Below are 112647 nucleotides of genomic sequence, written 5' to 3'. Positions count from 1 at the left end.
GGTTGCAGTCGGCGGCGCTACGCCGCCGCCCACGTTGACCGTGGCGGTGCTGACCCTCAACGAGGCGCACCGCATCGAAGCCTGCCTGCAAAGCGCTGCGTTTGCCGACCAGTTGCTGGTGGTGGACAGCGGTAGCACCGATGACACCGTGGCCATCGCCCAGCGCCTGGGCGCCGAAGTCCACAACTACCCCGACTGGCAGGGCTTTGCCGTGCAGCGCAACCGGCTGCTGGCCCACGCGCGGGGCGACTACATCTTATTTCTGGACGCCGACGAGGTGATGACACCGGCGTTCGCCCAGGAGCTGCAGGCCATCGTGCGCTCTGGCGCGCAGGCCGTGTGGACCATCCGCTGGCGCATGGTGGCCTACGGGCACGAACTCAAGTACTTTCGCTCGCAATCGCAGATCGAGCGCCTGTTTGTGCGCGCCATGGTCCGCGAGTTCACAGGCGTGGTGCACGAGCAGGCCGAACTGTTGCCACCGCCGGGCGGTGGTGCCGTGCCGCGCCGCCCGATCGAAGCGCGGCTGCTGCACTACTCGCGCACCACCGTGCGCGGCAGCCTGGAGAAGCTCACGCAGTACGCGATGCTCGGCGCTGCCAAGCGCGCTGCGGCGGGCAAAAAGGGCGGCGTAGTGCGCGGCCTGGCCTCGGGCACCAGCATGTTCCTGCGCCTGTATGTGTTCCGCCTGGGTTTTCTGTGTGGCGGGGCCGGTTTTTTGTATTGCCTGTTTGTGGCGCTGGAGGCGTTCTTCCGGTACGCCGCCCTGGAGTACGACCACCAGCAACTGAGTGAGAGCGTGCGCCGTTGACCAAAGCTGACGATCTTTTTGTGCGCCTGTCGGGCGTGGCGGCGTTCATGGTGCCGGGCCTGGCGCTGTGGGTGCGCTCGGGCTACTCCTGGGGGGCGGTGGTGCTGCTGTTGTGCAGCCTGGCCACCGCCGGGGTGTGGCTGCAGCGCCGGCCGGGGCGCGATGCCTGGCCGCTTTTTGGCTCCATCGTGGCGATGGGCACGGTCTGGGCCCTGGACTTTGACCCGGCCCAGGGCAGCTGGTCCAACCTGGACCGGCCCGCCAAGTACCTGCTGGCGCTGCCCTGTCTGCTGTACGTGCTGGCCTATCCCCCGCGGGTGCGCTGGCTCTGGGCCGGTATTGCCGTGGGCGCTTGCGGGGCGGGCCTGATCGGCCTGTACCAGGCTCTGGTGCTGCACTTACCACGCGCCAACGGCTTTACCAATGCGATCCAGTACGGCGGGCTCAGCCTGCTGCTGGGGTTGATGTGCTCGGTGGCGCTGCTGGTGCTGTGGGACCGCTGGAAGCCCTGGCAACGTGCGGGCTGGGCGGTGGGCATTCTGCTGGGCCTGGAGGGGTCGCTGCTGTCCGAGTCGCGCGGGGGCTGGGTGGTGTTGCCCATGGCGCTGCTGCTGTGCGTCTGGCTCCAGGGGCGCTCCGGCCAACCCCGCAGGGCCATCGTCGGTGCCGTGCTGGTTGTGTTGGGGGCTGTGGGCCTGATGGCCTTCAAGGCCAACGAGGTGCGCCTGCGCGTGGATGAGGCGCGGCAGGAGATCACACAGTACGAGTCGCGGGGCGATGCGGCCAGTTCGGTCGGCCAGCGTCTGGCGCACTGGGGGCTGGCCTGGCGCATGGGCCTGGACCGCCCCCTGACCGGCTGGGGACGCTACGGCTACGAGGCCGAAAAGCAGCGCCGCGTGGCTGCCGGCGAGGCGCACCCGATTGTTTTGCAGTTCAGCCACGCCCACAACGAGCTGCTGGACATCTTTGCCAAGCGCGGCATCCCAGGCGTGGTGGTCTTGCTGGTTTTTTATGGTGTGCCCCTGGTGCTGTTCTGGCCCACGCGGCGCCGCGTGTTCCCGGGTGGTGCGGGCGTGCTCGATGCTGAAGGGCTGTGCCTGCGCATGATCGGGGTGCTGCTGCCCGTGTCCTACATGGGCTTTGGCACCACCCAGGTGTTTTTGGGGCACAACAGCGGCACCATGTTCTACCTGTTCATGGGCATGCTGGTGCTGGCCATCCTGCAAGGCCGCGAGCGCCAGCGGCTGCAGGCGCCGGGGCAGGCCGCCGCTCTTTCCTGAAGGACCTCTGCCATGCACATCCTGCTGGTCAACAACTCCCCCATCCCTGTGTATGGCTACGGCGGCACCGAGCGCGTGATCTGGGACCTGGGCAAGACGCTGGTGCAGCAGGGCCACCGCGTGAGCTACCTGGTGCCCGAGGGCTCGACCTGCGACTTCGGCCAGGTGCTGCCCATCCTGCCTGACGAGCCCTGGGAGGGGCAGATCCCGGCCGACGTGGACATCACGCATTTCCAGTTCAACCCACGCTCCGAGCTGTCCAAGCCCTACCTGGTGACCGAACACGGCAACGCCCGCAAGCCCAAGCCGTTGCCCCGCAACACGGTGTTCCTGTCGCGCGACCATGCGGCGCGCTACGGCTCCAGCGAATTCGTCTACAACGGGCTGGACTGGGCGGGTTATGGCCCGGTGGACTTTGACCGCCCGCGCTCGCACTACCACTTCCTGGGCAAGGCGGCCTGGGGCGTGAAGAACGTGCGCGGTGCTATCAAGGTGGCCAAGATGGCCGGGGTGGAACTGGACGTGCTGGGCGGCAACCGCATCAACTTCAAGCGAGGCTTTCGCTGGACGCTGTCGCGCAAGATCCACTTTCACGGCATGGTGGGCGGCACGCAGAAGACGGGCCTGCTCAACGCCTCGCGCGGGCTGATCTTTCCGGTGCGCTGGCACGAGCCGTTCGGGTTGGCGGTGATCGAGAGCCTGTACTTCGGCTGCCCGGTGTTTTCCACCCCCTACGGCGCCTTGCCCGAGCTGGTGCCCGTGCACTGCGGTGTGCTGTCAGACCAGGCCTCGGTGCTGGCCGAGGCGGTGCGGGGCAACCGCTTTGACCCGCGCGCCTGCCACCAGCATGTGGTGGAGCACTTTGGCGCCGAGCGCATGGCGCGCAACTACCTGCGCATGTACGAGCGGGTGCTGGCGGGCGAAACCCTCAATGCCCAGCCTCCCGTGATCCAGGGCCCTGCGCGCGAACTGCCCTGGAGGCAGTGAGGCACCCCCTGAGGTGCTTCGCACCTTCCCCCTCTCCTGCGGGAGGAGGACGCCACCCGTGGCCTGGCAAAGCCAGCTCCACGGTGGCACGGGTTTCACGGCGCGTTAGTTTTTAACGCCCTGCTCATATCGGGGAGGCTACTGCGCAGGTTCTGGGGCGTTTTTGGCCCCAAGCGCTAGTTCAATATGCCCCTGCTGCTATACAAATGATAGTTATTGACAGCCGATAGTGGAGTCGCCACGCGGCGCGGTGGCCTGCTGCCACTCCTGGGCCAGCAACGCCACCAGCTGCGCCGCTGGCATGGGCCGCACCTGGGCCACCCCCTGGCCTGCCCACAGCGACAGGCAGTCGGCCTCGCCCGCCTGGGCGGCCGCGCGACGCAGCGCACCGGTCAGCGCGTTCTGCACGGGGTAGGGCGGCACGTTGGCCTCGTCGGCCTGCAGGGCTTGCATCATGCGGTTGACGATGCCGCGTGCTGGCCGGCCCGAGAAGATGCGGGTGGTGCGCGTGTCGGTGGCCTGGGCGCGTGCCAGGGCCTCGCGGTATGCCGGGCCAATCGCCGACTCGGGGCAGGTCAGGAAGGCCGTGCCCATCTGCACCGCCTGGGCGCCCAGCGCCAGCGCACCCGCAATGCCGCGCCCGTCCATGATGCCGCCCGCAGCGATCACCGGGATGGACAGGGCCTGCACGCACTGCGCCACCAGCGGCAGCGTGCCCACCATGCTGGCCGCAAAGTCGGCCAGCGACGGCGCCGCACCGGTGGCGCCGGGCTGCGTAGGGGTGAGAAAGGTGCCCCGGTGCCCCCCGGCTTCCATGCCGGAGGCGCAGACGGCATCCGCGCCCACGCTGGCCCAGGCCTGTGCCTCGGCCAGCGTGGTGGCGGTGCCGATCACGTAGCTGCCCGCCGCCTGCAGCCTGGCCACCTGCGCCGCCGTGAGGATGCCGAAGGTGAAGCTGGCCACGGCGGGACGTGCGGCGACGAGGGCTTCGAACTGCGCGGCAAAGTCCTCGCACCACTGGGTGGGCCGCTCGGGCACCAGGCCGAACTCGGCATAGAACGGCGCCAGGCGCTGCAGCGCAGCTTGCACCGTGGCGTCGTCGGGTGTGGGCGTGGCCTGCACAAACAGGTTCATGCCAAAGGGCCGGTCGGTGCGCCGGCGCACCTCGGCGGCGGCCTCGGCCATGGCAGCGGGCGAGCGCATGCCGCAGCCCAGCATGCCCAGGCCGCCGGCCTCGGACACGGCGGCGGCCAGCGCGGGCGTGTCCGACCCGGTCATCGGGCCCTGGATGATGGGCAGCGCAAGGCGCAGGTGGGTGGTGAAGGCGGCGGGCATGGGGGCTCCTTGTGCGATCTGTGGGGGAGGGGTCAGGTCGATGCGGCGGGGCGGTGTGCTTCGCCGGAGGTCAGTACGGTCCGCAGCGCGTCCAGCGCCGGCGACTGGTAGCTGCGCCGGTGCACCAGCACCGTGTCGCAGGTGGCCAGGGGCACCAGGCGGAGCGCAGGCGGCTCGCGCATCAGGTCGATCACGGCCTGGGGCACCACGCCCGCGCAGCGACCGGTGGCCACACAAGCCAGGATGGCGTGGTACGAGGCCAGCTCCAGCACGCGCGGCGGGCTGCCGTCCTTTTGCTGCATGAAGGCCTCGCCCATGCGGCGGTAGGTGCAGCCGGGGCTGAAGGCGGCCAGGGTGTCCAGCTGCAGGTCCTGGGGCGTGTGCACGGGCGGGTGGTCGGCGGGCAGGGCCAGCAGCAGGGCCTCGGCAAACACGGCGGTGCGCTCCACCGGCGCCTCGGCGTCGATGCCCGGCGGCGGCCAGGCCACCAGTGCGCAGTCGATGGTGTGGGCCAGCACCTGCTCCACCAACTGGCGCGAGGGGGCGGTGGACAGTTCCAGCACCAGCCCCGGCCATTGCGCATGCAGCCGGGCCAGCGGCTGCGGCAGGCGTGCGGCGGCCGTGCTTTCCATGGCGCCCAGGCGCAACCGGCCGCCGGGCTGGCCGGGGTGCACCGACTGGCGGGCCTCTTCGGCCAACGCCAGCAGGCGGTCGGCATAGCCGCGCAGCGCCTCCCCGGCAGGCGTCAGCACCATGCGTTTGCCCTCGCGCAGGAACAGCGTGGCGCCCAGTTGCTCTTCCAGCTGTTGCACGCGCGTGGTCACGTTGGACTGCACGCGGCCCAACCGTTCGGCCGCGCGGGTCACGCTGCCTTCCTGCGCGACGGCGCGGAATATTTCGAGCGCTGCCAGATCCATAGATATTCTTGCTATGAGATGATTAATAGAAAATAAATCTCAAAACAGAATCATAGACTGGAAACCGCCTGCATGGAACCGCGCACCGCCCCCCAAGACCGTCCCCTGGCTGTAGCACTGGCGGGCATGGCCGCACTGGCGGTGGCGATGGGCGTGGGCCGGTTTGCCTTCACCCCGCTGCTGCCCATGATGCTGCACGACGGCGTGGTCACGCTGGCCGGCGGCAGCTGGCTGGCCACAGCCAACTACCTCGGGTACCTGATCGGGGCGCTGGCCTGCATGGCGCTGCCCTGGGTGGCGCCCCGTGCGCGGCAGCGGTGGCATGCGGCGCGGCTGGCGCGCTGGGGGCTCGCGGCCACGGTGCTGCTCACCCTGGGCATGGCGCTGCCGCTGCCGGGCTCCTGGCCCGCGCTGCGGTTTGCGGCCGGGGTTGCCAGTGCGCTGGTGTTCTTGAACGTCTCGGTGTGGTGCATGCTGCGGCTGGTGGCGCTGGGCCAGCCCGCGCTGGGCGGGTTGATCTTTTGTGGCCCGGGGCTGGGCATCGTGCTCACCGGCCTGTCGGCCAGTGCCATGGTGGCGCTGCAGTGGCCCGCCGCAGCGGGCTGGGCGGTGTTCGGGCTGCTGAGTGTGGGGTTGTGCGCTGCCATCTGGCCCGTGCTGCGGGGTGTGGCGATGCCCGGGTCGGCCGCAGCCTCCGGCCCGGTGGTGGACGGCTCCACCCCCGGCCACGGGTTCTGGGCGCGCACGGGGCTCACGCTGGCCTATGGGCTCGCAGGGCTGGGCTACATCGTCACGGCCACCTTTTTGCCCGTGATTGCGCGCGCTGCCTTGCCTGCGGGGTCGCCTTGGCCTGACCTGTTCTGGCCGCTGTTTGGTGCTGGCGTGGCGCTGGGCGCGGCGTTGTCCACCCGCACCCCGGCCGCGTGGGACCGGCGCTGGCTGCTGATGGCAGCCTACGTGGTGCAGGCCGGGGCCATCGCGCTCAGCCTGGTGTGGCCGGGGCCTGCGGGGTTTGCACTGGGCAGCCTGCTGCTGGGCTTGCCGTTCACTGCCATCACCTTTTATGCCCTGCAGGAGGCGCGGCGCGTGTGGCCTGCGGCGGGCGACAGTTTTCCGGGGTTGCTCACGGCGGCCTACGGCATTGGTCAGATCGTGGGCCCGCCCATGGTGGCGTGGATGCTGCACCACGCGGCCACGCAGGGGCAGGGCTTTGTCTACGGGCTGGCTGTGGCCGCCGCAGCGCTCGGGGTGGGGGCGGTGCTGTATGCCGCCATGGCCTGGCGCTGGCCCCTGGCGCCCCGCGCGGCAGCGCGCTGAGCGCACGCGAATGCAGGCGCCGATCAGTGCGTGGATGGTGCCAGCGGCAGCGCCAGCACAAAACACGCGCCGCTGTCGCCGTCAGCACGGTCCTGGCAGTGCACGGTGCCGTTGTGGCGGCCGGCAATCGACCGCACCAGCGCCAGCCCCAGGCCCACGCCGCCCGCGCGCTCGCTGGCGCCCGGCAGCCGGTAGAAGGGCTCGAAGATGCGCTCGCGCTGGCTGTGCGGCACGCCCGGGCCGTGGTCGCACACATGCACCTCGGCGCGGCCCTGGCGGCGGTGCACCACCACGGTGATCTCGCCGGTGCTGTAGCGGCGTGCGTTTTCCAGCAGGTTGCGGATCGCCCGGCGCAGCAGCTTGGCCACGCCGCGCACCTCCAGCGAATCGGGGCTCGCGCTCACGTCCAGGTCGGCGTCCACGCGCGCACATTCCTCGGCGGCCAGGCCAATCAGGTCCACCAGTTCCACGGTGCCCACGTCGGCTTCGCGCGCGTCGAGCCGGCTGGCCAGGAGGATCTCGTCCACCAGCTGGTCCAGCTCGGCGATGTTGCGCAGGATTTCTTCGCGGAAGGCGGGGGAAGGCTGCTGGCCACCCATCAGCTCCAGCCCCATGCGGATGCGGGTCAGGGGCGAGCGCAGCTCGTGCGAGGCATTGGCCAGCAGCGACTTGTGCGACTTGACCAGGGTTTCCACACGCTCTGCCGCTGCGTTGAACTGGCGCGCCAGGTCGGCTACTTCGTCCTGGCCCTGCTCGGGCACCCGCACCGACAGGTCGCCTTCGCCAAACTTCTTCACGCTGCGCTGCAAGGCCTCCAGCCGCTGCGTGAGGCGGCGGATGATGGGGTACACCCCCACCGCCACCGCCAGACCCACGATGCCCAGCAGCCACAAGAAGCCGAAGGGCGGGCGGGTCCAGAAAGCCGCCTCGTCCTGGCCGGGACCCCCGGGCCGGCCGCCATTGCGGCCCATGCGCGGCTGGCGCGGCGCCATCTGTAGGGTAAAGATCTGGCCGTTTTCTGCCTCGATGTGGAATTCCACCACCTCGCCAGGCTCGGACGGTTGGCGCGTTGCCATGCCGCGCAGCACCAGGTTGCCCCCTGGGTCGCGCACCGCCATCTCGCGCGAGGGCGGCACAAACGGCTGGTTGTTCTGGGCCTTTTGTTCCTCGGCAATGCGCCAGGCCCAGCCCACGGTGAGCGTCAGCACCGCCATGCCACCGACCACGGCGAGCCAGATGCGCAGATAAAGGCGGCGGGAAAAAGGGTTGGTCAAGGACATGCGTGGGGCGACAGCGCAGGCAGCGGGGGCTGCGTCAGCGGTCAATCTTGCTGCTTGGCAAACACATAACCGACACCGCGCACCGTGAGGATGCGGCGCGGGTTCTTGGCGTCGGCCTCGATGGCCGCGCGGATGCGGCCCATGTGCACGTCGATGGAGCGGTCAAACGCCTCCAGCTCGCGGCCGCGCACGGCCTCCATGATCTGGTCGCGCGTGAGCACCCGGCCCGCGCGCTCGGCCAATGCCACCAGCAGGTCGAACTGGTAGGAGGTGAGGTCCGCCAGCTGCCCCGCCACGGTCACAGTGCGCGCGTCGCGGTCGATCTCCAGCGTGCCAAAGCGCAGCACCTGGGTGGCGGCTGCCGCGCCGCCACCATCCGTGCGCCGGCGCAGGATGGCGCGGATGCGGGCCAGCAGCTCGCGGGGCTCAAAGGGCTTGGGCAGGTAATCGTCAGCACCCAGCTCCAGCCCGATAATGCGGTCCATGGGGTCGCCCTTGGCGGTGAGCATGAGCACCGGCACCTGCGCCGCGTTGCCCTGCAGCGAGCGGATGCGGCGGCACACTTCCAGTCCATCCATGTCGGGCAACATCAGGTCCAGGATCACCAGGTCGGGCAGCGGCCCGGCATCAGGGCCCTGTAGCTGCGCCAGGCCACTCTTGCCATCGGCACGGTGCGTGACCTGCAGGCCCGACTGGCCCAGATACTCGCCCACCATCTGCGCGAGGCGGGCGTCGTCTTCGATCATCAGCAGTTGGGAGCTCATGGGGGCAGTGTAGTAGCGAGGCTTTGAAACTGTCTTCATGGTCCGGCCCAGCCGTCTCCCCGTGTTGAAGCCCCCGTAAAGTTCCGGTAAACCGGGTGGCGAGAGGCTTCAGAAGCTGCTATTGATTTGGTAGCTGTCTGGGCATATGAATCAGGCGCCACCGACCTTCTGGATGCGCGATGCCAGCCACACCAGCACCAGCACCGGCAGCCCCAGCAGTGCCGTGGAGGTGAAGAACTGGGCGTACCCAAACGCATCCACATAGTCGCCCGAGAAGCCCGCCACGAACTTCGGCAGCAGCAGCATCATCGAGCTGAACAGCGCGTACTGCGTGGCCGAGTAGCTCACGTTGGTCAGGCTCGACAGGTAGGCGATGAACGCGGCCGATGCAATGCCGCTGGCCAGGTTGTCGGCAGACACCACGGCAATCAGCGCCGTCACGTCGTGCCCGTGGCCCGCCAGCCAGGCAAACAGCAGGTTGCTGGCGGCGCTCAGGATGGCTCCCAGCATCAGGATGCGCATCACGCCAAAGCGCATGGACAACACGCCGCCCACGAAGGCGCCAGCGAGCGTCATGATCACACCGTAGATCTTGGTCACGGCGGCCACTTCGTCCTTGGTGTAGCCCATGTCCACGTAGAACGGGTTGGCCATGATGCCCATCACCACATCGCTGATGCGGTATACGGCAATCAGCGCCAGGATGAGCGCCGCATGCCAGCCGTAGCGGCGCAGGAAGTCGGCAAACGGGGCCACCAGTGCGCCCTGGATCCACTCGGCAGCGTTCTTGGCGGGAGGCAGCGCCACGGGCGCGGGCTCACGCGAAAACAACACGGTGACCACGCCCACGGCCATCGACGCCGCCATGGCCAGATAGGCCGCCTGCCAGGCGCCGTTCTGGTACGCGGCGGCACCCAGGGCCACGGCCTGGCCGGCCGCGGGCGCGACCTCGGAGCGCGCGGCAATCCACAGCACACCGGCTCCGGCCCAGATCATCGCGAGGCGGTAACCCGTCTGGTACGACGCCGCCAGCGCGGCCTGGTGGTTGGCGTCGGCCGATTCGATGCGGAAGGCATCGAGCGCAATGTCCTGCGTGGCCGAGCCAAACGCCACGGCCAGCGCGCACCACACGATGGGGCCCAGTGTGAGACGCGGGTCGGCCAGCGCCATGCCGATGAGTCCCGCCACCACCACCAGCTGTGCCAGCAGCAGCCAGCTGCGCCGCCGCCCGAGCAGCCGCGTGAGCACCGGGATGGGCATGCGGTCCACCAGCGGCGCCCACACCCACTTGAAGCCGTAGGCCAGGCCCACCCAGCTCAGGTAGCCGATGGTGCTGCGGTCGATGCCCGCCTCGCGCAGGCGAAAGCTCAGCGTGCCCAGCACCAGCAGCAGCGGCACCCCGGCCGAAAAACCCAGCGTCAGCATGCGCAGGCTGGCGGGCTCCAGGTACACGCGCAGGGTTTGCAGCCAGGGGGTGCGCGGGGGCTTGTCCGGGGCGGTGGTGGGAGCGAGGCTGGGGGTGGAAGATGTGGAGGTGTCTGACATGGGCGAGCGGGGGTTTTGTCTATCATCGCCGACGCACCCTTGTAGCCATCCTGTCAGCCTCCATCTGCGCGGCAGGCTCTGGTGTGTTGTGTGCCAGCGCTGCTCATTATTCCTTCTGGGATTGCCTTGTATGTGTCTTTTCTGCCCCGCTCCCTCCATCGCGCCGTCGTCCCCCTGGTCCGCACGCCGCGCGTTCCTGCTGGCGGCGGGCGCCGCTGCGGCCACGCCGGTGCTGGCGCAGGTGGACGTGGGTTCGGCATCCAGCCTGCGCAAGCTCGTGCCCGCCGAGACGCTGGAGCAGTCTGCCGCCCAGCAGTACCGCCAGATGCTGGAGCAGGCCCGCGCCAAGCGCGCGCTGGCGCCCGACAACCACCCCCAGCTGCAGCGCCTGCACGCCATCGCCAAGCGGCTGATCCCGTACGCCACGCCCTGGAACGACCGCGCCCGCCAGTGGCGGTGGGAGGTCAACCTGATCGGCAGCTCGCAGATCAATGCGTTTTGCATGCCCGGCGGCAAGATTGCGTTCTACACCGGCATCCTCGACCAGCTCAAGCTCACGGACGACGAGGCCGCGATGATCATGGGCCACGAGATGGCCCATGCGCTGCGTGAGCACGCACGCGAGCGCATTGCCAAGACGCAGGGCACCAACCTGGCGCTGCGCCTGGGCTCGCAGCTGCTGGGGCTGGGCGACCTGGGGCAGGCGGCTGCGGGCCTGGGTGGGCAATTGCTCACGCTGCAGTTCAGCCGCTCGGACGAAAGCGAAGCCGACCTGGTGGGGCTGGAGCTGGCCGCGCGCGCGGGCTACCAGCCGTCGGCCGCCGTGAGCCTGTGGCAGAAGATGGGCAATGCCAGCGGCAGCAAACAAGGCGGGCTGGCGTTTTTGTCCACCCACCCATCGGGCCCCGCGCGCATTCGCGAGCTGGAGCAGAACGTGCCCAAGGTGCAAGGCCTGTACGAGGCCGCGCGCCGCAACGGTTGAACCGCCGAGCCAGCGTATTTAAGCGCTGGCCGCCACTGCATCGGTGGCGTCTTCACCCGCCAGCTGCACCCGGTTGCGCCCCGCGTGTTTGGCGACATACAGCGCCTGGTCTGCGCGGGCAATGGCGGCCTGCAGGTCGTCGGGCCCGTGCACCAGAGCCACGCCAAACGACAGCGTCAGGGCCAACGGCTCGGGGCGGACGGGCAGCGGTGCCCGGGCCACAGCGGCACGGATGCGCTCGGCCGTGGCGCTGGCGGCGTCCAGCGGGCTGGCGGGCATCAGTGCCAGAAACTCTTCGCCACCCCAGCGCGCCAGCACATCGCCCTCGCGCAGGTTGTCGGCCAGCACCTGGCCCATGGCCACCAGCACCTGGTCGCCCACGGCGTGGCCGTACTGGTCGTTCACGCGCTTGAAGTGGTCCACATCGCACAGCAGCAGCGTCACCGGCACGCCGCTGCGCCGGCTGCGCTCCAGCGCCTCGGTGGCCTGCGCGTCAAAGTGGCTGCGGTTGGCCAGGCCGGTCAGCGGGTCGCGCGTGGCCTGCTTGCGCAGGCGCGCCTCGGCAATGAGGATGGTGCGGCGGTAGAACGCCGACAGCGCTGCCGACATGGCAAACACCACGCAGATGTGCACCCAGTTCACGATCTTCACGCTGTGCGCGGGCAGCGGGTCCAGCGGCCCCACGGCGTCGCTCAGCATGTGCAGGCCCAGGTAGTAGGCCAGCAGGGCCAGCACCATGGGCGCGGCATAGCCGCGCGTGTTGGCGATCACGATGGCGGGGATGAACATCAGCAGGTAGTAGTGAAAGCCGCTCTCCCAGCCGATGAGCAGCGAGCCCAGGGCCGAGTGCCCGATCACCTCCAGCCAGATCAGGGCCAGTGCAGCGGTGTTGTAGCGCTTCTGGATGAGCCGGTAGGCGCCCAGGTACATGGCGATGCTCAGCACATTCACGGCCGCCAGCGGCATCGAGCCCAGCCACAGAAACAGCAGGATGTAGCCCGCGTCGATGGCAGCGGCCGTCAGCGCGACCCGCTGCACCATGGCCCAGTAGGCCTTGCCCGCGAGGCTGGAGCCGCGCTGGGGTTCAAGCGGGGGGCGCGGCGCGTTGGATGGGGTCATGGCACGGGGGCACGGGCGGCCTGCAGAGGTGGCAAACCGCTCCATCGTAGCCCCCGGCGGTGTCGGGGGTGCGGCGAACTGGCTGGTATCCCGGGGTCTGATCGCCGCTGGGCACCCGGCGGCGCGGAGCACGCGACCAGGGCCTGTGACGGCCTCCGGCAACCCATTTCAAGCCCAATCAGCTGGATGCGCTAGTGGAATATACCTGGCGTGCTATGAATAAGAGAGCATTGATGGTCTGCGCTCAGGTCCCGCCCACGTAGGGATTGCTTTGCCGCTCGCGCCCGAAGGTGCTCTCGGGCCCGTGGCCAGGAATGAACACCGTCTGGTTGCCCATGGGCCACAGCCGCTGCGTGATGCTGTCGATGAGCTGCTGGTGGTTGCCCTGGGGAAAGTCCGTGCGGCCAATGCTGCCCGCAAACAGCACGTCGCCCACAAACGCTCGGTCGATCTGCGGCGCGTGGAACACCACATGGCCGGGCGTGTGGCCGGGGCAGTGGCGCACGGCCAGCGTCTCGTTGCCGATCTGCACGGTGTCGCCGTCGTGCAGCCAGCGCGTTGGGGTGAAGTGCTGCGCGGGCGGAAAGCCGAACATTGCGCTTTGCTGCGGCAGCCCGTCGATCCAGAACTGGTCGCCCGGGTGGGGGCCGACGATGGGCAGCGACAGGCGCTGGGCCAGCTCGCCCGTGCCGCCGGCGTGGTCAATGTGCGCGTGGGTGAGCCAGATCTGGGACAGCGTCAGCCCGTGTTCTTCCACCGCTGCCAGCAAGGTGTCCAGGTCTCCGCCTGGGTCGATCACGGCAGCCTGCCGGGTGGCGTCGCACCAGACGATGGAGGCGTTCTGCTGGAAAGGAGTGACGGGGACGGTGAGGTAGCGGAGCATGGGATGGAGGCAGTAAACCCATCGCCCATCGCGCTGGGGCCGTTTTCTCCCAGAGGGCGATAGCGGGCTGGCGCGGCGGCGGCAGGGCCGGAAGGCAACAGCCGTGAGTTTCGCACAGGGCCTGTGCAGCGCCCGCCGTCCCTTGGCGGCCGCTTGGGGCCTCAGTCTGCGTCCACAGGCCGGCCCAGCAGCCGGTTCACGGCGGTGCGCAGGCCCTCGAGCGACGTGGTGTTGAGCACGAACACCACAAAGCCCTCGATCTGGCTGCTCAGCAGCTCAAAGCGGATGTGCAGGAACACCACCAGGTGGTTCTGGATGCGGGTGCCCAGGATGGTGCGGCTGTCGCCCATGTCGAACCGTGGCGGGCTCAGCTCGAACTCGTGGCCCAGCAGGTCGGACAAGGCGGCGATGCAGGCGTTGAGCATCACGTTGCCCACCTCGGTCAGCGCATCCTGCTCGATGGCGCTCAGGTCTTCGCTGGGCACGTTCTGCCCGGCGACGATGCGCACGATCTCCAGGCTGCGGTGGCCTGGAAAGATCAGCAGGGCATCGCCGTTGAGCACGCCGCGAAACGGCTGGCGCACGCCATACATGGGGTGGCCCTGGGTGCCCAGTTGCTGCGCCGCCTCGCTCACGGTGAACACGCTGACATGCGGCACCGACAGCAGCACCTCGTCGCGCAGCAGGCTGCCCATGGCGGCGGCGGCCTTGCCCACGCCGATGTTGAAGATCTCGCTCAGTGCATCGATCTGTTCGGCGTCTAGCTGGATGGGCATGTCAGGCTCCTGCGAGGGCGATGAGCTGTTGGGCGGCTTGGGCGGTGATGGGCTTGGCAATGAACACCATACCCGCTTCCTCGATGCGCTCCTGCACGGCGTTCTGCACATTGGCCGTGAGGATGGCAATGGGCACCCGGGGCAGCAACTGGCGCAACGCCAGTGCGGCATCCAGACCGTTCATGCCGTGCATGTTGAAGTCCATGGAAACCAGGTCCACGGGGTTCTCGCGCGCCAGCTGCAAGGCTTCTTCGCCGCTGCTGGCATGCACGATGGTCCAGTCGGGGTGGGCTTGTTGCACCAGGCCCTGCAGGATCAGGCGGGACATGCGGCTGTCATCCACAATCAAAAGGCGCAGGCTCATGGTTGTTGTGTCGTTGGTTAAGGTCAGAGTGCGGGGTGCGCCGCATCGTGGGTCAGAACCCGGTTGCGGCCGGCGGCCTTGGCGCGGTAGAGCGCCGCGTCGGCATCGGCCATCAGCGGCTCGATGCCTGTGTGGTGCCGCTCGCTGGCAGCCATGCCGATGGAAATGGTGAACGTGACCGGGTGCCCTGCAGGCGACGCCAGGCCCAGCTGTGCGATGGCGCCCCGGATGCGCTCGGCCACTTGGCGTGCGCTGTCGGCGCTGGCATGGGGCAGCAGCGCGGCAAATTCCTCCCCGCCCAGGCGGCCGAGCAGGTCGGCCTCGCGCAGGGCCTGGCCGATGGCCTCGGCACAGGCGCGGATGGCGGTGTCGCCCATCTGGTGGCCATACCGGTCATTGATGCGCTTGAAGTGGTCGATGTCGATCATCAGCACGGTGCAAGGTTGTCCATGGCGGCGGCAGTGGTCGAACAGGGCGGTGCTGCGCTCCATGAAGGCCCGGCGGTTCAGCAGGCCGCTGAGCGCATCGCGCGTGGCCAGTTCGCGCAGCTGGGCCTCCAGGGCCTTGTGGGTGCTGATGTCAAAGCCCCACAGCAGGTGGGCCAGCTGGCCCTCGACGTCGATGAGGCGGGCCGACAGTGAACTCCAGCGCGGGGCATGGGTGCCGATCTGCGCCTCCATGGCATCGACCTGCCCGTACTGGTCCAGGGTCTGCATGAAGCGCTGGCGTGTGTCGGGGTCGTGCAGCAGGTCGGGCAGAAACAGGGTCTGAGGAGCGGTTCTGAGCCCCAGGCGCTCGGTCAGCCGGTGGTTGATGAAGTGCACGCGACCGCTCTCGACCTCGGCCAGCAGCACGTCGCTGGGGCTGGTGTCCAGGATGAAGCCCAGCAGCGCGCGGCTTTCTTCGAGCTTGCGCGTGCGCCGGGCCACGCGGTCTTCCAGCTCCCGGTTGGTTTGCGCCAGCTGCCGCGATGCGGCTTTGGCGGCGCGTGCATCCTGCACCAGCCGGGCAATCAGCAGCGTGGTGCCCACGAGCAGAGCGCTCAGCACCACGCTGAGCACGATGAAGCGTTGGTGCAACTGCTGGCGCGCCTGGTCTGTCTGCTGGGTGCTGAACAGGTGCACGGTGGCCACCGCCTGGCGCAGGCGCTCCAGCAGCGCGTCGGACTGGCGGGTGATGTCTTCGGCCACGCGCAGCGCCTGGGTGGGTGCGGCCGTCGCCTGCGTGCGCCGCGCCGCGGTGCTGCCGGGCTCGTTGGCGCTGCCGCTGGCCTGCGACGACCAGCGCTCCACCTGAGTGCGCAACCCGTCCAGGCCCTGTGCGGTGTCCGGCAGTGCCTCGCGCAGCTGGGTGCTCACGCGCGGTCCGCGACCGCTGGTGTCGAGGGTGCTGTACAGCACGTCCAGCCGGTCGACCAGGTCTTGCGCGCTGGCCTCCCGGGCCCGCAGCTGGCGCGCCAGCAGACTCACCCGCGCCAGTTCGTTGTGCACGCTGGCGATGTACCAGAGGTCGTTTTGCTGGTGGGGCTGCGCAAGGTCCTGGGCCTGGCGCAGCGTCCACCACAGGGCCGCAGAGGTGCCCAAAGCCATGGCCACCACCAGGGCCAGCAGCCGGTGGGTGGTGCGTGTGTTGCTGGCGGCGGGCTGCTGCTTAGCGGATGGAGACAGCATGGACCTGCCAGATGGTGCGGTTGACGTAGTCCTGGCCCTGCTGCAGAGCGGGGTGGGCATCAAACGGGTAGATCAGGATCAGTGGCCCCTTGTCGCGGATGCCCATGCGCTGGCCGTCGCGCCGGTAGGCCAGCACGGGGTTGTAGCGAAGCAGGTCGCTCCAGGGGATCACGACGGCATAGTCGTTCAGGGCCATCAGCACGATGCGGCTGCGTTCGCCGCCCCCGAGCTGCTCCACCAGGTGGCGCAGCGGCACACCGGTCCAGCGGTGTGTACCCGCCATGCCCAGCGCGGCGGGCAGGGCGGTGGTGATGTCTTGCGCTGGCAGTCGCTCCAGGGCCTGCAGGTCGCAGGCCTGCGCCTGGCCGTCGCCGGCAGGCTGCAGTTGCAACACGCTGCGGCCCTGGGGGGCTGGGCACAGCGGGGCGGGGTGGGCCCACAGCGGCAGGCACAGGCTCAAAGGTCCGAGCAGGGCCACCAGGGTGGCGTCTGTGCGGGCCCGCAGGGCAGCCAGGAATCGGAACAACATCGTCACCACTTTCACATCCAGCCAGCGCGCCGGGGACTGGAATGGCTCCAGGTGCGGCAGCTGGCACGGCTTGACTATGCCCGTGAAAGCAGGAAAACCGACTGCCGTCCAACGGAAAATTGCCGCGAGATGGGTGGTTTTGACAATTGTTGACGGTTTTTGGGGGGCTTGTGGGTGACTGCCGGGGCTGAAGGCTACAGGTTGGTCGCCGCCACCACTTCGCTCATGTCGGTCAGGCCCTGCAACACCTTTTCGATGCCGTCCTGGCGCAGGGTGAGCATGCCGGCGGTGAGCGCAGAGTGCCGGATGTCCGAAGCCGGGGCCCGGTGGCGGATGTGCTGGCGAATGGCTTCGTCACTCATCATCAGCTCGTGGATGCCCAGGCGACCGTGGTAGCCGTGGCCTTCGCATTTGGCGCACCCCACGGGGCGCCACATCCGCAGCTCGCCCTGGGCGCCGCCGTATTGCTGGCGCCAGCGTCCGATCTGCGCCTGGCGCGCCTCAGCTGTGTTGTGGGTGCCACTCTCCAGGTACTGCGACGCCAGGCCCGCCAGCATGTCGTCGTCGGCCACACGCGGCTCGCGGCAGGCGGTGCACAGGCGCCGCACCAGGCGCTGCGCCAGGATGGCCAGCAGCGAGTCCGAGAAGTTGAACGGGTCGAGGCCAATTTCGAGCAGGCGCGCAATGCTCTCGGGCGCGGAGTTGGTGTGCAGGGTGGACAACACCAGGTGCCCGGTGAGCGAGGCTTCGATGGCGATGCGTGCCGTCTCCTCGTCGCGCATCTCGCCGATCATGATCACGTCCGGATCAGCGCGCAAAAAGGTGCGCATGGCGGCGGCAAAGGTCCAGCCGATGCGTGGGTTCACCTGCACCTGGCGCAGGCCCTCCTGCGTGATCTCGATGGGGTCTTCGGCCGTCCAGATCTTGCGGCCTGCGGTGTTGATGTCGCGCACCACCGAGTGCAGCGTGGTCGTCTTGCCGCAGCCCGTGGGGCCACACACCAGCACCAGGCCATAGCTTTTTTGCACCACCGCGCGCAGCGCCAGCAGGTTGGACTGGCTCAGGCCGATGTTCTCCAGCGGCAGAGGCTTGGCGCCTGCCAGCAGGCGCAGCACCACGTCCTCCAGCCCGCGCGAGGTGGGCACCGTGACCACGCGCAGCTCCACCGGAGGGCCACCAAAGCGGGCAAAGTCGATCTTGCCGTCCTGCGGTTTGCGGTGCTCCGAGATGTCCATGCTGGCCATGATCTTGATGCGTGCCACCATCGCAAAGCGGTAGCGCGCGGGCAGTTCCAGGTAGGGCACCAGGTCGCCATCGATGCGCAGGCGCACGCGCACGTTGTGCGGGGCGGGCTCGGTCTCAATGTGGATGTCCGACGCACGGTGGCTGATGGCTTCGTCAATCACCGAGTTGATGAGCCGCACCAGGGTGTTGTCCGACTCGCTGATCACGTCGGCCTGCTCGGTGTCTGCGTCTGGCGACGCAGTGGCCAGGTTGGTCAGCAACTCCTGCGAGGTGGCGCGTGCGCCGGCTGCCGCGCCGCCCGCGTCGGCAGGGCGGGTGCGGTAGGCCTTGTGGATGGCGGGCATCAGCGTGCCGGGCGCTGCGCGCAGCGGGATCAGCCGCCGCTGGGTCAGAAAGCGGATCTCGTCGATCAGCACGCGGTCCCAGGGGTCCGCCATCAGCAGCACCAGCGCGTCCTCGCGTGCGATCAGGGGCAGCACGGATTCGCGCTCGGCCACGGCACGGGGGATGAGTGCCAGGGCCGGCGCTTCGGGCGTGATGTCGCCGGGGTGCACGGTGTATTCACCCAGCCAGGTGGCAATCACGCTGCGCAACTGGTCCTGGGTGAGTGCCCCCCGGTCCACCAGAATCTGGCCGATGGGCCGCTGCACGCCATTGCCGCGCTCCTCCTGCTGCGCCTGCAGGCCCTCTGCCAGGTCCGGCGTGGACAGCAGCCCCGCGTGGACCAGCGCCTCGCCCAGGTGCCGGGCCTTGCCCACCGTGGGGTGGGGGGTGGAGATCTGACGCCACAGCGCCTCGGCGCTCTGGGGGCGAAAACTGTGGGCGGGAGGCGGGGCGGAGGTGCTGGCGTCGGTCATCGGGGCAGAGGGGCTGGGGCAGGGCTCAGAGGGTCAGTGCGTAGTCCACCGTGATGGGTGCGTGGTCCGAGAACTTTTCGCCCTTGTAGATATGTTCAGCACGCGCCAGCGCCGCGATCGCAGGGGTGGCCAGGTGGTAGTCCAGCCGCCAACCCACGTTGTTGGCATAGGCCTGGCCGCGGTTGCTCCACCAGGTGTAGGCGGTGTCGGTGGCGGTAGGTTGTAACTGACGGTAAACGTCTATGATGCCGCCGCCTTCATCAGTTGTGTGCAACAACTTTGTCATCCAGGCGCGTTCTTCGGGCAAAAAACCACTGTTCTTCTGGTTGCTGCGCCAGTTTTTGAGGTCGATTTGCTGGTGCGCAATGTTGATGTCGCCACACAGGATGAAGTCGCGCTCGGCCTTCAGGCGCATGAGGTGGGGGTGGAACTCCGCCAGAAAGCGGAATTTGGCCTGTTGCCGCTCTTCGCCCGACGAGCCGCTGGGAAAGTACGCACTGATGATCGACAGCTTGCGGGCGGGCGTGTCAAAACGCAGCTCGACGTATCGGCCTTCTGCATCGAACTCGGTCGATCCATAGCCAATGACTACATCCGACGGCACGTGCCGCGTGTAGATGCCGACGCCCGAATAGCCTTTTTTCTGGGCAAAGTGGAAGTGCCCTTGCAGGTCGGCCAGGCGCTCGAAGCGGTTGGCCATGTCGGCGGCCTGGGCCTTCACTTCCTGCACACAAATACAATCCGGCCGCGTGGCTGCCATCCAGCTTTCCACGCCTTTGCTGGTGGCCGAGCGGATGCCATTGAGATTGAGGCTGGTTAACTTGAACAAGGATTTCCCCATGGTGGATGTTGGCGTGCAAACCCCCGAACAGGGCCAGCTGGCGCAGGATTTCGTCCGTTTTGCCGTCGAGTCGGGCGTGCTGCGGTTTGGTGAATTCAAGACCAAAGCCGGGCGCCTGAGCCCCTATTTTTTCAACGCCGGACTGTTTGACGACGGCCGCAAGATCGGCCGGCTCGCGGAATTCTATGCAAAAGCCCTGCTGGCCAGCGGCATCGAATTCGACATGGTGTTTGGCCCCGCGTACAAGGGCATTCCGCTGGCTGCCACCGTGGCGGTGGAGTTGGCGCGCCTGGGCCGCAACGTGCCCTTTGCCTACAACCGCAAGGAGGCCAAGGACCACGGCGAGGGTGGGACCCTGGTGGGAGCGCCTCTCAAGGGCCGGGTGCTCATCGTGGACGATGTGATGTCGGCCGGCACGGCCGCCCGCGAGTCCATCGCCATCATCCGCGCCGCCGGCGCCACGCCCCACGCAGTGGCCATTGCGCTGGACCGCCAGGAGAAAGCCACCGAGAATGGCGAGGACGTGGACCACAGCGCCGTGCAGTACGTGCGCAACCAACTGGGCATGCAGGTGTGTGCCATTTCACGGCTGGCAGACTTATTGCTCTTTCTTGAGAAAAATGGGGAAGAGGGGATGCGTTCCCACCACGAAAAGGTGCTGGCCTACCGCCAGCGTTACGGCGTCAACGAGGGGTAGATGGTTTGAGCAAATCGGCGTGGATCATGGGCGGGGTTCTGTTGGCCACCCTGGGCGCTGATTGGGCGCGGGCGCAAGCCCCCGGGACATCCGGCGGCATCTACACCTGCGTGGACCGCAATGGCCGGCGTCTGACGGCCGACCGTCCGATCGCCGAATGCCTCGACCGCGAGCAGCGGGAACTCGGGCCCTCGGGCATCGTGCGGCGGCAAATTGGCCCCTCGCTGACCGAGCAGGAACGCGCCGCGCAAGAGGCGCAGCGCCGCAAGGAGGCCGAAGCCCGTGCCCGCGAGCTGGAAGAACGCCGCCGCGAGCGCGCGCTGACGGCCCGCTATCCCGACAAGGCCACGCACGATGTGGAGCGCGCTGCGGCCATTCAGCTCGTCGATGACGTGACCGCCACCGCCGAAAAGCGCCTGGTCGAACTGGCCCAGCAGCGCAAAGCCTTCGATGTGGAGATGGAGTTCTACAAGAAGGACCCCAACAAAGCCCCCATGGCGCTGCGCCGCAAGATTGCCGAGAACGAAGACAGCATTGCCGAGCAGCAGCGCTTCATTGCCGGGCAGGACCAGGAAAAGCGCCGCGTGCACCAGCGCTTTGACGTGGAGCTGGCCCAGCTGCGCAAGCTGTGGGATGCGCAGCGCATGCCGCTGCCGGGCACAACGCCTGCCAGCGACGCCTCCGCTCCAGCCGCCACGCGGTGAGGGCCGCGCGGGCGGGGCGCAATTCCCTTGCCCTTGGCCTACGACGTCCACCACCCCATTTGAGACGATCTAAACAACAAAGGGCCTCGCGGCCCTTTGTTGTTGGTGTTGTTGCCAGTCGGCTTGCGCGTCAGCCCGCCAGCTTGGCGCGCAACAGTTCGTTGACCTGCGTCGGATTGGCCTTGCCCTTGCTGGCCTTCATGATCTGGCCGACCAGCGCGTTGAAGGCCTTGTCCTTGCCCGCACGGAACTGCGCCACGTTGTCGGGGTTGGCCGCAATCACCTCGTCGATGATCTTCTCCAGCGCGCCGGAGTCGTTCATCTGCTTGAGGCCCTTGGATTCGATGACGGCATCCACTTCGGTCGACTCTCCGGTCCACAGCGCATCAAACACCTGCTTGGCGGCGTTGTTGGAGATCGTGCCGTCGGCAATGCGGCCGATCAATGCGGCCAGCTGCGCTGCAGTCACAGGAGCTTGCTCGATACCGGTCTCCGCCATATTCAGGCGGCGCGACACCTCTCCCATGATCCAGTTACTGGCCAGCTTGGGCTGGCTGCAGGCTTTGGCGGCTGCTTCAAAGTATGCCGCCATGGCTTTGCTCTGCGTGAGCGTGGTGGCGTCGTACTCGGGCAGGGCATAGTCCGCCACAAAACGTGCGGCCATGGTACGAGGCAATTCGGCCATTTGCGCACGTTCATCCTGCACCCACTGCTCTGAAATGTGTAGCGGAGGCAGGTCGGGGTCCGGAAAGTAGCGGTAGTCCGCCGCGTCTTCCTTGGTGCGCATCGCGCGCGTTTCGCCCGTGTCGGGGTCGAACAGCACAGTGGCCTGCTGGATCGTGTGGCCGTCTTCGATCTGCTCGATCTGCCAGCGGATTTCGTAGTCGATGGCCTGCTGCATGAACTTGAACGAGTTCAGGTTCTTGATCTCGCGGCGCGTGCCCAGCGGCTGGCCGGGCTTGCGCACGGACACGTTGGCATCGCAGCGGAAGCTGCCCTCCTGCATGTTGCCGTCGCAGATGCCGATCCAGGTGACGATCTTGTGCAGCTCCTTGGCATACGCGACGGCCTCTTCGGACGAGCGCATGTCGGGTTCGGTCACGATCTCCAGGAGCGGCGTGCCCGCGCGGTTCAGGTCGATACCACTCTGGCCGATGAAGTCTTCATGCAGCGATTTGCCGGCGTCTTCTTCGAGGTGGGCGCGCACCAGTCGCACGGTCTTCTTCTCGTCGCCCAGAAAGAACTCGACCTCGCCGCCCTGCACCACCGGGATCTCGAACTGGCTGATCTGGTAACCCTTGGGCAGATCGGGGTAGAAGTAGTTCTTGCGCGCGAAAATGCTCACGGGCGCAATGTGGGAGCCGAGGGCCAGTCCCAATTTGATAGCGCAGGCCACGGCTTCGCGGTTCATCACCGGCAAGGTGCCGGGCAGGGCCAGGTCCACTGCGCAAGCTTGCGTGTTGGGCTCGGCGCCAAAGGCGGTGGGAGCACGGCTGAAGATCTTGCTCTGGGTTGCGAGCTGGGTGTGGGTTTCGAAGCCGATGACGACTTCGTAGCCATGGATCAGTTTGGCGGTCATGTCAGAAGCCCTCCGGACGGCGGAGGTGGAAGTCGGTGGCTTGCTGCAGGCGGTGCGCAGCGTTCAGAAGGCGGGCTTCCTGGAAGTAGTTGCCCAGCAGCTGCAGGCCGACGGGCATGCCGCCCTCGCCAAAACCGGCGGGCACGCTCATGCCGGGCAGGCCGGCCAGCGAGCCGGGCAGGGTGAAGATGTCGGCTAGGTAGTCTGCCAGCGGGTCGTTGCCGTGGTCGCCCAGCTTCCAGGCCACCGTGGGGGCCACGGGGCCGGCGATGACGTCACAGCTCTTGAACGCGTTCTGGAAGTCGTCGGCGATCATGCGGCGGATCTTCTGCGCCTGCAGGTAGTAGGCGTCGTAGTAGCCATGGCTCAGCACATAGGCACCGATCATGATGCGGCGCTTGACCTCGTCGCCAAAACCTTCGGCGCGAGTCTTCTTGTACATGTCCACCAGGTCGGTGTAGTCCTTGGCGCGGTGGCCAAACTTCACGCCGTCAAAGCGGGAGAGGTTGGACGACGCCTCGGCCGGAGCAATGATGTAGTAGACCGGAATGGACAGCTGCGTGCGCGGCAGGCTGATGGGCACGAGCTTGGCGCCGAGCTTCTCGTATTCCTTCAGGGCACCATCTACGGCGGCGCGCACATCGGGCGCCAGGCCTTCGCCAAAGAACTCGGCCGGGACGCCGATGCGCAGGCCATCGATGCTGTCGTTGAGCTTGGCGCTGAAGTTCTCTGCGGGCACGTCCAGGCTGGTGGAGTCGCGGTCCGGGTCCGGGCCGCACATGGCGGACAGCAACAGCGCGCAGTCTTCGGCCGAGCGGGCCATGGGGCCGGCCTGGTCGAGGCTGGAGGCAAACGCGATCATCCCGTAACGACTGGCGCGGCCATAGGTGGGCTTGATGCCGGTGATGCCACAGAACGACGCGGGCTGGCGGATGGAGCCGCCGGTGTCGGTGCCGGTGACGGCCGGGGCCAGGCGCGCGGCCACGGCCACGGCGCTGCCGCCGGACGAGCCGCCGGGGATACGGTCTGTGGCCCAGGGGTTGCGCACCGGGGCGGGGGCGTCAAAGCCCATGGGGGCGACGGCGGAGTTCTCGTTGGCCGAGCCCATGGCGAACTCGTCGCAGTTGAGCTTGCCCAGCGTCACGGCGCCAGAGTCGGCCAGCTTGGTGACCACGGTGGCATCAAAGGGCGACTGGTAACCCGCGAGCATCTTCGAGCCTGCGGTGCTGGGGAAACCTTTGGTGACAAAGATGTCCTTGTGCGCGATTGGCACGCCCGCCAGCGGGCCGGCGGTGCCTGCGGCAATGGCGGCGTCCTGGGCGCGGGCCTGGGCCAGGGTGATGTCCGGGTTCACGGCCACGTAGGCGCCCAGGTTCTGGTGGGCCTGCGCGCGGGCGAGGAAATGCTGGGCGGCCTCGACGGCCGAGACGCGGCGCTCGCGCAGCTCGGTGGCCAGCTGGGCCACGCCCAGGTCATGCAATGCGGTGGAAGTCATGCGGCGGGGCTCTTACTCGATCACTTTGGGCACGAGGAACAGGCCTCGTTCGACGGCGGGGGCGCTTTGCTGGTTGGCTTCACGCTGGTTGGGCTCGCTGGCCACGTCCTCGCGCAGCCGCAGGGCCACGTCCTGGATAGCTGCGACGGGGTGGGCCAGGGGCGTGACGCCCGAGGTATCCACAGCCCGCATCTGTTCCACGATGTCAAAGAAGCCATTGAGCTGCGTGAGCATGCGCTCACTTTCGGAGGGCGTCAGCTCAAGCCGCGCCAAGTTGGCAATGCGGCCGATGTCCTGGGGGGTCAGTGCCATAGGGAGGAGAATCTAGAGAAACCAGAAGTAAAGCTGTGATCCGGGCTGCGCCGGAGGGAGTTATTCACAGGGGATGGGGTATTATCCCGGCTTTGCCGCAAAGCTCCTGGAATGGGAGTCAATTGCGTGAAAAAAGCCCATAAACACCCCCCTGAATACCTGGCGATGGCAGGCCGACGCGCATGCCGTGCCCGAGAGGATTTTTGAATGTTCGGAGCTTTCCGTCGGTATTTCTCCACCGACCTGGCCATTGACCTTGGCACAGCCAACACCCTCATCTTCGCCCGCGACAAAGGCATCGTGCTCGACGAGCCCTCCGTTGTCGCCATCCGCCACGAAGGCGGGCCCCATGGCAAGAAAGTCATCCAGGCCGTAGGCCACGAGGCCAAGGCCATGCTGGGCAAGGTGCCCGGCAACATCGAAGCCATCCGCCCGATGAAGGACGGCGTGATCGCCGACTTCGTGATCACCGAGCAGATGATCAAGCAGTTCATCAAGATGGTGCACCCGCGCACGCTGTTCACCCCCAGCCCGCGCATCATCATCTGCGTGCCCTGCGGCTCCACCCAGGTCGAGCGCCGCGCCATCAAGGATGCGGCCGAGGCCGCAGGCGCCACGGCGGTCTACCTGATCGAAGAGCCCATGGCCGCCGGTATTGGCGCGGGCCTGCCGGTGTCGGAAGCCAGCGGCTCCATGGTCGTGGACATCGGCGGCGGCACCACCGAAGTCGGCGTGATCTCGCTGGGCGGCATGGTCTACAAGGGCAGTGTGCGCGTCGGTGGCGACAAGTTCGACGAAGCCATCATCAGCTACATCCGCCGCAACTACGGCATGCTGATTGGCGAGCCCACCGCCGAAGCCATCAAGAAGAACATCGGCTCGGCCTTCCCGGGCTCTGAAGTGCGCGAGATGGAAGTCAAGGGCCGCAATCTGTCCGAAGGCGTGCCACGCAGCTTCACCATTTCTTCTAACGAAGTGCTGGAAGCCCTGACCGACCCGCTGAACCAGATCGTCTCGGCCGTGAAGAACGCGCTGGAACAAACCCCCCCCGAGTTGGGTGCCGACATTGCCGACCGCGGCATGATGCTCACCGGCGGCGGCGCGTTGCTGCGCGACCTGGACCGCCTGCTGGCCGAAGAAACCGGCCTGCCCGTGCTGGTGGCCGAAGACCCGCTGACCTGCGTGGTGCGCGGCTGCGGTATCGCCCTGGAGCGCATGGACCGCCTGGGCAGCATTTTCACGAGCGAGTAAGTCGGCAGGCCTGTATGCTGCAGGCACTTTTTTTGCGCTCTGAATTGCATGACTGCACCTGCTCCAATGCTTGTTTCTGAGCACCCGCCCGTGGAGCCCGCTCCCCGCGGCAGATCCTGACCGCTGCGCACCATGCCCTTGGGTACTCTGGAGCGCAGCGCTCCCCCTTTCTTCAAACAGGGCCCTTCGGCCCTGTCGCGTTTGGCCGTGTTCAGTGCGCTGGCGCTGTTCCTCATGGTGGCCGACGCACGCTTTCAGATTACCGGCCCCTTCCGTCAGGCCGTGGCCACGGTGCTGTACCCGGTGCAGTGGCTCATGCTGCAGCCGGTGGAGTTCGCCAGCCACGGGCGCAGCTATTTCCAGTCGCTGCAAACCGCGCAAGAAGACCTGGATGCCGCCCGCAAGAAGATGACCGTGATGGGCCAGCGCGCCAACCAGGCCGACCAGCTGGCCATGGAAAACCAGCGGCTGCGCAAACTGCTGGAGCTGCGCGACCGGCTCCAGACCCCCGCACAGGCGGCCGAAGTCATCTACGACACCGCAGACCCCTACACGCGCCGTGTGGTGCTGGACCGGGGGCAGCTGGGCGGCGTGGAGCTGGGCGCTCCGGTGATGGACGAGGCCGGCGTGCTGGGCCAGGTCACCCGTGTGTTTCCTCTGGTCAGCGAAGTCACGCTGCTGGTGGACCGTGACCAGGCGATTCCGGTGCTGAACATCCGCACCGGCGTGCGCGGCGTGGCCTATGGCGACCCGGTGGCGGGCCATGGTGGTGGCATGGAGCTGCGCTTCATGCCCGCCAACGCCGACATCCGCGAAGACGACCTGCTGACCACCAGCGGCGTGGACGGCCTGTATGCGCCGGGCCTGCCCGTGGCGCGCGTGGTGAAGGTGGAGCGCCGTGCCGACTCCGCGTTTGCGCGCATCTACTGCGTGCCTTTGGCGCAGGTGCAGGGTGCGCGCCATGTGGTGGTGCTCAAGCCCCTGGCCGACAACGAATTGCCCCGCCCGGATGCGGCCCCCGCCGCGCCCGCGAACAAACGCGGGGGCCGCAAATGAGCCGCCGCCTTGCCCCGATGACCCCGACACAAGGAGGCTCGCGATGATCATGCCGCGGGGTGAGCCCCTGCTGATGCCGGTGAACCCGGTGTTCATCTGGGCCAGTCTGGCTGCGGGTCTGGCCATCAACATGCTGCCGCTGGGCCGCGTGGTGTGGATGCCTGATCTGCTGATGGTGTTGCTGGTGTTCTGGGGCGTGCACCAGCCGCTGCGCATTGGCATGGGGGCGGCCTTTGTGCTGGGCCTGTGCATGGACGTGAGCCAGTCTGCGCTGCTGGGCCAGCATGCGCTGTCCTACACCGTGCTGTCGTTCGGAGCCATCGCCATCCACCGCCGTTTGCTGTGGTTCAGTGTGCCGTCGCAAGCGCTGCAGGTGTTTCCGCTGTTTGCCGTTGCCCATGCCATCGAGCTGCTGCTGCGCATGGCGGCGGGCGGAATTTTCCCAGGGTTCTGGAGCTTTCTGGCACCGTTCCTGGAGGCGCTGCTGTGGCCCCTGGCCAGTTGGGTGCTGCTGGCGCCCCAGCGCCGCCCGCCCGACAAAGACCAGAACCGGCCGTTGTGAACATGAGGCAACAACCCCCTGAGCGGCAGCGCTGCCTCCCCCTTCTCTCGCAGCGCTGCGCACTGCGGGAAGGGCGGCGACGCGCTCGCGGCGGGGCGACCCTTGCTCGGCGTCCCCTGGCCTGGGCCGCGCCAGTCACGCAGGCAGCCAGCTTCTGGGCCGTGTTTTCAGGGGTGAGGCCATGACCGAGGTGCGCAGCAGCGAAGCCGACGCCTCGCGGTTCCGGGTGCGCGCCGTGGTGGTGGGCCTGGTGGTGATGGCGGCGTTCTGCCTGGTGGCGGCGCGTCTGGTGTACCTGCAGGTAGTGCGCCATGAGGACCTGGCAGCCCAGGCGGAGAGCAACCGCACGGCCGTGGTGCCCATCGTGCCCAACCGGGGGCTCATCCTGGACCGCAACGGCGTGGTGCTGGCCACCAACTATTCGGCCTATACGCTGGAGATCACGCCCTCGCGTGCCGGCGTGCTGGACGAGACCATCGATGCCCTGGCCAAGGTGGTGGACATCCAGGCGCGTGACCGCCGCCGCTTCAAGCGGCTCATGGAAGAGTCGCGTAACTTCGAATCCCTGCCCATCCGCACCCGCCTGACGGATCAGGAGGTGGCGCGTTTCACCGCCCAGCGCTACCGCTTTCCGGGTGTGGACATCAAGGCGCGGCTGTTTCGCAACTACCCGCTGGGCGACGTGGCCAGCCATGCGATTGGCTACATCGGGCGCATCAACCAGACCGAGAAGGCCCGTATCCAGGACTCGGAGGACGAGGCCAACTACCGGGGCACGGAGTACATCGGCAAGCTCGGCATCGAGCACAGTTTCGAGTCGGCCCTGCATGGCGCGACAGGTGTGGAGCAGATGGAAACCTCGGCGGGTGGCCGCGCCGTGCGCAAGCTCTCCAGCCACGCCGCCACCCCCGGCGACAGCGTGATGCTGTCCATCGACATCAAGCTGCAAAAACTCATTGAAGAGCTTTATGGCAGCCGCCGCGGAGCGCTGGTGGCGATCGACCCGCGCAATGGCGAGATCCTGGCGCTGGTGAGCAAGCCCACCTTCGACCCCAATCTGTTTGTCGAAGGCATTGACGCCGAAAACTGGGCCGCGCTCAATGAGTCCATCGACAAGCCGCTGCTCAACCGCGCCCTGCGCGGCACCTACCCGCCCGGCTCCACCTACAAGCCCTTCATGGCGCTGGCGGCGTTGCAGCTGAACAAGCGCTCGCCCAGCCTGGTGGTGAACGACCCCGGCTTTTACACCTTTGGCGGCCACACCTTCCGCAGCCACGAGGGCGGGCTGGGGGGCGTGGACATGCACCGCGCCATCCAGTTCTCCAGCAACACCTACTTTTATTCGCTGGCCGTGGACATGGGTGTGGATGCCATCCACGACTTCATGAAGCCGCTGGGCTTCGGCCAGTCCACGGGCATCGACCTCAACGGCGAAGTGCGGGGCACGCTGCCCAGCACCGAGTGGAAGCGCAACACCTACAAACGCGCCGACATGAAACGCTGGTTCCCGGGCGAAACGGTGTCGCTGGGCATTGGGCAGGGCTACAACAATTTCACGATGCTGCAGCTGGCACTGGCCGAGGCCACGCTGGCCAACGGGGGCATCCGCTATCGCCCCCACATGGCCAAGGCAGTGAAGAATGCGGTCACCGGCGCCATCACCGAGATCGTGCAGCCCCCTGGCATCAACCTGGGTTACCAGGCCAAAAACGTGGAGCTGGTGCGCAATGCCCTGGTGGCGGTGAACAAAGGCGGCACGGGCACGCGGGTGTTCATGGGCGCGCCCTACACCTCGGCCGGCAAGACGGGCACCGCCCAGGCCGTGACCATGGGCCAGAACGTGAAGTACAACGCCAAGGCGCTGGAGGAGCACCAGCGCGATCACTCGCTGTTTGCGGCCTTTGCCCCGGCCGAGAACCCCACCATCGCCCTGGCCGCCATTGTGGAGAACGCAGGCTTTGGGGCTGCCCACGCCGCCCCGATTGCGCGGCGCGTGTTTGACTATTGGCTGCTGGGCGAGTACCCCAGCGAAGAAGACATCGCCGCCGTACAAAAGGGCCTGGCCAGTGCGCCCATGGGCAAGCCCCGCAAGGCCAGCGAGGTGCCGTTGGTCACTCCTTGATCTGGCACTGGATTGCTCTTAAATTGATAGCTGTTGACGCAATATCGACTAGCGCTACAAGCTGTTTTTGCTTCAAAAGCGCCTGCTAGGCACCGGCGGCGCGCGGTGACGGCTGAAGCTGGCTGAACACCAGCGCCGCCACAATCAGCGCCGCCCCGCTCAGCCCGGCCCAGCCCAGCTGCTCGCCCAGCAACATCCACGCCGTGAGTGCGGCAAACACCGGCTCCAGCCCGAACACGATGGCGCTGCGCATGGCGTCCACGCGCTGCTGGCCCCAGGCCTGCAGCGTCACCACCACCACGCTGGCCAGCAGGCCCAGGTACAGCAAGGCCAGCAAGGCGTCCACCGGCAGCTGGGCGGCAGAGTGCAGCCACTCCATGTTGCCGCTTTGCACCAGCAACAGCGCAGTGGAGGCCAGTGCCATCACTGTGGCCTGCGCGGCGGCCATGCGGGTGGCACGCAGGGGCTGTGCGGCCGTGCGGCGCGCGCATTCCTCCAGCGCCAGGATGTACAGCGCATAGAACACGGTGCTGGCCAGCGTCAGCGTATCGCCCAGGTTCCAGGGCTCGTTCTCGTGGAACATCAGCGCCATGCCTGCCAGCGCCATCACGCAGGCGCCCCACAACCGCCAGCCGTAGCGCCGCCCCAGCGCTGCCATCGCGATCAGCGGCACCACCAGCACGTTGAGCCCGGTGACAAAGGCATTGCGGTTGCTGCTGGTGCGTGCGAGGCCCTCGATCTGCAGCCAGAACGCCAGGAACAGCAGCAACCCCAGCGCGCAGCCCCAGCGCCGCTCGTGGCGCAGCATGCCGCGCCACAGCGGCGCCAGCACCAGCAGTGCGATCACAAACCGCAGCCAGATGATCTGCAGTGCGTCGAGGTGCGCCGAGAGCAGTTTCATCGCCGGGAAGGTGGTGCCCCACACCACGGTCACAGCCAGCAGGGCCATCAGGCCCCAGCGTTCAGTACGCATTGGAAGAATTCTCCAAACCAACAAGAACGTGTTCAAAGAAAAAGGGCCACCGGTTGCCCGGTGGCCTCTGCTTTGCAGAGTGTGCAGCGTGCCCGTTCAGTGGCTGACCTGGCCCAGGAACGCGCGGATGCGGTCGTTGGCCGGGTTGCTGAAGAACTCCTGCGGCGGCGCATCGTGCGCGATACGACCCTGGTCGAAGAACATCACCCGGTCGGCCACCTCGCGCGCAAAGCCCATCTCGTGGGTCACCACGATCATGGTCATGCCGCCACGGGCCAGGCCGCGCATCACGTCCAGCACTTCCTTGACCATCTCGGGGTCGAGGGCCGATGTGGGCTCGTCAAACAGCATCACCTTCGGAGCCATGGCCAGCGCCCGTGCAATGGCCACCCGCTGCTGCTGCCCGCCCGACAGCTGCCAGGGGTACTTGTGCGAATGGTCCTGCATGCCCACGCGGCGCAGCAGCTGCATGGCCTCGTCGTTGGCCTGGGTGCGCGGGGTGCGGCGAATGCGGCGGGGCGCCAGCGTCACGTTGTCCAGCACGCTCATGTGGCCGAACAGGTTGAACTGCTGAAACACCATGCCCACCTCGCAGCGCTGGCGCTGCAGGGTGGTGAGGTCGTCACACACCTCCACGCCATCGATGGTGATGCGCCCGCTGTCGTGGGGCTCCAGGCGGTTGATGGCGCGCAGCAGGGTGCTCTTGCCCGAGCCCGAGGCGCCAATGATCACCGTCACCTCGCCGGTGTGGAACACGGTGGACACGTCCTTGAGCACCTGGTGCGCGCCAAACGACTTGCACACGCGCTCGGCCACGATGTAGGGCTTGGGTGGAACGTTGGAGTTCATTGGTTGCGGCCCTCCACGTCAAAGCGGTACTCGACGGCGTTGGAGATCTGTGTGACCAGTGTGGTCAGCAGCAGGTAGGTGATGGCCACCGTGGTCAGCGTGGCGATGGGCTGGAACGTGGCCGACTGGATGCGGTTGCCCACGTTGGTCAGCTCCACCACGCCGATCGCGTAGGCCAGCGAAGAGTCCTTGAGCAGCGCCACAAAGTTGCTCACCAGCGGCGGCAATGAGATCTTGAACGCCTGCGGAAACACCACGTCCATGAACACATGCATGCGGCCCAGGCCCAGCGCCCGGGCGGCCTCGGTCTGACCGCGTGGCACGGCCAGTAGGCCCGCGCGCAGCGCTTCGGCGTTGTAGGCGCCCACATTGAGTCCCAACGCCACGACGGCGGCGGCAAAGTCGGGCAGGTTCAGCCCTGGCACCAGCACCGGCAGCGCAAAGTACACAAACAGGATCTGCACCAAGAGCGGTGTGCCGCGAATGGCCCAGATGTACACGCCAGCAATCCAGCGCACGGGCGTCCAGCGGGCGGTGCGGGCCAGCGCCGCAGCTGTGCCCAGCACCAGGCCCACGGCACCGCTGACCAGCGTGAGCCACAGCGTGGTGCGCGCACCTTCAGAAAACGCCTGGGCATTGGGTCCGATGGGGTCAGGGAAGAACGACAGCAATTGGCCCAGCAACGAGAGGGCCAGCACCATCACCACCAGTGCAGCGACCAGCGTGGCATTGCTGCGCTGCTGTCGGGACCAGCTTTGTGGCCAAAGAGCGAGAAGCATGGATCAGACGACCAGAAGGTCTTGGTTGGAAATCGGGTGGGCGGCAGGGACATTGGCCTGCGCCGCCACAAAAGGCAAAAGGTGCGCAGAGGCTCCCGGCCTTCTGCGCACCCCATGTGCCGTCATATCAATTGCAGCGCACGTCTTCGTTGAAATACTTCTTGGAGACGGCGGCGTAGCTGCCATCGGCCAGCACTTCGGTGAACGCCTTGTTCCAGGCATCGGCCAGGCCGGTGTTGCCCTTGGCCATGGCGGGGGCGATGCGCTCGATGAACAGCATGTCGCCCAGCTTGAAGCCGGCCTTGGCGTTCTTGGCAGCGGCTTCCTTGGCCACGAACTTGTCGCTGACCCAGGCGTCCACGCGCTTGGAGATCAGGGCACGCTGGGCGTCGGTGTCTTGCGGGAAGTTCTTCACTTCCTTCACGCCGCTGACCTTCTTGACCTGCTCCAGGTAGCTGGTGCCGGTTTGCACGGCCACGACCTTGCCGGTCAGGTCCTTGGCGTTGCGGATCTTGTCGTCCATGGCCACGATGATGCCGCCCGAGCAGTAATGGGGGTTGGCAAAGGTCACGGCCTTGGAGCGCTCGTCGGTCACACCGTGCGAGGCGATCACGGCGTCCCAGCGGTTCTGGCCCAGGCCGGTCAGCAGGGCGTCAAAGCCCAGGGTCTTCCATTCGAGCTTCAGGCCCATCTTCTTGACCACCAGCTCCGCCACTTCCACCTCAAAACCCGTCAGCTTGGTGCCTTCGAAATAGTTGAAGGGAGCGAACTGGCCCTCGGTGGCCACGATGATCTTGCCGTCCTTCTTGACTTCGTCCAGCGTGCGGGCCTGGACGGCGAGGGCAGCGCACAGCGCCACGGCGGTGACAACGGCAGACTTGAAAAATTGCATGACAGGTTCCTGTGGGGGTGGTTCAGGTACAAAAAATCCGGCCTGCGGGTAGGCAGGCCGGAGCGGGTGGATGCGGACATCGCCATTGGCGATGGGCCTCGTCATCAAACGGAAACGTGCGGAAATTATAGGACGCGCGTTCACATTCGGGCCATGCAGGGCAACCCCGATGACCTCGGGGCGCCCTGGTGGTAGGCCTTGCGGGGCGTTGCAAGTTGGGTGCCACCCTGGCGACCGACACCCGGTGCGTGAAGAGCAGGCCTACCGCAGAAAGGCGTCGTACCCCGTCTTCAGGATCAGGGTGCTCACCACCACGATGAAGATGCCCCGCACAAAGCCGGTGCCATGCTTGAGCGCCATGTGGGTGCCGAGCAGGCTGCCCAGCACGTTGGCCACGGCCAGCGTCACCGCAAAGTGCCACCACACATGGCCCTTGGCGGCAAACAGCGCAATCGCGGCGATGTTGGTGGCGCAGTTGAGCAGCTTGGCCGACGCCGACGCATTCAGAAAGTCATAGCCCAGCAGTCGCACGAACAAAAAGACGAAGAAGCTGCCGGTACCCGGGCCAAAGAACCCGTCGTAAAAGCCGATGAGCACACCAATCAGGCAGGCGGCGATCACCTCGGCCCGGCCCGCAAACCGGGGGGTGTGGTGCCGCCCCAGCTCCTTCTTGGCCAGGGTGTAGAGCAACACGCCCAGCAGCACCAGGGGCAGCAGCTTGCGCAGGAAGTCGGCCGACACCACGGTCACGGCCCAGGCGCCCACGAACGAGCCCGCAAAACCGGCGGCAGCAGCAGGCAGCATGGCCGACCAGCGGATCTGCACCTTGCGGCTGTATTGCCAGGTGGCCATGGCGGTGCCCCAGACCGAGGCCGCCTTGTTGGTGCCCAGCAGGGTGGCTGGGGGCGCCCCCGGAAAAGCTGCAAACAGCGCGGGCACCATCACCAGTCCACCGCCTCCCACGATCGCATCCACAAAGCCCGCGAGCAGCGAGGCCAGGGTCATCAAAATCCATTCCATCGCAGGATTGTCGCACCGGGCCTGCTATCGATTCAGGACCGCTCTGGATCGAGCGGGCAAGAAAAAGGCGCTGGGATCGCCAGCGCCTGAAAGGGTTCACACCTCGTTGGGTGTTTTGAATGTGGTTCTTGGTAGAAAGGTTGTCTCCTCGGGCCCCTCGCTTGGCACACCGAAGCGCGCTTTCGAGTGCCGTGACTGTAACGGCTGCACCCTGCTGGTGCATTGGGGGTTTCCCGCCCCCCGTTGTTGGGCGCCGGACGGCTTGTGGGGGCGCCCGGTGCCCCGATTCGGTGGCATCTGGCTGGCATGGCTCGTGCAATGCGCTTGTAACAAATTGCGAAAGGGAGCGTGCATGCGTGCAGTCAACCACCGGGTGTTTGCGGTCGTGTCGTTGTGTCTGGGGCTTTGCACCTGCGCGCTGGCCCAGGGCGTGCCAGAGGCTCCTGCAGTCGCGGCGCCCCTCACGCGCCCCGCCTTGGTGGCCCAGGACACGGTGAATGCAGCCCATACCGGCTGGATGATGACCTCCACCGCCCTGGTGCTGCTGATGACGCTGCCAGGCATTGCGCTGTTTTACGCAGGCATGGTGCGCAGGAAGAACGTGCTCAACACCATGGCCAGCGTGGTGGCCATTGCAGCGCTGGTCAGCCTGCTGTGGTTTGCGGCGGGGTATTCACTGGCCTTCACACCGGGCAGCGCCTGGCTCGGCGGCTGGGACCGTGCTGGCTTTGCCGGGCTCGACTTTCAGCTGGAGGCGGGCAAGCTGGCTGTGAGTCACATTGCGCCGCTGATCCCGGAGTCGGTGTACGCGATGTTCCAGCTCACCTTTGCCATCATCACGGCCGCGCTGCTGGTGGGCGCGTTTGTGGAACGCATGCGGTTTTCGGCCATGCTCGTCTTCATCAGCCTGTGGACACTGGTGGTCTATGCGCCCGTGGCGCACTGGGTGTGGGAGCCGGGTGGCTGGCTGGCGCAGATGGGCGCGCTGGATTTTGCGGGCGGCTCGGTGGTGCACGTGAATGCGGGCGTCGCGGGGCTGGTGTGCGCCTGGTTTCTGGGCCGCCGCGCGGGGTATGGGCGTGAGCCGTTTGAGCCCTACAACCTGGGGCTCACCATGGCGGGCGCGGGCATGCTGTGGGTGGGCTGGTTTGGCTTCAACGCGGGCTCTGCGGTCGCGGCCGATGGGCGCGCCGGGCTGGCCATGGCAGTGACGCACCTGGCCGCTGCGGCCGGTGCGCTGTCGTGGATGCTGGGTGAGTGGGTGGTGCGCGGGCGCCCGTCGCTGCTGGGGCTGTGCTCCGGCCTGGTGGCGGGGCTGGTGGCCATCACACCTGCCGCCGGTTTTGTCACGCTGCGCTCGGCCGTGGTGATTGGGCTGGTGGCCGGGCTGGCCTGCTACTGGGGCGCGACGGGGCTCAAGCGGCTGCTGCGGGTGGATGACTCGCTCGACGTATTTGGCGTGCATGGCGTTGGCGGCATCGTGGGGTCACTGCTCACCGGTGTGCTGGCCAGCAAGACTGTGGGCGGGGTGGCGGGCAGTCTGCTGACCCAGGCCATCGGCGTGGGCGCCGTGGCGGCCTACAGCCTGGTGGTGACGGCCGCGCTGCTGTGGGTCATCAACTTTGCGATGGGCCTGCGGGTGGACGAACAGAGCGAACAGACGGGGCTGGACATTGCCCAGCACCGCGAGCGCCTGGGCGGCTGAATGAGCCCCGGAGAGACCCGGCAGGCCTTCCCCGCTCTCGCATCGTTGCGCAACGCGGGCAAGCAGGTGCTGTCCGATGGATGACCCCAATGCATTAAGGAGCCGACCATGTCCGATTCCGACAAGCTGGCAATTGCCGCCCACCTGCATGTGCTGTTGCGGCGCAAAACGGGTCGCGTGACCGATACCGAATGGATGGCGGTCAACGCCGACTATGCGCAGGAGATCGTGCGGTTCGCGCGCCAGCGCGCTGTGGATGACAACGCGCCCGATCTGGCCGAGTGGGCCGACCGCCTGGAGCACGCCCTGCACGCCACTCCCCTTGCAGCGCCGCGCCGTCCGCTGCTGGATGTGGCGGCGCAGGCTGTGCGCTCGCGCCCCGCATCGCCCCCCGAGCCCGCGCCCGAGGTGCCGCGCTATGTGGGCGGCATCCGCTGAACGCTGCAGCGACCTGGGCGCCGGGGCTTGCAAAGATCAGTGGGGCGCAGTGCCCTGTGTGAACAGCCCGGCCGTGGGCAGCAGCCCGGTCAGCTGGTTGTCGCCGTAGGTGCGCAGCACCTGCGCAATCACCACCTGGTAGCCATTGAGCCACTGCGCCTGCGCGGCCTTGGCCTTCAGGTGCGCGGGGTGTTGCATCAGCGTTTGCAGCGCTTCCAGCGACTGCCAGTAGTACACGTTGGACACCAGGCCGTTGCCCGTGTCCGTCCAGGACTCCTCGCCCAGGTAGCCGTCGATGGAACGGGCGGCGGTGGCGATCGCCTCGTCCAGGCGGTGAAAGGCGTCGTCGAACTGTTTGGTCGCAAAAATGAAAGTGGAGGAGTACATCGGCGCGATGGTACTCACGCCGCCCGCCTTGCCTGGATGATCCACTCCGCCGCCTTCTCCGCCATCATCAGCGTGGGCGAGTTGGTGTTGCCGCTGGTGATGGTGGGCATGGCGCCCGCATCCACCACGCGCAGGCCGGCCACCACGCCGCCGCGCCCATTGCGCACGCGCAGTTGCGCGTCCAGCACGGCCATCGGGTCGCCGTCGCGGCCCATCTTGGTGGTGCCCACGGGGTGGAAGATGGTGGTGGCAATGTCACCCGCCAGGCGCGCCAGGTCTTCGTCGCTTTCAAACTGCACGCCGGGCTTCCACTCCTGCGGCTGGTATTTGGCCAGCGCGGGCTGGGCCACGATGCGGCGCGTGACGCGCAGGCTGTCGGCGGCCACCTGGCGGTCTTCGGGCGTGCTGAGGTAGTTGGGCGCGATGGCGGGCGCGGCCTTGAAGTCGGCGCTCTTGATGTTCACCGTGCCCCGGCTGGTGGGGTTGAGGTTGCACACGCTGGCGGTGAAGGCCGGAAAGCTGTGCAGCGGCTCGCCAAACGCATCGAGCGACAGGGGCTGCACGTGGTACTCGATGTTGGGATAGGGCTGGTCTGGGCTGCTGCGGGTGAACGCACCGAGCTGCGAAGGCGCCATGCTCATGGGCCCGCTGCGCTTGAGCGCATATTCGAGCCCGATCTTGGCCTTGCCGACCAGCGAGTTGGCCATGGTGTTGAGCGTCTGCACCCCTTGCACCTTGAACACCGCGCGGATCTGCAGATGGTCCTGCAGGTTGGCGCCCACGCCGGGCAGGTCCACCGCCACATCGATGCCATGCTGGCGCAGCAGTGCGGCGGGGCCGATGCCCGACAGCTGCAGCAGCTGGGGCGAGTTGACGGCGCCTGCGCTCAGGATCACCTCGCCCGCCGCGCGGGCCGTGACCATCTCGTGGCCGTCCCACACCAGCACGCCGGTGCAGCGCTGGCTGCCATCGGGCTGGGTCTCGATGAGGAGCTTGGACGCCTGCGCGCTGGTCCACATCTCGAAGTTGGGCCGGCCATAGCAGGTGGGACGCAAAAAGGCCTTGGCGGTGTTCCAGCGCCAGCCGCTTTTCTGGTTGACCTCGAAATAGCCCACGCCTTCGTTGCTGCCGCTGTTGAAGTCGTCGGTGGCGGGGATGCCGGCCTGCTGCGCGGCGTGGGCAAAGGCGTCGAGCACGTCCCAGCGCAGGCGTTGCTTCTCCACCCGCCACTCGCCGGTGCTGCCGGTGGCCTTGTTGCCGTGCAGGCGTTTGAAATTTTCGTTCACGCCTCCGGGCTGGTCCAGGCGCCAGTGGTCTTCGTGGCGGCGGAAGTAGGGCAGGGCGTTGTCCCAGCGCCAGCTGGCGTCGCCCGTCAGCTCGGCCCACTGGTCATAGTCGCGCGCCTGGCCGCGCATGTAGATCATGCCGTTGATGCTGCTGCAGCCGCCCAGCGTCTTGCCGCGTGGGTAGCGCAGGGTGCGGCCGTTCAGGCCCGCGTCGGGCTCGGTGTTGTAGAGCCAGTCGGTGCGTGGGTTGCCGATGCAGTACAGGTAGCCCACGGGGATGTGGATCCAGTGGTAGTCGTCCTTGCGGCCGGCCTCGATCAGCAGCACGCGGTGGCGGCCGTCGGCGCTCAGGCGGTTGGCGAGCAAGGCACCGGCTGTGCCTCCGCCGATGATGATGGTGTCAAACGTGGTGTCGCTCATGGAGGAGGGGCGGTGCCGATCAAAGGTGGTAACGGTGGGCCATTGTGCGGATGGGGCAGGCCCTGTCGATAGGGTGTGTGCCTATTGCTACACTTTTGGTAGCTGCTAATGCTTGAATTGATTGCGCTTGGCGCTGATTTGATAATAATTACACGCTTCGCCGCCTGTCTGTGCTTGACAGGCTCGTGTCCGACAGCGCGTGCAGGATTCGCTCCGCTACCATGCACGCTCTTCCTTGCTGCTTCTTGACGACCCCACCCCTGCGGCTGCCCTGGCGGCCAGACCCATGACCGACCACGCTCCCCACATCGTCCGCGCCGATACGCCCCAAGGGCCGTGTGCGCAGCTGCGTGGGCGCTGGGGTGCGGCCGAGCTGGGCAACGCGGCGCAATGGGAGGCCGTGTCGGACCAGCTGCGCGGCGCACCCCCCGCCCCCACGCTGGGCTGGGACCTGCGGGAGCTGCAGTGGCTGGACCATGTGGGCGCGCAGCTGCTGTGGAACCACTGGCAGCACGCCTGGCCCGCAGAGCTGGCCTGCACCGACAGCCAGCGCACCATGCTGGCACGGGTGGCTCAGTTCACCTGTGTTGCACCGCCGCCTGAGCCTTGGCGCCTGGGCGAACAGGTCGATCACCTGGGCGTGCTGGTGCTGCACGGTGTGGACCATGCCCGCCACCTGCTGGAGATGGTGGGCCAGCTAGTGCTGGACCTGGGGCGCCTGGCACGCGCACCGCGCAAGGGGCCATGGCGTGATGTGTCCGGCCATTTGTACCGCATGGGCGCCACGGCGCTGCCCATCACGGCGCTGGTGGGGTTCCTCATCGGTGTGGTGCTGGCCTACCTGATGAGCCTGCAGCTGCGGCAGTTTGGTGCCGAGTCATTCATCGTCAACATCCTGGGCATTTCGCTGATCCGCGAGCTGGGGCCCATGCTGGCGGCCATCCTGGTGGCGGGCCGCTCCGGCTCGTCCATCACCGCACAGATCGGTGTGATGCGGGTGACCGAGGAGCTGGACGCCATGCGCGTGATGGGTATCCCGCACGGGTTCCGGCTGGTGATGCCACGCACCTTGGCGCTGGCGCTGGCGATGCCGCTCATCAGCGTGTGGACCACGCTGGCGGCGTTGGCGGGCGGCATGCTGGCGGCCGACATCTCCATGGACATCTCGCCGTCGTACTTTGTGCAGGCACTGCCCGCAGCGGTAAAGATCGGCAACCTGGGCCTGGCCATGGCCAAGTCGGTGGTGTTTGGCGCGTTCATTGCGCTGATCGGTTGCCACTGGGGCCTGCGCGTCAAGCCCAACACCCAGAGCCTGGGCGAAGGCACGACGGCGTCGGTGGTGTCGTCCATCACCATGGTGATCATTGTGGACGCGCTGTTTGCCATAGCGTTCAAGAACATCGGCATATGACTGAGCGCATCGCCAAGCCCGAACACATCGCCGTCGCGCCCGGCGAGCCGCCCATCGTGGACGTGCAAGGCCTCTGGACGCAGTTTGGCAAGGGCGACGAAACCTTCACCGTGCACCAGGACCTGAACTTCACCGTGCAGCGCGGCGAGATGCTGTCGCTGGTGGGCGGGTCGGGCACGGGCAAGACGGTGTTGCTGCGCCAGATCCTGGGCCTGGCTCGGCCCACGCGCGGGCAGGTCACCGTGCTGGGCCGGCCCGCGTCCGAGATGGGGCGCGAGGGGGCTGCCAGCCGGGTGGGCATGCTGTTCCAGCACGGCGCGCTGTTTTCGGCCTTCAACGTGCTCGACAACGTGGCCTTTGCGCTGCGCGAGCAGGGCACGCTGCCGCCCGAGCTGGTGCGCGATGCCGCGCTGGTCAAGCTGCAGATGGTGGGCCTGCAGCCCGAACACGCCACGCGCATGCCGGCCGACCTGTCGGGGGGCATGGTCAAGCGCGTGGCGCTCGCCCGCGCGCTCATCATGGACCCACCGCTGCTACTGCTCGACGAACCCACGGCGGGCCTGGACCCGAGCAGCTCTGACGACTTCTGCGCGCTGCTGCGCGAGCTGCGCGCGGCGCTGGGGCTCACGGTCATCATGGTCACGCATGATCTGGATACGCTGTTCGCGCTCAGCACCCGCGTGGCGGTGCTGGCGGACAAGAAGGTCATCGTCACTGGTCCGCCGCACGAGGTGGCGCACTATTCGCATCCGTTCATCGAGCACTTCTTCATGGGCGAACGTGGCCAACGCGCCATGGCCCCCGTGCCCCCTGTGCAGCAGGCCCCGGTGCAGACCGCCGCCGTGCCTGCGCCCGACAAGGAACATCCCTGATGGAAAACAAATCCCACGCCCTCGCCGCAGGCATCTTTGTGCTGGTGGTGGCCGCCATGCTGGCAGGCCTGGCCATCTGGCTCACGCGCGACAACGCCAACTACGAGCAGTACGAACTCTCCACCCGCGACGGCGTGAGTGGCCTGCAGCCCCAGGCCACCGTGCGCTACAAGGGCGTGGCCGTGGGCAAGGTCACGCGCATCGGGTTCGACCCCCAGGTGAGCGGCAACGTGCTGATCCGTATTGCGGTCAACGAACAGGCGCCCATCAGCCCCACCACCTTTGCGGTGCTGGGCTACCAGGGCGTCACCGGCCTGGCACACGTGCAACTGGACGATGCCGAGAAGCCCTACCCCGAGCTGCCCCCCGGCCCCAGCGGCCTGCCGCGCCTGCCGCTCAAGCCCTCGCCGTTTGGCAAGCTGGCCGAACAGGCGCCCGCCATCCTCGGCCAAGTCGAAGAGGCCACGCGCCGCATCAACCAGCTGCTGGGCGACAACAACCAGCAAAAGCTCACCGAGGCGCTGTCCAGCATCGGCCAGGCCGCCGGCAGCGTCAACACCCTGACCCAGCGGCTCGATGCCACCGTGGCCCAGCGCCTGGACCCGGCCCTGGCCGCGCTGCCGCCCCTGGCCAGCGATGCGCGCCAGACCCTGCAGTCATTGCAGCAGGCGGGCGCCAGTGTCTCGGCCCTGGCGGTGGACCTGGGCAAGACCAACCAGCGGCTCAACGCCGAGGGCGGCGCCATCGACCAGATCACCGCTGGCACCCAGTCGCTGGCGCGCGCAGCGGACCAGTTCAGCACCGCGACCCTGCCCCGAGTGAACCGCGCCGCTGACGACACGGCCCGCGCCGCCCGCCAGATGGGCCGCGCTGCGGGGGGCATCAGCGACAACCCGCAGTTGTTCATCTATGGCTCGGGGCGCATCCCGCCCGGGCCGGGTGAGCCAGGGTTTGGCGGCGCCCCGTGAGCTGGACCCCCTCCCGCGCTGCATTGGTGGCGCAGGCCCTCTGTGAGGAGTGAACATGAATACTATTAAAAATATAGCAACCAAGGCATATTCATCTAGCGCTACTGCGCTGTGGGGCTGTGGTTTGGCGGCGGTGCTGCTGCTCACGGGCTGCTCAGCCCTGCCAGCGCCTCCGGCCCGCCCCGTGCTGTATGACTTTGGCCCCGGCCCGCTGGCCACCGTGCCTACCGACCGCCGTGCGCCCCTGCCTCCGCTGGCGATGGCCGATATGGATGCCCCCGGCCTGCCCGAGGGGGGGAACGCCGTGCTGTACCGCCTGGCCTATGCCGACGCCCAGCAGCTGCGCCCCTACAGCCAGGCCCGCTGGAGCCAGCCGCCTGCACAGCTGCTGCAGCAGCGCCTGCGCGAGCAACTGGGCCAGCGCCGCGCCGTGCTCAAGGCCGACGACGGCGCCGCCCAGGCCCGCGAGTCCGCCCAGGGCAACAAGTTGCCCCTGGTGCTGCGCACCGAGCTGGAGGAGTTCAGCCACCTGTTCACCAGCCCCAGCGACAGCGCCGGGGTGGTGCGCCTGCGCGCCACGGTGGTCGAGCTGACCCCGGCGGGCGAATCGCTGCGCGGCCAGCGCGTGTTCATCGTGCAGCAGCCCGCCAAGTCGGCCGATGCGGCGGGCGGCGTGGCCGCTCTGGCAGCGGCGTCGGGCCAGCTGGCCAGTGAGCTGGCGGCGTGGGTGGAGCAGGTGGGGCAGTAACGCAACAGGTCTTTGTGGCGAGAGCCTGTAGGCAAGGCGCTGGCTTTGGCCGTTGCGCCACGCAGCGCGCGTGGCCGTCAGGTGCCCGGCGGTGTCGGGGACGGGGGCGCGGTCTCATGGCGTTCAATGCCCGTCACCACCCGCGCATAACGTGCAAAGCTCCAGTACGCCCAGGCCCAGTCCAGCAGCACCACCAGCCGGTTGCGAAAGCCGATCAAAAAGTACACGTGCGCAAACAGCCAGAACAGCCATGCAAAGTAGCCTGAGAACCGCACTGGCCCGGCGGGCGATGTGAGGTCCACCACGGCGGAGTTGCGGCCGATGGTGGCCAGGTTGCCGTAGTCGCGGTAGCGAAACGGTTGGGTGGGCTGGCCCGCCAGGCGGCGCAGGATGTTGGCCGCCGTGGCGCGGCCCATCTGCTTGGCGCCCGGCGACACGCCGGGCACGGGCGTGGGCTCATGGCCTGCCACGTGGCTCTTGGCTGCCGCCAGGTCGCCGATCACGCTGATCTCGGGGTGGCCCGGCAGCGTCAGGTCGGGCTCCACCACCACGCGGCCCGCGCGGTCGGTGCTGGCACCGGTGGCATCCGCCAGGTGGCGGCCCAGGGGTGACGCAGCCACACCCGCTGCCCATACAATGCATTTGCTATTTATTTGATAGCTGTTTGCGCTTGATGTACTAGCGCTTGCAGGCGATTCGACCTTCAAGCCATCGCTGTCGATGGCGGTGACGCGGGCGCCCAGGCGCACGTCCACGCCCAGCTTTTCCAGTTGTTCCTTGGCGCGCTGACTCAGGGCCTCGGGCATGGCCTGCAGCACGCGTGCACCGCCTTCGAGCAGGATGATCTTCGCGCTCGCGGGGTCGATGTGGCGGAACTCGCCAGGCAGCGTGTGGCGCGCAATCTCTGCCAGCGTGCCGGCCATCTCCACGCCCGTGGGGCCTGCGCCCACGACCACAAAGTTGAGCCAGTCTGCGCGGCGTGCGGGGTCGGGCTCCTTCTCGGCCGCCTCGAACGCCAGCAGGACGCGGCGGCGGATCTCGAACGCGTCGTCCAGCGTCTTGAGCCCGGGCGCGTAGGCCGCCCACTCGTCGCGGCCAAAGTAGCTGTGCGTGGCGCCGGCGGCCACGATGAGGTGGTCATACGGCAGCGTGGCGCCGTCTGCCAGATGCACGGACTGCTGGCCCACGTCGATGCGGATGACCTCGCCCAGCAAGGTGGTCACGTTGCGCTGCTGCCGGAACAGGTGCCGAATGGGCGCCGCAATGGCCGGGGCCGACAGCCCGGCCGTGGCCACCTGGTAGAGCAGGGGCTGGAAGAGGTGGTGGTTGGTCTTGTCGACCAGGGTCACATCCACCGCCGAGCCTTGGAGGGCCCGGGCGGCTTCAAGGCCGCCGAATCCGCAACCGATGATGACCACGCGGGGGCGAAGCGGGGCAGCAGAGGGAGTCGTCATGCTGCCATTATTGGGGAGCCGTGGAGGCCCCAGGCCCTTGCCGTGGTCGCGACCTGCAGGCCCCCGGGTCACGGGGGCTCCATCGAGTCACAGGAACCCCAGGTCCACCGGGTAGTCCGGCCGCCCCGCCGCTGCGCCAAAGTGCGTGATGTTGGGCAGCACTCCCGCCATTTCGTTGTCGGCCACGCCAAACCACTTGGCCAGGGTGGCGGCGTACTGGTCCACCGAGGTGGACGGCAGCAGGCGGCCCTGGCCCACGTGCCACTGGTCTTCTGGGGCTGCGGTGCTGCCCACACTCACCGGCGGCGCGCTGCCGTAAAAGGCCTTGCCCTTGACCGCGCCGCCCACCATCAGGTGGTGGCTGCCCCAACCGTGGTCTGAGCCGTCGCCATTGGAGCTGAGCGTGCGGCCAAAGTCGGAGGCGGTGAAAGCCGTGACTTTATCGGCCACTCCCAACTCCACGGTGGCGTTGTAGAACGCCGTCATGGCCTCGCTCACACGCTGCAGCAGGCCGGGCTGTTGCGCGATGAGGTTGTCGTGCAGGTCAAAGCCGCCCAGTGACACCATAAACACTTGCCGCTTGCTGCCCAGGGTGCTGCGCGCACCAATGAGGCGCGCCACCATCTTGAGCTGGTTGGCCAGGGAGTTGTTGCTGGGGAAGGTGGTAGCCAGCGTCACGCCAGCGAGACCGTTGGTGATCTGGCTTTCGGCCGCCACGGCGCGGGTGGTCACGCGGTTGTACTCGTTCTCCAGCGTCTGCGCGCGTGGCTGCTGGATCAGCGAAGTCAGTGCGCTCTGCACGGCAGATGACCCGTAGACCCGGTTCTTCACACCATTGATGGCCACGGCCCCATTGGTGCTGACCTGGTACTGCAGCGCCGAGTCGCCCGACAGGAACACCGCATTGCCCGTGACCGAGATGCAGGTGAACAGCGAATTGCCGTTGGAGGACAGCGCCAGGTCGCCGATGTTGCCACCCCAGCCCACGGTGGAGCCCTCGGGCGAGGACGATTGCCATACCGACTGCTGGTCGTTGTGCGAGAACAGCTTGGGCGGCACCGGGTAGGTGGTGCGGTCGGCACTGTTGTACTGGGCGCGCGTCAGCGGTACCACCAGCGGGCCCACGTTGAGCTGCACGGCCGCCTTGCCGCTGTTGAACAGGCCGGCCAGCCCCGTCATGGCCGGGTGCAGCGCGTACTGGCGGCCGCCGGGCAGGGGGACGGTGGGCGTCAGCAGCGTGGGGGTGAGGTCCGCTTTGGCGAGCGCGATTCCGCCAGCGCTCTGACCCGCCCCACCGCCCCGGATGGCGCTGTAGCGTGTGTAGCTGTCGTCGTCATAGGTGATGACGGTGTTGGCATAGTCGTTGCCGCCGTACAGGAATACGCAGACCAGCGCCTTGTAGTCCGTGGCGTTGAAGGCTGCCGCCTCTCCAATGGCAGCCAGGTTGAGCGCAAAGGGCAGGGCTGTGCCCGCAAGGCCCAGCTGGGTGGAGCGGCGCAGAAACGCGCGGCGGGTGTGGAGTTCGGGTTGAAGCAGGTGCATGGCAGGGCTTACTTTTGAACGAGGTATTCGGCCGAAGCCATGACCAGGAAGACGGCGGCCGCCACGCGGTCGAGCTTGACGGCGTCGGTGCTGGCGGCGGTGACGGGCGTTGCTTTCAGCGCGTCCGCAATGAGCTTGACGGTGGCTGCGGACAGCTGGCCTGCGCACATCAGCAGGTTGATGCGTGCGAGCAGTGCGTCCGCATCCGCCGCGATGGCCAGCTCGTTGGCGTAGCTGGCCTTGATGTCGTACCCGTTGTTGGAACTACTGGCATTGTTGGGCAGCTCCGGGGCATTCACAAAGATGCCGTTGCGGATTACGCCCTGCATGTAGTTGAGGTAGCCCCCCACGCTGCTCTCATTGACCAGCTGGAATTCGGGGGCTACAGCGCCTGCGGTAGCCAATGCCGTGGACGGCGGCACATAGCCGGGCCGGAAGAAATTGAACACGGAGGGAGATCGCAGTGGGCTTTGGCCCAAACGGGACCCCAGATCGCTCAGGTCGCCAATCTTCCAGGTGCCTCGGGCGGAGTTCAATCCAAAGGTGCGGCCCCATTGCACAAAACGCAGCATGGGCTCGCGCAGCTTGCCGAAGGTCGGCTGAGTAAGCCCTGCCGGTGAGCGGGCCTCGTCGTCCAGCAGGATGGCCATGATCACCGCACGCATGTCGCCGCGCACCCCCGCCCCGTTGTTGTTGAACACTGATGCCACTCGCGCCACATAGCCAGGCGATGGGTTGCTGGTGACCAGGCGCTGGATGAGCTGCTTGCCAATGAACGGGCCCACGTTGGGGTGGTTGAAAAGCGTATCCAGCGCGCTCTTGAGGGCGGCTGCGCCCGGCGTGTTGGCGGGTATGGTGGCGCCCAGGAAAGTGGCCGCCAGGGTGGAGTGGCGAGAAGCATTGAGCGCCATCGGAAGGCGCGTGTAGGTAGTGTTGGGGACCACGCGCGTCGTACCTGGAACCGTGATCGGAACGTTTTGTGACTGGTCGTAGTCGTAGCCTGTGAACACCCGTGCCAGGTTGGTCACGTCATTCATGGTGTAGCTATCGATGGGTTTGCCGTTGCCGTCCAGTCTGGGCGTGCCATCAAGATTCAGCTCTACCAGCCCGATGGACATGAGCTGCATCACCTCACGCGCGTAGTTCTCGTCGGGCTGTCGGCCGGTGGCAGCGTTTTCCTTCTGGTTGCCCCGGGTGTTGAGGTAGTAGCCCATGGCGGCGTTCAGCGTCACGTTTTCCAGCACGGAGCGGTAGTTGCCAAACGCGTTGTTCACCAACTGGTCCCAGTACCAGGCCATTGCATGGCAGCGCCAATTGATATCCACGCCATTGGTGGAGACCACGCAGATCTCCGAGAGTGCGAGCGCAACGCGCTTTCGCAGGCCATCGGTTGACTTCATGAGCTGATACCAGATCATGTAATCGGCGGGGTAGGAGTTGTCGTAGTAAGCCGTGTCGTTGCTGACAGCTGCATAGCCGCGATCATTCAGCCAGTCCCAGCCGCTGGCGCCCGGGTGTCCATTGAATTGTCTGCTCAGCCAATCGGCGTATGTGCTCGAGCGCAGCGCCGCTATCTCTTCCGTGGATGCCGAAAACTGGGCCTGCAGGAGAAACCGGGCAGCCTCGCTGTCGGTGGTCGGAGCGGGATAAGAAAACCCATCGGATATGGGCCGTGGCATGACCCCTCCGTCCAGCGCGCGCGTGGTGTTGTTGTCGGCACTTCCGCCTCCGCAGGCGGTCACTGCGCTGGCTGTCGCTAGTGCCGCTAAAAACGGCGCCGAACTACCTGGACGCTGGGCAGGAACGGAATCGGGGATGAAGGCGGCGCCCTCTGTTATCTCTGCGACCTCGGTCGTCAGAGTTTCCGCGTATGAATTGGTCATGGTGATTGAGATGGAAACCCGCGCAAAGCAGAGTGCGCAGGCACCACTTAATCACATGCCGCGACCACTTGCAAACACAAGTGTTACCAAGCGAAACATTGCTGGAGGTTCCTTGAGAAGCAGGGCATCTGGTGATGGGCGGTTGCAACACTTTGTACCCCTGGTGAGCCCTTGTTGGGCATCCGCCAGAGGGCGGGCACCGTTGCATCGGCGATGTCCGTCACGCCCGTAGTCCTGTGCTGACGTGTGCTGCGTGGCATGGACTACGGCGCCGTCGCCAGATCATTTTTACAGTGAATTCCATCGCATCACGCAAAGGTTCCACGCACTCCGAGTGGATGGCTGAAGCGAAGTTTTTTGAGGAGTCACACCATGAATGAAGACACCATCAAGGGCAACTGGAAGCAGTTCAAGGGCAAGATGATCGAGCAGTGGGGCAAGCTCACGAACGACGACTTCGATGTCATCGACGGCAAGCGCGAACAGTTCCTGGGCAAGCTGCAAGAGCGCCAGGGCATCGCCCGCGACGTGGCCGAAAAGCAGCTCAAGGAATGGCAAGACCGCCACCCCGACTTCCGCTTCAACGACTGATAGCGCGACCGCGCTGCGGGGCTTTCGCCCCGCCCCCGCCAGGCCACCCCTGGCGCACCGCCCCTACAAGATTCACACCCATTGCATTCAATTTCATTGAGGAGAAAACCATGACATTCCAACGCACCCTGATCGCGGCCTGCGCCGCCGGTTTGATGGCCACCACCGCTTTTGCCATGACCCCCGCAGAGCACAAGGCCGCCAAGGACAGCATCTCGGCGGACTACAAGATGAACAAGCAAAAATGCGATGCTCTCAAGGCCAACGCCAAGGACATCTGTATGAAGGAAGCCAAGGGCACCGAAGACGTGGCTAAGGCCGAGCTCGAAGCCCAGTACAAGCCCAGCGCCAAGGCCAGCCAGAAGGTGGCTGAAGCCCGTGCCGACGCCGCCTACGCTGTCGCCAAGGAAAAGTGCGACGACCTGACCGGCAACGCCAAGGACGTGTGCGTGAAGGATGCCAAGGCTGAGCATGTGAAGGCCAAGGAAAACGCCAAGGTGGCCGCCGCCCAGGCCAAGCCTGCAGACACAGCGGCCGAGAAGGCCGCCAACGTGGCCGAGGCCCGCAAGGACGCCACCGCCGAGAAGAATGAAGCCAACTACAAGACTGCCAAGGAGCGCTGCGAGACGATGACTGGCGACCTCAAGTCCAAGTGTGTGGACGACGCCAAGCGCATGTACGGCCAGAGCTGATGGGGCGGGCGCTGGGCGCCCGAATCCCTTGCACTACCAGGCCCTGCCCGCCACGCGCGGTGCAGGGCCTGGCTGCGTATGGCGTGGCCATGACCTGCATCAACACCCGGCTGGGCCGGGGCTTCTAAGCTCGCACCTTCGTTTGATCTGCCCGCCCAAGGAGTCCCATGGCCCACCTCGAATGGTCTGATGCGTTGAACCTCGACCTGCCCCTGATGGATGACACCCACCGGGAGTTCGTCGACTTGCTGGCCGCTGTGGACCAGGCCGGTGACGCCGACCTGCTGCCCCGCTGGTGCACGCTGGTGGAGCATACCGAGCAGCATTTCGGGCAGGAAGACGACTGGATGGCCTCCACCCGATTTGCATCGGGCAACTGCCACAGCATGCAGCACAAGGTGGTGCTGCAGGTGATGCGTGAAGGCACGGCCCGCGCCGAACAGGGCGACCTGAAGGTGCTGCGCGTCATGGCCAGCGAGCTGGCGCTGTGGTTTCCGCAGCATGCGCAGAGCATGGATGCCTCGCTGGCCCTGCACCTGCGCCGTGTGGGGTTTGACCCTGTGACCGGCGTGGTGCACGCTCCCGGTGCGTTGCCGGGTGCGTTGATTCACGGTTGCGGTGGGGCCATGTGTTCGGATGCCGACGCCCCGGGTGCCAGCGAGCCCGCTGCCCAACGCGATATCGCGCCCGCTGTGGCCGCCTGACAGCGACGCAGCTGCGCTGTCTGTCCGCAGCGGCAAGCGTCAGCAGACGCTGAACGAACAAACGAGAGGCAGGCACTGCAGGGCCAGAGCACCACTCTGGCGTGACCCAGGGGCCATCGGGCTTCCACCCGTGCAGCCGTCCTGCTTGTGTGGCATGCTGCCCCATCTCAAGGCAATTGGGGGCGGCGCGGCCGCTTCGCATCATGGCCGACACCACCCCTCCCGACGACCCCTGCGACGACACGGCCCGTCTCCAGGCCCTGCAGCGCTACGGCATTCTCGACACGCCCATGGAGCCCGCCTACGACGAGCTGGCCGACCTGGCGGGCTACGTGTGCGAAGCGCCCGTGGCATTGATCAGCCTGCTGGACAGCCAGCGCCAGTGGTTCAAGGCCGCCCGTGGGTTTGCGCTGCGGGAAACCCCGCTGAGCGAGTCGGTGTGCCGCTATGCCATCCGCCAGTCCGGCGTCTTCATCGTGCCCGACCTGGCACAAGACCCGCGCTTTGCGCACTATGCGATCGTCACGCAGAAGAACCCCCTGCGCTTTTACGCCGGGGCGCCGCTGGTCACGCCCGATGGTTTTGTGCTGGGCACGCTGTGCGTGCTGGACCACCGGCCGCGTGAGCTGTCAGCCAAGGTGCAGGACCTGCTGTCCGCCCTGGCGCGCCAGGTGATCCGGCTGCTGGAGCTCAAGAGTGCCAACGACCGCCAGGGCCAGATGCTGATGGAGCTGGAGGCGGCGCGCCACCAGATGGCGGTGCTGGCCCACACCGATGTGCTGACCGGGTTAGCCAACCGCCGCTCGTTCACCGATCGCCTGCGCCAGGAATGGGCACTGCTGCAGCGGGGCCACGAGCCGGCCTGCCTGCTGATGATGGACCTGGACCACTTCAAGCGCGTGAACGACGTGTACGGCCACCATGTGGGTGACCAGGCCCTGCAGCTGTTTGCCACCCTGTGCCGCGACGCCTTCCGCGCGGCCGATGTGCTGGGGCGCTGGGGGGGCGAGGAGTTTCTGGCCCTGTTGCCCGCCACCGGTCTCGACCAGGCACAGGTGGTGGCCGAGCGTGTGCATGCGACGCTGGCCGCCCACCCGCTGCCCGGCATCGAGCCGGCGCTGGTGCTGTCGGTCAGCATGGGGCTCACCCTGTTCGACCCGCTGCGGCCGCTGGACATCACCCTGCGCCTGCTGGACTCTGCGCTCTATACCGCCAAGCGCGAGGGGCGCAGCCGCACCGTGGTGGTGTAAATGCTCTGCTTTTGATAGCTGCTGGCGCATATTGCACTAGCGCTACCACCCGTTTTTACTAAAAATTGTGTCCCAGGGGCCTGCGCACGGCCCCCGGGACACCTTCAGAACTCCGGGCGGCGCGGCAACAGCAAGGCCGCTGTGCGCCACGCCAGGTCGCGCAGCGCCCGGCGCAGGGCGGGCGAATCTGCAGCGCCGCTTGCAGGCCCTCCGTGGCTGTGGTCCGCCTCGGTACGGTGGGGGCAAAAGGCTGCGTCCAGCACCTGCTGCTTGGCGCAGTGCAAGGCCAGCCGGTCCTGCGACCGCAGCGCCGCCATCAACTGGTCGCGGTGGCGCTGCACGCGGGCCGCTTCGGCGGCGGTCAGCGCAGGGCCCCTTGCGGGGCCGGTGCTGGCGGGCGGCGTCAGTGCCTGGGCCTGCGCCAGGTACTGGGCCCAGCGGGTGGTCTGCGGGGCGGCGTTCATGCAGCCTCCGCGCGGGGGGCTGCGGGGCGCTGCATGGGCGGCATGGTGGGGCGCGGGGGCGTGCCGCCTTGCGACAGGCCGTACCAGTTCACCTTGCGCGTCAACACCATCACCGCTGCCAGCACCAGGAAGAGCGCAATCGCACCTACCACCAGCGCCGTCTGCTCCAGCTGCAGCAGCACGTACAGCAGGCCATACAGCAGCGCAATGCCCGCCCCCAGTGGCACACCGCGCGTGAGCCCGCCCAGCATGTGGCTGGCGTAGTAGGCCAGCAGCAGCACACACGCGCTCGCGGCCACCGCGTACGAAATGCCAAACGGCAGGTGCTCCGACAGGCTCACCAGCAGCAGGAAGAAGCTGCACAGCGCGCTGCCCACCAGCAGGTACTGCACCGGGTGCACGCGCAGCTTCTTCATCAGCTCGAACAGGCCCACGGCCACGAAGGTGAGGGCGATGAACAGCACACCGTACTTGGTCGCGCGGTCCGACAGGGAATAGGGATTCACCGGGTCGATGAAGGCCACGCTGAAGCTGTCGGCGCAGTCGCCCGGCGTGGCCCCGCTGTGTGCATAGTCGCTGCCCTCATCCGCACCCAGGCAGATGCGCTTGCCGTTCGCAATGTCGGCCTGCGCCGTGGTGGCCAGCGACGACAGGCGCCACTGGGCCGAAAAGCCGGTCTTCTTGACCTCACGTTCCGATGGCAGAAAGCGCCCGGCAAACGACGGGTGGGGCCAGCTGCTGGTCATCAGCACCTCGGTGTTGCCGCCCAGCGGCACGATGGCCAGGCGCTCGGTGCCCACCAGTTCCAGGTCCAGCGTGGCGGTCAGGCCATCGGCCTTGCCGCGCACGGATTCGGGCAGCACCGCGTGTAGGCCCCGGCTGTAGGTGGGGTGGAAGGTGCCAGGCTTGAGCGCCAGCGCCTGGCTGCCCATGGTGAACTGCGCAGTGCGGATGCCGCGCGCGTCGCCCACGGCCATCATCACGATGGGTGCGCCGCAGTGCATGCGCGAATTCTTCATGCTGCTCTGCGGCAGCAGGCTGGCCAGCGAACCCCATTGCGCCGTCACGTTGGCCTTGAGGTTGTAGGTGTTCACCTTGTGCAGCCCGCGCGCGCGTTCCTCCATCGCGGCGCCGGTGGTGAGCTTGAGCTGCTCGGGCATGGCGGTCAGGATGAACTCGCGGCGCCTTTCGACCATGCGGCGCTCCTCGCCCTTGCCGACTTCTTCATCCCAGCTTTCCACGCAGGCGCTGTGGATCATGGGGCCCATCAGCGTCTGCGGCCCGGCCAGGCTCTCGGCCACGCTCTGCGCGGTGATGCTGCGGTAGCGCAGACGGTCGCGCACCACGTCTTCGATCAGGCCCAGGCCAAAGAGCAGCAACACGGTGATGGCGGTCAGCGCCGCCAGCTTGGTGAACAAGGGGTGTTTGAACAAAAGATCCTCCACAAGTGACTGTTGTGGAGGCAGTGTTATGGCGCGCTGTGAGGGCGCTATGAAGTTTGTGAGGCCAGTGTGAAGTGGAGTGGGTGACGTGCGAAGTGAGGCGCTGGCAGAATCGATCGCCTGCGTCATATGACCGAGGAGTGCCATGCGAAAAACAGCGTCCCGCTTCATGCCCCCGGTGGCTGTCCACCCGCCATTGCGCTGGTCGGCGCGCTGTGTTCTGGTCGTGATGGCGGTGGCCTTCATGGCCGTGTTCTGAACGCACCCCGTGGCGGTGGGCGGCTCGCTCCTGGCGCTCGGCAGTCTGGTGGCCGTCCTGAGCCGGCACGAGGCCCTGCGCCTGGCCCGCATGGCGCAAAGCCGGGCGGGCGAGTCTATCTGCCAGTTCGCCCGCTCCATTGACTGCCGCCGTGTGGACACCTGGGTGGTGCGCGCGGTGTACGAGGAACTGCAGCGCAGCTTGTCTGTAGCGGTGGCAGTGCCCTTGCGCGTGACCGATCACCTGCAGCGCGACCTGCGCCTCGATGCTGACGATCTGGACGACTTGGTCGTAGACATGGCCCAGCGGTCCCGCCGCAGCCTGGTCGACACATCGGCCAACCCCCTGTTCGGCAAAGTGACCACGGTGGGCGATCTGGTCGAATTTCTCCAGGCTCAGCCCCGCCTCACGAACAGCGCGGTTTAGGCTCTGCGGAACTCCAGCGCCACCCGCAGCCCCGGCGCCGTATTGCGCGCCACCATCTGCCCCCCATGCAGCGCCATCACGCGCTGCACAATCGCCAGCCCCAGGCCCGATCCGCTGCGCTCGCCGCCCGGTCGTGCGGTGGTGAAGAAGCGCTCGCCCAGGCGCGGCAGCGCATAGTCCGGCACGCCGGGGCCGCTGTCTTGCACGGCCACCGTGGCGCCGTCCAGTTCCACCCGCACCGTGCTGCCTGCGGGCGCAAAGTCGATCGCGTTGTCCAGCAGGTTGGTCAGCGCCAGCGTCACCAGTTCGGCCTCCCACGGGCCGCTGGTGCCGTGCCCTTGCAATGCCAGCGTGATGCCGCGCTGCCCCGCGCGGGCGCGGGTCTGGGCAATGGCGGCCTCGGCGCAGTCGTGCAGCGCCACGGGCGCGCGGCCTTCGGCGTGCTGGCGCTGCTCCAGCTTGGACAGCTCCAGCAGCCGGTCGATGATGCGCTGCAGGCGTTCGCTTTGCTGCACCACCTGGGTCGCAAACTCGGCGCGGTCGGCGGCGGGCAGCTCGTCCTGCAGCAGCTCGCCCGCGCCCCGGATGGCGGCCACGGGGCTTTTGAGTTCGTGCGTGAGCGCGCGTACATAGCCCTCGATGTAGTCGCGCCCCTCCAGCCGCGCGCGCATGCGGTCCATGGCGCGGGCCAGGTCGCCCAGCTCGCCGGGCACCTCGGGAACGGCCAGGGCCGTGGGGGGCGGAAGAGTTGGGTCGTGGCGTTCGCCGTCGGCCGGGCCCTGCACGCTCAGCGCGTAGTCGCGCAGGCGGCGCACATTCCACACCATCCACAGCGTCACTGCCACCCCCACGGCGGCCGACAGCGCCAGCAGCAACAGCCCGCCCATGAACACCTTGCGCTCGGCCCGGTCGATGAAGCGCTGCACCGTGCGCGTGGGCTTGGCCACGGTGAGTACACCCGCGATCTGGCTTTTGACGTAGATGGGCGCGGCCACATGCATCACGCCGCTGGTGTCGTCATCTTCCACATCGCGCGTAGAGCGCGCGCCGTACTCGCCGCGCAGCGTGCGGGCTACGTCGCGCCACTGCGAATAATCGGCACCGATGGCGCGGTTTTCGGAGTCGAACAGCACGCGCCCCGTGGTGTCGGTCACATAGATGCGGTAGTCGAGCGACTGCTTGGAAAAGCCCCAGATCGCCGCGTCGATGGGCCGCGTGGCGTAGCGGCGCACGTGCTGGGCAAACGGACTGGTGCTGCTGTTGTTGGCCTGTGCTGCCAGCCGCCCGGCGGCCAGGTCTTCGCTGGCCAGCTCGGCCAGGATGTTGGCCGTGTCCACCATCATGTCTTCCATCACCTCGCGCACGCTGGGCTTGATCTCGGCCATGAACACGCGCAGCACAAAGAACGCGGCGATGCCGTTGATGAGGAAGAAGGCGAACAGCAGGCGGATGCCGAGGCGCATGGTGCGTTACTTCAAAAACAATAGCTGTCAGCGCTTTTCGGATGGGCGCTGGCAGCCAATTTGGCTTCAGATGTCCAGGCAGTAACCCATGCCCCGGTGGGTACTGATGTACTCGCGCGCCGGGTCCAGCTCGCGCAGCTTGGCGCGCAGGGTTTTGATGTGGGTGTCCACCGTGCGGTCGGTGCTTTCGCTGTCGTCGCCCCAGGCGGCGGCCAGCAAGGCGTCGCGCGAATGGATGCGGCCTGCGCCGCGCAGCAGGTGGGCCAGCAGGCGGTACTCGCGCCGGGTCAGCGCCAGGGCCTGGCCGCGCAGGCTGATGCGCTGGCCCGTCTCGTCGTCGTGGAACAGCGCGGCGGCCGTGGCGGCGGGCGCTGCCGGGTGGCCGTTGCCATTGCCGTGGCCGTGGCCCGCACGGCGCAGCAGCGCCTTCACGCGCGCAGCCAGTTCGCGCGGACTGAAGGGTTTGGTGAGGTAGTCGTCGGCACCCAGCTCCAGGCCCAGCACGCGGTCGATTTCTTCGCCGTGGGCGCTGAGCATCAGCACGGGCAGAGCGGCGGTGGGCGCGGTGTTGCGCACATCGCGCAGCAGGTCCAGGCCGCTGCCGTCGGGCAGGCCCACGTCCAGCACCAGCAGGTCAAACCGCGCGCTCTGCAGCTGCTGGCGCGCGTCGTGCACCAGCAGGCTGTGCGTGACGGTCAGGCCATCGCGCTCCAGCGCATAGGCCACGGTGCGGGCGATGGCGGGGTCGTCTTCGAGCAGCAGCAGGCGGGCGGACATGGAGGGTCAGCGTGCGACGAGGATGGGGAACAGCTTGCCCAGCCCGTCGGCCATCACTTCCACGGCCAGCGCAGCCAGAATGAGGCCCATGAGGCGGGTCATCACATTGATGCCGGTCTTGCCCAGCACGCGCGCAATGGGGTCGGCCAGCGCAAAGCACACGGCCGTGGCCAGTGCGATGACCACGCCGTAGCCCACCAGCGCGGCGTGCTGCCAGAAGGTCTGGGCGCGGTCGGCATAAATCACCACGGTGGACATGCTGGCCGGGCCGGTGAGCAGCGGAATGGTGAGCGGCACCACGGCAATGCTGCTGCCGGCGGCGGCCTTTTCGGCGCCTTCTTCGTATTCGTTGGTGCTGGGCTTGGCCTCGGCGGGCTGGGCGTTGAGCATGTTCATCGCGCTGATGAGCAGCAGCATGCCGCCGCCCACCTGGAAGCTCTGCAGCGAGATGTTGAAGAAGTCGAGGATCTGCAGGCCCAGCAGCGCACAGGCTGCAATTACGCAGAACACGCTGAAGCTGGCCACCTGGATGGTGCGGCGCCGCTGCGGGTACGAGAAGCCCTGCGTGTAGTGGATGAAGAACGGCACGATGGCCAGCGGGTTCACGATGGCCAGCAGGGTGATCAGGGGTTTGAGGTCCATCAGGGCGCTCCCAAGGGCAAGTGGGCAGGGTGGTTCTTCGGGGGGCTCAGGCCAACGGCGGATGAGGGTGGCGCAGCCCGGGCTGTGCGCGAGTATGCGGTGTTTTCTGCGCCGTTTGGCGGCCAAGCATGCTGCATTGCAGCGTGCCTGCCACGGGTGGCTCCGGGCCTTCTCTCCTAGCGCCCGCCCGACACATCCATCAAGGTGGCGGTGGTGTAGCTCGCTGCAGGGGACATCAGCCAGACGATGGCCTCGGCCACCTCGTCGGCCGTGCCGCCGCGCTGCATGGGCACCTGGTGCGAGAGGTCGCGCACGCGGTCGGGCAGCCCGCCGCTGGCGTGGATGTCGGTCTCGATCAGGCCCGGGCGCACGGCGTTCACGCGGATGCCCTCGGCCGCCACTTCGCGCGCCAGGCCGATGGTGAAGGTGTCGATGGCGCCCTTGGCGGCCGCGTAGTCCACATACTGGTGGGCCGAGCCCAGTCGCGAGGCGGCGCTGGACACATTGACGATGGCACCGCCGCTGCCGCCGTGGCGCGTGCTCATGCGCCGCACGGCCTCGCGGGCGCAGACGATGCTGCCGATCACGTTGGTGTCGAACATGCGGCGCAGGCGTTCGGTGCTCATTGCGTCCACCCGGGCGGTCACGTCCACCACGCCGGCGTTGTTGACCAGGGCGCTGATGCGGCCCAGCTGGGTGTCCACGGCCTGGAACATGGCCAGGATGTCGGCCTCGCTCGCCACGTCACCCTGCACCGCGATGGCGGTGCCGCCTTCTGCACGGATGGCATCGACCACGCTCTGCGCAGCGGCCTCGTTGGCGAGGTAGTTGACGGCCACAGCCCAGCCATGTTTTGCGGCCAGCCGTGCGGTGGCGGCGCCAATGCCCCGGCTGGCGCCAGTGATTAGTGCGATCTTCTCCATGGGGTGGGGTCTCCTGCAAGAATGGCGCATTGGAACAGGTTCTGCCCCCCGCAGCGCAGCGCCCGCACCCATAGCGCGGACCCTCTGCGCACCATACGTACCAAATCCAAGGAGCATTCAGCATGGGACAGTTTGTCGATCTGACGTCGAGTGACGGTTTTGTGGCCCCCGCCTGGGTCGTCAGTCCCGAGGGCACGCCCCGTGGCGCCGTGGTGGTGCTGCAAGAAATTTTTGGCGTGAACTCGCACATTCGTTCGGTGGCCGACCGCTACGCCGCCAGTGGCTACCTGGCCGTGGCGCCGTCCACCTTTCACCGCGTCAAGCAAGGGGTGGAGCTGGGCTACACCGGTGACGACATGCAGGCCGGCATGGGTCTGAAGGCCGCGGTCGAGGCCCTGCCTGCCCCGGGCGTGCTGCCCGACATCCAGGCCGCCATCGACTACGCCGCGCAGCAAAGCGGCGGCAAGGTGGGCATCGTGGGCTACTGCTGGGGCGGCCTGCTGACCTGGCGCTCGGCCTGCCTGCTGCAGGGCCTGTCGGCCGCCGTGCCGTACTACGGCGGTGGCGTGACCACGCCGGAAGAAGTGGCCCGCACGCCCAAGGTGCCGGTGCTGGCCCACTTTGGCGAGCGCGACCACTGGATTCCGCTCGATAGCGTGCAGGCCTTCGGCAAGGCCCACCCGGAGGTCGAAGTGCATGTGTACGCCGCCGACCACGGCTTCAACTGCGACCAGCGCGGCAGCTATGACGAGGCCGCCGCCAACACGGCGCGCGAGCGCACCTTGGCCTTCTTTGCCAAGCACCTGGGCTGAGACAGCGACAGCACGGCGACACGGTAGCGAACAACCAAACGGGGGTGGTCATGGCGGATTTCAGGCAATTTCGGCCTCAAGCGCTATTCCGTCATGTGCTGGCAGCTACTATTTTGATAGCGCTATGCGCCACCACCCACGCGGCCGACTACACCGGCCCCCTGTTTGACGCCCACCTGCACTACAACGAAGAAGCGTGGGACGGCCGCTCAGGCCCGCACCCACCCGCCGATGTGCTGGCGCGCATGAAGGCCAGCGGCGTGCGCGCCATCGTGGCCAACTCGCGGCCCAATGCCGGGTCGCTCACCCTGGCGGGCCTGCCGCAGACCCGTGAGGCCGGTGTGGCTGTGGTGCCGTTTGTGCGGCTGTACCGCAACCGCGCCGACTACACCGGCTGGTTTGCCGACGACACCATCTACGACATGGTGCAGACGGAACTGGCCCGGGGCACACCGGCCGGCCCGTACCGGGGCCTGGGCGAATTCCACCTGTACGACAGCGCCAACGCCAACGGCCCCGTCGCCAAAAAGCTCATGGCCCTGGCCGAGCAGCGGGACCTGATGGTGCTGGCCCATGTGGACGACACCGCCATCGACCTGCTGATGGCCAACACCCCGTCCCAAGGCCAGAAGGCCCGGCTGATCTGGGCCCACACCGGCATTGGCGGCGCGCCTGTGGAGCGGGTGGACGCCCTGATGGCCCGCTACCCGGGCCTGGTGGGCGAACTCTCGTACCGTCCCGGCCTGGTGTGCGACGACAACCAGCTGTGCCCCGCCTGGCGAGTGCTGCTGCTCAAGTACCCCACGCGCTTCGTGATCGGCTCGGACACCTGGGTCAACCAGCGCTGGCAACACTACGAAAGCCTGATGCAGGGCTACCGCCAGTGGCTGGGCGGCCTGCCCGCCGATGTGGCGCGCAAGGTGGCGTGGGATAACGCGGCGGGGCTGTTTGGGGTGGCCAGGCCATAAGGCACTGGAACGCATGACCCTTCCTGTTTTTGGGTGACGCACGCTGATACGGGCGCTGACCCAAGCCAGGGATGCCAAGCAAGGGCCGCCCCGCAGCGAGGGCATCGTCCCCCTTCCCGGCGAAGCCGAGAGAAGGGGGAAGGCCCGAAGGGCCTCAGGGGGATGTTCCTATCTTGTCCTCGCCAGATACCGCTTGCGCCAGAACAGCAGCACCAGCGACACCGCGATGAACACCATCGACCCCATGGCCCACCAGAAGCCATCGGCCTTGTGCACCAGTGGAATGAACTCGAAGTTCATCCCGAAAATGCCCGCGATCAGGTTCAGCGGCAAAAACACGGCCGTGAGCGCCGTGAGGGTGCGCATGATGTCGTTGGTGCGGTTGCTCTGCACCGAAAAGTGCATCTGCACGGCGGTTTCGGTGCTCTGCTCCAGGCGCCGCACGTGGTGCACCACGCGCTCGATGTGCTCCAGCACGTCGCGGCTGCGCACCTTGAGCAGGTCCAGCTCGCGCAGGCCCGCCGGCGTGTCGGGCAGGGCCCAGGTTTCCAGCGCGTCGATCCAGTCCTGCGCGGCGGTGCGCTGGTCTTCGCAGATCTCGTCGAGCATGTGCAGCGACAGGCGCGCTTCGAGCAGCGAGGTCCAGTTCACGTACCGCGCGCGGGGCTTGAGCAGTTCGGTCTGCCAGTGGTCCAGCTGGCGGGTGAGCTCGCGGCGCAGGTCCAGGTAGCCGTCCACCATCTGGTTGACCACGCGCAGCATCAGGTCGGCGGGACTGGTGGGCAGGCGTGCGCCCGAGATCGGGCTGCTGCGGCCCTCGCCCATGCCGGGGCTGGCGTGGGCGTTGCCGTGAGCGTGGCTGGCATTGTTGGCGCTGCTGGTTCCGTTGCCGATTCCATTGCTGTTGGCCGGGGTGGCCGCCAGCAGCCGCGTCGCGTAGGCATCGCGCACCGCGCAGTCGGTGGGGTGCACGGTCAGCAGCAGCTGGTCGAACACCGCAAACCCCACGGGGCTGGTGTCGATGCGCCGCAGCACGGGCGGGCCGCTGCGCTTGACCGGGGCGTTGGGGTTATTGTCAGGCTCGGCGGCAACGGCCGGTGTGGCGGGGGCAGCAGGCCCGGCCTGCGCAGCATCGCCCTGCACCGTGGCCAGGCGGCGGAACACCAGCAGGTCGTACTGCGAGGTGTAGTCGTAGTGCGAGGGCAGCTGGGCGTTGAGCAGGTCGGACACATGCAGGTCCACCAGCTGCAGCCCGATCAGCGCCTGCAGGCGGCCCTGGATCTCGGCGAGCCGTGCCTGAAAGGCCGGACGGGCGCAGGCCACCCAGAGAAAGCCCTGCGCCGGCATCTGGGCGGGCAGGGCGGTGAGCTCCTGCACGCCGCTGCTGTGGATGTGAAAGATGCGCATGGACACCGTGGTTTCATTCAAAAGCGCCGGTGGCGCTAGTGGAATATGCGCTGACAGCTATTATTTTTGTAGCTTGCGTACCACGTCGCGCGCAAAGTAGGTCAGCACGCCGTCGGCGCCTGCGCGCTTGAAGGCCAGCAGGCTTTCCATCATCACGGCGTCGTGGTCCAGCCAGCCGTTGGCGGCAGCGGCCTTGATCATGGCGTACTCGCCGCTCACCTGGTAGGCAAAGGTGGGCACGTGGAACTCGTCCTTCACCCGGCGCACGATGTCCAGGTAGGGCATGCCGGGTTTCACCATCACCATGTCGGCGCCTTCGGCGATGTCGATGGCCACTTCGCGCAGGGCCTCGTCGCTGTTGCCGGGGTCCATCTGGTACACGTTCTTGTCGGCCTTGCCCAGGGCGCCGCGCGTGCCCACCGCGTCGCGGAAGGGGCCGTAGAAGGCGCTGGCGTATTTGGCGCTGTAGGCCATGATGCGGGTGTGGATGTGGCCCTGCACCTCCAGCGCCTCGCGGATCGCACCGATGCGCCCGTCCATCATGTCGCTGGGGGCGACGATGTCCACGCCCGCCTCGGCATGCGTGAGCGCCTGGCCAGTGAGGATCTCCACCGTCTCGTCGTTGATGATGTAGCCGGTCTCGTCGAGCACGCCGTCCTGGCCGTGGCTGGTGTAAGGGTCCAGCGCCACGTCGGTCATCACGCCCAGGTCGGGAAACTCCTTCTTCAGCGCCTGCACCACGCGCGGGATCAGGCCGTCGGGGTTCAGGGCTTCCTTGCCGTCCGGTGTCTTGAGCGACGGGTCAATCGCCGGGAACAGCGCCAGCACCGGGATGCCCAGTTTCACGCAGTCTTCGGCCACGGGCAGCAACAGGTCCAGGCTCAGGCGGTCCACGCCGGGCATGGAGGTCACGGCCTCGCTGCGGTTCGTGCCCTCGTGCACGAACACGGGGTAGATCAGGTCGTCCGCGGTGACCACGTTCTCGCGCACCAGGCGGCGGGTGAATGCATCGCGGCGCAGGCGGCGGGGGCGGTTCTGGGGGAATGGGGCAGGGCTTTGGAGGTGCATCATCGGATTATGAAGCCCCCCTGTGGCGCTGCGCGCCTTCCCCCTGGGGGGACGCCACCCCTGGTCCGGAAAAGCCGGATCCACGGTGGCACTGGCAGGGGTCGGTGGCGGTGGTTGGCGCTCCTGCGCTCTGTGGAAAAGCCGCTTGTAACCGCCCATGCCCAGTGCTAGATTGGTGCCGGGCGGCTTGCCGCCCCCCGCTTTTCCTCCCTGAGCGGGACCTGGGCTGCAGCGATGCGGCACAGGCTTTCCCGGCCCGGCGGATCTGCCGGGCTTTTTTTTGGGGTTGTCCCGTCGGAGTGGCGTAGGCCCGTAAACTGCCCCCATGCTCTGGGTCAAAGCCTTTCACATCGTTTTCGTGGCCAGCTGGTTTGCGGGCCTGTTCTATCTGCCGCGCATCTTCGTCAACCTGGCAATGGTGGCGCCCGGCTCGGCCGCCGAGCGCGACCGCCTGCTGCTCATGGCACGCAAGCTGATGCGCTTCACCACCCTGCTGGCTGTGCCCGCCATTGCGCTGGGGCTGTGGCTGTGGCTGGGCTACGGCATTGGCCGGGGCCCGGGCAATGGCTGGATGCATGCCAAGCTGGCTGTGGTGGTGCTGGTCATCGGCTACCACCATGCGTGCAGCGTGCTGCTGCGCAAGCTGGCCGACGGCACCAGCCGCCGCAGCCATGTGTGGTTCCGCTGGTTCAACGAAGCACCGGTGCTGCTGCTGCTGGTGGCCGTGGTGCTGGTGGTGGTCAAACCCTTTTGACGGAGACGCAGAGGGCGCATGCACAAAACCTCTGCCTGGCCGCTCGCGCTGACGTATACGGCGCTGATCGTTTTTGCCAGCCTGTTCCCGTTTGACGGGTGGCGCGAGCAGGGGATCGACCCCCTGGTCTTCCTGCTGGCCCGGTTGCCCCCCCCGTACTGGACGGGGTTTGACGTGGTCACCAACCTCGTGGGGTACGCGCCCCTGGGCTTTTTGCTGGTGCTGGGCCTGTTGCGCTCGGGCTGGCGGCGTGTGCTGTGGGCGGTGGCGCTGGCCACGCTGGTGGGCACGCTGCTGTCGCTGTGCATGGAGTTTCTGCAGATCTACCTGCCCCGGCGCGTGCCCTCCAACCTGGACTTGGCGCTCAACGCGCTGGGCACGCTGGCCGGTGCGCTGAGCGCCGCGCTGCTGGAGCGGCTGGGGGCGCTGGACCGCTGGAGCGACTTCCGGGCGCGCTGGTTTGTGTCCGACGCTTCGGGCGGCATGGTGCTGCTGGCGCTGTGGCCGCTGGCGCTGCTGTTTCCGGCCGCGGTGCCCTTTGGCCTGGGCCAGGTGCTGGAGCGGCTGGAGGCCGCGCTCATCGACCTGCTGGCCGATACGCCGTTCCTGGAGTGGCTGCCGCTGCGCGAGACCGAGCTGGACCCGCTGTCACCCAGCGGCGAGCTGCTGTGCGTCACCCTGGGGCTGCTCATCCCCTGTCTGCTGGGGTATTGCGTGATCCGCCAGATGGGGCGGCGCGCCCTGTTTGCGCTCGCGGTGGTGGGGGTGGGCATTGTGCTGACCGCGCTGTCCGCCGCACTGAGCTGGGGCCCCGTGCACGCCTGGGAGTGGATGGACCTGCCCGTGCGCGTGGGCGTGTGGGCGGCGCTGGCGTTGACCCTGCTGATGCTGGCCCTGCCGCGCCGTGCCTGCGCTGCCGTGCTGCTGCTGGCGCTCACCTGGCACCTGGCACTGTTAAACCAGGCGCCCACCAGTGCCTACTTTGCCCAGACGCTGCAGATCTGGGAGCAGGGCCGTTTCATCCGCTTTTATGGTCTGGGCCAGTGGCTGGGCTGGCTGTGGCCCTACCTGACGCTGCTGTATGTGGTGTTTCGGGTGTCCCGGCGAGAGGGCGGTGCCTGAGTCGCAGGGCGATGGCCTCCGGCTTTCTGTGTGGCCGGGCAGGGGCTTGGGGCGTGGCCTCGCCCGCTGGGAGAGGCAGGGGTCCTTAAAATGCAGGGATGAGCGACACCCCTTCCGCACCGGCCGCAGCGCCCGGTTACTACCAGCGCCACATCTTCTTCTGCCTCAACGAGCGCACCAACGGGGAAGACAGCTGCGCGCACCACAACGCACAGGCGGGTTTTGACCGCTGCAAGGCCCAGGTCAAGGCCGCCGGGCTGGCGGGTGCCGGCAAGGTGCGTGTGAACAAGGCCGGTTGCCTGGACCGTTGCGCGGGTGGCCCCGTGGCCGTGGTCTACCCCGAGGGCACCTGGTACACCTATGTGGACGCGGCGGACATCGACGAAATCGTCGAATCGCACCTCAAGAACGGCCAGGTGGTGGAGCGTCTGGTCACGCCAGCGGAACTTGGCCGCTGAGCGCGGCTCCATCCCTGTCTTGGAACGATTTTGGCAGCAGGCGCTAGTGGATCATGCCCCTGTTGCTATTGATTGAGTAGCAAATCCGTGAATGCCCAGACCGAACGCCTGACCCTGTCCGGCCCCGCAGGCGCCATCGAGGCCGTGCGCGACTGCGCCACCCTGGCCGATGGCGCGGCGCCCCGTGGCGTCGCCATCATCGCCCACCCGCATCCGCTGTTTGGCGGCACCATGGACAACAAGGTGGTGCAGACCCTGGCGCGCGCATTTGTGCAGTGTGGCTGGACGGCGGTGCGCTTCAACTTCCGCGGCGTGGGCGCCACGGCCGGCGTGTACGACGAAGGCCGGGGTGAGTTGCAGGACCTGCTGGCGGTGGTGGAGCAGGTGGCTCCCGCCGCCGAGGGGCAACCCCTGGCGCTGGCGGGGTTTTCTTTCGGTGCGTTTGTCACCAGCCATGCGCTGGAGGCACTGTGGCCCACGCAGCGCGTGCAGAAGGCCGTGCTGGTCGGCACGGCCGCCAGCCGCTTCACGGTGGCCCCTGTGCCGCCCGATGCCCACCTGCGCACGCTGGTCGTGCACGGCGAGCAGGACGACACCGTGCCGCTGTCCGCCGTGATGGACTGGGCCCGGCCCCAGATACTGCCTGTCACAGTCGTCCCCGCAGGCGGTCATTTCTTTCACGGACAATTGCCGCTTCTGAAGAACCTGGTGGTCCGCCACCTGCAATCGGGCGCCTGAGGGGCGCCGCCCGGACCGGCTCCGGCCGTCCGTCGTCTTCCCTCTCCCGCCGTCTCTCCCACCCTTTTTTCGAGCCTCTCCAGCCCCCTCCTGCCCCATGAAACGAATCCTGTCTGCGTTGCGATCCCTGGCCGTCTTTGCTGCGGTGGCCCCGGCTGCCTTTGGCGCCCTGGCCCAGGCACCCCAGCCCCCCGAAATCGCCGCGCGCACCTACCTGCTGGTGGATGTCACCGCCAACCAGGTGCTGGCCGCCAAGGACATCGACGCGCCGGTGGAGCAGGCCTCGCTCACCAAGCTCATGACGGGCTACCTGGTGTTCGACGCCCTGCGCTCCAAGAAGATCGCGCTGGACCAGAAGCTGCCCGTGAGCGTGCGCGCCTGGAAGATGCCCGGCTCGCGCATGTTCATCGACCCCAAGATGCAGGTGCCGGTCGAAGACCTCATCAAGGGCATGATCGTGCAGTCCGGCAACGACGCCACCATGGCCCTGGCCGAAGGCGTGGGCGGCACGGCCGAGAACTTCGTCAAGCTCATGAACGACCAGGCGCAGGCGCTGGGCATGAAGGGCACGAGCTACAAGAACCCCGAAGGCCTGACGGAGCCCGGTCACACCACCACGGCGCGCGACCTCTCCGTGCTGGCCATGCGGCTGATGAAGGACTTCCCGGAGTACATGCACTACTACTCCACCAAGCAGTACAGCTACCCGGGCACTCCGGCATCGAACGGCAGCAACCGCAATTCGCTGCTGTTCCGCGACCCCACGGTGGATGGCCTCAAGACCGGCCACACCGCTGCGGCGGGCTACTGCCTGGTGGCCACGTCCAAGCGTGAATTCCCCGGCGTGGGCCAGCGCCGTCTGCTGTCCATCGTGCTGGGTGCCGCGAGCGAAAACGCGCGCGCGAACGAAAGCCAGAAGCTGCTGAACTGGGGTTACACCGCGTTCGAGGCGGTCAAGTTGTTTGACGCAGGCAAGCCGGTGGCGACCCCTGCCGTCTGGAAGGGCAAGGACAGCGTGCTGAAGATCGGCCGCGAGGAGGCCATCGTGGTCGCCGTGCCCGCCGGCAGCGCTGGCAAGGTCACCACCCAGATCGCCCGCCCCGACCCGTTGGTGGCGCCTTACACCAAGGGTCAGGCCATTGGCACCCTCAAGGTCATGCTGGGCGACCAGTCCATCGGCGAAGTGCCCCTGGTGGCGCTGGAGGCGGTGGAGCAGGCCGGCATCCTGGGCCGTGCCTGGGATGCCATTCGCCTCTGGATCAAGTGACGCTGCCTTGCAGAAGGTGGCGAACCACTTCTGAAACCATAGCTGGCTGCGCAGGTCCGGCATATGTCGGGCCTGTTTTTCGCTCCTTTTGCGGCCAGTTCCTGTCAGATCACCGGGATGGCTGCAGGTGTCAGAAACTGCTGCAAGCCGCAGTGGGCTTGCCTTTCAGGGGGCATCCTGCTACATTAGAAGGCTTTTCGGAATTTCCGAAGGGATTCACGTTTTCGCTTTCACGAAGCAAATTCACGTTTAGGGACGTATTTCATGCCAACCATTAATCAACTGGTCCGTCAGGGGCGCGAGGTCGAAAAGACCAAGTCCAAGAGCCCTGCGATGGAAAACTCTCCACAGCGCCGTGGCGTGTGCACCCGTGTGTACACCACGACGCCTAAGAAGCCTAACTCCGCTCTGCGTAAGGTCGCCAAGGTGCGCCTGACCAACGGTTTTGAGGTGATCTCCTACATCGGCGGTGAAGGCCACAACCTGCAGGAACACAGCGTGGTGCTGGTTCGCGGCGGTCGTGTGAAGGACTTGCCCGGTGTGCGTTACCACATCGTGCGTGGCTCGCTGGACTTGCAAGGCGTGAAAGACCGCAAGCAAGCCCGCTCCAAGTACGGCGCGAAGAAGCCAAAGGCCAAGTAAGCCCTGGCCCTTTCGGTCTGAAGAATTTTCGGTGCTGTTTTTCCGCGTGGCGCGGAAGTGCAGCGTAGTGACCCCAAACGCAGGTGTTCTGCGCGGGTCGAGTAAGTGGGAGTCCAGAGATTGGCTCTCGCGGTGTCTGAAAAGATGCCAACTGAAGCAAAGATAGAGGTAAAAAATGCCACGTCGTCGCGAAGTCCCCAAACGTGAAATCCTGCCGGATCCCAAGTTCGGCAATGTAGAGCTGTCCAAATTCATGAACGTGATCATGGAAGGCGGCAAGAAGGCAGTTGCAGAGCGCATCATTTACGGCGCCCTGGAACTGATCGAGAAGAAGCACCCCGATAAGGACCCTCTGGAAGCCTTTACCGTTGCCATCAACAACGTGAAGCCCATGGTGGAAGTGAAGTCCCGCCGCGTGGGCGGTGCCAACTACCAAGTGCCCGTGGAAGTGCGCCCTGTCCGTCGTTTGGCCCTGTCCATGCGCTGGATCAAGGAAGCCGCCCGCAAGCGTGGTGAAAAGTCGATGGCCCAACGCCTGGCCAACGAACTGCTGGAAGCCACCGAAGGCCGTGGCGGCGCCATGAAGAAGCGTGACGAAGTGCACCGTATGGCCGAAGCCAACAAGGCATTCAGCCACTTCCGCTTCTAAATCGACGACCTTTCCTCGTCGCCAGACGCAAGGCTGCAAGCATTTTTGCCTGCAGCCTTGTGGCGATTGAGGTGGTCACAAAATTGACGGGTTGCAGCGCCACAATGGTCGCCCCGTCCCCCGAATAACACGACCCATCCAAGGATCCACCATGGCTCGCAAGACTCCCATCGAGCGCTACCGCAATATCGGTATCTCGGCCCACATTGACGCTGGCAAGACCACGACCACCGAACGTATCCTGTTCTACACGGGCGTGAGCCACAAGATTGGTGAAGTGCACGATGGCGCTGCCACCATGGACTGGATGGAGCAGGAACAAGAGCGTGGCATCACGATCACGTCCGCTGCCACGACCTGCTTCTGGAAAGGCATGGACAACTCTTACGAAGAGCACCGCTTCAACATCATCGACACCCCCGGCCACGTGGACTTCACGATCGAAGTGGAGCGTTCGATGCGCGTGCTCGACGGCGCCTGCATGGTGTATTGCGCTGTGGGTGGCGTGCAGCCCCAGTCGGAAACCGTTTGGCGCCAGGCCAACAAGTACAAGGTGCCTCGTCTGGCCTTTGTGAACAAGATGGACCGTACCGGTGCCAACTTCTTCAAGGTCTATGACCAGATGAAGCTGCGCCTGAAGGCCAACCCCGTGCCCGTGGTGATCCCGATCGGTGCCGAAGACAAGTTCACCGGCGTGGTCGATCTGCTCAAGATGAAGGCCATCCTGTGGGATGAAGCGTCGCAGGGCATGAAGTTCAGCTACGAAGAAATCCCGGCTGACCTGGTGGAATCCGCCAAGGAATGGCGTGAAAAGATGGTGGAAGCTGCTGCCGAAGCCTCTGAAGAGCTGATGAACAAGTACCTGGAAGAGGGCGACCTCTCCGAAGCCGAAATCAAGTTCGGCCTGCGTACGCGCACCATCGCCACGGAAATCCATCCCATGCTGTGTGGCACCGCGTTCAAGAACAAGGGCGTGCAGCGCATGCTGGACGCCGTGATTGACTACCTGCCAGCACCGACGGACATTCCTGATGTGACGGGCACGGACGAAGACGAAAACCCAGTCACCCGCAAGGCGGATGACAACGAGAAGTTCTCGGCCCTGGCATTCAAGCTGATGACTGACCCCTTCGTGGGCCAGTTGACCTTCGTGCGCGTGTACTCCGGCGTGCTGAGCAAGGGTGACACCGTTTACAACCCGATCAAGGGCAAGAAAGAACGTATCGGCCGTATCGTGCAGATGCACGCCAACGAGCGTCAGGAAGTCGAAGAAATCCGCGCTGGCGACATTGCTGCCTGTGTGGGCCTGAAGGACGTGACCACCGGTGAAACGCTGAGTGATCTCGATTCCCAGATCATTCTGGAGCGCATGGTGTTCCCTGAGCCTGTGATCACCCAGGCCGTGGAACCCAAGACCAAGGCCGACCAGGAAAAGATGGGCATCGCTCTGCAGCGCCTGGCTGCAGAAGATCCATCGTTCCGCGTGAAGACCGATGAAGAATCGGGCCAGACGCTGATCGCCGGCATGGGCGAGCTGCACCTGGAAATCATCGTGGACCGCATGAAGCGTGAATTCGGCGTGGAAGCCAACGTGGGCAAGCCCCAGGTTGCTTACCGCGAAACCATCCGCAAGACGGTGGAAGAAGCCGAAGGCAAGTTCGTGCGCCAGTCTGGCGGTAAGGGCCAATACGGCCACGTTGTGCTCAAGATCGAACCCAACGAAGCCGGCAAGGGCAACGAGTTCGTCGATGCCATCAAGGGCGGTGTGGTGCCTCGTGAATTCATCCCGGCCGTGGAAAAGGGTTTCAACGAAGCCGTCACGCAAGGCGTGCTGGCCGGTTACCCCGTGGTGGACGTCAAGGTCACGCTGCACTTCGGTTCGTACCACGATGTGGACTCGAACGAACTGGCGTTCAAGATGGCTGCCATCTTCGGCTTCAAGGAAGGCTGCAAGAAGGCCGGTCCGGTCATTCTGGAACCCATGATGGCCGTGGAAGTGGAAACGCCTGAAGACTACGCCGGCAACGTGATGGGCGACCTGTCCAGCCGCCGCGGCATGGTGCAGGGCATGGACGACATCCCAGGCGGTGGCAAGGCCATCAAGGCCGAAGTGCCCCTGTCCGAAATGTTCGGCTACTCCACGACCCTGCGCTCCATGTCGCAAGGTCGCGCTACCTACACGATGGAATTCAAGCACTACAGCGAAGCCCCTCGCAACGTGTCTGAAGCCATCATGGCAGCGCGCGCCAAGTAAGTAAGCACTTCGCCCGGGCCCTTTTGGTCCGGGCTTTGTTTTGTCTGCGATCCGGTGCCACTCTGTTCCCTGTGCGGAGTGAATCAGCAACCAGATGCAGACGTAAAACCACTACACAGGGATTGCTCTTTGGAGAATTGAAATGGCAAAAGGTAAGTTTGAACGCACCAAGCCCCACGTGAACGTGGGCACGATCGGTCACGTGGACCATGGCAAGACGACGCTGACGGCAGCGATCGCTACCGTGCTGTCCGCCAAGTTCGGCGGCGAAGCCAAGGCCTACGACCAGATCGACGCTGCGCCCGAAGAAAAGGCCCGCGGTATCACGATCAACACCGCCCACGTGGAATACGAAACGGCCAACCGCCACTACGCTCACGTGGACTGCCCTGGTCACGCCGACTATGTGAAGAACATGATCACCGGCGCTGCCCAGATGGACGGCGCTATCCTGGTCTGCTCCGCTGCTGACGGCCCCATGCCCCAGACCCGCGAGCACATCCTGCTGGCTCGCCAAGTGGGCGTGCCTTACATCATCGTGTTCCTGAACAAGTGCGACATGGTGGACGACGAAGAACTCCTGGAACTCGTCGAAATGGAAGTGCGCGAACTCCTGGACAAGTACGACTTCCCAGGCGACGACACCCCCATCATCCGTGGCTCTGCCAAGCTCGCCCTGGAAGGCGACAAGGGCAAGCTGGGTGAAGAAGCCATCATGAAGCTGGCCGAAGCCCTGGACACCTACATCCCCACGCCAGAGCGCGCTGTGGACGGTGCCTTCCTGATGCCTGTGGAAGACGTGTTCTCCATCTCCGGCCGTGGCACCGTGGTGACCGGTCGCGTGGAACGCGGCATCATCAAGGTCGGCGAAGAAATCGAAATCGTGGGTATCCGCGACACGCAAAAGACCACCTGCACCGGTGTGGAAATGTTCCGCAAGCTGCTGGACCAAGGCCAAGCTGGCGACAACGTCGGCCTGCTGCTGCGCGGTACCAAGCGCGAAGACGTGGAGCGTGGCCAAGTGCTGTGCAAGCCCGGCTCGATCAAGCCCCACACCCACTTCACGGCTGAGGTGTATGTGCTGAGCAAGGACGAAGGCGGTCGCCACACTCCTTTCTTCAACAACTACCGTCCCCAGTTCTACTTCCGCACGACCGACGTGACTGGCGCCATCGAGCTGCCAGCCGACAAGGAAATGGTCATGCCTGGTGACAACGTGTCGATCACTGTGAAGCTGATCAACCCCATCGCCATGGAAGAAGGTCTGCGCTTCGCTATCCGCGAAGGCGGCCGTACCGTGGGCGCTGGCGTCGTGGCCAAGATCATTGCTTAATCAAGCAAGGTATACAGGGGTATAGCTCAATTGGCAGAGCGTCGGTCTCCAAAACCGAAGGTTGTAGGTTCGATTCCTACTGCCCCTGCCACTTGAATGTGGCCCCCAACAAGCCCGCCAGACCCTGGCGGGCTTCGGTGTCTTAAGTGATGCCGTGACTAGGAAGCAGGAAATACTCAAAGATGGCCACTTCACAGGTTGAAACAGTCAATACAGGCGCAGACAAGGCCAAGCTCGCAGCGGTAGTGGCGTTGGTCATTGCCTCCGTTGCGGGCTTTTATTTGTTGAGCAAGCAAGGCGCTGTCGTGCAGTGGGCGGCATTGATCGTCGGGCTGGTTGCGGCTGCGGCGGTGTTTTTGGTGTCGGAATCGGGGCGTCAATTCGTCGCGTTTGCCAAAGACGCATGGCGCGAAGTGAAAAAGGTGGTCTGGCCTACGCGCAAGGAAACCTTGCAGATGACGGCCTATGTGTTTGCCTTTGTGGTCATCATGGCGCTTTTTCTGTGGTTCACGGACAAGACGCTGGAGTGGGTCTTGTACGACTTGATTTTGGGTTGGAGAAAGTCATGACGACCGCTGCGGAAATCACGGGAGCACAAGCTCCTGCAGGCGCTTCTGCCTCGGCCAATCCAGACCTGCGCTGGTACATTGTCCATGCCTATTCAGGCATGGAAAAAGCGGTCGAACGCAACATTCAGGAGCGCATCGGCCGTTCTGGCATGCAAGACAAATTTGGTCGGATCTTGGTGCCGACCGAAGAAGTCGTGGAAATGAAGAACGGTCAACGCAAGACGACGGAGCGTCGCTTGTTCCCTGGCTATGTGTTCGTTGAGATGGTGATGGATGACGATACCTGGCACTTGGTGAAGCACACCAACAAGGTCACAGGTTTCGTGGGCGGCGCCAAGAACAGGCCTGCACCCATCTCGGAAGACGAAGTACAAAAGATCGTCAGCCAGATGCAGGAAGGCACCGACAAACCACGCCACAAGATCGAGTTCATGGTGGGCGAGTTGGTGCGCGTCAAGGAAGGTCCTTTCACGGACTTCAATGGCTCTGTCGAGGAAGTCAATTACGAAAAGAGTCGCGTGCGCGTCTCTGTGATGATTTTCGGTCGCTCGACCCCTGTGGAGTTGGAGTTCGGACAGGTCGAAAAGACATAAATCTGTCGATCACAAGCCTGACTGCCTCGGCAGTCAGGGCAATGATTTTGGACGCCGCACTTTTCGGCTCGGTGCGGATGTCGTCACAGTGAGTCGTTAACCCGGGGAGCTGGTGGTTGCATGGTGCAACACAAGCGTTATGACCCGTCAGGAGTAAAGCATGGCGAAAAAAATCGTCGGTTTTATCAAGCTGCAAGTTCCAGCTGGTAAGGCCAATCCATCCCCACCGATCGGCCCAGCACTGGGTCAACGTGGCCTCAACATCATGGAGTTCTGCAAGGCATTCAATGCGCAGACCCAAGGTGTGGAGCCAGGTCTGCCACTGCCCGTGGTCATCACGGCGTTTGCAGACAAGAGCTTTACCTTCATCATCAAGACGCCGCCTGCGACGACTCTGATCAAGAAGGCCATCAAGCTCGAAAAGGGTTCTTCCAATGCTCTGAAGACCAAGGTTGGCAAGATCACGCGCGAACAGCTCGAAGAGATCGCCAAGACCAAGATGAAGGACATGAACGCCGCCAACGTTGACGCTGCTGTCCGTACGCTGGCTGGTTCCGCACGCTCGATGGGCGTGACGGTGGAGGGTTTGTAAATGGCCAAGTTGACGAAAAAGCAAAAGGCCCTGCAGGGCAAGGTTGACAGCACCAAGCTGTACGCTTTTGCAGACGCAGTGGCGCTCGTGAAAGAAGGTGCAACGGCCAAGTTCGATGAATCCATCGACGTGGCAGTGCAACTGGGCATCGATGCCAAGAAGTCGGACCAAGTGGTGCGTGGCGCCGTGGTGCTGCCCAATGGCACTGGCAAGACGACCCGTGTCGCTGTGTTTGCACAAGGCGCCAAAGCGGAAGAAGCCAAGGCTGCGGGTGCTGACATCGTTGGCATGGACGACCTGGCTGCCATGGTCAAGGCTGGTGACATGCCTTTCGACGTGGTGATTGCTGCCCCCGACGCTATGCGCGTTGTGGGTACGCTGGGCCAGATTCTGGGCCCTCGTGGTCTGATGCCTAACCCCAAGGTTGGCACCGTGACTCCTGACGTTGCCACGGCTGTGAAGAACGCCAAGGCTGGTCAGGTGCAATTCCGCGTGGACAAGGCCGGTATCGTGCACAGCACCATTGGCCGCCGTTCGTTCGACAACGAAAAGCTGCAAGGCAACCTGGCTGCGCTGATCGATGCACTGAACAAGGCCAAGCCAGCTTCGAGCAAGGGTCTGTACCTGCGCAAGGTCGCTGTGTCCTCCACGATGGGCGTTGGCGTCCGCGTGGATACGCAATCCATCGCAGCGTAATTGCGATTGAAATCTTCGGGCCTTTTTCAAAGGGCCTGATGTGGTGGGCTGTGGGTGGTGCAATACCTGCCTGCAGGCCATCCAAGACCGTTGGTGTGTGGTTCGCCGCACTTAATCCCCTTGCGGGGCCAACGCAGATGGCGATCCCGCTGCAGATGGAATTCGTTCCGAAACAGTTGGTCGCTGCAACAAGAGCGCGCAGGAGGGTGCAAGCCTGAGTGCGCAATTTAAGGAGTAGACCTTGAGTCTTAATCGCAGTGAGAAAGAAGCGGTCATCAGTGAAGTGACCAGCCTCGCCGCTAAAGCTCAAACGCTTGTGATCGCGGAATACCGTGGCATCACGGTCGCCGACATGACCAAACTGCGCGTTGATGCTCGCAGCAAGGGTGTGAGCCTGAGTGTTCTGAAGAACACCCTGGCCCGCCGTGCTGTGGCAGGCAGCCAGTTTGACGTGGTGGCAGACCAGATGACCGGTCCCCTGATCTATGGCTTCTCCGAAGACGCCGTGGCTGCCGCGAAAGTGGTGGCTGACTTTGCGAAGACCAACGACAAGTTGGTGATTCGCGGTGGCGCTTTCGGTGGTAAAGCCCTGGACGTCAACGGCGTGAAGCAACTGGCCAACATTCCTTCCAAGGAAGTTCTGCTGGCTCAGATTTGTGGCTTGCTTATGTCCCCCATGTCGCGTACAGCCGTTGTGCTGGGCGCACTGGCGGCGAAAAAAGGCGAAGGCGCAGCCGCACCGGCCGCCGAACCTGCAGCAGCTTGATAGCTGGGCAGTCAACCAACACAATTGTTAGGAAATCAAAATGGCATTCGATAAAGACGCATTTTTGACCGCGCTGGACAGCATGACGGTTCTGGAACTCAATGACCTGGTGAAGGCCATTGAAGAGAAGTTTGGCGTGAGCGCTGCAGCTATGGCTGCTCCTGCTGCCGCTGGTGGTGGTGCTGGCGCCGCTGCTGCTGAAGAAAAGACGGAATTCAACGTGGTGCTGACCGAAGCCGGCGCCAACAAGGTGTCCGTCATCAAGGCAGTGCGCGAAATCACCGGCCTGGGCCTCAAGGAAGCCAAGGACCTGGTGGACGGCGCTCCTAAGAACGTCAAGGAAGGCATTGCCAAGGCCGACGCCGAAGCAGCCGTCAAGAAGCTGGTGGAAGCCGGCGCCAAGGCCGAGCTCAAGTAATTCGGTCTTGCTCAAGGGCTGGAGTGCTCCTCAAAGGGCCTCCAGCCTTTGGTGCTTTCAGAGAGCACCCGTAAGCCCCGTCTGCAACGAGGCTTTCGAGTGTCTTCTGACAACCCCGACAGCAGAAGACGCCTTGGTTCGGGTGATGTGCAACGCATCACCGTCCGCCATGGTTGGTAGTGGCCAACCGCCAAGCCCGTAAGGACCACGCTCCTTGCGGGTCAGTCGTCGAAGACCCAGGACTCATGTCTTTGCCCGGAGATCTCATGGCCTATTCCTACACCGAACGCAAGCGAATTCGCAAAAGTTTCGGCACCCGCGATAGCGTGCTCGAAGTTCCTTATCTGCTGCAGATGCAGAAGGACGCATACACCGCTTTCCTGCAGGCAGATACAGCACCCCAGAAAAGAACCATCGAAGGCCTTCAGGCTGCATTCGACGCTGCCTTCCCCATCGTCTCCCACAACGGTTTTGTGGAGATGAAGTTCATTGAGTACAACCTGGCAAAGCCTGCCTTCGATGTGCGTGAATGCCAGACCCGTGGTCTGACGTTCGCCTCGGCCGTGCGCGCCAAGGTGCAACTGATCATCTATGACCGCGAGTCCTCGACGTCGCAGTCCAAGGTGGTCAAGGAAGTGAAGGAGCAAGAGGTCTACATGGGTGAAGTGCCCCTGATGACCGACAAGGGCTCGTTCATCATCAACGGCACGGAGCGCGTGATCGTGTCGCAGCTGCACCGTTCGCCAGGCGTGTTTTTCGAGCATGACAAGGGCAAGACCCACAGCTCGGGCAAGCTGCTGTTCTCGGCTCGGATCATCCCGTACCGCGGCTCCTGGCTCGACTTCGAGTTCGACCCCAAGGACATCCTGTACTTCCGCGTGGACCGTCGCCGCAAGATGCCGGTCACGATTTTGCTCAAGGCCATCGGCCTGAACCCCGAATCCATCCTGGCGAACTTCTTCGTCAACGACAACTTCCGTCTGATGGACAGCGGTGCGCAGATGGAGTTTGTCTCCGAGCGCCTGCGTGGCGAAGTGGCACGTTTCGACATCACCGACAAGTCGGGCAAGGTGGTTGTGGCCAAGGACAAGCGCGTCACGGCCCGTCACACCCGCGAACTGGAGCAGTCTGGCACCACGCACATCAGCGTGCCAGAAGACTTCCTGATTGGCCGTGTGGTCGCTCGTAACATTGTGGACGCCGACACGGGCGAAATCATCGCCAAGGCCAATGAAGAACTGACCGAAGCGCTGCTCAAGAAGCTGCGTACTGCCGGCGTGCAAGACCTGCAGGTCATCTACACGAACGAACTGGACCAAGGCGCCTACATCTCGCAGACCCTGCGTATCGATGAAACGGTGGACGAGTTCGCTGCCCGCGTGGCCATCTACCGCATGATGCGCCCCGGCGAGCCGCCGACAGAAGACGCCGTGCAGGCCTTGTTCCAGCGCCTGTTCTACAACCCCGACACGTACGACCTGTCGCGCGTGGGCCGCATGAAGTTCAACGCCAAGATTGGCCGCGACGAATCCACCGGCCCTATGGTGCTGTCCAACGAAGACATCCTGGCCGTGGTCAAGATCCTGGTGGACCTGCGCAACGGCAACGGCGAAGTCGATGACATCGATCACCTGGGCAACCGCCGCGTGCGCTGCGTGGGCGAATTGGCCGAAAACCAGTACCGCACAGGCCTGGCGCGTATCGAAAAGGCTGTCAAGGAGCGTCTGGGTCAGGCCGAGCAAGAGCCGCTGATGCCCCACGACCTGATCAACAGCAAGCCGATCTCGGCAGCGCTGAAGGAATTCTTCGGCGCGTCGCAGCTGTCACAGTTCATGGACCAGACCAACCCGCTGGCGGAAATCACGCACAAGCGTCGTGTATCTGCCCTCGGCCCAGGCGGTCTGACCCGTGAACGTGCAGGCTTCGAAGTGCGTGACGTGCACGTGACCCACTACGGTCGCGTCTGCCCTATCGAAACGCCTGAAGGTCCCAACATTGGTCTGATCAACTCGCTGGCTCTGTACGCCCGCCTGAACGAGTACGGTTTCATTGAGACCCCGTACCGTCGTGTGGTGGACGGCAAGGTGACCAACGACATCGACTATCTGTCGGCGATCGAAGAAGGCAAATACGTGATTGCGCAGGCTAATGCGCAGCTCGACAAGGACGGTCGTCTGACGGGCGAACTGGTCTCAGCCCGTGAAAAGGGTGAGTCGATTCTGTGCGGCGCAGATCGCGTGCAGTACATGGACGTGTCGCCCGCGCAGATCGTGTCGGTGGCAGCCTCGCTGGTGCCATTCCTGGAGCACGATGACGCGAACCGCGCGTTGATGGGCGCCAACATGTCGCGCCAGGCCGTGCCTGTGCTGCGTCCTGAAAAGCCCCTGGTCGGTACGGGCATTGAACGCGTGGCCGCTGTGGACTCGGGCACCGTGGTGACCGCTACACGTGGTGGTATCGTGGATTACGTGGATGCCACCCGTATCGTGGTCCGCGTGAACGACGACGAAGCCGTGGCCGGTGAAGTGGGTGTGGACATCTACAACCTCATCAAGTACCAGCGTTCCAACCAGAACACCAACATCCACCAGCGTCCTATCGTCAAGAAGGGTGACAAGCTGGTCAAGGGTGACGTCGTGGCCGACGGTGCATCGACGGACTTTGGCGAAATCGCCATCGGCCAGAACATGCTGATCGCGTTCATGCCCTGGAACGGCTACAACTTCGAAGACTCGATCCTGATCTCCGAACGCGTGGTGTCCGAAGACCGCTACACCTCGATCCACATCGAAGAGTTGGTGGTCATGGCTCGCGACACGAAGCTGGGTGCAGAAGAAATCACACGCGACATTCCGAACCTGTCGGAACAGCAACTGAACCGTCTGGACGAGTCCGGCATCATCTACGTGGGCGCCGAAGTGCAACCCGGCGACACGCTGGTCGGCAAGGTCACGCCCAAGGGCGAAACCACCCTCACGCCTGAAGAGAAGTTGCTGCGCGCCATCTTCGGCGAGAAGGCTTCCGACGTGAAGGACACGTCGCTGCGCGTGGACCAGGGGTCGTCCGGCACCGTGATCGACGTGCAGGTGTTCACCCGCGAAGGCATCCAGCGCGACAAGCGCGCCCAGCAGATCATCGACGATGAACTCAAGCGCTTCCGTCTGGACCTGAACGACCAGCTGCGCATCGTGGAGGCCGACGCCTTTGATCGTATCGAGAAGCTGCTGACCGGCCGCGTGGCCAACGGCGGCCCACAGAAGCTCGCCAAGGGCACGAAGATCGACAAGGCCTATCTGGCTTCCGTCGAAAAGTTCCACTGGTTCGACATCCGCCCTGCGGAAGACGAAGTCGCCACCCAGCTCGAATCCATCAAGAACGCGTTGGAGCAAACGCGCCACAGCTTCGACCTGGCCTTTGAAGAAAAGCGCAAGAAGCTCACGCAAGGCGACGAGCTGCCTGCTGGCGTGCTCAAGATGGTCAAGGTGTACCTGGCCGTCAAGCGCCGTCTGCAGCCTGGCGACAAAATGGCCGGCCGCCACGGTAACAAGGGTGTGGTGTCCAAGATCGTTCCGGTCGAAGACATGCCCTACATGGCCGACGGCACCCCTGCCGACATCGTTCTGAACCCGCTGGGCGTGCCCTCGCGGATGAACATCGGCCAAGTGCTGGAAGTCCACCTGGGCTGGGCTGGCAAGGGCATTGGTCAGCGCATTGGCAACATGCTCCAGGAGCAGGCCAAGGCGTCCGAGCTGCGCACCTTCCTCGAAGAGGTGTACAACTCGCGCGGCCGCAAGGAAGACCTGTCGCAACTGAGCGACGACGACCTGATGGCCATGGCGGAAAACCTGACGAGTGGTGTGCCTTACGCTACCCCCGTGTTTGATGGTGCTTCGGAAGAAGAAATCAAGGACATGCTCAAGATCGCCTACCCGGACGATATTGCTGAGCGCAAGGGCCTGACACCGACCCGCACACAGGCTTATCTGTTTGATGGCCGCACGGGCGAGCGCTTTGAGCGCCCGACCACCATCGGCTACATGCACTACCTGAAGCTGCACCACTTGGTGGACGACAAGATGCACGCCCGCTCGACCGGTCCTTACTCGCTCGTCACGCAGCAGCCGCTGGGTGGTAAGGCGCAGTTCGGTGGCCAGCGTTTCGGGGAAATGGAAGTGTGGGCGCTGGAAGCTTACGGCGCCGCCTACGTGCTGCAGGAAATGCTGACCGTGAAGTCCGACGACGTCGTGGGCCGTACAAAGGTGTACGAGTCCATCGTCAAGGGCGAACACGCCATCGAAGCCGGCATGCCGGAATCGTTCAACGTGCTGGTCAAGGAAATCCGTTCGCTGGGCCTGGACATCGAGCTGGAACGCTCCTAAGCAGAAAAGGAAAGAGTCACTATGAAATCGCTACTCGACCTGTTCAAGCAATTCACGCCGGACGAGCATTTCGATGCCATCCGCATCGGCATGGCTTCGCCCGAAAAGATCCGTTCGTGGTCTTTCGGCGAAGTGAAGAAGCCCGAAACCATCAACTACCGCACATTCAAGCCCGAGCGTGACGGTCTGTTCTGCGCCAAGATTTTTGGTCCTATCAAGGACTACGAATGCCTGTGCGGCAAGTACAAGCGCCTCAAGCACCGCGGTGTGATCTGCGAGAAGTGCGGCGTTGAAGTCACGCAGACCAAGGTGCGTCGCGAGCGCATGGGCCACATTGATCTGGCCGCACCTTGCGCTCACATCTGGTTCCTGAAGTCGCTGCCTTCGCGTCTGGGCCTGGTGCTCGACATGACGCTGCGCGACATCGAACGCGTGCTGTACTTTGAAGCCTACGTGGTGACCGACCCCGGCATGACCCCGCTGAAGAAGTTCAGCATCATGTCCGAGGACGACTACGACGCCAAGCGCAAGGAATACGGCGACGAGTTCATCGCCAAAATGGGCGCTGAAGGCATCAAGGACCTGCTGGAATCCATCGACATCGACCTGTCGATCGAACGCCTGCGGGGTGACCTGACCGGCTCCGAAGTCAAGGTCAAGAAGAACGCCAAGCGCCTGAAGGTGCTCGAAGCCTTCAAGAAGTCGGGCATCAAGCCCGAGTGGATGGTGCTCGAAGTGCTGCCAGTGCTGCCACCGGACCTGCGTCCGCTGGTGCCGCTGGACGGCGGCCGCTTCGCGACCTCCGACCTGAATGACCTGTATCGCCGGGTCATCAACCGCAACTCGCGTCTGCGCCGCCTGCTGGAGCTGAAGGCCCCTGAAATCATCGCCCGCAACGAAAAGCGGATGCTGCAGGAAGCCGTCGACTCGCTGCTGGACAACGGCCGCCGTGGCAAGGCCATGACGGGCGCCAACAAGCGTGCGCTGAAGTCGCTGGCCGACATGATCAAGGGCAAGTCCGGCCGTTTCCGCCAGAACTTGCTGGGCAAGCGCGTGGACTACTCTGGTCGTTCCGTGATCACCGTGGGCCCAACGCTCAAGTTGCATCAGTGCGGTCTGCCCAAGCTGATGGCGCTGGAGCTGTTCAAGCCTTTCATCTTCTCGCGCCTCGAAGCCATGGGCATCGCGACGACGATCAAGGCCGCCAAGAAGGAAGTCGAATCCGGCACCCCCGTGGTGTGGGACATCCTGGAAGAGGTCATCAAGGAACACCCCGTGATGCTGAACCGTGCACCTACGCTGCACCGTTTGGGCATCCAGGCCTTTGAACCCATCCTGATCGAAGGCAAGGCCATCCAGCTGCACCCCCTCGTCTGCGCGGCATTCAACGCCGACTTCGACGGTGACCAGATGGCTGTGCACGTCCCGCTGTCGGTGGAAGCACAAATGGAAGCCCGCACGCTGATGCTGGCCTCCAACAACGTGCTGTTCCCCGCCTCGGGCGAACCCTCCATCGTGCCTTCGCAGGACGTGGTGCTGGGTCTGTACTACGCCACCCGTGACCGTATCAACGGCAAGGGTGAAGGCCTGGTGTTCGCTGACACCGGCGAAGTGCAGCGTGCCCTGGACGCTGGCCAGGTCGAACTGGCTGCCAAGATCACGGTGCGCATGACCGAGTGGACCAAGGACAAGGCCACGGGCGAGTTTGTGCCCTCGACCTCGCTGGTGGAAACCACTGCAGGCCGCGCACTGCTGTCCGAGATCCTGCCCAAGGGCCTGCCGTTCAGCAACATGAACAAGGCGCTGAAGAAGAAGGAAATCTCCAAGCTCATCAACGTGAGCTTCCGCAAGTGCGGCCTGAAGGAAACCGTGGTGTTTGCAGACAAGCTGCTGCAAAACGGTTTCCGCCTGGCTACGCGCGCCGGTATCTCCATTGCCATCGACGACATGCTGGTGCCTCCGCAGAAGGCCGGCATCATTGAGCGCTCCGAGAAGGAAGTCAAAGAGATCGAACAGCAGTACGTGTCCGGTCTGGTGACGTCTGGCGAGCGCTACAACAAGGTGGTGGATATCTGGGGCAAGGCCGGTGACGAAGTGTCCAAGGTGATGATGGCCCAGCTGTCCAAGCAAAAGGTCACCGACCGCCACGGCAAGGAAGTGGACCAGGAGTCTTTCAACTCCATCTACATGATGGCCGACTCCGGTGCCCGCGGCTCTGCTGCCCAGATCCGTCAGGTGGCGGGTATGCGGGGTCTGATGGCCAAGCCAGACGGCTCGATCATCGAGACGCCCATTACCGCGAACTTCCGCGAAGGTCTGAACGTGCTGGAGTACTTCATCTCCACCCACGGTGCCCGTAAGGGTCTGGCCGACACGGCGCTGAAGACGGCGAACTCCGGTTACCTCACCCGCCGTCTGGTGGACGTGACGCAGGACCTGGTTGTGACCGAAGAGGATTGCGGCACGGCCAATGGTTCGCTGATGCGCGCCATCGTCGAAGGCGGTGAAGTGATCGAATCGCTGCGCGAGCGTATCCTGGGCCGCACTGCGGCTGAGGACGTACTGCACCCCGAGAACCGCGCGGTGCTGGTCGAAGCTGGTGTGATGCTGGACGAAGACCTGATCGAAGAGCTCGAAGCCGCTGGCGTGGACGAAGTGAAGGTGCGCACGGCCCTGACCTGCGAAACCCGCTACGGCCTGTGCGCCAAGTGCTACGGCCGCGACCTGGGCCGCGGTGGCCTGATCAACCTCGGCGAAGCCGTGGGTGTGATCGCTGCCCAGTCCATCGGCGAGCCCGGCACGCAGCTGACCATGCGTACGTTCCACATCGGTGGAGCCGCTTCGCGTGCAGCCATCGCGTCGAGCGTGGAAGCCAAGTCCAACGGCGTGATCGGCTTCAACGCCACGATGCGCTACGTGAGCAACACCAAGGGCGAGCTGGTGGTGATTGCGCGTTCGGGTGAAATCATCATCCAGGACGAGCATGGCCGCGAGCGCGAGCGCCACAAGGTGCCTTACGGCGCCACGCTGACGGTGAAGGCCGACCAGCAGATCAAGGCCGGCACGATCCTGGCCAACTGGGACCCGCTGACGCGCCCCATCATCACCGAGTTCGCCGGTCAGACCAAGTTCGAGAACGTCGAAGAAGGCCTGACGGTGGCCAAGCAGGTCGATGAAGTGACCGGTCTGTCCACACTGGTGGTGATCGATCCGAAGCGCCGTGGTGCCGCCAAGGTGGTGCGTCCGCAGGTGAAGCTGATTGACGCCCAAGGCAACGAAGTGAAGATCCCTGGTACCGACCACTCGGTGACCATCGGCTTCCAGGTCGGTGCTCTGATCCAGGTGCGCGATGGCCAGGACGTGGGCCCCGGCGAAGTGCTGGCGCGTATTCCGGTCGAAGGCCAGAAGACCCGCGACATTACCGGCGGTCTGCCCCGCGTGGCCGAGCTGTTCGAAGCCCGTACACCGAAGGACAAGGGCACCCTGGCTGAAATGACCGGTACCGTGTCGTTCGGCAAGGAAACCAAGGGCAAGGTTCGCCTGCAGATCACTGACCCTGAAGGTCGCGTGTTCGAAGAGCTCGTGCCCAAGGAAAAGAACATCCTGGTGCACGAAGGCCAGGTGGTGAACAAGGGCGAATCGATTGTGGACGGCCCGGCCGACCCACAAGACATTCTGCGTTTGCTGGGTATCGAAGAACTCTCGCGCTACATCGTCGATGAAGTGCAGGACGTGTACCGCTTGCAGGGCGTGAAGATCAACGACAAGCACATCGAGGTGATCGTTCGCCAGATGCTGCGCCGCGTCGTGGTCGAGAACGTCGGCGAGTCGAACTACATTGCCGGCGAGCAGGTCGAGCGCTCCGAGATCCTCAACACCAACGAGGCACTGCAGGCCGAGGGCAAGATCCCTGCGACCTACAGCAACCTGTTGCTGGGTATCACGAAGGCATCTCTGTCTACCGACTCGTTCATCTCGGCCGCTTCCTTCCAGGAAACGACCCGTGTGCTTACCGAGGCTGCCATCATGGGCAAGCGCGACGAGTTGCGTGGCCTGAAGGAAAACGTGATCGTGGGTCGCCTGATCCCTGCCGGTACGGGTCTGGCCTACCACCAGGCACGCAAGGCCAAGGACGCCATGGACGACGCCGAGCGCCGCGCCATCGCCGAAGCCGAAGCCGCCGAAATGGCAGCCCAGTCGGACGCCTCGGATGTGGACAGTGGCAGCGTCACTGCCACCGACGCAGCGGCAGACTGATAGAAAACAGCAAGGCCTCCCTCTGGCCTTGCTGCGGTCGCCACAGCGCCCCCGTCCTGTCCCAGGCAGGCCGGGGGCGTTTTTGATGGACGTGTGTCTTTTCACCGCCCGTCGTTTGTTTCAACTTTCTGTTTTTCGGGCCGCGACGGGTGCAGCAGCATCCGCTCCGGCAACTGTGCATGCTGTGGTCGTCGCCCCTCTTCTGGATTGCTTTTGCCGTCTTTCTGTTCTGGGCCCTGGGGGCCTACAACCGTCTGATGCGCCTGCGCTCGGCTGTCGTTCAGTCGTTCGGCAGTTTTGACGCACACATGGTGCGGCTGGTGGCCTTGCTCGGCGAGTTCGGTGCGGCGCAGGCTGTACAGCGCGGCAGCTTGCTGGCCGATGCAGGTGCGCAAGAGTTGGCCGCGCTGCAGGGTGCCGTGACGCAATTGAGTGCCTCGCTGGCCGTGGCACGCGCCCGCCCGCTGCAGGGTGACGCGGTGGCAGCATTGACCGCCGCCCGCGAAGTGCTGCGAGCGACCTGGGCCACCGCCTTGCAGAAGTTGCTGGCCGACCCTGCACAGCCAACATCATTGGTCTCGGCTGCAGATACCGCTACGGTGACCCCAGGGTCTGCGCCCGTGGTCCTGTCCGTGTGGCAGGTGCGCTGGGAGGAACACGCCGTGCAGAACGAGCAAGCGATTCGCGTGTTCAATGAGGCCGTGGTGCAGTACAACAGTGCCATTGCCCAGTTTCCGGCCAGCCTGCTGGCCTGGGTGTTCGGGTTCAAGGCTGCACGTGCGCTGTAACCCGCTTTCAGGATCACGATGACTCCACCTCCCCACCAACGTCCCCGCCGCACCGGTGGCAACGCGCCGCGTCCCGTGCGCGCAAGCTCCGGCCAGCAGTCTCCGCAGGCGGGTTCTGCTGCGGTCTCACCCGATAGGGCGACTTCGTCGAGTGCCACGACGGTTCCTCTGTGGCGGTTGCTGACAGCGGTGGCTGGCGCCTTGCAGGCGATCCGGGGCGGGCAGTCCGGCACGACAGCGCTGACCGCCATAGAGATCGCGTTGCGCCCTGGCGCGCAGGCCCTGCTGTTCCAGGTATTGCGACAGGCCGGGCGGGCCGAGGCCCTGCGCCGACAGCTGGCCGCCCGTGCCCCCGCACCCGCCGCCGATGCGCTGCTGTGCAGCGCGCTGGCGCTGTGCTGGGAGCCGCAGGCCTCGCCCTATGAACCCTTCACCCTGGTGAACCAGGCGGTGGAGGCGGCCAAGCACCACCCGGCCACCCGCGCGCAGGCCTCGTTCATCAACGGCTGCCTGCGCCGTTTTCTGCGCGAGCGCGACGCCCTAGTGGCCGCCACCGACAACGATCCCGTGGCGCGCTGGAACCATCCGGCGTGGTGGGTGCAGCGCCTGCGCAAGGACCACCCCCAGTACTGGGAGCAGATCCTGCAGGCCAACAATGCCCACGCACCCATGGTGTTGCGGGTCAACGAACAAAAATGCACGGTAGCGCAGTATTTACATGCCTTGGATGCTATTGGTTTAGGAGCGATTGCGGTGGGCCAGCATGGCGTCGCGCTGCGTCAGGCGGTGCCCGTTCAGTCGCTGCCACACTTTGCGGAGGGCTGGGTGTCCGTGCAGGACGCCGCCGCCCAGCAGGCGGCTCCTTTGCTGCTGCAAGGGCTGGATCTGAGTCAGCCCTTGCGCGTGCTCGACGCCTGCGCCGCCCCCGGCGGCAAGACGGCGCACCTGCTGGAGATGGCGGGTCCGCAGTCTCCCTTGCAGGTCACGGCGCTGGAGATCGATGCCACACGCAGCGTCCGCATTGGTGAAACCCTGCAGCGCCTGGGGCTGACGGCCCAGGTCCTGGTGGCCGATGCTGCCCGCCCGCAAGACTGGTGGCAGTCGCAGTGCGGCGGCGTGCCGTTCGACGCCATCCTGCTCGACGCACCGTGCACCGCGTCCGGCATTGTGCGTCGCCATCCAGACGTGCGCTGGCTGCGCCGTGAATCCGACATTGCCCAGCTGGCAACCCTGCAGGCGGCCCTGCTCAAGGCCCTGTGGCCGCTGTTGCGTCCCGGCGGGCGCCTGCTGTATTGCACTTGTTCCGTCTTCCGGGCAGAGGGTGATGCCCAGGTGCAAACGTTTCTTGCACACAACACCGATGCGCAAATGCTGCCGTCGCCGGGGCATTTAATTCCCGGCAACGCGGACAAGGTCGGGGCTGTCCCGGACAATCTGACCGGTGACCACGACGGCTTTTTTTACGCACTGTTGCAAAAATCGGCGCAATGAGCCCCGGAGCATGCGCTGGTGGCTGGTGTGCGCATGGTTTGTGCTGTTTTGGGGGACGGTGCTCTGCTGGGTGCCGCAGGCCGTAGCGGCACAGGCGGCCTCCTCCGAGGTGGGTGACCTGCGCCTCGAACGCGGGGACGACGGTCTGTACCTGAGTGCCAACCTGCAATTTGAACTGCCCGAGCTGGCCGAAGACGCCTTGCAAAAAGGCATTCCCATGTTCTTCGTGGCCGACGCCCAGGTGCTGCGCGACCGCTGGTACTGGTCCGACCGGCAGGTGGCCGAGACCACCCGGTACTTCCGCCTGAGCTACCAGCCGCTCACCCGCCGTTGGCGTCTCAACATCTCCTCCACGCCTTTCACCAACAGCGGGCTGGGCGTGGTGCTGGGTCAGAATTTTGACAATTACGCCGATGCCTTGTCGTCGATTCAGCGTTTTTCACGTTGGAAGATCGCCGAACGCGATGTGATCGAGTCCGATGCCGTGCATACGGTGAACTTCCGCTTCCGCCTCGATATGTCCCAGCTGCCCCGTCCTTTCCAGATCGGCGCGGTCGGCCGGTCGGGCTGGAACCTGCTGGTCTCCCGCAGCCAGCGCCTGGGCGCAGAGCCAGCCAAGTGAGCACGTCCCCCCCATCCACCGGCGTTTCGGCATCGACCCACGCCACCGCCCGCCAGTCCCGCGCAGTGCGCTGGGCCGTGGGCGTGGGTGCCGCCATCATGTCGGCCATCGGTCTGGTACTGCTGTTCTTGCTGACGCTGGCCACCAACAACCGCGTGCTGTACGAGCGCAACTACGCCTGGCTCTTCGGCGTCAACGTATTTGTGGCGCTGCTACTGCTGCTGGTGCTGGGCTGGGTGGCGGTGCGATTGGGCTTGCGCCTGCGCAAGGGGCGTTTTGGCAGCCGCCTGCTGGTCAAACTCGCAGCCATTTTTGCGCTGGTGGGGCTCATGCCGGGGTTGCTGATCTATGTGGTGTCCTACCAGTTCGTCACGCGCTCCATCGAAAGCTGGTTCGACGTGAAGGTGGAGGGAGCTCTGTCTGCGGGCGTCAACCTGGCCCGCGTGTCGCTGGACTCGCTGGCCACGGACATGGCCGCCAAGACCCGCAATGCCAGCGCCCAGGTGGCCCAGGTGCCCGACGCCGCTGCAGGCCTGGTGCTGGAGCGTATTCGCGACCAGCTCGGCGCGACCGACGTGGTGCTCTGGAACGCGTCCGGTCAGGCGGTGGCCAGCGCGGGGCAGTCGCGGTTCAGCCTCAACCCCGAGCGGCCCGGCGCTGCCTTGCTGCGCACGGCGCGCCAGCAGCGCGCCACGGCGCAGATCGAAGGGCTGGACGACATTGCCGACCCGGCTGCGGCGCAGAACGCGCGGGTCAAGGTGCTGGCCTTGGTCAGCAGCCCCAGCGTGGGCCTGTTGATGGAGCCGCGCTATCTGCAGGCCACCTTGCCCCTACCGCCAGCCTTGGTGGCCAACGCCATCGCCGTGCAGGAGGCCAATCGTGAATACCAGGAGCGTGCGCTGGCCCGGGGCGGGCTGCGGCGCATGTATGTGGGCACGCTCACGCTGAGTCTGTTCCTGGCGGTGTTCGGCGCTGTGCTACTGGCGGTGCTGCTGGGCAACCAGCTGGCGCGGCCTTTGTTGGTGCTTGCAGAGGGGGTGCGCGAGGTGGCTGCGGGCAATCTGAGTCCCAAGGCCGCGCTGCAAAGCAAAGATGAGTTGGGTGGGCTGACGCGCTCGTTCGCGCTCATGACCCAGCAACTGGCAGACGCGCGCCAGGCGGTGGAGCAGAGCATGGGCGAGGTCGATGCCTCCCGCGCCAACCTGCAGACCATTCTGGACAACCTTACGGCGGGTGTCATCGTGCTGGATGCGCAGGGACTGATCCGTTCGTCCAACCCGGGCGCCACCCGCATCCTGCGCGCTCCCATGGCCGCTTATGAGGGGCGGCCGCTGTCCGAAGTGCCGGGCCTCGCGGAGTTTGCCGCTTCGGTCCAGGGCCATTTCGATGCGTTTTTGGGGGACCATGAACGCCATGGCCTGGACCATTGGCAGCAGCCGTTCGAGCTGCATGCCTCCTCAGGCGGCGCCGGACAACACGCCACGAGCCTAGTTGCGCGTGGCGCAGAGCTGCCCGATGCCACCCGACTGTTGGTTTTTGACGACATTTCGGAAATCGTTTCGGCCCAGCGTGCGCAGGCCTGGGGCGAGGTAGCGCGCCGGCTGGCGCACGAAATCAAGAACCCGCTGACCCCCATCCAGCTGTCGGCCGAGCGCCTTGAAATGAAGCTGTCGGGCAAGCTGCCGGACCCTGAACAAGCCATCCTCGCCAAGTCCGTCAAGACCATCGTGGACCAGGTCGATGCGATGAAGCGACTGGTCAACGAGTTCCGCGATTACGCGCGCTTGCCTGCCGCCGAACTGCATGCGCTGGACCTCAATGCCCTGGTCGCCGACGTGCTCCATTTGTATGGGGCAGAAAACGCCACCGTGCCTGTAGAAGCCGAGCTGGACCCGCGCTGCCCCTGGATTGCGGGCGATGCGCAGCAGTTGCGCCAGGTCGTACACAACCTGCTGCAGAACGCCCAGGACTCGACCGAGCAGGCCCGCGCCGGGGCCTCCGAGCCCGTGCCGCCGGTGCGCATCAGCACCCGCTGGAGCGAATCGTCACGCCGTGTGCGGCTCACGGTATCGGACAGCGGCGGGGGCTTTCCGTCCCACATCCTGCAGCGCGCTTTCGAACCCTATGTCACCACCAAACCGCGCGGCACCGGCCTGGGTTTGGCCGTCGTCAAAAAGATCGCAGATGAGCACGGAGCGCGCATCGAACTGTCCAACCGCACCGAAGAAGGCGTGGTGCGCGGCGCCCAAGTGTCGTTATCATTCGCCCCTGAACCAGCGGTGGCGTCATAACAACACCGCCCCGCAGTACCTCCCCAAGGCGCTTCAACACACATGGCAAACATTCTGGTGGTCGACGATGAGCTCGGCATTCGTGATCTGCTGTCGGAAATCCTGAACGACGAAGGTCACAGCGTAGACCTCGCAGAAAATGCGACCCAGGCCCGAGCCGCCCGGGCAGGCAACAGCTATGACCTGGTGCTGCTGGACATCTGGATGCCCGACACCGACGGCGTCTCGTTGCTCAAAGAGTGGGCGACGGCGGGCGTGCTCACCATGCCGGTCATCATGATGAGCGGCCACGCCACCATCGACACGGCGGTGGAGGCCACGCGCATCGGCGCTTTCTCGTTCCTCGAAAAACCCATCACCCTGCAAAAGCTGCTCAAGGCCGTGGAGCAGGGCCTGGCCCGCAACGCGGCCCACCAGGCTGCACCCGTGGCTGCCGTGTCCGCACCCGCTGCCGCTCCGGCCGATCCGACGTTCTCGCAGCTGCCTGCCGTTTCTGCGGTGATGGCGGGGGTGGACCCCGGCCCCCACGCCCACCAGGGGTTTGACCTGGATCGTCCCCTGCGCGAAGCGCGCGATGGTTTCGAGAAAGCCTACTTCGAGTTTCACCTGGCCCGCGAAGGCGGCTCCATGACGCGCGTGGCCGAAAAGACGGGTCTGGAGCGCACCCACCTGTACCGCAAGCTGCGCCAGCTGGGCGTGGATCTGGGGCGCGGCAAGCGCGGCTGATCAATTAATTTGTGCCTTTTGCCGGAAGCGCTGATTTTTCTGGCTATAATTTGAGGCTCAGGCCCGGTAGCTCAGTCGGTAGAGCAGAGGATTGAAAATCCTTGTGTCGGTGGTTCGATTCCGCCCCAGGCCACCAAACAAAAGCCCTTGATTTGCAAGAATCAAGGGCTTTTTCAATTTCGTACCGCCGAAGCAGGGCCACACCCAGCTGGGCAGGTGCGCATGTCGAAATCCTGCGTTGCCTTGGTGCTGGTTGCTGCCCGTACCGCGCATTGCGTTCCTTGTTGTTTCTCCCCACGTTCCCCATGCCCCTTCTGCAGGACACCACCCTTGGTATCGACTTCGGCACTTCCAACTCCGCGATGGCGGTGCGGCAGGGCGCGGGCCTGTCGCGAATGGTGGCGCTGGAGGGGGATGCACACACGCTGCCCACGGCGCTGTTCTTCAACGCCGAAGACCAGCGCACGCACTTTGGGCGCGATGCGGTGGCGCAGTACCTCGCGGGCACGGAAGGGCGGCTGATGCGCTCGCTCAAGAGCCTGCTGGGCAGTGCGCTGCTGCAGGACAAGACTGCAGTGCACAACCAGCTGGTCAGCTACCAGGACATCATCGGCCTCTTCTTGCGGATGCTGGCGCAGAAGGCCCGCGACGAACTCGGTGGCATGCCCGGGCGGGTGGTGATGGGGCGGCCGGTGCATTTTGTGGACGGCGATGCCGAGCGGGATCAGCAGGCCGAGGACGCGCTGCGCCAGGCCGCGCTGTCTGCAGGGTTCGAGAACGTGAGCTTCCAGTTCGAGCCCATTGCGGCCGCGCTGGACTACGAGCAGCGCATCGACCGGGAGTCGCTGGTGCTGGTGGTGGACATTGGCGGCGGTACATCGGACTTCACGGTGGTGCGCCTGGGCCCCGAGCGCATGGCCCGCGCGGACCGCAGCAGCGATGTGCTGGCCACCACTGGCGTGCACATCGGCGGCACGGACTTTGACCGGCGCCTCAGCCTGGACCTGCTCATGCCGCTGCTGGGCTTTCGCCACATTGGTCCGTCGGGGCGCGAGGTGCCCAGCCGCGTGTTTTTCGACCTCTCGACCTGGCACCTGATCCAGTGGCTGTATTCGCCGCGCGCACTGCGTGATGCGCAGAACCTGCGCACCGACTATGCCGATGCCGCGCTGCATGCCCGGCTGATTCGGGTGTTGAACGAGCGGCTGGGCCACCGCCTGGCCAACACGGTGGAGCAGGCCAAGATCGCGGCTTCTCTGGCCGATGCCGAGGCGCCCATGCCGCTGGACTGGGTCGAGGCTGGGCTCGGCGCCGCCATCACGCCGCCCGGATTGGCGCAGTCCCTGGCGCAGCCGCTGGAACAGGTGGTGGCCTGCGCGCGCGACTGCCTGCAGATGGCGGGACTGGGCGATGGGGGTGTGGATGCGATCTACCTGACTGGGGGCTCGTCGGCATTGCGGCCCCTGCGCCAGGCACTGCGCACGGCCTTCCCGGCAACTCCGCAAGTGGAGGGTGATCTGTTCGGCGGGGTGGCTGCGGGCCTGGCGGTTTCGCGGTAGTCATGCCATCCAGTTTGCTATTAATTGGATAGCTTGTGCGGCATATTGCACTAGCGCTACCGCCCGAAAACATCGCAAACACGGCCCGGGAGCACCTGGAGTCAGTCCTGTACGCCATCCTCGCGCTTCCACTCCAGCGCGGTGTCGTACAGCACGTTGCGTGACGCGCCCGTGATCTCGGCGGCCAGGCGCACGGCGGTCTTCAGGGGCAGCTCGGCCAGCAACAGGCGCAGCACGCGGTGGCTGTCGCCCGCGTCGCTGACCACAGGGACCGGGTGCAGCAGCACCACGAATTCGCCGCGCGAGCGCTGGGGCGACCCATCCAGCCACGCCGTCAGCGCCCGCGCGGGCTGGGTGGTGACTTCTTCAAACTGTTTGGTCAGCTCGCGCGCCAGGGTGACGGGGCGCTCGCCCAATACGGCCAGGGCCTGGGCCAGCTCGCCGATGCGGTGGGGCGCTTCGAGCAGCACCACGCACCGGGGCTCCTGGGCCAGTTGCTGGGCGATCACGTTGGCACGCTCCGCGTTCTTGACGGGCAGGAATCCTGCAAACACAAAGCCGCCGTGTTCGGTGCTGTGGGCCACGGCACCGGCCACGCTCAATGCGGTGGTGATGCTGCTGGCGCCCGGCAGTGGCACGGCACGCAGGCCCGCCGCCTGCACGGCAGCCACCAGACGTGCGCCGGGGTCGCTCACGCCGGGGGTGCCTGCGTCGCTCACATAGGCCACGCGCTGGCCCTGCTGCAGCCGGTGCACCACGTTCTGCGCGGCTTCGGCCTCGTTGTGCTGGTGCACAGCCAGCAGCTGGCTGGCGCCCTTGTCGATGCCGTAGGCGCGCAGCATCGACTGCGTATGGCGCGTGTCTTCGCAGGCCACCGTGTCGGCCAGTTGCAGCACATGCAGTGCGCGCAAGGTGATGTCGGCCAGGTTGCCGATGGGCGTGGCCACCACGTACAGCGCGCCCTGCGGATAATGCTGCGCAGCGGCGGCGTCGTGCGCCGCGCCCTGGGCTGAAGCGAAAGATGCGCTCAATGAATTTCCTTGGAAAAAGACCACCGGCCCTTGCCACCCCGGGGGCTGCCAAAAAAGCCACCACGCGTGAGCGGGGCAACGCTGCCGAGGACCAGGCATTGGCCCATCTGCAGGCAGCGGGACTGCAACTGGCGGTACGCAATTATCGGACGCCCGGACGCGGCGGGGGCGAGATTGATCTGGTGATGCGTGACCGGGATGGCACCCTGGTGTTTGTGGAGGTGCGTAGCCGCGCGCATGGCGGCTTTGGCGGCGCCGGTGCCAGCATCAGCGCGACCAAGCAGCAGCGCATCATCTTTGCCGCACGGCACTACCTGATGCGCTTGCCGTCGCCACCGCCCTGCCGTTTTGACGTGGTGCTGGTGGAGGAGGGGGTGCAGTGGCTCAAGGCGGCGTTCGATGCGCAGTAGCGGCGGGCGCCGTACCGGTCGCCAGCGCAATGCGGGTGGCTACCCTTTGCTACAAAAGCTGTAACACGCGGCGGGTATCATCGGGCCCTCATGCTTGAGCAACGCATCCAACAGCATTTCATTGACAGCGCCGACCTGAAGTACCAGGCCGCGCAGACCCTGAGCCACCCCATTGCCGCTGCCGTACAGGCGGTGCTGGCCTGCGTGACCAGCGGCGGCAAGGTGCTGGCCTGTGGCAACGGCCCGTCCGCCGCCGAAGCGCAGCAGTTTGCCGCCTTTTGCGTGGCGGGCTTTGAACGCGAACGTCCCGAGCTGGCCGCGCTGGCGCTCACATCCGACAACACCCTGCTCACGGCGGCTGCGGGAAGCAACGATGCCACCCAGCAGTTTGCGCGCCAGGTGCGCGCCCTGGGCCAGGCGGGCGATGTGCTGCTGGCCCTGACGGTGCACGGCAACGACCCCAACCTGCTGGCTGCCGCCGAGGCCGCGCACGAGCGCGACATGACCGTGGTGGTGTTGGCGGGCCGCACCGGCGGCAAACTGGCCGCCATGCTGCGGGAGACCGACGTCTTGATCAGCGTGCCCCATGACCGTGCGGCACGCGTGCGCGAAGTCCATACGCTGGTACTGCACTGCATCAGCGACGGCGTGGACGCACAGTTACTTGGTGAACAGGAGATCCCACTATGAACCCGACAACCCTGAATCGCACCCGCCGCGTGGTGGGCACTGCCCTGGCTGCTGCCACGCTGGCCGCTGCACTATCGGCCTGCGCGCCCCTGATCGTGGGCGGCGCTGTGGTCGGCGGCGTGATGGCGGTGGACCGCCGCACGGCCGGCACCCAGATCGAAGACGAAGGCATTGAGCTGCGCGCGGCCAACCGCATCCGCGAAGCCCTGGGCGACCGGGCCCATGTCAATGTGACCAGCTACAACCGCCAGGCCCTGCTGACCGGTGAAGTCGCCACAGCCCAGGACCGCCAGGCGGTGGAGCAGATGGTGTCGCAGGTGGAGAACGTGCGCTCCGTGGTCAACGATCTGGCCGTGATGCCCAGCTCCACCCTGAGCCAGCGGTCCACGGACACCTTCATCACCGGCAAGGTGCGTGCGAGCCTGGTGGACGCGCAGGACATCTCGGCCAATTCCTTCAAGGTGGTGACCGAGCGCAACACCGTCTATCTGATGGGCCGTGTCTCGCAGCGCGAGGCCAACCGTGCCACGGACATCGCCCGGGGCGTGAGTGACGTGCGCAAGGTGGTGCGTGTGTTCGAGATCGTTTCGGAGGAAGAGCTGCGCCGCATCGCGCCGCAACCTGCGCCGGTTACCACGGACACCAAGCCGGCCGGCGGCTGAGGACGGGGTTCAGACCGGAGGGTCAATGTCCCACACCGCAGCGCGTGGTCTGGGACATTTTTCTTGCAGCGCAGCGCTGGGGCTCCGCAACGCTGCCACACGTCGCCGGCGTTGCGCCCGGGGGTGAGGCTGCGACGACGCCTGCTTTGCCCGACCGCCGGGTCTGCCCTTTGTCAGGGTAGACACCGCAGGCGGCTGAGGGGGTTACTTCAAGCGCTGAATCAGGCTGGACGTATCCCAGCGGTTGCCGCCCATCTTCTGCACATCGGCATAGAACTGGTCCACCAGTGCCGTCACCGGCACGCGTGATCCGTTGCGCTTGGCTTCGTCCAGCACCAGTCCCAGGTCCTTGCGCATCCAGTCCACGGCAAAACCAAAGTCGAACTTGCCGTCCACCATGGTCTTGCCACGGTTGTCCATCTGCCAGCTCTGGGCAGCGCCCTTGCCGATCACTTCCAGCACCTGCTTCATGTCCAGCCCGGCGTTCTGGCCAAACGCCACGGCTTCCGACAGGGCCTGCACCAGCCCGGCGATGCAGATCTGGTTGACCATCTTGGCCAACTGGCCCGAGCCGCTGGCACCCAGCAGCGTGAAGGCGCGCGAGAACGCCATGGCCACGGGCTGAGCAGCCTCGAAGGCTGCTGCATCGCCGCCGCACATCACGGTCAGCAGGCCGTTCTGAGCGCCGGCTTGGCCGCCGGACACGGGCGCATCCACAAACTGCAGGCCGAGCGCCTGGGCGGCCGCATACAGCTCGCGGGCCACCTCGGCCGAGGCCGTGGTGTGGTCCACAAAAATCGCGCCGGGCTTCATGCCTGCGAAGGCACCGTCCGCACCCAGGGTGACCGAGCGCAGGTCATCGTCATTGCCCACACAGCAGAACACGATGTCGGCGCTTGCCGCCGCCTCGCGGGGCGTGGCTGCATGCTGGGGGGCCTTGGTGCCCGCATACTCTGCGCACCACGCTACGGATTTGGTAGCGGTCCGGTTGTACACAGTGACTTCATGACCAGCCAGCGCCAGGTGGCCTGCCATGGGATAGCCCATCACGCCCAGGCCCAGAAAGGCGACTTTGCGGGAGGGGGTGGTGTCGTAGTTGCGGGGGTTAGTGCTTGGCATGGTGTGACGGCAAGATGATGCAAAAGTATGCGTGAAAACGAAAACCCGCCCAGGAGGGCGGGTGAAGCGGTGCGAAGGCGTGTGGACCTGGCTCTGGGGTCAAACGATCGCAAAATGCTCGGTGCCCTGAGCCAGGTCGGGTGACTTGGCGCGCTGGCTGTTGAGCTTGATCTGCAGGCGCAAGTCGTTGAGCGAGTCGGCATTGCGCAGCGCGTCTTCGTAGCTGATGACATTGGCCTCGTAGGCATCGAACAGCGCCTGGTCGAAGGTCTGCATGCCCAGGTTGCGGCTCTTCTTCATGATCTCCTTGATCTCGGAGACCTCGCCCTTGAAGATCAGGTCGGAGATCAGCGGGGTGTTGAGCATCACCTCCACCGCTGCGGCGCGGCCCTTGCCGTCCTGCTTGGGGATCAGGCGCTGCGACACCATGGCGCGCAGGTTGAGCGACAGGTCCATCAACAACTGGGCACGGCGCTCTTCGGGAAAGAAGTTGATGATCCGGTCCAGCGCCTGGTTGGCGCTGTTGGCGTGCAGCGTGGCCAGGCACAAGTGCCCGGTTTCGGCAAACGCCACCGCATGTTCCATGGTCTCGCGATCGCGGATTTCGCCCATCAGGATCACGTCGGGCGCCTGCCGCAGCGTGTTCTTCAGCGCTGCTTCCCAGCTGTCGGTATCCAGGCCCACTTCACGCTGCGTCACCACGCAGTTCTTGTGTGGGTGCACAAATTCGATGGGGTCCTCCACCGTGATGATGTGGCCGAACGAGTTCTCGTTGCGCCAGTCCACCATGGCGGCCAGCGTGGTGGACTTGCCCGAGCCCGTGGCACCCACCAGGATGCACAGGCCGCGTTTGGTCATCGTCACTTCCTTGAGCACCTGCGGCACACCCAGGCCGTCGATGGTGGGCAGCGTGAGTGGAATGGTCCGCAGCACCATGCCGACCTTGCCCTGCTGGATGAAAGCGTTGACGCGGAAGCGCCCGATGCCAGCGGGCGAGATGGCGAAGTTGCACTCCTTGGTGCGCTCGAAGTCCGCCACCTGCTTGTCGCTCATGATCGCGCGCGCCAGCGTGAGCGTGTGGTTGGACGTGAGGGGTTGCGGCGACACCTTGGTCACCTTGCCATCGACCTTGATGGCGGGTGGAAACTCTGCCGTGATGAACAAGTCGCTGCCGTTGCGGCTCACCATCAGCTTGAGCAGGTCATTGATGAATTTACTGGCCTGATCGCGTTCCATCAGAAGTTCTCCCGGGGGTGGTCGTCTGCCGGACGATCTTGTGTCGTGGATAGGTGCATCATTTCTGGTTGTCGCTCAGGCGTGCGCTCACCACGCGCAGGCGCAGCGACAGCTTGCGCGCCAGCAGGGCAATCAGGCTGGCGGCCAGTTGCGGATCCTTGGTCATCATGTCGTCCATGGCCTCGGCGGAGAGCACGGCGATCTCGCAGTCGGTGAGTGTGGTGCAGGCCGAAAAGCGGATGCCGCTGTCCAGCAGCGACATCTCGCCCAGGATGTCCCCAGGGCGTGTCTCGGCCAGACGCAATTGTTCGCCCCAAGGCTGCACGCGGTCCACGGCGATGGTGCCGGTGAGCAGCACCACCATGAAGTTGCCGTACTCATCCTGGCGAATCACGTCGCGATTGGACGGGACGGCCGCAAATTCAAAAAAGCGCTCCATGCGCTCCACGGCGTCCTTGTCCAGGTGCGCCATGTACTTGTCCTTGGCCCACAGGCCTTGCAGCAGTTTGCCGCCCCGGCTGGTAGGCAGGCGCTTGGCGCCCACTTCCACGGCGCGTGCCTCCCAGGGCACCAGCATGGAGTCGTCCACACCCTGGCCCGCAAACGCGGTGGAAAACAGCACGGAATCCGTGTGGTCGTCCGATGGCTTGCCGCTGCGGGCTTTCATTTTCAGAAGGCTCAAAATGCCTTTCATATCGCGCTCCGGTATGCGGCGCCTGCAGGGGCCGCAAAGTCGTTCATGGGGGTGTGCTGTCGGGGGCTCAGCCGGGGAAGTTCTCGGGGATCTTGGCCTTGCTGCGTGCTTCGGCCGGACTGATGATGTTGCGGCGCACGAGGTCGGTCAGGTTCTGGTCCAGCGTCTGCATGCCCACGCTGTTGCTGGTCTGGATGGTGGAGTACATCTGCGCCACCTTGGCCTCGCGGATCAGGTTGCGGATGGCGCTGGTGCCCAGCATGATCTCGTGCGCAGCCACGCGGCCGGAGCCGTCCTTGGTCTTGCACAGCGTTTGCGAGATCACGGCCTGCAGCGATTCGGACAACATCGCACGGACCATTTCCTTTTCTTCGGCGGGGAACACGTCGATGATCCGGTCGATGGTCTTGGCGGCGCTCGAGGTGTGCAGCGTACCGAACACCAAGTGGCCCGTTTCAGCAGCCGTCATGGCCAGGCGGATGGTTTCCAGGTCGCGCATTTCGCCCACCAGAATGGCGTCCGGGTCTTCGCGCAGTGCGGACTTCAGTGCCGCCGCGAAGGACAGCGTCATCGGGCCGACTTCACGCTGGTTGATCAGGCACTTCTTGGACTCGTGCACGAATTCGATCGGGTCTTCCACCGTGAGGATGTGGCCGTATTCGGATTCGTTGAGGTAGTTGACCATGGCGGCCAGCGTGGTGGACTTGCCCGAGCCCGTGGGGCCGGTCACCAGCACCAGGCCCCGTGGCTTCAAGGCCAGGTCGCCGAAGATCTTGGGGGCGTTGAGCTGTTCCAGCGTCAGGATCTTGCTCGGAATCGTCCGGAACACGGCGGCCGCGCCCCGGTTCTGGTTGAAGGCGTTGACGCGGAAGCGGGCCAGGCCTTCGATCTCGAAGGAAAAGTCCACCTCCAGGAACTCTTCATACGTCTTGCGCTGCGCGTCGCTCATGATGTCGTACACCATGGCATGCACCGTCTTGTGGTCCAGCGCATCGACGTTGATACGCCGCACGTCGCCGTGGACCCGGATCATGGGCGGCAGACCGGCGGAGAGGTGCAGGTCGGAGGCCTTGTTCTTCACGCTGAACGCGAGCAATTGGGTAATGTCCACGGAGTCCCTCTATCGTTTGGTACGCTTGCCAAACATTATGACCACGATTGCTAACAACCTCCAACAGGTTATGGGCCGGATCGCCCAGGCGTGCCGGACTGCCGGGCGCGACCCGGGCCAGGTGGGCCTGCTGGCCGTTTCCAAGACCTTTGGCGCCGATGCAGTGTTGGAGGCGGTGGCAGCAGGCCAGCGCGCCTTTGGCGAGAACTACATCCAGGAGGGCGTGGACAAGATTGCCGCCGTGCGGGCTGCCTTGCCCGGCGTGGCGCTGCAGTGGCACTGCATTGGCCCTATCCAGAGCAACAAGACCCGCCTGGTGGCCGAGCACTTTGACTGGGTGCACACGGTGGACCGGCTCAAGATCGCCGAGCGCCTGTCGGCCCAGCGGCCCGATCACCTGCCGCCGCTGCAGGTATGTATCCAGGTCAACATCGACGGTGGGCCCACCAAGTCGGGCGTGGCCCCGTCCGAAGCCCTGGACCTGGTGCGCGCTGTCGCAAAACTGCCACGGCTGGTGGTGCGAGGACTCATGAGCATTCCGGACCATGCTCCTGAATTTGAAGCGCAATTGGCAATCCACACTAGCGCCAGAAGGCTATTTGACGAGATATCGGCAGTGGGAGAGCCAGGCCTGGGGCAGTTTGACACCCTGTCCCTGGGCATGACGGCCGATCTGGAGGCCGCCATTCAGGCAGGCAGCACGCTGGTGCGCGTGGGCACCGGCGTGTTTGGTGGACGGACCTATCCCGCCGCCTGAGCGGGTTCAGCCCGGCAGCGTGAAGCGCGCCACGCAGTCCAGCGCCGCTGTCACATCCGCCTCGCTCACATCCAGGTGCGTCACCCAGCGCAGCCGGGTGGCGCCGCCATACAGGCTGCTGGTCACGCGCACGCCATGCTGCGCCAGCCAGGCGGTGAAGGCGGGCGCAACCTCCGCATGCAGGTCGGTGAACAGGATGTTGGTCTGCCATGGCAGCACGGTGAGCTTGCCCTGCAGCATAGGGTGGCTGCGGTTGGCTTCGGCCAGGCCTTGGGCCAGACGGTCCAGGCGGGCGTGGTCTTCCGCCAGGCGCCGCACATGGTGCTGCAGCGCGTAGTGGCCGGCAGCCGCCAGGACACCTGCCTGCCGCATGCCACCGCCCAGGATCTTGCGGGTGCGGCGCGCCTGCCGGATGAAGTCGCGCGAGCCCAGCACCAGCGAGCCCACGGGCGCGCCCAGGCCCTTGCTCAGGCACAGCGATGCGGAATCAAAGTGGCTGCACAGCGCGCGCGCTTCCGCATACACATCGGTGCCGTTGCGCGCGGCATTGGCCGTGGCAGCGTTGAACATGCGTGCGCCGTCCAGGTGCATCGCCAACCCCCGGCTGCGCGCCAGTTGGGCCACCTCGGCGATGTAGGCGGGCGGCAGCACCTGGCCGCCGGTCGTGTTCTCCAGCACCACCAGGCGGGTGCGCGCAAAGTGCGGGTCGTCCGGTTTGATGGCTGCCGCGATGTCGGCCACGCGCAGGGTGCCGTCAGGCTGGGTCTCGACCGGCTGGGGCTGGATGGAGCCCAGCACGGCCATGCCGCCTGCCTCCCAGCGATAGGTGTGCCAGCTCTGGCCCACGATGGCCTCGTCGCCGCGCTGGCAGTGGCCCCACAGTGCGATCAGGTTGGTCTGCGTGCCTGAGGGGGCGAACAGCGCAGCCTCGAAACCCAGCAGCTCGGCGGCATGGTCCTGCAGTGCGTTCACCGAGGGGTCGTCGGCAAACACATCGTCGCCCAGCGGGGCCTTGAACATGGCCTCGCGCATGGCGGGCGTGGGCTGGGTGACGGTGTCGCTGCGAAAGTCGGGCATGGGCGCGGTCCTTGTGGGTCGGGTCAATGAATGCAATGACCGGCCATGGTAGCGGCGGCCTGTGGCGGTTGCCGCTGTGGGGATTTCGGCGCCCTTCGGCGCCGTGGCATCAAGGCCGCGTCATCTTGCACTCGGTGCCTTGGGCTATTTCATTGCCGGTGTAGGCCGCATCGGTGCGAAAGCCATAGTTGGTGCCTTCCCAGCCCACCTTCACGGCCTTGCCGTCCACCGGCGCGATGGTGTTGACCACCTGGGGCAGCAGCAGCTGGTGGTCTTCGCCGCGCATGCGCACCGGGCCCACCACCGAATCGATGGTCAGGTCTTCCAGCGCGCGGGCCACCTTCACCGGGTCGGTGGACTGGGCCTTGTTGATGGCGGCGGCGAGGAAGCGCGGCGTCATCTCGATGCGTGGCGCGAGAAAGTCCTTGCCCGTCTTGGTCTTGTAGGTCTTGGCCAGCGCATCCACCTTGGGGGTGTCGGCCTGGCCGGGGTGCCATTCGGCCACCCAGGTCAACTGGCCTTGCTTGGCCTGCGATACCGCCAGCACCGTGCCGGGGATGGAGCCCGCGCTGTGGTTGAAGTAGCGCAGGTTGTAGCCCGCATCGCCCGCCGCCTTGAGCAGCAGCGTCATGTCCTGCCCCCAGTTACCGGTGATGACCGAGTCGGCCTCCGTGCTCTTGACCTTGGCGAGGTAGGGCGCAAAGTCCTTCACGCGGCCGATGGGGTGCAGCGCCTCGCCCACAAACTGGATGTCGGGCCGCGCCAGGCCCACCATCTCGCGGCCATAGTGCGCCCACTGCTTGCCGTGCGCGTAGTCCTGGTTCAGCAGGTACACCTTTTTGATGTCCGGCTGCTTCTTGATGTAGTTGGCAATCGCCTTCATCTTCATGGCCGTGTTGGCCTCGAACTGGAAGTGCCAGAAGTTGCACGCCTTGCCCGTCAGCTCGGGGTCGATGGAGGAGTGGTTCAGCACCAGGATCTCCTTGCCCGGGTTGCGCTGGTTGTGGCGCGCTGCCGCCTGCACCAGCGCCGTGACCACGGAGGAGCCCGAGCCGCCCGTCACGATGGCCTTGGCTCCCTGGTCAATGGCGGCCTGCAGCGCGCTCTGGCTCTCTTGCGCCGAGAGCTTGCTGTCGAACTGCAGCAGCTGCAGCTTGGTGCCCTTGAGCACGCCGCCCTTGGCGTTGATGTCCTCGATGGCGTACTGCGTGTGGGTGAGCATCAGCTCGCCCACATTGGCGAACGGGCCCGACAGCGGATCGATGTAGGCGACCTTGAAGGTCTCCTGCGCGCTGGCGGCTGTACCGATCAGCAGGGCCGCCGCAGCGGCCAGGGGGGTGAGGAACACGGTTTTCATGGGTTTTGTCTCCGGTGGTTGTTGTGCTTGGTGTAGGGGGGCTGCGGTGCGCGTCAGGCTGAGTTGCGCTTGCGGATTCGCCGCAGCCCCAGCACACGCCAGGCCAGCTGCGCCAGCTCCTGCGCCACCTCGTCTTGCGACAGGCGGCCGTCAGGGCGGTACCAGTTGTAGAGAAAGCCGGGCAGGCTGCAGGCGGCCAGGGCGGTGATCTTGGTGTCGTTGAACTCGAACATGCCGTCCTGGCGGCCCTGTTCGAGCAGTGCACACAGCCGGTCGTAGAAGTGGTTCGCCAAATCCTTTTGCGCCGCCAGGTACTCGGGCCGGTACACCTGCGGCTCGCGGTACGGGAAGAAGGCCGAGGGGTGGTGCTCCAGCGTGGCGCGGATCAGCCGCTCGATGCCTTCCGTCACCTTCACATGGGCAGGCCGGTCATCGTCCGCCGCAAAGTCCATCGCAGTGAAACACGCCACGGCAGGCGCCCACGACAGCGTCTCGAAGATCTCCTGCTTGTTGCGAAAGTAGTAGTACACAAAGGGCTTGGTCACGCCCAGCTGCTGCACGATCTGCTCAATGGTGGTGTTGGCGTAGCCCTGCGCATCGAACAGCGCCTCGGCCGCGCGCAAGATGCGTTCGCGCTTCTCGTCCGACCCGGCCGTGGCGGCCTTCTGGCGGCCGCTGGCCTGCACGTGGGGCTGCTGGTTCATCGGTGTCCTTTGCGCGACGTTGGAGTTATACCCATGGGTAGCATTGTTCTACCGAGCGGTATATATTGGCAAGACGCTGGCGGGTGAGGGTGCTCAGAGAAAACCCTGAGTGGCCGCCAAGAACCAGCGATTCCAGACACCTCGGAGACAACGCCATGCCTTCTGCCGCACCGCAGCTGCCGCTGCACGAACACCTGCGCCACCACGCGCGCGAAACGCCCGACCACATCGCCTACCTCTGGTACGGCCAGCCCCTAACGTGGGCGCAGCTTGATGCGGCCAGTGATGCATTTGCCGCGCGCCTGCAGGCGCTGGGTGTGGCCAAGGGCGAGCCCGTGGCACTGTTCATGAACAACTGCCCGCAGTACGTGATGGCGCACTACGGCATCCAGAAGATCGGCGCCATCGTCTGCCCTTGCGGGCCGCTAAACAAGGAGCATGAGCTGGAATACCAGCTCACCGACCTGCAGGCGCGCGTGATCGTCGCGGCCGATGTGCTGCTGCCCGTGGTGGACAAGGTGCGCGCCAAGACCGCGCTGCAGCAGGTGTTTGTGGTGCGTTATGCCGAGCTGCTGCCCGAGGGCTCGCCCAGCATCGACGTACCCGCCGAGCTGCTGGCCATGCGCGCCGCCATGGTGCCGGTGCCTGCGGGCTGCGAAGACTTCCTGGCCGCCACCCGCACCGGTGCGCGGCCTGCGCCCGTGGCCTTGTCGATGGATGAAATCTCGCTCATGACCTACACCTCGGGCACCACCGGGTTGCCGAAGGGCGCGATGCTGAGCTACGGCAATGCCACGTTCAAGACCGCTGCATCGGCGGACTGCAATGGCATGACACCGCACGAAACGCTGCTGGCGGTGGCGCCGCTGTACCACATTGCCGGCATGGTGATGGGCGTGAACCTGCCGGTCTACACCGGCGCCACGGCCGTGCTGCTGTACCGTTTTGACCCGCTGGGTGTGGCCCAGGCGCTGGAGCGCCACCGCGTGACCTGGTGGTACAGCATCGCGCCCATGAATGGCGCGCTTATGCAGGTGCCCGGCGCACGCGAGATGGACTGGAGCGCGCTGCGCCGCAACCCAGTCACCAGCTTCGGCATCACCTTCACCGAGGCGCTGGCCCTGCAGTGGCAGCAGTTCGCGCCGAACTGCATCTCCCACGAGGCGGCCTACGGGCTGTCCGAAACGCACACCGTGGACACCGCCATGCCGGTGGACGCCATCCGCTGGGGCACTCAGGGCAAGCCCGTGCCGGGCAACACCATCCGCATCGTCGACCCCGACACTGGCGCGCCGCTGCCCACCGGCGAGGTGGGCGAGATCACCATCCACGGCCCCGGCAACTTCAAGGGCTACTGGAACAAGCCCGAGGCCACGGCCAAGACGCTGCGGGATGGCTGGGTCTACACCGGCGACATGGGCAAGATCGATGCGGACGGCTATGTCACCTTCATCGGCCGTTTCAAGGAAATGATCAAGGTGTCGGGCTACAGCGTGTTTCCCGAAGAGGTCGAGACCCTGCTCATCAAGCACCCCGCCGTGGCCCAGGCCGCCGTGATTGGCGTGCCCGATGCGGAAAAGGGCGAGGTGGTGCGCGCCTTCATCGTCAAGAAGTCTGGCCAGGAGGTGGACGCCGCCGGCCTGGTGGCCTGGTGCCGCGAGAACATGGCGCCCTACAAGGCTCCCCGCGAGGTGCGTTTCATCGACGCGCTGCCCGCCACGGGCGCGGGCAAGGTGCTGCGCCGCCTGCTGCGGGATATTGCGTGATCTGACGAGAAATCGGCTGCTGGCGCCTGATGAATATGCGCTGGCAGCTATAAAAAATAGAGCGACTGCCCCATGCCATCTTCTGTTCTGTTCACCAAAGTGCTGGTTGCCAATCGGGGCGAAATCGCACTGCGCACTGTGCGCGCCCTGCACGACCTCGGCATTGCCAGCGTGGCCGTGTATGCCGACGATGACGCCGCCAGCCCCCATGTGCACGCAGCCAGTGCGGCCGTGGCACTGGGCGCCACCGGCCCGGCGGCGTACCTGGACGGTGCGCGCCTCATCGCCATTGCGAAGGCGCAGGGCTGCGATGCCGTGCACCCGGGCTACGGCTTCTTGAGCGAGCGGGCCGACTTTGCCGGGGCCTGCGACGAAGCGGGGCTGCGCTTCATCGGCCCCACGCCTGCGCAGCTCGCGTTGTTCGGCGACAAGGCGCAGGCCCGTGCGCTGGCGCAGCAGCAGGGCGTGCCGCTCATGCCCGGCACGCAGACGGCGGTGACGCTGCAGGAGGCGCAGGCCTTCTTCGCGCAGCACGCCCATGCAGGCATCGTCATCAAGGCCATCGGCGGCGGCGGTGGGCGTGGCATGCGCGCGGTGGCGTCGGCCGATGACTTGCCTGCGGCCTACGCGCGCTGCCGCAGCGAGGCGCAGGCCGCCTTTGGTGTGGACGGCGTGTACGTGGAGCGCCTGATGGGCAACGCCCGCCACATCGAGGTGCAGGTGCTGGGCGACGGGCGCGAGGTGATCGCGCTGGGCGAGCGCGAGTGCACGCTGCAGCGGCGCTTTCAGAAGGTGGTGGAGATCGCGCCCAGTCCTTCGCTGCCCGCAGCGCTGCGCGAGCGGATCACCACCGCTGCCTTGTCGATGGCGCGGGTCGTGGCCTACGAGGGCCTGGGCACGTTCGAGTTTCTGGTGGACCTGGCCTCGAACGACCTGCCGTTTGTGTTCATCGAATGCAACCCGCGCCTGCAGGTGGAGCACACCATCACCGAAGAGGTCACCGGCGTGGACCTGGTGCAGGCGCAGATTGCGCTGGCCACGGGCCGCACGTTGCAGGACATCGGCCTCGACCCTGCCGCACCGCCTGCGGTGTTGGGCTTTGCCGTGCAGTGGCGCATCAACGCCGAGACGCTGGACGCACAGGGCAACGCCACCCCCGGCAGCGGCACGCTCAGCCACTTTGACCTGCCCGCAGGCCCAGGCGTGCGCGTGGACACGCACGGCGCAGCAGGCGCCACGCCGTCGCCGCACTACGACACGCTGCTGGCCAAGCTCATCGTGCACACGCGCAGCCCGCGTTTTGCCGATGCGCTGCGCCGCTCGCAGCGCGCGCTGGCCGAGTGCCGCATCGACGGTGTGGCCACCAACCTCGCGCTGCTGCAGGCGCTGGCAACACGGCCCGAAATGGAGAGCCAGCAGGTGCACACGCGCTGGCTGGAGTCGGTGCTGCCAGAGCTTCTGGTTGCTGCTAAAAATATAGCTATCAAGGCAGATTCGACTAGCGCTACAGGGCAAAATGACCCACATATTGCCTCTGACACCCCTGACGGCGCAGTGCTGGCCCCCATGCCCGCCCGCCTGGTGCAGCTGAGCGTGGCCGAGGGCGACGTGGTCGCCGCCGGCGCCGAGCTGGCCGTGCTTGAAGCCATGAAGATGGAGCATGTGCTGCTGGCCCCGCACGCAGGCCGCGTGGGCGCGCTGCTGGCCGTGGCCGGTGGCTACGTCGCGCAGGGGCAGCCGCTGCTGGTGCTGGACGCGGTGGATGAGGGGGCCGATGTCGAAGTGCAGGGCGGTACGGTACATGACCCGGACCACATCCGCGCCGACCTGCAACGCGTGATCGACCGCCACGCCTTCACGCTCGACGCCGCGCGCCCCGAGGCCATGGCCAAGCGCCACGCGCAAGGCGGCCGCTCCGCGCGCGAGAACATTGCCGACCTGTGCGACGAAGGCAGCTTCATCGAATATGGTGCTCTCGCCATCGCCGCGCAAACGCGCCGTCGCAGCAAGGAAGACCTGATTGCCAACACGCCCGCCGACGGCATGGTCACGGGCATTGGCGGCATCAATGGCGCTCTGTTTGGCGACGAGAAATCCCGCGCCGTGGTCATGTCGTACGACGCCACCGTGCTCGCGGGCACCCAGGGCGCACGCAACCACGCCAAGACCGACCGCATGCTCGGCATCGCGCTGGCGCAGAAGCTGCCCGTGGTGCTGTTCGCCGAAGGCGGCGGAGGCCGCCCGGGCGACACCGACATGCCCGTGGTGGCGGGGCTGCATGTGCACACCTTTGCCAGCTACGCGGCGCTGTCGGGCCAGTTGCCGGTGATCGGCATCGCCGCCGGCCGCTGCTTTGCGGGCAACGCGGCGCTGCTGGGCTGCAGCGACGTGATCATCGCCACGCGCGGCAGCAACATCGGCATGGGCGGCCCGGCCATGATCGAAGGTGGTGGTCTGGGCATCTTCAAGCCAGAGCAGATCGGACCGAGCCGCGTGCAGCATGCCAACGGCGTGATCGACGTGCTGGTCGATGACGAGGCCGGGGCGGTGCAGGCCGCGCGCCACTACCTGTCGTTCTTCCAGGGCCGCACATCGCAGTGGTCTGCACCCGACCAACGCCTGCTGCGCGCCGTGGTGCCCGAGAACCGCCTGCGCGTGTACGACACCCGCACGGCGATGGCGGGCCTGGTGGACGACGGCAGCCTGCTGCTGCTGCGCACCGGCTTTGGTGCGGGCATCCACACCGCACTCGCGCGCATCGAAGGCCGCCCAGTGGGCCTGCTGGCCAACAACCCGCAGCACCTGGGTGGCGCCATCGACGCCGATGCGGCCGACAAAGGCGCGCGCTTCATGCAGCTGTGCAACGCGCATGGTCTGCCCATCGTGAGCCTGGTGGACACGCCCGGCTTCATGGTCGGCCCCGAGGTCGAAGCCACGGCCCAGGTGCGCCACGTGAGCCGCCTGTTCGTCACCGCAGCCAGCCTGCGCGTACCCACCTTCAGCGTGGTGCTGCGCAAGGGTTACGGCCTGGGCGCCATGGGCATGACGGCCGGGGGCTTCCATGCGCCCGTGTTCACTGTCGCCTGGCCCACGGGCGAGTTCGGCGCCATGGGGCTCGAAGGCGCCGTGCGCCTGGGCTTTCGCAAGGAGCTCGAGGCGCTGCCCGAGGGCGCCGAGCGCGACGCGCTGTTTGCCAAGCTGCTGGCCAAGTCGTACGCCAACGGCGAGGCGATGCACATGGCCGCCACGCTGGAGATCGACGCGGTGATCGACCCGGCGGACACGCGGGCGTGGCTGGCGCGCGGGTTGGCATCGGCGCAGTTGGCGCCGCTGGGGCACCGGTTTGTGGACACCTGGTGAGGCGGGGGCTGGATCAAGGCCGGGATCGTTTTTGCGATTCCTTGGTCACCTGTCGCAGGCAATTTCCGAGTGCAATGAACAGTAGCCCCAGGCCCGGATCCCACAGCGCCGCACAGGCGAAGCCGCCAATTGCATAGGAAGTACTCAAGATCTGCAGTGCGCGCTTGCTGCCAGCTGACGCCATGCTTTTGCTTGACGCATACGGCAGCAGGATCGCTGCCAGCACGAGCAGGTTGGCCCATAACGGGGCGCTCCATTGACGGCCCATCGTCGTCATTGGGTTGAACGTAGCAGCTGCGCCCCCTAGCTTCGCTAGTACAAGGACGATGACCGTTGTGCTGGTCAAAATGGTGAAGCCGCGAAACGAAAACACCTCTTTGAACCAACTTATGAGTCGTTGCATGATTTGTGAGGCGTCAGCATAGGCATGTAAGCATGCTTTCAAATATTGAGTGGCCTCGCAGTATGCTGTACCCCCATTGAACACGGAGATGCTATGCCCGGCCTTTTGCCCGATATCGACCCCGATGGTTTGCTCGAATTTTCGGTGGTCTACACCGACCGCGCGCTCAACCACATGTCCAAGCGCTTCACCGGCGTGGTGCAGGACATCCTGGGCACGCTCAAAGAGGTCTACCACGCCCACACCGCCGTGCTGGTGCCCGGCAGCGGCACCTTCGGCATGGAGGCCGTGGCGCGCCAGTTTGCCAACAAGGAAAAGGTGCTCATCGTGCGCAACGGCTGGTTCAGCTACCGCTGGACGCAGATCTTTGATGCCGACAAGGGCTTGGGCGGTGGTTCCGTGGTGTGCAAGGCGCGCCAGCAGGGCAGTGGCCCGCGGGCGCCCTGGGCACCATGCCCCGCTGAAGAAGTCGCCGCCACCATCCGCGCAGAAAAGCCCAAGGTGGTGTTTGCGCCCCATGTGGAAACGGCCAGCGGCATCATCCTGTCCGACGACTACATCCGCACGCTGACGGCAGCTGCGCATGAGGTGGGCGCGCTGTTTGTGCTGGACTGCGTGGCGTCGGGCGCGATGTGGGTGGACATGCAGGCCACGGGCGTGGATGTGCTCATCAGCGCGCCGCAAAAGGGCTGGAGCGGATCGCCTTGCTGCGCCATGGTGATGCTGTCCGAGCGTGCGCGCGAAGCCATCGAGGGCACCACGAGCAGCAGCTTTTCGTGCGACCTCAAGAAGTGGATGCAGATTGCCGAGGGCTACGAAAAGGGCCAGCACGCGTACCACACCACCATGCCCACGGATGCGCTGGTGCGCCTGCGCGAGGTGATGGCCGAGACGCGTGAATATGGATTTGCCAAGGTGCGTGACGAGCAGATCGAATTGGGCGCCAAGGTGCGCGCGCTGCTCGAATCGCGCGGCTTTCCCAGCGTGGCAGCCGACGGCTTCAAGGCGCCTGGCGTGGTGGTGAGCTACACCACCGACCCCGGCATCCAGAACGGCAAGAAGTTCATGGAAGTGGGCCTGCAGACGGCTGCGGGTGTGCCGCTGCAGTGCGATGAGGGGCCGGACTTCAAGACCTTCCGCATTGGCCTGTTTGGCCTGGAGAAGTGGCACAACGTGGACCGCACCGTGGGCCACTTGTCAAAGGCGCTGGACCAGATTGCGGCGGCGGCCTGACAGGTTGCGGTCCAGGTCGGCGGGCTTGCTCGGATGAACGCCGAGACTGAAAGCGCAACCCTCGCCTTGCGCCGGGCCAAGCGCCAGGCACTGGACCTGTTGTTGCTCGTGACGGCCGTGTTCATCGCCACCAGCGTGGTCGAACGCGGCCTGTGGCTCAACGGTGTGAAGGCCATGGCTGAGGCCGCCATGGTGGGTGCGCTGGCGGACTGGTTTGCGGTGGTGGCGCTGTTCCGGCGCCCGCTGGGCCTGCCCATTCCGCACACGGCGGTCATTGCGCGCAACCAGGCGCGCATTGGCCGCAACCTCGCCACCTTTGTGCGCGACAAGTTCCTGGATGTGCCCTCGCTGGTGTCGCTGATCCGCCGGCACGACCCCGCCGAGCGGTTGGCGCAGTGGCTGACTGCCCCCGGCAACGCCGCGCTGCTGGGCCACCAGGCCACGCGCCTGGCATCGGCTGCGCTGGAGACGGTGCAGGACGCGCAGGTGGAGCGCTTCATCCACAAGGCCGCGCGTGCCTTGATCGGGCAGGTGGATATGTCGCGTGCCCTGGCGGCAGTGCTCGACACCCTCACGCACAACGGCCGCCACCAGGCGCTGCTGGACGACGTGCTGGCCAAGCTCATCGAACTGCTGCAGAACGAGCAAACCCGCACCTGGGTCGCGCAGTCCATCGTGGCCTGGCTCAAGAAGGACCACCCGCGCGCCGAGAAGTTGCTGCCCAGCGACTGGCTGGGCGACAAGGGCTCGGCCCTGCTGGCCCGCGCGCTGGAGAGTGTGATGGCCGATGTGGCCGCCAACCCGCAGCATGCGCTGCGTGCGCAGTTTGATGTGGCGGTGCAGCGCTTTATCGAGCGCCTGCGCAGCGACCCGGAATGGGAGCGCAAGGGCGAGGAGATACGCACCTGGTTGCAGACCGACGCCACGGTGGCAGATTATGTGCAGACCTTGTGGCTGGATCTGCGCGGCGCTCTGCAACGCGACCTGGCCGATGCCAACTCGGTGCTGGCGCGGCAGGTGGGCAAGCTGGGGTTATGGCTGGGCGAGTCGCTGGCGGGGGACGCGGCGCTGCGGCAGTCGTTCAATGACAGGCTGGAGCGTTGGGTGGAGGGTCTGGCGCCGGATGTGTCGGCGTTCATTGCGCAGCACATCGAGGACACGGTGCGGCGGTGGGATACGGAAGAGATGACGCAGCTGATCGAGCTGAACATTGGCAAGGACCTGCAGTACATCCGCATCAATGGCACCGTGGTGGGCGGGCTCATCGGGCTGGTGCTGTTTGCTGTGTCGCATGTGGGGGAGATGGGGCGGGCTTTGTGGGGCGGGTGAGGGCCGCTGAGCGCGGCGCAGTGTGGGGCAAGAGGTGATGCCCTTGCCGCACCCCTCACAACAACCGGAACACCAGCGGGATCAGCACCGCCGCCAGCACCACCTGCAGCCCCAGCGCCAACCCTGCATACGCCCCCGCTTCGGCATGCACCTGCAGCGCATGCGCCGCGCCGATGCCATGTGACGCCGTGCCCAGCGCAAAGCCCCGCAGTGCCATGCCTTGCGCGTCGGTGGGCAGGCGCATCAAGCCAAACAACCAGCGCGCAGACAGCGCCCCCACCATGCCCGTCAGCGCCGCGAACACGGCGGCCAGGGCGGGCACGCCGCCGATCTGTGCGGCGATACCCATGGCGACCGGGGCTGTGACGGATTTGGGGGCCAGCGACATCAGCACATCACCCGGCAGGCCCAGTGCCCAGCCCAGGCCTACAGCGCTGGCGGCCGCCGCGCTGCCACCCGCCAGCGAGGCCAGCACCAGCCGGCCCCAACGCGAGCGCAAGGCCGCGCGGCGCTGCCACAGGGGCCAGCCCAGCGCCACCACCGCAGGGCCCAGCAAGAAGTGGATGAACTGCGCGCCCGCAAAGTACGTGGGATAGGCCGTGCCGGTGGCCAGCATGACCGTGGCCAGAATGGCCACTGACAGCATCACCGGGTTGGCCCAGGGCGCGTGCCCCGAGCGCACCGACAGCGCCTGCGCCAGCACATACACCGCCAGCGTTGCGGTCAGCCCGAACAGTGGGGCCGATGCCAGGTACACCCACAGCTCAACGAAGTTCGCCATGGGTCTCCTTGGGCTGCAAAAGACGCAGCACCAGCGCCGTCACGGCCATACCGACCCAGGTGGACAGCACAATCACCGCCACCAGCTGCAGGCCATAGGTGCTCAGCAGCGCCAGGTGGGTCATCACCCCCACGCCCACCGGCACAAACAGCAGCGACAGGTGCTGGAGCAAGAAGCCCGCCGCCGGGGCTACGGCATCCCGCACGGGCTGCCAACGCAAGGCCAGCAAGAGCAGCACCATGCCGACCACCGGCCCTGGGACCGGGAGCTTCAAAAAGTGAGACAGCGCCTCGCCCCCCGACTGCATGAGCAGAAGAAAGGCCAGCCCTTGCAGCGCCTTCATGGCTATCAGAAACGCGGCAGGTCGGGGTGCTTGATCTGCCCCCCACGCACCAGCATCTTCCCGTACTCCGCGCACCGGTTCAGCGTGGGGATTACCTTGCCGGGGTTCAGCAACCCTGCCGGATCAAACGCGTGCTTGAGCCCGAACATCTGTGCGTTCTCTGCCGCGGAGAACTGCACGCACATGCTGTTGAGCTTCTCCACGCCCACGCCATGCTCGCCCGTCACCGTGCCGCCCATGGCGACGCTGGTCTCCAGGATGTCGGCGCCAAACAGCTCGCAGCGGTGCAGCTGGTCGGCATCGTTCGCATCGAACAGGATCAGCGGATGCAGGTTGCCGTCGCCCGCGTGGAACACGTTGGCGCAGCGCAGTTGGTATTTTTTTTCCATCTCCTGGATGGCGAGCAGGATGTCCGCCAGGCGCTTGCGCGGGATGGTCGAGTCCATGCACATGTAGTCGGGGCTGATGCGGCCGCTGGCGGGGAAGGCGTTCTTGCGGCCGCTCCAGAAGCGCAGGCGCTCGGCTTCGTCGTTGCTGACCGAGATTGCGGTGGCGCCTGCAGCGCGCAGCACGTCGCTCATGCGGCCAATTTCTTCCTCTACCTCTTCGGGTGTGCCGTCGCTCTCGCACAGCAGGATGGCTTCCGCAGTCAGGTCGTAGCCCGCATGCACAAAGTCTTCGACGGCGGCAGTCATGGGCTTGTCCATCATCTCCAGGCCCGCAGGGATGATGCCCGCCGCGATGACGGCAGCCACCGCGTCGCCCGCTTTGCGCACGTCGTCAAAGCTGGCCATGATGCAGCGCGCCAGTTGGGGCTTGGGGATGAGCTTGACCGTCACTTCGGTGGTCACGGCCAGCATGCCTTCGCTGCCGATCACGGCGGCCAGCAGGTCGTAGCCGGGGGCGTCGAGCGCCTCGCTGCCGAATTCCACCGGTTCGCCCTCCACCGTGAAGCCTTTCACCTTGAGCACGTTGTGCACGGTGAGGCCGTATTTGAGGCAGTGCACGCCGCCCGAGTTTTCGGCCACGTTGCCGCCGATGGTGCAGGCGATCTGGCTGCTGGGGTCGGGGGCGTAGTACAGGTTGTAGGGCGCTGCCGCCTCGCTGATGGCGAGGTTGCGCACGCCACACTGCACCACGGCCGTGCGGCTTTCGGGGTTGATGTCGAGGATGCGGTTGAACTTGGCCAGCGACATCGTCACGCCCATGGCGTGGGGCATGGCGCCGCCCGACAAGCCCGTGCCTGCGCCGCGCGCCACCACGGGCACCTGCAGCCGGTGGCAGACCTGCAGCACGGCCTGCACTTCGTCATACGTTTCGGGCAGGCACACCACCAGGGGGCGCTGGCGGTAGGCGGTGAGGCCGTCGCATTCGTAGGGCGTGGTGTCCTCGTTGTGCCAGAGCAGGGCGTGGGCGGGCAGCACGCGGCCCAGGGCCTGGACAACCTCGGCCTGGCGTGCGGCGCGTTCGGACAGGGCTACGGTGGGGTCGGCGGCAGTGTTCATGGCTGTCACTGTAGGGGATGGCTCGGTGCCCGGGCTTGAGCTTTTCTTCAGGGGATTGTGAAAAACACCGGATTGCTCATCAATTGATAGCTGCTGATGTCTGTTGGGCAAGTGCTGGAGGCAAATCTGCCTGAGCCTGATGGAGGCGGGCGCGGCTCGGGCGAGGGCAGCCGAGCAAGGGCCGCCCCGCAGCAAGGGCTGCGTCCCCCTTCCCGGCGCAGCGGAGAGAAGGGAGAAGGGAGAAGGCGCCCAAGGCGACTCAGGGAGATACCTCTACTACGCCATGGTTTTGCGCAGCCACTCGGCAAACGCCGCGCATTCCCACCGGTCCATGGTGCCCGTGCGCCAGCACAGGTAGTGCGCGTGGGGGCTGGCGGTGTCGGTGTCAAACAGGCGCACCAGTGTGCCGTTCTCCAGCCAGGGCGCGCCCAGCTTCAGGCGTACCAGCGCCACGCCCATGCCGGCAGCGGCGCCGTCGCACATCAGGCCGATGTCGTTGAACTGCGAGCCCTCGCTGGGCTCGGCCCAGTCGAGACCCGTGGCAGCAAACCAGGTGCGCCAGGGCTCCAGTGGGCTGCGCAGCAGGGGCACGCCCTCCAGGTCTTCGGGGCGGTCAAAGGGCCCGTGCTCGCGCACGAACGCGGGCGAGGCCAGGGGCGTGACCACGTCGCGCGCCAGCTCCACATGCTCCACGTCGGCATAGTGGCCAGGGCCAAAGCGCACCATCAGGTCGGCGTCTTCGGCCACCACGTCCAGCAGCGGGATGGAGACCTGCAGCGCCAGGTCGATCTCGGGATAGGCCTCGGTGAACTGGCGCAGGCGGGGGATGAGGATGGTGCGCGCAAACGTGGGCGTCACGGCCAGCTTGAGCCGCCGCCGCCCGGGTGCTGCCGCCTGGCCGGGGAACCGCTGCAGCGCGCCCAGCCCCTCGCGCACATGGGCCAGGTAGGCGCTGCCCTCGGTGGTCAGCGAAAAATCGGCCCGGCCAAACAGCCGCACGCCCAGGATCTGCTCCAGCTGCTTGACGCGGTGGCTCACGGCGCTGGGCGTCACGCACAGCTCGTCGGCCGTCTGCGTCACGCTGCGCAGGCGAGCCAGGGCCTCGAACGTCAGCAGGCACTGGATGGGCGGGATGCGCCGGGCCGCGCTGCTGAGGAAGGAGGACGGGGCTGCCGTGGCCATGGGAAAGCTGGACTAGCGGAAGATGACTGTCTTGTGGCCGTTCAGGATCACGCGGTGCTCGCTGTGCCACTTCACAGCGCGGGCCAGCACCTGGCTTTCGGTGTCGCGGCCGCGGGCCGTGAGGTCTTCCACGGTGTC

103 protein-coding genes and 2 tRNA genes (2 of these 105 only partly in view) are annotated in these 112647 nt (G+C 65.9%); 57 read left to right on the top strand and 48 right to left on the bottom strand.

The genetic code is table 11. From position 1 onward, the window contains the following. The 3 genes in view from ATF69_RS06340 to ATF69_RS06330 are tightly spaced (at most 12 nt apart) and all read left to right on the top strand, a layout consistent with a single transcriptional unit that may run on beyond the window. A protein-coding gene (locus ATF69_RS06340; RefSeq protein ID WP_146870233.1) for a glycosyltransferase family 2 protein crosses the window boundary here: on the top strand, positions 1–811 show its 3' portion. The gene continues 5 nt to the left of window position 1, outside the view; 811 of the gene's 816 nt are visible here — the last part of the coding sequence; the start codon falls outside the window, past its left edge; its stop codon occupies positions 809–811. Further along, positions 808–2091: an O-antigen ligase family protein gene (locus tag ATF69_RS06335; RefSeq protein ID WP_146870232.1), complete on the top strand. Its 1284-nt coding sequence runs from the start codon at positions 808–810 to the stop codon at positions 2089–2091. Before ATF69_RS06340 ends, ATF69_RS06335 begins: the two co-directional genes overlap by 4 nt. Positions 2092–2103: 12 nt before the next feature. Continuing rightward, entirely contained in the window at positions 2104–3078 is a 975-nt protein-coding gene (locus tag ATF69_RS06330; RefSeq protein WP_146870231.1) for a glycosyltransferase, read from the top strand. A gap of 213 nt (positions 3079–3291) precedes the next feature. On the opposite strand, the gene ATF69_RS06325 is transcribed toward ATF69_RS06330, so the two are convergent. Beyond that, positions 3292–4413 carry an NAD(P)H-dependent flavin oxidoreductase gene (locus tag ATF69_RS06325; protein WP_146870230.1) on the bottom strand — a complete coding sequence of 374 codons (1122 nt, stop codon included), beginning with the start codon at positions 4411–4413 and terminating at the stop codon, positions 3292–3294. A 32-nt stretch (positions 4414–4445) separates the two neighbouring features. Next, the gene (locus ATF69_RS06320) at positions 4446–5330 is read right to left on the bottom strand and encodes a LysR substrate-binding domain-containing protein (protein WP_146870229.1); all 885 of its coding nucleotides are present in this window, start codon (positions 5328–5330) and stop codon (positions 4446–4448) included. Between the two features lie 72 nt (positions 5331–5402). Here ATF69_RS06320 and ATF69_RS06315 point away from each other — a divergent pair, with 72 nt between their 5' ends. Then, complete coding sequence (locus ATF69_RS06315; protein WP_146870228.1) at positions 5403–6647, top strand: YbfB/YjiJ family MFS transporter; 1245 nt, start codon at positions 5403–5405, stop codon at positions 6645–6647. Between the two features lie 23 nt (positions 6648–6670). Here the strand turns inward: ATF69_RS06315 and ATF69_RS06310 are convergent, their stop codons facing one another. The 3 genes from ATF69_RS06310 to ATF69_RS06300 form a co-directional block, all read right to left on the bottom strand. Next, positions 6671–7927: a HAMP domain-containing sensor histidine kinase gene (locus ATF69_RS06310; protein WP_146870227.1), complete on the bottom strand. Its 1257-nt coding sequence runs from the start codon at positions 7925–7927 to the stop codon at positions 6671–6673. A gap of 41 nt (positions 7928–7968) precedes the next feature. After that, a complete protein-coding gene (locus ATF69_RS06305; protein ID WP_056057318.1) occupies positions 7969–8691 on the bottom strand; it encodes a response regulator in 723 nt (240 codons plus the stop codon). A 150-nt stretch (positions 8692–8841) separates the two neighbouring features. Continuing rightward, positions 8842–10236 carry an AmpG family muropeptide MFS transporter gene (locus tag ATF69_RS06300; RefSeq protein ID WP_146870226.1) on the bottom strand — a complete coding sequence of 465 codons (1395 nt, stop codon included), beginning with the start codon at positions 10234–10236 and terminating at the stop codon, positions 8842–8844. A 130-nt stretch (positions 10237–10366) separates the two neighbouring features. Between ATF69_RS06300 and ATF69_RS06295 the strand changes: the two genes are divergently transcribed. Continuing rightward, a complete protein-coding gene (locus ATF69_RS06295) occupies positions 10367–11218 on the top strand; it encodes a M48 family metallopeptidase (RefSeq protein ID WP_146870225.1) in 852 nt (283 codons plus the stop codon). Between the two features lie 18 nt (positions 11219–11236). Here the strand turns inward: ATF69_RS06295 and ATF69_RS06290 are convergent, their stop codons facing one another. The 8 genes from ATF69_RS06290 to ATF69_RS06255 form a co-directional block, all read right to left on the bottom strand. Next, on the bottom strand, positions 11237–12337 hold the full coding sequence (locus ATF69_RS06290; RefSeq protein ID WP_146870224.1) for a GGDEF domain-containing protein: 1101 nt from the start codon (positions 12335–12337) through the stop codon (positions 11237–11239). Between the two features lie 244 nt (positions 12338–12581). Then, positions 12582–13220: an MBL fold metallo-hydrolase gene (locus ATF69_RS06285; RefSeq protein WP_056057330.1), complete on the bottom strand. Its 639-nt coding sequence runs from the start codon at positions 13218–13220 to the stop codon at positions 12582–12584. Positions 13221–13381: 161 nt separating this feature from the next. Continuing rightward, on the bottom strand, positions 13382–13996 hold the full coding sequence (locus tag ATF69_RS06280) for a chemotaxis protein CheC (protein WP_108496943.1): 615 nt from the start codon (positions 13994–13996) through the stop codon (positions 13382–13384). Between the two features lies 1 nt (position 13997). Then, the gene (locus ATF69_RS06275; RefSeq protein WP_225580994.1) at positions 13998–14360 is read right to left on the bottom strand and encodes a response regulator; all 363 of its coding nucleotides are present in this window, start codon (positions 14358–14360) and stop codon (positions 13998–14000) included. Between the two features lie 23 nt (positions 14361–14383). After that, entirely contained in the window at positions 14384–16030 is a 1647-nt protein-coding gene (locus tag ATF69_RS06270; protein WP_146870223.1) for a GGDEF domain-containing protein, read from the bottom strand. Beyond that, a complete protein-coding gene (locus tag ATF69_RS06265; protein ID WP_146870222.1) occupies positions 16011–16559 on the bottom strand; it encodes a putative pterin-binding protein in 549 nt (182 codons plus the stop codon). The genes ATF69_RS06270 and ATF69_RS06265 overlap by 20 nt, the downstream gene beginning before the upstream one ends. Positions 16560–16753: 194 nt before the next feature. Beyond that, complete coding sequence (locus ATF69_RS06260) at positions 16754–18661, bottom strand: GspE/PulE family protein (RefSeq protein ID WP_146870221.1); 1908 nt, start codon at positions 18659–18661, stop codon at positions 16754–16756. Between the two features lie 25 nt (positions 18662–18686). Further along, complete coding sequence (locus ATF69_RS06255; RefSeq protein WP_056057754.1) at positions 18687–19490, bottom strand: exodeoxyribonuclease III; 804 nt, start codon at positions 19488–19490, stop codon at positions 18687–18689. Between the two features lie 10 nt (positions 19491–19500). Between ATF69_RS06255 and pyrE the strand changes: the two genes are divergently transcribed. Both pyrE and ATF69_RS06245 read left to right on the top strand, forming a co-directional pair. Further along, complete coding sequence (pyrE, locus tag ATF69_RS06250) at positions 19501–20199, top strand: orotate phosphoribosyltransferase (RefSeq protein WP_146870220.1); 699 nt, start codon at positions 19501–19503, stop codon at positions 20197–20199. A gap of 26 nt (positions 20200–20225) precedes the next feature. After that, positions 20226–20903 (top strand): DUF4124 domain-containing protein, encoded by a 678-nt coding sequence (locus tag ATF69_RS06245; RefSeq protein ID WP_056057449.1) that lies wholly within the window; start codon positions 20226–20228, stop codon positions 20901–20903. 130 nt (positions 20904–21033) lie between these two features. Here the strand turns inward: ATF69_RS06245 and gatB are convergent, their stop codons facing one another. From gatB to gatC, 3 genes are read right to left on the bottom strand one after another with little or no spacing between them, the layout of a single operon-like run. Next, a complete protein-coding gene (gene gatB, locus ATF69_RS06240) occupies positions 21034–22482 on the bottom strand; it encodes an Asp-tRNA(Asn)/Glu-tRNA(Gln) amidotransferase subunit GatB (RefSeq protein ID WP_099731505.1) in 1449 nt (482 codons plus the stop codon). Between the two features lies 1 nt (position 22483). Next, entirely contained in the window at positions 22484–23977 is a 1494-nt protein-coding gene (gene gatA / locus ATF69_RS06235; protein ID WP_099731504.1) for an Asp-tRNA(Asn)/Glu-tRNA(Gln) amidotransferase subunit GatA, read from the bottom strand. A gap of 12 nt (positions 23978–23989) precedes the next feature. Next, the gene (gene gatC, locus ATF69_RS06230) at positions 23990–24289 is read right to left on the bottom strand and encodes an Asp-tRNA(Asn)/Glu-tRNA(Gln) amidotransferase subunit GatC (protein ID WP_008907365.1); all 300 of its coding nucleotides are present in this window, start codon (positions 24287–24289) and stop codon (positions 23990–23992) included. A gap of 207 nt (positions 24290–24496) precedes the next feature. On the opposite strand from gatC, the gene ATF69_RS06225 reads away from it, so the two are divergent. The 4 genes from ATF69_RS06225 to mrdA all read left to right on the top strand — a co-directional run bounded on the left by ATF69_RS06225 (position 24497) and on the right by mrdA (position 29280). Continuing rightward, positions 24497–25540, top strand: coding sequence for a rod shape-determining protein (locus tag ATF69_RS06225; protein WP_008907364.1), 1044 nt, complete (start codon positions 24497–24499; stop codon positions 25538–25540). A 132-nt stretch (positions 25541–25672) separates the two neighbouring features. Further along, positions 25673–26596 (top strand): rod shape-determining protein MreC, encoded by a 924-nt coding sequence (gene mreC / locus ATF69_RS06220; protein WP_056742141.1) that lies wholly within the window; start codon positions 25673–25675, stop codon positions 26594–26596. Positions 26597–26639: 43 nt separating this feature from the next. Continuing rightward, the gene (mreD, locus tag ATF69_RS06215) at positions 26640–27158 is read left to right on the top strand and encodes a rod shape-determining protein MreD (RefSeq protein ID WP_056057460.1); all 519 of its coding nucleotides are present in this window, start codon (positions 26640–26642) and stop codon (positions 27156–27158) included. Positions 27159–27339: 181 nt separating this feature from the next. Next, positions 27340–29280 carry a penicillin-binding protein 2 gene (mrdA, locus tag ATF69_RS06210; RefSeq protein ID WP_146870219.1) on the top strand — a complete coding sequence of 647 codons (1941 nt, stop codon included), beginning with the start codon at positions 27340–27342 and terminating at the stop codon, positions 29278–29280. An 85-nt stretch (positions 29281–29365) separates the two neighbouring features. Here the strand turns inward: mrdA and ATF69_RS06205 are convergent, their stop codons facing one another. From ATF69_RS06205 to ATF69_RS06185, 5 genes are all read right to left on the bottom strand, one after another. Then, positions 29366–30253 carry a DMT family transporter gene (locus tag ATF69_RS06205; RefSeq protein ID WP_056057465.1) on the bottom strand — a complete coding sequence of 296 codons (888 nt, stop codon included), beginning with the start codon at positions 30251–30253 and terminating at the stop codon, positions 29366–29368. A 96-nt stretch (positions 30254–30349) separates the two neighbouring features. Further along, positions 30350–31102 carry an amino acid ABC transporter ATP-binding protein gene (locus tag ATF69_RS06200; protein ID WP_146870218.1) on the bottom strand — a complete coding sequence of 251 codons (753 nt, stop codon included), beginning with the start codon at positions 31100–31102 and terminating at the stop codon, positions 30350–30352. Continuing rightward, positions 31099–31881: an amino acid ABC transporter permease gene (locus tag ATF69_RS06195; RefSeq protein WP_056057473.1), complete on the bottom strand. Its 783-nt coding sequence runs from the start codon at positions 31879–31881 to the stop codon at positions 31099–31101. The genes ATF69_RS06200 and ATF69_RS06195 overlap by 4 nt, the downstream gene beginning before the upstream one ends. Positions 31882–32008: 127 nt before the next feature. Beyond that, a complete protein-coding gene (locus tag ATF69_RS06190) occupies positions 32009–32773 on the bottom strand; it encodes an ABC transporter substrate-binding protein (RefSeq protein WP_056057476.1) in 765 nt (254 codons plus the stop codon). A 261-nt stretch (positions 32774–33034) separates the two neighbouring features. After that, entirely contained in the window at positions 33035–33793 is a 759-nt protein-coding gene (locus ATF69_RS06185; RefSeq protein ID WP_015012153.1) for a sulfite exporter TauE/SafE family protein, read from the bottom strand. A gap of 352 nt (positions 33794–34145) precedes the next feature. On the opposite strand from ATF69_RS06185, the gene ATF69_RS06180 reads away from it, so the two are divergent. Together ATF69_RS06180 and ATF69_RS06175 are read left to right on the top strand one after the other, a co-directional pair. Continuing rightward, positions 34146–35498 (top strand): ammonium transporter, encoded by a 1353-nt coding sequence (locus ATF69_RS06180; RefSeq protein ID WP_099731499.1) that lies wholly within the window; start codon positions 34146–34148, stop codon positions 35496–35498. 108 nt (positions 35499–35606) lie between these two features. Next, on the top strand, positions 35607–35936 hold the full coding sequence (locus ATF69_RS06175; RefSeq protein ID WP_146870217.1) for a hypothetical protein: 330 nt from the start codon (positions 35607–35609) through the stop codon (positions 35934–35936). Positions 35937–35972: 36 nt separating this feature from the next. On the opposite strand, the gene ATF69_RS06170 is transcribed toward ATF69_RS06175, so the two are convergent. Beyond that, positions 35973–36323, bottom strand: a complete 351-nt coding sequence (locus ATF69_RS06170) for an antibiotic biosynthesis monooxygenase family protein (RefSeq protein WP_056057483.1) — start codon at positions 36321–36323, stop codon at positions 35973–35975. Positions 36324–36337: 14 nt separating this feature from the next. Then, the gene (locus ATF69_RS06165; RefSeq protein ID WP_146870216.1) at positions 36338–38029 is read right to left on the bottom strand and encodes a GMC family oxidoreductase; all 1692 of its coding nucleotides are present in this window, start codon (positions 38027–38029) and stop codon (positions 36338–36340) included. Positions 38030–38315: 286 nt separating this feature from the next. Here ATF69_RS06165 and ATF69_RS06160 point away from each other — a divergent pair, with 286 nt between their 5' ends. From ATF69_RS06160 to ATF69_RS06145, 4 genes are read left to right on the top strand one after another with little or no spacing between them, the layout of a single operon-like run. Next, positions 38316–39440: an MlaE family ABC transporter permease gene (locus ATF69_RS06160; protein ID WP_099732256.1), complete on the top strand. Its 1125-nt coding sequence runs from the start codon at positions 38316–38318 to the stop codon at positions 39438–39440. Next, complete coding sequence (locus ATF69_RS06155) at positions 39437–40312, top strand: ABC transporter ATP-binding protein (RefSeq protein ID WP_146870215.1); 876 nt, start codon at positions 39437–39439, stop codon at positions 40310–40312. Before ATF69_RS06160 ends, ATF69_RS06155 begins: the two co-directional genes overlap by 4 nt. Then, complete coding sequence (locus tag ATF69_RS06150) at positions 40312–41280, top strand: MlaD family protein (protein ID WP_146870214.1); 969 nt, start codon at positions 40312–40314, stop codon at positions 41278–41280. Before ATF69_RS06155 ends, ATF69_RS06150 begins: the two co-directional genes overlap by 1 nt. Before the next feature lie 55 nt (positions 41281–41335). Beyond that, positions 41336–42028: an ABC-type transport auxiliary lipoprotein family protein gene (locus ATF69_RS06145; protein ID WP_146870213.1), complete on the top strand. Its 693-nt coding sequence runs from the start codon at positions 41336–41338 to the stop codon at positions 42026–42028. Between the two features lie 77 nt (positions 42029–42105). Here the strand turns inward: ATF69_RS06145 and ATF69_RS06140 are convergent, their stop codons facing one another. The 3 genes from ATF69_RS06140 to ATF69_RS06130 form a co-directional block, all read right to left on the bottom strand. After that, entirely contained in the window at positions 42106–43482 is a 1377-nt protein-coding gene (locus tag ATF69_RS06140; protein ID WP_146870212.1) for an NAD(P)/FAD-dependent oxidoreductase, read from the bottom strand. A gap of 87 nt (positions 43483–43569) precedes the next feature. Beyond that, positions 43570–45024: a DUF1501 domain-containing protein gene (locus ATF69_RS06135; protein ID WP_146870211.1), complete on the bottom strand. Its 1455-nt coding sequence runs from the start codon at positions 45022–45024 to the stop codon at positions 43570–43572. A gap of 8 nt (positions 45025–45032) precedes the next feature. Continuing rightward, complete coding sequence (locus ATF69_RS06130) at positions 45033–46703, bottom strand: DUF1800 domain-containing protein (RefSeq protein WP_425291763.1); 1671 nt, start codon at positions 46701–46703, stop codon at positions 45033–45035. A 576-nt stretch (positions 46704–47279) separates the two neighbouring features. Between ATF69_RS06130 and ATF69_RS06125 the strand changes: the two genes are divergently transcribed. The 4 genes from ATF69_RS06125 to ATF69_RS06110 all read left to right on the top strand — a co-directional run bounded on the left by ATF69_RS06125 (position 47280) and on the right by ATF69_RS06110 (position 50144). Further along, entirely contained in the window at positions 47280–47498 is a 219-nt protein-coding gene (locus tag ATF69_RS06125; RefSeq protein ID WP_056057504.1) for a CsbD family protein, read from the top strand. Between the two features lie 110 nt (positions 47499–47608). Further along, positions 47609–48190 (top strand): hypothetical protein, encoded by a 582-nt coding sequence (locus tag ATF69_RS06120; protein ID WP_146870209.1) that lies wholly within the window; start codon positions 47609–47611, stop codon positions 48188–48190. Positions 48191–48357: 167 nt separating this feature from the next. Next, positions 48358–48894: a hemerythrin domain-containing protein gene (locus ATF69_RS06115; protein ID WP_146870208.1), complete on the top strand. Its 537-nt coding sequence runs from the start codon at positions 48358–48360 to the stop codon at positions 48892–48894. A 203-nt stretch (positions 48895–49097) separates the two neighbouring features. Beyond that, positions 49098–50144 (top strand): GGDEF domain-containing protein, encoded by a 1047-nt coding sequence (locus tag ATF69_RS06110; protein WP_146870207.1) that lies wholly within the window; start codon positions 49098–49100, stop codon positions 50142–50144. A gap of 104 nt (positions 50145–50248) precedes the next feature. Here ATF69_RS06110 and ATF69_RS06105 read toward each other — a convergent pair whose 3' ends face one another. Both ATF69_RS06105 and creD read right to left on the bottom strand, forming a co-directional pair. Next, positions 50249–50608, bottom strand: a complete 360-nt coding sequence (locus ATF69_RS06105; protein ID WP_244303664.1) for a hypothetical protein — start codon at positions 50606–50608, stop codon at positions 50249–50251. Then, positions 50605–52041 carry a cell envelope integrity protein CreD gene (creD, locus tag ATF69_RS06100; RefSeq protein ID WP_146870206.1) on the bottom strand — a complete coding sequence of 479 codons (1437 nt, stop codon included), beginning with the start codon at positions 52039–52041 and terminating at the stop codon, positions 50605–50607. Before creD ends, ATF69_RS06105 begins: the two co-directional genes overlap by 4 nt. Positions 52042–52324: 283 nt before the next feature. On the opposite strand from creD, the gene ATF69_RS06095 reads away from it, so the two are divergent. Next, positions 52325–52735 carry a hypothetical protein gene (locus ATF69_RS06095; RefSeq protein ID WP_244303663.1) on the top strand — a complete coding sequence of 137 codons (411 nt, stop codon included), beginning with the start codon at positions 52325–52327 and terminating at the stop codon, positions 52733–52735. On the opposite strand, the gene creC is transcribed toward ATF69_RS06095, so the two are convergent. From creC to ATF69_RS06075, 4 genes are all read right to left on the bottom strand, one after another. Beyond that, positions 52732–54198, bottom strand: coding sequence for a two-component system sensor histidine kinase CreC (gene creC / locus ATF69_RS06090; protein ID WP_146870205.1), 1467 nt, complete (start codon positions 54196–54198; stop codon positions 52732–52734). The genes ATF69_RS06095 and creC overlap by 4 nt on opposite strands. Before the next feature lie 66 nt (positions 54199–54264). Then, a complete protein-coding gene (locus ATF69_RS06085; RefSeq protein ID WP_146870204.1) occupies positions 54265–54975 on the bottom strand; it encodes a winged helix-turn-helix domain-containing protein in 711 nt (236 codons plus the stop codon). 6 nt (positions 54976–54981) lie between these two features. Continuing rightward, positions 54982–55617, bottom strand: a complete 636-nt coding sequence (locus tag ATF69_RS06080) for a MarC family protein (RefSeq protein ID WP_055402029.1) — start codon at positions 55615–55617, stop codon at positions 54982–54984. 176 nt (positions 55618–55793) lie between these two features. After that, entirely contained in the window at positions 55794–56540 is a 747-nt protein-coding gene (locus ATF69_RS06075) for an SDR family oxidoreductase (protein WP_146870203.1), read from the bottom strand. Positions 56541–56662: 122 nt separating this feature from the next. Between ATF69_RS06075 and ATF69_RS06070 the strand changes: the two genes are divergently transcribed. After that, complete coding sequence (locus tag ATF69_RS06070) at positions 56663–57352, top strand: dienelactone hydrolase family protein (protein WP_146870202.1); 690 nt, start codon at positions 56663–56665, stop codon at positions 57350–57352. Positions 57353–57402: 50 nt separating this feature from the next. Next, positions 57403–58320: an amidohydrolase family protein gene (locus tag ATF69_RS06065; RefSeq protein WP_425291762.1), complete on the top strand. Its 918-nt coding sequence runs from the start codon at positions 57403–57405 to the stop codon at positions 58318–58320. A gap of 168 nt (positions 58321–58488) precedes the next feature. Here the strand turns inward: ATF69_RS06065 and ATF69_RS06060 are convergent, their stop codons facing one another. Then, complete coding sequence (locus ATF69_RS06060) at positions 58489–59727, bottom strand: magnesium transporter CorA family protein (RefSeq protein WP_208758695.1); 1239 nt, start codon at positions 59725–59727, stop codon at positions 58489–58491. A 60-nt stretch (positions 59728–59787) separates the two neighbouring features. After that, entirely contained in the window at positions 59788–60795 is a 1008-nt protein-coding gene (hemB, locus tag ATF69_RS06055; protein ID WP_146870727.1) for a porphobilinogen synthase, read from the bottom strand. A 325-nt stretch (positions 60796–61120) separates the two neighbouring features. Here hemB and ATF69_RS06050 point away from each other — a divergent pair, with 325 nt between their 5' ends. The 25 genes from ATF69_RS06050 to ATF69_RS05930 all read left to right on the top strand — a co-directional run bounded on the left by ATF69_RS06050 (position 61121) and on the right by ATF69_RS05930 (position 89759). Beyond that, on the top strand, positions 61121–61549 hold the full coding sequence (locus tag ATF69_RS06050) for a CopD family protein (RefSeq protein WP_015012180.1): 429 nt from the start codon (positions 61121–61123) through the stop codon (positions 61547–61549). Positions 61550–61567: 18 nt separating this feature from the next. Beyond that, entirely contained in the window at positions 61568–62671 is a 1104-nt protein-coding gene (locus ATF69_RS06045; protein ID WP_146870199.1) for a VanZ family protein, read from the top strand. A 98-nt stretch (positions 62672–62769) separates the two neighbouring features. After that, on the top strand, positions 62770–63129 hold the full coding sequence (locus ATF69_RS06040; protein ID WP_015012182.1) for a (2Fe-2S) ferredoxin domain-containing protein: 360 nt from the start codon (positions 62770–62772) through the stop codon (positions 63127–63129). Positions 63130–63216: 87 nt separating this feature from the next. Beyond that, positions 63217–63867: an alpha/beta hydrolase gene (locus ATF69_RS06035; protein ID WP_146870198.1), complete on the top strand. Its 651-nt coding sequence runs from the start codon at positions 63217–63219 to the stop codon at positions 63865–63867. 97 nt (positions 63868–63964) lie between these two features. After that, a complete protein-coding gene (locus ATF69_RS06030) occupies positions 63965–65134 on the top strand; it encodes a D-alanyl-D-alanine carboxypeptidase family protein (RefSeq protein WP_056057545.1) in 1170 nt (389 codons plus the stop codon). 264 nt (positions 65135–65398) lie between these two features. After that, positions 65399–65776 (top strand): 30S ribosomal protein S12, encoded by a 378-nt coding sequence (gene rpsL, locus ATF69_RS06025; RefSeq protein WP_015012185.1) that lies wholly within the window; start codon positions 65399–65401, stop codon positions 65774–65776. A 175-nt stretch (positions 65777–65951) separates the two neighbouring features. Further along, positions 65952–66425 (top strand): 30S ribosomal protein S7, encoded by a 474-nt coding sequence (gene rpsG, locus ATF69_RS06020; protein ID WP_005798541.1) that lies wholly within the window; start codon positions 65952–65954, stop codon positions 66423–66425. 151 nt (positions 66426–66576) lie between these two features. Further along, positions 66577–68679 (top strand): elongation factor G, encoded by a 2103-nt coding sequence (fusA, locus tag ATF69_RS06015; protein WP_056742093.1) that lies wholly within the window; start codon positions 66577–66579, stop codon positions 68677–68679. A gap of 142 nt (positions 68680–68821) precedes the next feature. After that, the gene (gene tuf / locus ATF69_RS06010; protein ID WP_099731469.1) at positions 68822–70012 is read left to right on the top strand and encodes an elongation factor Tu; all 1191 of its coding nucleotides are present in this window, start codon (positions 68822–68824) and stop codon (positions 70010–70012) included. Between the two features lie 15 nt (positions 70013–70027). Next, a tRNA-Trp gene (locus tag ATF69_RS06005) sits at positions 70028–70103 on the top strand. Positions 70104–70194: 91 nt separating this feature from the next. Further along, the gene (gene secE / locus ATF69_RS06000; RefSeq protein WP_056641821.1) at positions 70195–70581 is read left to right on the top strand and encodes a preprotein translocase subunit SecE; all 387 of its coding nucleotides are present in this window, start codon (positions 70195–70197) and stop codon (positions 70579–70581) included. Continuing rightward, positions 70578–71174, top strand: coding sequence for a transcription termination/antitermination protein NusG (nusG, locus tag ATF69_RS05995; RefSeq protein WP_015012231.1), 597 nt, complete (start codon positions 70578–70580; stop codon positions 71172–71174). The genes secE and nusG overlap by 4 nt, the downstream gene beginning before the upstream one ends. 160 nt (positions 71175–71334) lie before the next feature. Continuing rightward, on the top strand, positions 71335–71766 hold the full coding sequence (gene rplK / locus ATF69_RS05990) for a 50S ribosomal protein L11 (RefSeq protein ID WP_008907082.1): 432 nt from the start codon (positions 71335–71337) through the stop codon (positions 71764–71766). Further along, positions 71767–72462 (top strand): 50S ribosomal protein L1, encoded by a 696-nt coding sequence (rplA, locus tag ATF69_RS05985; protein ID WP_146870197.1) that lies wholly within the window; start codon positions 71767–71769, stop codon positions 72460–72462. A 241-nt stretch (positions 72463–72703) separates the two neighbouring features. Continuing rightward, a complete protein-coding gene (rplJ, locus tag ATF69_RS05980) occupies positions 72704–73228 on the top strand; it encodes a 50S ribosomal protein L10 (RefSeq protein WP_034695835.1) in 525 nt (174 codons plus the stop codon). Between the two features lie 40 nt (positions 73229–73268). Beyond that, a complete protein-coding gene (gene rplL, locus ATF69_RS05975; protein WP_008907085.1) occupies positions 73269–73646 on the top strand; it encodes a 50S ribosomal protein L7/L12 in 378 nt (125 codons plus the stop codon). Positions 73647–73912: 266 nt separating this feature from the next. Further along, positions 73913–78025 carry a DNA-directed RNA polymerase subunit beta gene (rpoB, locus tag ATF69_RS05970; RefSeq protein ID WP_056745841.1) on the top strand — a complete coding sequence of 1371 codons (4113 nt, stop codon included), beginning with the start codon at positions 73913–73915 and terminating at the stop codon, positions 78023–78025. Positions 78026–78046: 21 nt separating this feature from the next. Then, positions 78047–82282, top strand: coding sequence for a DNA-directed RNA polymerase subunit beta' (gene rpoC, locus ATF69_RS05965; protein WP_056745839.1), 4236 nt, complete (start codon positions 78047–78049; stop codon positions 82280–82282). A 179-nt stretch (positions 82283–82461) separates the two neighbouring features. Beyond that, positions 82462–83070 carry a LemA family protein gene (locus tag ATF69_RS05960; protein ID WP_146870196.1) on the top strand — a complete coding sequence of 203 codons (609 nt, stop codon included), beginning with the start codon at positions 82462–82464 and terminating at the stop codon, positions 83068–83070. An 18-nt stretch (positions 83071–83088) separates the two neighbouring features. Beyond that, positions 83089–84561, top strand: a complete 1473-nt coding sequence (rsmB, locus tag ATF69_RS05955) for a 16S rRNA (cytosine(967)-C(5))-methyltransferase RsmB (RefSeq protein WP_244303662.1) — start codon at positions 83089–83091, stop codon at positions 84559–84561. A gap of 10 nt (positions 84562–84571) precedes the next feature. Next, on the top strand, positions 84572–85183 hold the full coding sequence (locus ATF69_RS05950) for a DUF4390 domain-containing protein (protein ID WP_056059932.1): 612 nt from the start codon (positions 84572–84574) through the stop codon (positions 85181–85183). Beyond that, entirely contained in the window at positions 85180–87474 is a 2295-nt protein-coding gene (locus ATF69_RS05945) for a sensor histidine kinase (RefSeq protein WP_108498075.1), read from the top strand. Before ATF69_RS05950 ends, ATF69_RS05945 begins: the two co-directional genes overlap by 4 nt. A gap of 42 nt (positions 87475–87516) precedes the next feature. Continuing rightward, the gene (locus ATF69_RS05940) at positions 87517–88200 is read left to right on the top strand and encodes a response regulator (protein ID WP_060986598.1); all 684 of its coding nucleotides are present in this window, start codon (positions 87517–87519) and stop codon (positions 88198–88200) included. 60 nt (positions 88201–88260) lie between these two features. Then, positions 88261–88336 (top strand) — tRNA-Phe (locus ATF69_RS05935). Positions 88337–88505: 169 nt separating this feature from the next. Beyond that, positions 88506–89759 carry an Hsp70 family protein gene (locus ATF69_RS05930; protein WP_056059922.1) on the top strand — a complete coding sequence of 418 codons (1254 nt, stop codon included), beginning with the start codon at positions 88506–88508 and terminating at the stop codon, positions 89757–89759. A gap of 101 nt (positions 89760–89860) precedes the next feature. On the opposite strand, the gene rsmI is transcribed toward ATF69_RS05930, so the two are convergent. Continuing rightward, on the bottom strand, positions 89861–90790 hold the full coding sequence (gene rsmI / locus ATF69_RS05925) for a 16S rRNA (cytidine(1402)-2'-O)-methyltransferase (protein ID WP_146870195.1): 930 nt from the start codon (positions 90788–90790) through the stop codon (positions 89861–89863). Between rsmI and ATF69_RS05920 the strand changes: the two genes are divergently transcribed. From ATF69_RS05920 to ATF69_RS05910, 3 genes are all read left to right on the top strand, one after another. Beyond that, positions 90790–91200, top strand: coding sequence for a YraN family protein (locus ATF69_RS05920; RefSeq protein WP_121941767.1), 411 nt, complete (start codon positions 90790–90792; stop codon positions 91198–91200). The genes rsmI and ATF69_RS05920 overlap by 1 nt on opposite strands. A 90-nt stretch (positions 91201–91290) precedes the next feature. After that, positions 91291–91890 carry an SIS domain-containing protein gene (locus ATF69_RS05915; protein ID WP_056059914.1) on the top strand — a complete coding sequence of 200 codons (600 nt, stop codon included), beginning with the start codon at positions 91291–91293 and terminating at the stop codon, positions 91888–91890. Continuing rightward, positions 91887–92552: a BON domain-containing protein gene (locus ATF69_RS05910; RefSeq protein ID WP_056745822.1), complete on the top strand. Its 666-nt coding sequence runs from the start codon at positions 91887–91889 to the stop codon at positions 92550–92552. Before ATF69_RS05915 ends, ATF69_RS05910 begins: the two co-directional genes overlap by 4 nt. A gap of 204 nt (positions 92553–92756) precedes the next feature. Here ATF69_RS05910 and ATF69_RS05905 read toward each other — a convergent pair whose 3' ends face one another. The 4 genes from ATF69_RS05905 to ATF69_RS05890 form a co-directional block, all read right to left on the bottom strand. Then, the gene (locus ATF69_RS05905) at positions 92757–93671 is read right to left on the bottom strand and encodes an NAD(P)-dependent oxidoreductase (RefSeq protein ID WP_146870194.1); all 915 of its coding nucleotides are present in this window, start codon (positions 93669–93671) and stop codon (positions 92757–92759) included. A gap of 99 nt (positions 93672–93770) precedes the next feature. Beyond that, positions 93771–94907 (bottom strand): PilT/PilU family type 4a pilus ATPase, encoded by a 1137-nt coding sequence (locus ATF69_RS05900; RefSeq protein ID WP_056059906.1) that lies wholly within the window; start codon positions 94905–94907, stop codon positions 93771–93773. Between the two features lie 58 nt (positions 94908–94965). Next, the gene (locus ATF69_RS05895; RefSeq protein WP_015012256.1) at positions 94966–95601 is read right to left on the bottom strand and encodes a Crp/Fnr family transcriptional regulator; all 636 of its coding nucleotides are present in this window, start codon (positions 95599–95601) and stop codon (positions 94966–94968) included. 67 nt (positions 95602–95668) lie between these two features. Continuing rightward, the gene (locus ATF69_RS05890) at positions 95669–96712 is read right to left on the bottom strand and encodes a type IV pilus twitching motility protein PilT (protein WP_015012257.1); all 1044 of its coding nucleotides are present in this window, start codon (positions 96710–96712) and stop codon (positions 95669–95671) included. Positions 96713–96749: 37 nt separating this feature from the next. Between ATF69_RS05890 and ATF69_RS05885 the strand changes: the two genes are divergently transcribed. Beyond that, entirely contained in the window at positions 96750–97469 is a 720-nt protein-coding gene (locus tag ATF69_RS05885; RefSeq protein WP_146870193.1) for a YggS family pyridoxal phosphate-dependent enzyme, read from the top strand. A 6-nt stretch (positions 97470–97475) separates the two neighbouring features. On the opposite strand, the gene ltaE is transcribed toward ATF69_RS05885, so the two are convergent. From ltaE to ATF69_RS05870, 3 genes are all read right to left on the bottom strand, one after another. Beyond that, complete coding sequence (gene ltaE, locus ATF69_RS05880; RefSeq protein WP_056745815.1) at positions 97476–98546, bottom strand: low-specificity L-threonine aldolase; 1071 nt, start codon at positions 98544–98546, stop codon at positions 97476–97478. Positions 98547–98655: 109 nt separating this feature from the next. Further along, on the bottom strand, positions 98656–99903 hold the full coding sequence (locus ATF69_RS05875; protein WP_146870192.1) for a branched-chain amino acid ABC transporter substrate-binding protein: 1248 nt from the start codon (positions 99901–99903) through the stop codon (positions 98656–98658). Between the two features lie 53 nt (positions 99904–99956). Then, entirely contained in the window at positions 99957–100607 is a 651-nt protein-coding gene (locus ATF69_RS05870) for a TetR/AcrR family transcriptional regulator (protein ID WP_146870191.1), read from the bottom strand. 155 nt (positions 100608–100762) lie between these two features. Between ATF69_RS05870 and ATF69_RS05865 the strand changes: the two genes are divergently transcribed. Both ATF69_RS05865 and ATF69_RS05860 read left to right on the top strand, forming a co-directional pair. Next, on the top strand, positions 100763–102373 hold the full coding sequence (locus tag ATF69_RS05865) for an AMP-binding protein (RefSeq protein ID WP_146870190.1): 1611 nt from the start codon (positions 100763–100765) through the stop codon (positions 102371–102373). Between the two features lie 87 nt (positions 102374–102460). After that, a complete protein-coding gene (locus ATF69_RS05860; RefSeq protein ID WP_146870725.1) occupies positions 102461–105733 on the top strand; it encodes an acetyl-CoA carboxylase family protein in 3273 nt (1090 codons plus the stop codon). 13 nt (positions 105734–105746) lie between these two features. On the opposite strand, the gene ATF69_RS05855 is transcribed toward ATF69_RS05860, so the two are convergent. Then, positions 105747–106136, bottom strand: coding sequence for a hypothetical protein (locus ATF69_RS05855; RefSeq protein ID WP_146870189.1), 390 nt, complete (start codon positions 106134–106136; stop codon positions 105747–105749). A gap of 93 nt (positions 106137–106229) precedes the next feature. Here ATF69_RS05855 and ATF69_RS05850 point away from each other — a divergent pair, with 93 nt between their 5' ends. Then, the gene (locus tag ATF69_RS05850) at positions 106230–107369 is read left to right on the top strand and encodes an aminotransferase class V-fold PLP-dependent enzyme (protein ID WP_146870188.1); all 1140 of its coding nucleotides are present in this window, start codon (positions 106230–106232) and stop codon (positions 107367–107369) included. A gap of 33 nt (positions 107370–107402) precedes the next feature. Continuing rightward, positions 107403–108698 (top strand): DUF445 domain-containing protein, encoded by a 1296-nt coding sequence (locus tag ATF69_RS05845; protein ID WP_146870187.1) that lies wholly within the window; start codon positions 107403–107405, stop codon positions 108696–108698. Positions 108699–108753: 55 nt separating this feature from the next. On the opposite strand, the gene ATF69_RS05840 is transcribed toward ATF69_RS05845, so the two are convergent. The 5 genes from ATF69_RS05840 to purU all read right to left on the bottom strand — a co-directional run. Continuing rightward, positions 108754–109479, bottom strand: a complete 726-nt coding sequence (locus ATF69_RS05840; RefSeq protein ID WP_146870186.1) for an LrgB family protein — start codon at positions 109477–109479, stop codon at positions 108754–108756. Next, positions 109463–109822, bottom strand: coding sequence for a CidA/LrgA family protein (locus tag ATF69_RS05835; protein WP_056059873.1), 360 nt, complete (start codon positions 109820–109822; stop codon positions 109463–109465). The genes ATF69_RS05840 and ATF69_RS05835 overlap by 17 nt, the downstream gene beginning before the upstream one ends. 5 nt (positions 109823–109827) lie before the next feature. After that, positions 109828–111327 carry an FAD-linked oxidase C-terminal domain-containing protein gene (locus ATF69_RS05830; RefSeq protein WP_108499431.1) on the bottom strand — a complete coding sequence of 500 codons (1500 nt, stop codon included), beginning with the start codon at positions 111325–111327 and terminating at the stop codon, positions 109828–109830. 276 nt (positions 111328–111603) lie between these two features. Continuing rightward, the gene (locus ATF69_RS05825; protein ID WP_056059867.1) at positions 111604–112509 is read right to left on the bottom strand and encodes a LysR substrate-binding domain-containing protein; all 906 of its coding nucleotides are present in this window, start codon (positions 112507–112509) and stop codon (positions 111604–111606) included. Positions 112510–112521: 12 nt separating this feature from the next. Then, positions 112522–112647, bottom strand: the end of a protein-coding gene (purU, locus tag ATF69_RS05820; RefSeq protein ID WP_056059864.1) for a formyltetrahydrofolate deformylase. Its footprint extends 723 nt past the window's final position; only the last 126 of its 849 coding nucleotides appear in the window; its start codon lies off the right edge, out of view; its stop codon occupies positions 112522–112524.

Origin of the sequence: Acidovorax delafieldii, assembly GCF_007993815.1 — a bacterium.
GTDB classification, from domain to species: Bacteria; Pseudomonadota; Gammaproteobacteria; order Burkholderiales; family Burkholderiaceae_C; genus Acidovorax; species Acidovorax delafieldii.
The sequence above is the reverse complement of the archived record's forward strand: the minus strand, read 5'-3'. Positions and strand labels throughout refer to the sequence as shown.

Coding starts and splice junctions, on each gene's coding strand:
- rpsL (WP_015012185.1), top strand. CDS start 65,399: ATGCCAACCATTAATCAACTGGTCCGTCAGGGGCGCGAGGTCGAAAAG.
- ATF69_RS06315 (WP_146870228.1), top strand. CDS start 5,403: ATGGAACCGCGCACCGCCCCCCAAGACCGTCCCCTGGCTGTAGCACTG.
- ATF69_RS05850 (WP_146870188.1), top strand. CDS start 106,230: ATGCCCGGCCTTTTGCCCGATATCGACCCCGATGGTTTGCTCGAATTT.
- ATF69_RS05910 (WP_056745822.1), top strand. CDS start 91,887: ATGAACCCGACAACCCTGAATCGCACCCGCCGCGTGGTGGGCACTGCC.
- ATF69_RS06285 (WP_056057330.1), bottom strand. CDS start 13,220: ATGCTCCGCTACCTCACCGTCCCCGTCACTCCTTTCCAGCAGAACGCC.
- ATF69_RS06125 (WP_056057504.1), top strand. CDS start 47,280: ATGAATGAAGACACCATCAAGGGCAACTGGAAGCAGTTCAAGGGCAAG.
- ATF69_RS05940 (WP_060986598.1), top strand. CDS start 87,517: ATGGCAAACATTCTGGTGGTCGACGATGAGCTCGGCATTCGTGATCTG.
- ATF69_RS06060 (WP_208758695.1), bottom strand. CDS start 59,727: ATGCGCATCTTTCACATCCACAGCAGCGGCGTGCAGGAGCTCACCGCC.
- ATF69_RS06190 (WP_056057476.1), bottom strand. CDS start 32,773: ATGCAATTTTTCAAGTCTGCCGTTGTCACCGCCGTGGCGCTGTGCGCT.
- ATF69_RS06180 (WP_099731499.1), top strand. CDS start 34,146: ATGCGTGCAGTCAACCACCGGGTGTTTGCGGTCGTGTCGTTGTGTCTG.
- ATF69_RS05905 (WP_146870194.1), bottom strand. CDS start 93,671: ATGCCAAGCACTAACCCCCGCAACTACGACACCACCCCCTCCCGCAAA.
- ATF69_RS06310 (WP_146870227.1), bottom strand. CDS start 7,927: ATGTCCTTGACCAACCCTTTTTCCCGCCGCCTTTATCTGCGCATCTGG.
- ATF69_RS06305 (WP_056057318.1), bottom strand. CDS start 8,691: ATGAGCTCCCAACTGCTGATGATCGAAGACGACGCCCGCCTCGCGCAG.
- ATF69_RS06135 (WP_146870211.1), bottom strand. CDS start 45,024: ATGCACCTGCTTCAACCCGAACTCCACACCCGCCGCGCGTTTCTGCGC.
- ATF69_RS05875 (WP_146870192.1), bottom strand. CDS start 99,903: ATGAAAACCGTGTTCCTCACCCCCCTGGCCGCTGCGGCGGCCCTGCTG.
- ATF69_RS05920 (WP_121941767.1), top strand. CDS start 90,790: ATGAATTTCCTTGGAAAAAGACCACCGGCCCTTGCCACCCCGGGGGCT.
- ATF69_RS05865 (WP_146870190.1), top strand. CDS start 100,763: ATGCCTTCTGCCGCACCGCAGCTGCCGCTGCACGAACACCTGCGCCAC.
- rpoB (WP_056745841.1), top strand. CDS start 73,913: ATGGCCTATTCCTACACCGAACGCAAGCGAATTCGCAAAAGTTTCGGC.
- ATF69_RS06280 (WP_108496943.1), bottom strand. CDS start 13,996: ATGCCCATCCAGCTAGACGCCGAACAGATCGATGCACTGAGCGAGATC.
- gatA (WP_099731504.1), bottom strand. CDS start 23,977: ATGACTTCCACCGCATTGCATGACCTGGGCGTGGCCCAGCTGGCCACC.
- ATF69_RS05915 (WP_056059914.1), top strand. CDS start 91,291: ATGCTTGAGCAACGCATCCAACAGCATTTCATTGACAGCGCCGACCTG.
- ATF69_RS06300 (WP_146870226.1), bottom strand. CDS start 10,236: ATGTCAGACACCTCCACATCTTCCACCCCCAGCCTCGCTCCCACCACC.
- ATF69_RS06175 (WP_146870217.1), top strand. CDS start 35,607: ATGTCCGATTCCGACAAGCTGGCAATTGCCGCCCACCTGCATGTGCTG.
- mrdA (WP_146870219.1), top strand. CDS start 27,340: ATGACCGAGGTGCGCAGCAGCGAAGCCGACGCCTCGCGGTTCCGGGTG.
- ATF69_RS06075 (WP_146870203.1), bottom strand. CDS start 56,540: ATGGAGAAGATCGCACTAATCACTGGCGCCAGCCGGGGCATTGGCGCC.
- tuf (WP_099731469.1), top strand. CDS start 68,822: ATGGCAAAAGGTAAGTTTGAACGCACCAAGCCCCACGTGAACGTGGGC.
- pyrE (WP_146870220.1), top strand. CDS start 19,501: ATGGTGGATGTTGGCGTGCAAACCCCCGAACAGGGCCAGCTGGCGCAG.
- ATF69_RS06145 (WP_146870213.1), top strand. CDS start 41,336: ATGAATACTATTAAAAATATAGCAACCAAGGCATATTCATCTAGCGCT.
- ATF69_RS06150 (WP_146870214.1), top strand. CDS start 40,312: ATGGAAAACAAATCCCACGCCCTCGCCGCAGGCATCTTTGTGCTGGTG.
- ATF69_RS06130 (WP_425291763.1), bottom strand. CDS start 46,703: ATGCCACGGCCCATATCCGATGGGTTTTCTTATCCCGCTCCGACCACC.
- ATF69_RS06295 (WP_146870225.1), top strand. CDS start 10,367: ATGTGTCTTTTCTGCCCCGCTCCCTCCATCGCGCCGTCGTCCCCCTGG.
- gatC (WP_008907365.1), bottom strand. CDS start 24,289: ATGGCACTGACCCCCCAGGACATCGGCCGCATTGCCAACTTGGCGCGG.
- ATF69_RS06120 (WP_146870209.1), top strand. CDS start 47,609: ATGACATTCCAACGCACCCTGATCGCGGCCTGCGCCGCCGGTTTGATG.
- ATF69_RS06070 (WP_146870202.1), top strand. CDS start 56,663: ATGGGACAGTTTGTCGATCTGACGTCGAGTGACGGTTTTGTGGCCCCC.
- ATF69_RS05950 (WP_056059932.1), top strand. CDS start 84,572: ATGCGCTGGTGGCTGGTGTGCGCATGGTTTGTGCTGTTTTGGGGGACG.
- ATF69_RS06115 (WP_146870208.1), top strand. CDS start 48,358: ATGGCCCACCTCGAATGGTCTGATGCGTTGAACCTCGACCTGCCCCTG.
- ATF69_RS06265 (WP_146870222.1), bottom strand. CDS start 16,559: ATGTTGTTCCGATTCCTGGCTGCCCTGCGGGCCCGCACAGACGCCACC.
- fusA (WP_056742093.1), top strand. CDS start 66,577: ATGGCTCGCAAGACTCCCATCGAGCGCTACCGCAATATCGGTATCTCG.
- rpoC (WP_056745839.1), top strand. CDS start 78,047: ATGAAATCGCTACTCGACCTGTTCAAGCAATTCACGCCGGACGAGCAT.
- ATF69_RS06110 (WP_146870207.1), top strand. CDS start 49,098: ATGGCCGACACCACCCCTCCCGACGACCCCTGCGACGACACGGCCCGT.
- ATF69_RS06085 (WP_146870204.1), bottom strand. CDS start 54,975: ATGTCCGCCCGCCTGCTGCTGCTCGAAGACGACCCCGCCATCGCCCGC.
- rplK (WP_008907082.1), top strand. CDS start 71,335: ATGGCGAAAAAAATCGTCGGTTTTATCAAGCTGCAAGTTCCAGCTGGT.
- ATF69_RS05895 (WP_015012256.1), bottom strand. CDS start 95,601: ATGAAAGGCATTTTGAGCCTTCTGAAAATGAAAGCCCGCAGCGGCAAG.
- hemB (WP_146870727.1), bottom strand. CDS start 60,795: ATGCACCTCCAAAGCCCTGCCCCATTCCCCCAGAACCGCCCCCGCCGC.
- mreC (WP_056742141.1), top strand. CDS start 25,673: ATGCCCTTGGGTACTCTGGAGCGCAGCGCTCCCCCTTTCTTCAAACAG.
- gatB (WP_099731505.1), bottom strand. CDS start 22,482: ATGACCGCCAAACTGATCCATGGCTACGAAGTCGTCATCGGCTTCGAA.
- ATF69_RS06030 (WP_056057545.1), top strand. CDS start 63,965: ATGAAACGAATCCTGTCTGCGTTGCGATCCCTGGCCGTCTTTGCTGCG.
- ATF69_RS06165 (WP_146870216.1), bottom strand. CDS start 38,029: ATGAGCGACACCACGTTTGACACCATCATCATCGGCGGAGGCACAGCC.
- ATF69_RS06320 (WP_146870229.1), bottom strand. CDS start 5,330: ATGGATCTGGCAGCGCTCGAAATATTCCGCGCCGTCGCGCAGGAAGGC.
- ATF69_RS06260 (WP_146870221.1), bottom strand. CDS start 18,661: ATGACCGACGCCAGCACCTCCGCCCCGCCTCCCGCCCACAGTTTTCGC.
- ATF69_RS06040 (WP_015012182.1), top strand. CDS start 62,770: ATGAGCGACACCCCTTCCGCACCGGCCGCAGCGCCCGGTTACTACCAG.
- ATF69_RS05900 (WP_056059906.1), bottom strand. CDS start 94,907: ATGGAACGCGATCAGGCCAGTAAATTCATCAATGACCTGCTCAAGCTG.
- ATF69_RS06105 (WP_244303664.1), bottom strand. CDS start 50,608: ATGAACGCCGCCCCGCAGACCACCCGCTGGGCCCAGTACCTGGCGCAG.
- ATF69_RS06045 (WP_146870199.1), top strand. CDS start 61,568: ATGCACAAAACCTCTGCCTGGCCGCTCGCGCTGACGTATACGGCGCTG.
- ATF69_RS06065 (WP_425291762.1), top strand. CDS start 57,403: ATGGCGGATTTCAGGCAATTTCGGCCTCAAGCGCTATTCCGTCATGTG.
- ATF69_RS05960 (WP_146870196.1), top strand. CDS start 82,462: ATGCTGTGGTCGTCGCCCCTCTTCTGGATTGCTTTTGCCGTCTTTCTG.
- ATF69_RS06140 (WP_146870212.1), bottom strand. CDS start 43,482: ATGACGACTCCCTCTGCTGCCCCGCTTCGCCCCCGCGTGGTCATCATC.
- ATF69_RS06170 (WP_056057483.1), bottom strand. CDS start 36,323: ATGTACTCCTCCACTTTCATTTTTGCGACCAAACAGTTCGACGACGCC.
- ATF69_RS06290 (WP_146870224.1), bottom strand. CDS start 12,337: ATGACCCCATCCAACGCGCCGCGCCCCCCGCTTGAACCCCAGCGCGGC.
- creC (WP_146870205.1), bottom strand. CDS start 54,198: ATGCGCCTCGGCATCCGCCTGCTGTTCGCCTTCTTCCTCATCAACGGC.
- ATF69_RS06195 (WP_056057473.1), bottom strand. CDS start 31,881: ATGCTTCTCGCTCTTTGGCCACAAAGCTGGTCCCGACAGCAGCGCAGC.
- rpsG (WP_005798541.1), top strand. CDS start 65,952: ATGCCACGTCGTCGCGAAGTCCCCAAACGTGAAATCCTGCCGGATCCC.
- ATF69_RS05855 (WP_146870189.1), bottom strand. CDS start 106,136: ATGCAACGACTCATAAGTTGGTTCAAAGAGGTGTTTTCGTTTCGCGGC.
- ATF69_RS05885 (WP_146870193.1), top strand. CDS start 96,750: ATGACCACGATTGCTAACAACCTCCAACAGGTTATGGGCCGGATCGCC.
- mreD (WP_056057460.1), top strand. CDS start 26,640: ATGATCATGCCGCGGGGTGAGCCCCTGCTGATGCCGGTGAACCCGGTG.
- ATF69_RS05930 (WP_056059922.1), top strand. CDS start 88,506: ATGCCCCTTCTGCAGGACACCACCCTTGGTATCGACTTCGGCACTTCC.
- secE (WP_056641821.1), top strand. CDS start 70,195: ATGGCCACTTCACAGGTTGAAACAGTCAATACAGGCGCAGACAAGGCC.
- ATF69_RS06275 (WP_225580994.1), bottom strand. CDS start 14,360: ATGAGCCTGCGCCTTTTGATTGTGGATGACAGCCGCATGTCCCGCCTG.
- ATF69_RS06185 (WP_015012153.1), bottom strand. CDS start 33,793: ATGGAATGGATTTTGATGACCCTGGCCTCGCTGCTCGCGGGCTTTGTG.
- ATF69_RS05835 (WP_056059873.1), bottom strand. CDS start 109,822: ATGAAGGCGCTGCAAGGGCTGGCCTTTCTTCTGCTCATGCAGTCGGGG.
- ATF69_RS06225 (WP_008907364.1), top strand. CDS start 24,497: ATGTTCGGAGCTTTCCGTCGGTATTTCTCCACCGACCTGGCCATTGAC.
- ATF69_RS06330 (WP_146870231.1), top strand. CDS start 2,104: ATGCACATCCTGCTGGTCAACAACTCCCCCATCCCTGTGTATGGCTAC.
- ATF69_RS06325 (WP_146870230.1), bottom strand. CDS start 4,413: ATGCCCGCCGCCTTCACCACCCACCTGCGCCTTGCGCTGCCCATCATC.
- ATF69_RS06160 (WP_099732256.1), top strand. CDS start 38,316: ATGACCGACCACGCTCCCCACATCGTCCGCGCCGATACGCCCCAAGGG.
- rsmB (WP_244303662.1), top strand. CDS start 83,089: ATGACTCCACCTCCCCACCAACGTCCCCGCCGCACCGGTGGCAACGCG.
- ATF69_RS06080 (WP_055402029.1), bottom strand. CDS start 55,617: ATGGACCTCAAACCCCTGATCACCCTGCTGGCCATCGTGAACCCGCTG.
- ATF69_RS05845 (WP_146870187.1), top strand. CDS start 107,403: ATGAACGCCGAGACTGAAAGCGCAACCCTCGCCTTGCGCCGGGCCAAG.
- ATF69_RS06200 (WP_146870218.1), bottom strand. CDS start 31,102: ATGAACTCCAACGTTCCACCCAAGCCCTACATCGTGGCCGAGCGCGTG.
- rplL (WP_008907085.1), top strand. CDS start 73,269: ATGGCATTCGATAAAGACGCATTTTTGACCGCGCTGGACAGCATGACG.
- ltaE (WP_056745815.1), bottom strand. CDS start 98,546: ATGCCCGACTTTCGCAGCGACACCGTCACCCAGCCCACGCCCGCCATG.
- ATF69_RS05870 (WP_146870191.1), bottom strand. CDS start 100,607: ATGAACCAGCAGCCCCACGTGCAGGCCAGCGGCCGCCAGAAGGCCGCC.
- ATF69_RS05840 (WP_146870186.1), bottom strand. CDS start 109,479: ATGGCGAACTTCGTTGAGCTGTGGGTGTACCTGGCATCGGCCCCACTG.
- ATF69_RS05830 (WP_108499431.1), bottom strand. CDS start 111,327: ATGAACACTGCCGCCGACCCCACCGTAGCCCTGTCCGAACGCGCCGCA.
- ATF69_RS06245 (WP_056057449.1), top strand. CDS start 20,226: ATGGGCGGGGTTCTGTTGGCCACCCTGGGCGCTGATTGGGCGCGGGCG.
- ATF69_RS06205 (WP_056057465.1), bottom strand. CDS start 30,253: ATGCGTACTGAACGCTGGGGCCTGATGGCCCTGCTGGCTGTGACCGTG.
- ATF69_RS06155 (WP_146870215.1), top strand. CDS start 39,437: ATGACTGAGCGCATCGCCAAGCCCGAACACATCGCCGTCGCGCCCGGC.
- rplA (WP_146870197.1), top strand. CDS start 71,767: ATGGCCAAGTTGACGAAAAAGCAAAAGGCCCTGCAGGGCAAGGTTGAC.
- nusG (WP_015012231.1), top strand. CDS start 70,578: ATGACGACCGCTGCGGAAATCACGGGAGCACAAGCTCCTGCAGGCGCT.
- ATF69_RS05825 (WP_056059867.1), bottom strand. CDS start 112,509: ATGGCCACGGCAGCCCCGTCCTCCTTCCTCAGCAGCGCGGCCCGGCGC.
- ATF69_RS06050 (WP_015012180.1), top strand. CDS start 61,121: ATGCTCTGGGTCAAAGCCTTTCACATCGTTTTCGTGGCCAGCTGGTTT.
- ATF69_RS06270 (WP_146870223.1), bottom strand. CDS start 16,030: ATGCTGTCTCCATCCGCTAAGCAGCAGCCCGCCGCCAGCAACACACGC.